This window comes from Flavicella marina, assembly GCF_009193215.1.
In the GTDB taxonomy this organism is placed as follows: Bacteria; Bacteroidota; Bacteroidia; order Flavobacteriales; family Flavobacteriaceae; genus Flavicella; species Flavicella marina.
This window is the reverse complement of record NZ_VYVA01000001.1, coordinates 173,015-288,357: the sequence shown is the minus strand read 5'-3', so window position 1 is coordinate 288,357 and position 115,343 is coordinate 173,015. Positions and strand designations below refer to the sequence as shown.

Annotated in this window: 103 protein-coding genes, 1 tRNA gene and 1 pseudogene (2 of these 105 running past the window's edge); 65 read left to right on the top strand and 40 right to left on the bottom strand. The window is 34.5% G+C overall.

Annotated features, from left to right (window positions below; translation table 11 throughout):
• Positions 1–582, top strand: partial view of an ATP-dependent Clp protease ATP-binding subunit ClpX gene (gene clpX, locus F6P99_RS01110; RefSeq protein WP_152285599.1) — the 3' end only. The gene continues 657 nt to the left of window position 1, outside the view; only the last 582 of its 1,239 coding nucleotides appear in the window; its start codon lies off the left edge, out of view; the stop codon is at positions 580–582.
• Between the two features lie 64 nt (positions 583–646).
• On the opposite strand, the gene F6P99_RS01105 is transcribed toward clpX, so the two are convergent.
• Positions 647–1,186 carry a DUF3575 domain-containing protein gene (locus F6P99_RS01105; protein ID WP_152285598.1) on the bottom strand — a complete coding sequence of 180 codons (540 nt, stop codon included), beginning with the start codon at positions 1,184–1,186 and terminating at the stop codon, positions 647–649.
• 105 nt (positions 1,187–1,291) lie between these two features.
• Here F6P99_RS01105 and dnaG point away from each other — a divergent pair, with 105 nt between their 5' ends.
• Positions 1,292–3,361: a DNA primase gene (dnaG, locus tag F6P99_RS01100; RefSeq protein ID WP_152285597.1), complete on the top strand. Its 2,070-nt coding sequence runs from the start codon at positions 1,292–1,294 to the stop codon at positions 3,359–3,361.
• Positions 3,362–3,366: 5 nt separating this feature from the next.
• Here dnaG and F6P99_RS01095 read toward each other — a convergent pair whose 3' ends face one another.
• The 8 genes from F6P99_RS01095 to F6P99_RS01060 form a co-directional block, all read right to left on the bottom strand.
• Entirely contained in the window at positions 3,367–3,864 is a 498-nt protein-coding gene (locus F6P99_RS01095; protein ID WP_152285596.1) for a metallophosphoesterase family protein, read from the bottom strand.
• Positions 3,861–4,724, bottom strand: a complete 864-nt coding sequence (locus tag F6P99_RS01090) for a hypothetical protein (RefSeq protein ID WP_152285595.1) — start codon at positions 4,722–4,724, stop codon at positions 3,861–3,863. Before F6P99_RS01090 ends, F6P99_RS01095 begins: the two co-directional genes overlap by 4 nt.
• Positions 4,725–4,833: 109 nt before the next feature.
• On the bottom strand, positions 4,834–6,297 hold the full coding sequence (locus tag F6P99_RS01085) for a DUF389 domain-containing protein (RefSeq protein ID WP_152285594.1): 1,464 nt from the start codon (positions 6,295–6,297) through the stop codon (positions 4,834–4,836).
• Positions 6,298–6,317: 20 nt separating this feature from the next.
• Positions 6,318–7,391, bottom strand: coding sequence for a mannose-1-phosphate guanylyltransferase (locus tag F6P99_RS01080; RefSeq protein ID WP_152285593.1), 1,074 nt, complete (start codon positions 7,389–7,391; stop codon positions 6,318–6,320).
• Entirely contained in the window at positions 7,384–7,980 is a 597-nt protein-coding gene (locus tag F6P99_RS01075; RefSeq protein WP_193315967.1) for a SprT-like domain-containing protein, read from the bottom strand. Before F6P99_RS01075 ends, F6P99_RS01080 begins: the two co-directional genes overlap by 8 nt.
• A gap of 9 nt (positions 7,981–7,989) precedes the next feature.
• Positions 7,990–8,670, bottom strand: a complete 681-nt coding sequence (locus F6P99_RS01070) for an SDR family NAD(P)-dependent oxidoreductase (protein WP_152285592.1) — start codon at positions 8,668–8,670, stop codon at positions 7,990–7,992.
• An 11-nt stretch (positions 8,671–8,681) separates the two neighbouring features.
• A complete protein-coding gene (locus F6P99_RS01065; RefSeq protein ID WP_152285591.1) occupies positions 8,682–10,190 on the bottom strand; it encodes a hypothetical protein in 1,509 nt (502 codons plus the stop codon).
• Positions 10,191–10,264: 74 nt separating this feature from the next.
• Positions 10,265–11,293: a glutaminyl-peptide cyclotransferase gene (locus F6P99_RS01060; RefSeq protein ID WP_152285590.1), complete on the bottom strand. Its 1,029-nt coding sequence runs from the start codon at positions 11,291–11,293 to the stop codon at positions 10,265–10,267.
• Between the two features lie 122 nt (positions 11,294–11,415).
• Here F6P99_RS01060 and F6P99_RS01055 point away from each other — a divergent pair, with 122 nt between their 5' ends.
• A complete protein-coding gene (locus tag F6P99_RS01055) occupies positions 11,416–11,667 on the top strand; it encodes a type B 50S ribosomal protein L31 (RefSeq protein WP_152285589.1) in 252 nt (83 codons plus the stop codon).
• 220 nt (positions 11,668–11,887) lie between these two features.
• Positions 11,888–13,753, top strand: a complete 1,866-nt coding sequence (locus F6P99_RS01050; protein ID WP_152285588.1) for a SulP family inorganic anion transporter — start codon at positions 11,888–11,890, stop codon at positions 13,751–13,753.
• Positions 13,754–13,816: 63 nt separating this feature from the next.
• Here the strand turns inward: F6P99_RS01050 and F6P99_RS01045 are convergent, their stop codons facing one another.
• The 4 genes from F6P99_RS01045 to F6P99_RS01030 all read right to left on the bottom strand — a co-directional run bounded on the left by F6P99_RS01045 (position 13,817) and on the right by F6P99_RS01030 (position 19,730).
• Positions 13,817–14,245, bottom strand: a complete 429-nt coding sequence (locus F6P99_RS01045) for a hypothetical protein (protein WP_152285587.1) — start codon at positions 14,243–14,245, stop codon at positions 13,817–13,819.
• An 88-nt stretch (positions 14,246–14,333) separates the two neighbouring features.
• Positions 14,334–16,880 (bottom strand): AsmA-like C-terminal region-containing protein, encoded by a 2,547-nt coding sequence (locus tag F6P99_RS01040; RefSeq protein ID WP_152285586.1) that lies wholly within the window; start codon positions 16,878–16,880, stop codon positions 14,334–14,336.
• Positions 16,881–17,255: 375 nt separating this feature from the next.
• Positions 17,256–18,953, bottom strand: a complete 1,698-nt coding sequence (gene lysS / locus F6P99_RS01035) for a lysine--tRNA ligase (protein WP_152285585.1) — start codon at positions 18,951–18,953, stop codon at positions 17,256–17,258.
• A 270-nt stretch (positions 18,954–19,223) separates the two neighbouring features.
• Positions 19,224–19,730: a DUF456 domain-containing protein gene (locus tag F6P99_RS01030; protein ID WP_152285584.1), complete on the bottom strand. Its 507-nt coding sequence runs from the start codon at positions 19,728–19,730 to the stop codon at positions 19,224–19,226.
• Positions 19,731–19,860: 130 nt separating this feature from the next.
• Between F6P99_RS01030 and F6P99_RS01025 the strand changes: the two genes are divergently transcribed.
• Positions 19,861–20,340 (top strand): energy transducer TonB, encoded by a 480-nt coding sequence (locus tag F6P99_RS01025; protein ID WP_152285583.1) that lies wholly within the window; start codon positions 19,861–19,863, stop codon positions 20,338–20,340.
• A gap of 23 nt (positions 20,341–20,363) precedes the next feature.
• Here the strand turns inward: F6P99_RS01025 and obgE are convergent, their stop codons facing one another.
• The 10 genes and pseudogenes from obgE to F6P99_RS00970 all read right to left on the bottom strand — a co-directional run bounded on the left by obgE (position 20,364) and on the right by F6P99_RS00970 (position 32,507).
• A complete protein-coding gene (gene obgE / locus F6P99_RS01020) occupies positions 20,364–21,356 on the bottom strand; it encodes a GTPase ObgE (protein WP_152285582.1) in 993 nt (330 codons plus the stop codon).
• Between the two features lie 32 nt (positions 21,357–21,388).
• Positions 21,389–22,503, bottom strand: a pseudogene (locus tag F6P99_RS13450) (adenylate kinase).
• An 83-nt stretch (positions 22,504–22,586) separates the two neighbouring features.
• Positions 22,587–25,559, bottom strand: coding sequence for a protein translocase subunit SecDF (secDF, locus tag F6P99_RS01005; RefSeq protein WP_152285580.1), 2,973 nt, complete (start codon positions 25,557–25,559; stop codon positions 22,587–22,589).
• Positions 25,560–25,765: 206 nt separating this feature from the next.
• Positions 25,766–26,638 (bottom strand): AraC family transcriptional regulator, encoded by an 873-nt coding sequence (locus F6P99_RS01000; RefSeq protein ID WP_152285579.1) that lies wholly within the window; start codon positions 26,636–26,638, stop codon positions 25,766–25,768.
• 348 nt (positions 26,639–26,986) lie between these two features.
• The gene (locus F6P99_RS00995; protein ID WP_152285578.1) at positions 26,987–27,469 is read right to left on the bottom strand and encodes a dihydrofolate reductase; all 483 of its coding nucleotides are present in this window, start codon (positions 27,467–27,469) and stop codon (positions 26,987–26,989) included.
• Between the two features lie 77 nt (positions 27,470–27,546).
• Positions 27,547–29,091: a hypothetical protein gene (locus tag F6P99_RS00990; protein WP_152285577.1), complete on the bottom strand. Its 1,545-nt coding sequence runs from the start codon at positions 29,089–29,091 to the stop codon at positions 27,547–27,549.
• Positions 29,092–29,124: 33 nt separating this feature from the next.
• Complete coding sequence (locus tag F6P99_RS00985; RefSeq protein ID WP_152285576.1) at positions 29,125–29,949, bottom strand: thymidylate synthase; 825 nt, start codon at positions 29,947–29,949, stop codon at positions 29,125–29,127.
• Between the two features lie 116 nt (positions 29,950–30,065).
• Positions 30,066–30,671, bottom strand: coding sequence for a bifunctional nuclease family protein (locus tag F6P99_RS00980; protein WP_152285575.1), 606 nt, complete (start codon positions 30,669–30,671; stop codon positions 30,066–30,068).
• Between the two features lie 99 nt (positions 30,672–30,770).
• Positions 30,771–31,730 (bottom strand): electron transfer flavoprotein subunit alpha/FixB family protein, encoded by a 960-nt coding sequence (locus F6P99_RS00975; protein WP_152285574.1) that lies wholly within the window; start codon positions 31,728–31,730, stop codon positions 30,771–30,773.
• A 36-nt stretch (positions 31,731–31,766) separates the two neighbouring features.
• Complete coding sequence (locus F6P99_RS00970) at positions 31,767–32,507, bottom strand: electron transfer flavoprotein subunit beta/FixA family protein (RefSeq protein ID WP_152285573.1); 741 nt, start codon at positions 32,505–32,507, stop codon at positions 31,767–31,769.
• 322 nt (positions 32,508–32,829) lie between these two features.
• Between F6P99_RS00970 and F6P99_RS00965 the strand changes: the two genes are divergently transcribed.
• The 3 genes from F6P99_RS00965 to F6P99_RS00955 all read left to right on the top strand — a co-directional run bounded on the left by F6P99_RS00965 (position 32,830) and on the right by F6P99_RS00955 (position 37,011).
• Positions 32,830–33,810, top strand: a complete 981-nt coding sequence (locus tag F6P99_RS00965) for a pyruvate dehydrogenase complex E1 component subunit beta (RefSeq protein WP_152285572.1) — start codon at positions 32,830–32,832, stop codon at positions 33,808–33,810.
• A 215-nt stretch (positions 33,811–34,025) separates the two neighbouring features.
• Positions 34,026–34,550 carry an inorganic diphosphatase gene (locus F6P99_RS00960; RefSeq protein WP_152285571.1) on the top strand — a complete coding sequence of 175 codons (525 nt, stop codon included), beginning with the start codon at positions 34,026–34,028 and terminating at the stop codon, positions 34,548–34,550.
• A gap of 133 nt (positions 34,551–34,683) precedes the next feature.
• Positions 34,684–37,011, top strand: coding sequence for a sodium-translocating pyrophosphatase (locus tag F6P99_RS00955; RefSeq protein WP_152286286.1), 2,328 nt, complete (start codon positions 34,684–34,686; stop codon positions 37,009–37,011).
• A gap of 65 nt (positions 37,012–37,076) precedes the next feature.
• Here the strand turns inward: F6P99_RS00955 and F6P99_RS00950 are convergent, their stop codons facing one another.
• Both F6P99_RS00950 and F6P99_RS00945 read right to left on the bottom strand, forming a co-directional pair.
• Positions 37,077–37,691: a deoxynucleoside kinase gene (locus F6P99_RS00950; RefSeq protein WP_152285570.1), complete on the bottom strand. Its 615-nt coding sequence runs from the start codon at positions 37,689–37,691 to the stop codon at positions 37,077–37,079.
• A 38-nt stretch (positions 37,692–37,729) separates the two neighbouring features.
• The gene (locus F6P99_RS00945; protein WP_152285569.1) at positions 37,730–38,488 is read right to left on the bottom strand and encodes a hypothetical protein; all 759 of its coding nucleotides are present in this window, start codon (positions 38,486–38,488) and stop codon (positions 37,730–37,732) included.
• Between the two features lie 157 nt (positions 38,489–38,645).
• On the opposite strand from F6P99_RS00945, the gene F6P99_RS00940 reads away from it, so the two are divergent.
• From F6P99_RS00940 to F6P99_RS00920, 5 genes are all read left to right on the top strand, one after another.
• Positions 38,646–39,116 (top strand): (2Fe-2S)-binding protein, encoded by a 471-nt coding sequence (locus F6P99_RS00940; RefSeq protein WP_152285568.1) that lies wholly within the window; start codon positions 38,646–38,648, stop codon positions 39,114–39,116.
• 9 nt (positions 39,117–39,125) lie between these two features.
• Positions 39,126–41,255 (top strand): xanthine dehydrogenase family protein molybdopterin-binding subunit, encoded by a 2,130-nt coding sequence (locus F6P99_RS00935; RefSeq protein WP_152285567.1) that lies wholly within the window; start codon positions 39,126–39,128, stop codon positions 41,253–41,255.
• Positions 41,252–42,265: an XdhC family protein gene (locus tag F6P99_RS00930; RefSeq protein ID WP_152285566.1), complete on the top strand. Its 1,014-nt coding sequence runs from the start codon at positions 41,252–41,254 to the stop codon at positions 42,263–42,265. Before F6P99_RS00935 ends, F6P99_RS00930 begins: the two co-directional genes overlap by 4 nt.
• A 9-nt stretch (positions 42,266–42,274) precedes the next feature.
• Positions 42,275–42,895: a nucleotidyltransferase family protein gene (locus F6P99_RS00925; RefSeq protein ID WP_152285565.1), complete on the top strand. Its 621-nt coding sequence runs from the start codon at positions 42,275–42,277 to the stop codon at positions 42,893–42,895.
• Between the two features lie 56 nt (positions 42,896–42,951).
• A tRNA-Asp gene (locus F6P99_RS00920) sits at positions 42,952–43,025 on the top strand.
• 157 nt (positions 43,026–43,182) lie between these two features.
• Here the strand turns inward: F6P99_RS00920 and F6P99_RS00915 are convergent.
• Positions 43,183–44,358, bottom strand: coding sequence for a T9SS type A sorting domain-containing protein (locus tag F6P99_RS00915; RefSeq protein ID WP_152285564.1), 1,176 nt, complete (start codon positions 44,356–44,358; stop codon positions 43,183–43,185).
• Between the two features lie 678 nt (positions 44,359–45,036).
• On the opposite strand from F6P99_RS00915, the gene F6P99_RS00910 reads away from it, so the two are divergent.
• Positions 45,037–45,672 carry a sugar-binding protein gene (locus F6P99_RS00910; RefSeq protein WP_152285563.1) on the top strand — a complete coding sequence of 212 codons (636 nt, stop codon included), beginning with the start codon at positions 45,037–45,039 and terminating at the stop codon, positions 45,670–45,672.
• Positions 45,673–45,674: 2 nt separating this feature from the next.
• Here the strand turns inward: F6P99_RS00910 and F6P99_RS00905 are convergent, their stop codons facing one another.
• Positions 45,675–46,721 (bottom strand): substrate-binding domain-containing protein, encoded by a 1,047-nt coding sequence (locus F6P99_RS00905; RefSeq protein WP_226912981.1) that lies wholly within the window; start codon positions 46,719–46,721, stop codon positions 45,675–45,677.
• A 229-nt stretch (positions 46,722–46,950) separates the two neighbouring features.
• Here F6P99_RS00905 and F6P99_RS00900 point away from each other — a divergent pair, with 229 nt between their 5' ends.
• The 9 genes from F6P99_RS00900 to F6P99_RS00860 all read left to right on the top strand — a co-directional run bounded on the left by F6P99_RS00900 (position 46,951) and on the right by F6P99_RS00860 (position 59,068).
• Positions 46,951–47,862: a nucleotidyltransferase family protein gene (locus tag F6P99_RS00900; protein WP_152285562.1), complete on the top strand. Its 912-nt coding sequence runs from the start codon at positions 46,951–46,953 to the stop codon at positions 47,860–47,862.
• A 1-nt stretch (position 47,863) separates the two neighbouring features.
• Positions 47,864–48,937 carry a phosphotransferase enzyme family protein gene (locus F6P99_RS00895; RefSeq protein WP_152285561.1) on the top strand — a complete coding sequence of 358 codons (1,074 nt, stop codon included), beginning with the start codon at positions 47,864–47,866 and terminating at the stop codon, positions 48,935–48,937.
• Between the two features lies 1 nt (position 48,938).
• Positions 48,939–49,871, top strand: a complete 933-nt coding sequence (locus F6P99_RS00890) for an SDR family oxidoreductase (protein ID WP_152285560.1) — start codon at positions 48,939–48,941, stop codon at positions 49,869–49,871.
• 4 nt (positions 49,872–49,875) lie between these two features.
• The gene (locus F6P99_RS00885; RefSeq protein WP_152285559.1) at positions 49,876–51,216 is read left to right on the top strand and encodes a sugar MFS transporter; all 1,341 of its coding nucleotides are present in this window, start codon (positions 49,876–49,878) and stop codon (positions 51,214–51,216) included.
• Between the two features lie 70 nt (positions 51,217–51,286).
• Complete coding sequence (gene nagB / locus F6P99_RS00880) at positions 51,287–53,215, top strand: glucosamine-6-phosphate deaminase (RefSeq protein ID WP_152285558.1); 1,929 nt, start codon at positions 51,287–51,289, stop codon at positions 53,213–53,215.
• Positions 53,203–53,847 (top strand): discoidin domain-containing protein, encoded by a 645-nt coding sequence (locus tag F6P99_RS00875; RefSeq protein WP_152285557.1) that lies wholly within the window; start codon positions 53,203–53,205, stop codon positions 53,845–53,847. The genes nagB and F6P99_RS00875 overlap by 13 nt, the downstream gene beginning before the upstream one ends.
• 29 nt (positions 53,848–53,876) lie before the next feature.
• Positions 53,877–55,274, top strand: a complete 1,398-nt coding sequence (gene glmM, locus F6P99_RS00870) for a phosphoglucosamine mutase (protein ID WP_152285556.1) — start codon at positions 53,877–53,879, stop codon at positions 55,272–55,274.
• A 176-nt stretch (positions 55,275–55,450) separates the two neighbouring features.
• Positions 55,451–56,644, top strand: coding sequence for a glycoside hydrolase family 88 protein (locus F6P99_RS00865; protein ID WP_152285555.1), 1,194 nt, complete (start codon positions 55,451–55,453; stop codon positions 56,642–56,644).
• 12 nt (positions 56,645–56,656) lie between these two features.
• Positions 56,657–59,068 (top strand): glycoside hydrolase family 2 protein, encoded by a 2,412-nt coding sequence (locus tag F6P99_RS00860; RefSeq protein WP_152285554.1) that lies wholly within the window; start codon positions 56,657–56,659, stop codon positions 59,066–59,068.
• A gap of 86 nt (positions 59,069–59,154) precedes the next feature.
• Here F6P99_RS00860 and F6P99_RS00855 read toward each other — a convergent pair whose 3' ends face one another.
• Positions 59,155–60,129: a hypothetical protein gene (locus F6P99_RS00855; RefSeq protein ID WP_152285553.1), complete on the bottom strand. Its 975-nt coding sequence runs from the start codon at positions 60,127–60,129 to the stop codon at positions 59,155–59,157.
• A 252-nt stretch (positions 60,130–60,381) separates the two neighbouring features.
• On the opposite strand from F6P99_RS00855, the gene F6P99_RS00850 reads away from it, so the two are divergent.
• The 6 genes from F6P99_RS00850 to F6P99_RS00825 all read left to right on the top strand — a co-directional run bounded on the left by F6P99_RS00850 (position 60,382) and on the right by F6P99_RS00825 (position 66,703).
• Positions 60,382–61,200, top strand: a complete 819-nt coding sequence (locus F6P99_RS00850) for an oxidoreductase (protein ID WP_152285552.1) — start codon at positions 60,382–60,384, stop codon at positions 61,198–61,200.
• Position 61,201: 1 nt separating this feature from the next.
• Complete coding sequence (locus F6P99_RS00845) at positions 61,202–62,335, top strand: MBL fold metallo-hydrolase (protein ID WP_226912980.1); 1,134 nt, start codon at positions 61,202–61,204, stop codon at positions 62,333–62,335.
• A gap of 9 nt (positions 62,336–62,344) precedes the next feature.
• The gene (locus F6P99_RS00840; RefSeq protein WP_152285550.1) at positions 62,345–63,259 is read left to right on the top strand and encodes a helix-turn-helix domain-containing protein; all 915 of its coding nucleotides are present in this window, start codon (positions 62,345–62,347) and stop codon (positions 63,257–63,259) included.
• Positions 63,260–63,370: 111 nt separating this feature from the next.
• Positions 63,371–64,135: a hypothetical protein gene (locus F6P99_RS00835; RefSeq protein WP_152285549.1), complete on the top strand. Its 765-nt coding sequence runs from the start codon at positions 63,371–63,373 to the stop codon at positions 64,133–64,135.
• 80 nt (positions 64,136–64,215) lie between these two features.
• Complete coding sequence (locus F6P99_RS00830; RefSeq protein WP_152285548.1) at positions 64,216–64,965, top strand: class I SAM-dependent methyltransferase; 750 nt, start codon at positions 64,216–64,218, stop codon at positions 64,963–64,965.
• A gap of 97 nt (positions 64,966–65,062) precedes the next feature.
• The gene (locus tag F6P99_RS00825) at positions 65,063–66,703 is read left to right on the top strand and encodes a glycoside hydrolase family 43 protein (RefSeq protein ID WP_152285547.1); all 1,641 of its coding nucleotides are present in this window, start codon (positions 65,063–65,065) and stop codon (positions 66,701–66,703) included.
• Between the two features lie 5 nt (positions 66,704–66,708).
• Here the strand turns inward: F6P99_RS00825 and F6P99_RS00820 are convergent, their stop codons facing one another.
• The gene (locus F6P99_RS00820) at positions 66,709–69,024 is read right to left on the bottom strand and encodes a patatin-like phospholipase family protein (protein ID WP_152285546.1); all 2,316 of its coding nucleotides are present in this window, start codon (positions 69,022–69,024) and stop codon (positions 66,709–66,711) included.
• A gap of 208 nt (positions 69,025–69,232) precedes the next feature.
• On the opposite strand from F6P99_RS00820, the gene F6P99_RS00815 reads away from it, so the two are divergent.
• Both F6P99_RS00815 and F6P99_RS00810 read left to right on the top strand, forming a co-directional pair.
• Positions 69,233–72,055 carry a hypothetical protein gene (locus F6P99_RS00815; RefSeq protein ID WP_152285545.1) on the top strand — a complete coding sequence of 941 codons (2,823 nt, stop codon included), beginning with the start codon at positions 69,233–69,235 and terminating at the stop codon, positions 72,053–72,055.
• Positions 72,052–74,475: a glycoside hydrolase family 2 TIM barrel-domain containing protein gene (locus F6P99_RS00810; protein WP_152285544.1), complete on the top strand. Its 2,424-nt coding sequence runs from the start codon at positions 72,052–72,054 to the stop codon at positions 74,473–74,475. The genes F6P99_RS00815 and F6P99_RS00810 overlap by 4 nt, the downstream gene beginning before the upstream one ends.
• Positions 74,476–74,478: 3 nt before the next feature.
• Here F6P99_RS00810 and F6P99_RS00805 read toward each other — a convergent pair whose 3' ends face one another.
• On the bottom strand, positions 74,479–75,909 hold the full coding sequence (locus F6P99_RS00805; protein ID WP_152285543.1) for a hypothetical protein: 1,431 nt from the start codon (positions 75,907–75,909) through the stop codon (positions 74,479–74,481).
• A 221-nt stretch (positions 75,910–76,130) separates the two neighbouring features.
• Here F6P99_RS00805 and F6P99_RS00800 point away from each other — a divergent pair, with 221 nt between their 5' ends.
• From F6P99_RS00800 to F6P99_RS00790, 3 genes are all read left to right on the top strand, one after another.
• Entirely contained in the window at positions 76,131–78,473 is a 2,343-nt protein-coding gene (locus F6P99_RS00800; RefSeq protein WP_152285542.1) for an arylsulfatase, read from the top strand.
• Between the two features lie 145 nt (positions 78,474–78,618).
• Positions 78,619–80,040 carry a sulfatase gene (locus F6P99_RS00795; protein WP_152285541.1) on the top strand — a complete coding sequence of 474 codons (1,422 nt, stop codon included), beginning with the start codon at positions 78,619–78,621 and terminating at the stop codon, positions 80,038–80,040.
• 4 nt (positions 80,041–80,044) lie between these two features.
• A complete protein-coding gene (locus tag F6P99_RS00790; RefSeq protein ID WP_152285540.1) occupies positions 80,045–81,439 on the top strand; it encodes an arylsulfatase in 1,395 nt (464 codons plus the stop codon).
• Between the two features lie 72 nt (positions 81,440–81,511).
• Here F6P99_RS00790 and F6P99_RS00785 read toward each other — a convergent pair whose 3' ends face one another.
• The 5 genes from F6P99_RS00785 to F6P99_RS00765 form a co-directional block, all read right to left on the bottom strand.
• Entirely contained in the window at positions 81,512–83,014 is a 1,503-nt protein-coding gene (locus tag F6P99_RS00785; RefSeq protein ID WP_152285539.1) for a DUF3360 family protein, read from the bottom strand.
• A 162-nt stretch (positions 83,015–83,176) separates the two neighbouring features.
• On the bottom strand, positions 83,177–83,890 hold the full coding sequence (gene pflA, locus F6P99_RS00780; RefSeq protein WP_226913019.1) for a pyruvate formate-lyase-activating protein: 714 nt from the start codon (positions 83,888–83,890) through the stop codon (positions 83,177–83,179).
• Between the two features lie 100 nt (positions 83,891–83,990).
• Complete coding sequence (gene pflB, locus F6P99_RS00775) at positions 83,991–86,216, bottom strand: formate C-acetyltransferase (RefSeq protein ID WP_152285537.1); 2,226 nt, start codon at positions 86,214–86,216, stop codon at positions 83,991–83,993.
• A gap of 297 nt (positions 86,217–86,513) precedes the next feature.
• Entirely contained in the window at positions 86,514–88,877 is a 2,364-nt protein-coding gene (gldG, locus tag F6P99_RS00770) for a gliding motility-associated ABC transporter substrate-binding protein GldG (RefSeq protein WP_152285536.1), read from the bottom strand.
• Positions 88,878–88,933: 56 nt separating this feature from the next.
• Positions 88,934–89,773 (bottom strand): SAM hydrolase/SAM-dependent halogenase family protein, encoded by an 840-nt coding sequence (locus F6P99_RS00765; protein WP_152285535.1) that lies wholly within the window; start codon positions 89,771–89,773, stop codon positions 88,934–88,936.
• Positions 89,774–89,914: 141 nt separating this feature from the next.
• Here F6P99_RS00765 and F6P99_RS00760 point away from each other — a divergent pair, with 141 nt between their 5' ends.
• Both F6P99_RS00760 and F6P99_RS00755 read left to right on the top strand, forming a co-directional pair.
• On the top strand, positions 89,915–90,862 hold the full coding sequence (locus F6P99_RS00760) for a PhoH family protein (RefSeq protein ID WP_152285534.1): 948 nt from the start codon (positions 89,915–89,917) through the stop codon (positions 90,860–90,862).
• A 77-nt stretch (positions 90,863–90,939) separates the two neighbouring features.
• Positions 90,940–91,890, top strand: coding sequence for a phosphoribosylaminoimidazolesuccinocarboxamide synthase (locus F6P99_RS00755; RefSeq protein WP_152285533.1), 951 nt, complete (start codon positions 90,940–90,942; stop codon positions 91,888–91,890).
• An 88-nt stretch (positions 91,891–91,978) separates the two neighbouring features.
• Here F6P99_RS00755 and rlmB read toward each other — a convergent pair whose 3' ends face one another.
• The 5 genes from rlmB to F6P99_RS00730 all read right to left on the bottom strand — a co-directional run bounded on the left by rlmB (position 91,979) and on the right by F6P99_RS00730 (position 99,959).
• Positions 91,979–92,719: a 23S rRNA (guanosine(2251)-2'-O)-methyltransferase RlmB gene (gene rlmB / locus F6P99_RS00750; protein WP_152285532.1), complete on the bottom strand. Its 741-nt coding sequence runs from the start codon at positions 92,717–92,719 to the stop codon at positions 91,979–91,981.
• A gap of 84 nt (positions 92,720–92,803) precedes the next feature.
• The gene (locus F6P99_RS00745) at positions 92,804–93,544 is read right to left on the bottom strand and encodes a hypothetical protein (protein ID WP_152285531.1); all 741 of its coding nucleotides are present in this window, start codon (positions 93,542–93,544) and stop codon (positions 92,804–92,806) included.
• 15 nt (positions 93,545–93,559) lie between these two features.
• The gene (locus tag F6P99_RS00740) at positions 93,560–94,993 is read right to left on the bottom strand and encodes a RagB/SusD family nutrient uptake outer membrane protein (protein ID WP_152285530.1); all 1,434 of its coding nucleotides are present in this window, start codon (positions 94,991–94,993) and stop codon (positions 93,560–93,562) included.
• 10 nt (positions 94,994–95,003) lie between these two features.
• Positions 95,004–98,138 (bottom strand): SusC/RagA family TonB-linked outer membrane protein, encoded by a 3,135-nt coding sequence (locus F6P99_RS00735; RefSeq protein WP_152285529.1) that lies wholly within the window; start codon positions 98,136–98,138, stop codon positions 95,004–95,006.
• 180 nt (positions 98,139–98,318) lie between these two features.
• Complete coding sequence (locus tag F6P99_RS00730) at positions 98,319–99,959, bottom strand: BamA/TamA family outer membrane protein (RefSeq protein WP_152285528.1); 1,641 nt, start codon at positions 99,957–99,959, stop codon at positions 98,319–98,321.
• Positions 99,960–100,199: 240 nt separating this feature from the next.
• Here F6P99_RS00730 and rpsL point away from each other — a divergent pair, with 240 nt between their 5' ends.
• From rpsL to rpsK, 29 genes are all read left to right on the top strand, one after another.
• On the top strand, positions 100,200–100,574 hold the full coding sequence (gene rpsL, locus F6P99_RS00725) for a 30S ribosomal protein S12 (RefSeq protein WP_152285527.1): 375 nt from the start codon (positions 100,200–100,202) through the stop codon (positions 100,572–100,574).
• A gap of 62 nt (positions 100,575–100,636) precedes the next feature.
• Positions 100,637–101,113, top strand: coding sequence for a 30S ribosomal protein S7 (gene rpsG, locus F6P99_RS00720; protein WP_139958430.1), 477 nt, complete (start codon positions 100,637–100,639; stop codon positions 101,111–101,113).
• A 3-nt stretch (positions 101,114–101,116) separates the two neighbouring features.
• On the top strand, positions 101,117–103,240 hold the full coding sequence (gene fusA / locus F6P99_RS00715; RefSeq protein WP_152285526.1) for an elongation factor G: 2,124 nt from the start codon (positions 101,117–101,119) through the stop codon (positions 103,238–103,240).
• Positions 103,241–103,255: 15 nt separating this feature from the next.
• The gene (gene rpsJ, locus F6P99_RS00710) at positions 103,256–103,561 is read left to right on the top strand and encodes a 30S ribosomal protein S10 (protein WP_139958432.1); all 306 of its coding nucleotides are present in this window, start codon (positions 103,256–103,258) and stop codon (positions 103,559–103,561) included.
• A gap of 352 nt (positions 103,562–103,913) precedes the next feature.
• Entirely contained in the window at positions 103,914–104,531 is a 618-nt protein-coding gene (gene rplC, locus F6P99_RS00705) for a 50S ribosomal protein L3 (RefSeq protein ID WP_152285525.1), read from the top strand.
• Positions 104,531–105,160, top strand: a complete 630-nt coding sequence (gene rplD / locus F6P99_RS00700) for a 50S ribosomal protein L4 (protein WP_152285524.1) — start codon at positions 104,531–104,533, stop codon at positions 105,158–105,160. Before rplC ends, rplD begins: the two co-directional genes overlap by 1 nt.
• 7 nt (positions 105,161–105,167) lie before the next feature.
• Positions 105,168–105,458 (top strand): 50S ribosomal protein L23, encoded by a 291-nt coding sequence (gene rplW, locus F6P99_RS00695; protein ID WP_152285523.1) that lies wholly within the window; start codon positions 105,168–105,170, stop codon positions 105,456–105,458.
• Positions 105,459–105,467: 9 nt separating this feature from the next.
• A complete protein-coding gene (gene rplB / locus F6P99_RS00690) occupies positions 105,468–106,289 on the top strand; it encodes a 50S ribosomal protein L2 (protein WP_152285522.1) in 822 nt (273 codons plus the stop codon).
• Positions 106,290–106,295: 6 nt separating this feature from the next.
• The gene (gene rpsS, locus F6P99_RS00685) at positions 106,296–106,577 is read left to right on the top strand and encodes a 30S ribosomal protein S19 (RefSeq protein ID WP_152285521.1); all 282 of its coding nucleotides are present in this window, start codon (positions 106,296–106,298) and stop codon (positions 106,575–106,577) included.
• 5 nt (positions 106,578–106,582) lie between these two features.
• Positions 106,583–106,990 carry a 50S ribosomal protein L22 gene (gene rplV, locus F6P99_RS00680; RefSeq protein WP_152285520.1) on the top strand — a complete coding sequence of 136 codons (408 nt, stop codon included), beginning with the start codon at positions 106,583–106,585 and terminating at the stop codon, positions 106,988–106,990.
• Positions 106,991–107,002: 12 nt separating this feature from the next.
• A complete protein-coding gene (rpsC, locus tag F6P99_RS00675; protein ID WP_152285519.1) occupies positions 107,003–107,719 on the top strand; it encodes a 30S ribosomal protein S3 in 717 nt (238 codons plus the stop codon).
• 10 nt (positions 107,720–107,729) lie between these two features.
• Positions 107,730–108,158, top strand: a complete 429-nt coding sequence (rplP, locus tag F6P99_RS00670; RefSeq protein WP_152285518.1) for a 50S ribosomal protein L16 — start codon at positions 107,730–107,732, stop codon at positions 108,156–108,158.
• A gap of 12 nt (positions 108,159–108,170) precedes the next feature.
• Positions 108,171–108,359: a 50S ribosomal protein L29 gene (gene rpmC / locus F6P99_RS00665; RefSeq protein ID WP_152285517.1), complete on the top strand. Its 189-nt coding sequence runs from the start codon at positions 108,171–108,173 to the stop codon at positions 108,357–108,359.
• A gap of 12 nt (positions 108,360–108,371) precedes the next feature.
• Positions 108,372–108,629, top strand: coding sequence for a 30S ribosomal protein S17 (gene rpsQ / locus F6P99_RS00660; RefSeq protein WP_152285516.1), 258 nt, complete (start codon positions 108,372–108,374; stop codon positions 108,627–108,629).
• Between the two features lies 1 nt (position 108,630).
• Entirely contained in the window at positions 108,631–108,999 is a 369-nt protein-coding gene (rplN, locus tag F6P99_RS00655) for a 50S ribosomal protein L14 (RefSeq protein ID WP_152285515.1), read from the top strand.
• An 11-nt stretch (positions 109,000–109,010) separates the two neighbouring features.
• Positions 109,011–109,319 carry a 50S ribosomal protein L24 gene (rplX, locus tag F6P99_RS00650; protein WP_152285514.1) on the top strand — a complete coding sequence of 103 codons (309 nt, stop codon included), beginning with the start codon at positions 109,011–109,013 and terminating at the stop codon, positions 109,317–109,319.
• A gap of 1 nt (position 109,320) precedes the next feature.
• On the top strand, positions 109,321–109,872 hold the full coding sequence (rplE, locus tag F6P99_RS00645; protein WP_152285513.1) for a 50S ribosomal protein L5: 552 nt from the start codon (positions 109,321–109,323) through the stop codon (positions 109,870–109,872).
• Positions 109,873–109,875: 3 nt separating this feature from the next.
• Positions 109,876–110,145, top strand: a complete 270-nt coding sequence (gene rpsN / locus F6P99_RS00640; protein WP_152285512.1) for a 30S ribosomal protein S14 — start codon at positions 109,876–109,878, stop codon at positions 110,143–110,145.
• Between the two features lie 250 nt (positions 110,146–110,395).
• Positions 110,396–110,794, top strand: a complete 399-nt coding sequence (gene rpsH, locus F6P99_RS00635) for a 30S ribosomal protein S8 (protein ID WP_152285511.1) — start codon at positions 110,396–110,398, stop codon at positions 110,792–110,794.
• A 12-nt stretch (positions 110,795–110,806) separates the two neighbouring features.
• Positions 110,807–111,352, top strand: a complete 546-nt coding sequence (rplF, locus tag F6P99_RS00630; RefSeq protein WP_152285510.1) for a 50S ribosomal protein L6 — start codon at positions 110,807–110,809, stop codon at positions 111,350–111,352.
• A gap of 11 nt (positions 111,353–111,363) precedes the next feature.
• Positions 111,364–111,717, top strand: a complete 354-nt coding sequence (gene rplR, locus F6P99_RS00625) for a 50S ribosomal protein L18 (RefSeq protein ID WP_152285509.1) — start codon at positions 111,364–111,366, stop codon at positions 111,715–111,717.
• A gap of 10 nt (positions 111,718–111,727) precedes the next feature.
• A complete protein-coding gene (gene rpsE, locus F6P99_RS00620; RefSeq protein WP_152285508.1) occupies positions 111,728–112,252 on the top strand; it encodes a 30S ribosomal protein S5 in 525 nt (174 codons plus the stop codon).
• A gap of 11 nt (positions 112,253–112,263) precedes the next feature.
• The gene (gene rpmD, locus F6P99_RS00615; protein ID WP_152285507.1) at positions 112,264–112,446 is read left to right on the top strand and encodes a 50S ribosomal protein L30; all 183 of its coding nucleotides are present in this window, start codon (positions 112,264–112,266) and stop codon (positions 112,444–112,446) included.
• 13 nt (positions 112,447–112,459) lie between these two features.
• Complete coding sequence (rplO, locus tag F6P99_RS00610) at positions 112,460–112,909, top strand: 50S ribosomal protein L15 (RefSeq protein ID WP_152285506.1); 450 nt, start codon at positions 112,460–112,462, stop codon at positions 112,907–112,909.
• A 14-nt stretch (positions 112,910–112,923) separates the two neighbouring features.
• Entirely contained in the window at positions 112,924–114,267 is a 1,344-nt protein-coding gene (gene secY, locus F6P99_RS00605) for a preprotein translocase subunit SecY (RefSeq protein WP_152285505.1), read from the top strand.
• A gap of 1 nt (position 114,268) precedes the next feature.
• Positions 114,269–114,484, top strand: a complete 216-nt coding sequence (infA, locus tag F6P99_RS00600) for a translation initiation factor IF-1 (RefSeq protein ID WP_152285504.1) — start codon at positions 114,269–114,271, stop codon at positions 114,482–114,484.
• A gap of 11 nt (positions 114,485–114,495) precedes the next feature.
• Complete coding sequence (gene ykgO, locus F6P99_RS00595; protein WP_013621733.1) at positions 114,496–114,612, top strand: type B 50S ribosomal protein L36; 117 nt, start codon at positions 114,496–114,498, stop codon at positions 114,610–114,612.
• 3 nt (positions 114,613–114,615) lie between these two features.
• Positions 114,616–114,990 carry a 30S ribosomal protein S13 gene (rpsM, locus tag F6P99_RS00590; RefSeq protein WP_152285503.1) on the top strand — a complete coding sequence of 125 codons (375 nt, stop codon included), beginning with the start codon at positions 114,616–114,618 and terminating at the stop codon, positions 114,988–114,990.
• Between the two features lie 12 nt (positions 114,991–115,002).
• Positions 115,003–115,343 carry the 5' portion of a 30S ribosomal protein S11 gene (gene rpsK, locus F6P99_RS00585; RefSeq protein WP_152285502.1) on the top strand. It continues 43 nt past the right edge of the window, so only the first 341 of its 384 coding nucleotides appear in the window; it begins with the start codon at positions 115,003–115,005; its stop codon lies beyond the right edge, outside the window.

Below are 115,343 nucleotides of genomic sequence, written 5' to 3'. Positions count from 1 at the left end.
GCGCCAAAAGGAGGTAGAAAACACCCAGATCAAAAATTTGTCGAAGTCAATACCAAAGATATTTTATTTATTGCTGGAGGTGCTTTTGCTGGAATTGAAAGAAATATCAGCAATCGATTGAATCGTCAAGCTGTTGGATATTCGGCTGCAATGGCCGTTGATAACGTTGACGAAACAAACTTATTGCAGTATGTAATACCAAGTGATTTGAAAACTTTCGGATTGATTCCTGAGATTATCGGTCGTTTACCGGTATTGAGTTACATGAATCCTTTGGATGCTGAGACTTTGCGTTCTATTTTAACAGAGCCTAAGAATTCGTTAATCAAACAGTATACGAAACTATTTGAAATGGATGAGGTAAAGTTTAGTATCGAAGATGGAGCTTTGGATTATATTGTTGAAAAAGCGTTAGAATACAAACTAGGTGCTCGTGGATTGCGTTCACTATGTGAAGCTATTTTAACTGATGCAATGTTCGAACTGCCAAGTTCTGATGAAAAAGAGTTCAATGTAGATAAAGAGTACGCTGAAGCGAAACTAACAAAGTCAACGTTGAAAAAGCTAAAAGCAGCAAGCTAATAGCAATAACTAATAAAAAAAAGCACCCTGAGCATGTCGATGGGTGCTTTTTTTATGTTGAAATTTAAAACCCTTTTCCGACAATCAATCCTCCTCTACCAATCACCGGTGCAGATAAATCTAAGTCGTTGTAGAAATTTCTCCCGATACCAGCATACAGTTCAATGATAAATTTATTCGGAGTCACCCATTTTTTTCCAAAAGAAATACCGAGTGCAGCATTGTTTGAATAAGCATCTACAGTTAGGTCACCAGGATCTAAATCCTCTTTTCTTTGATAATAAGTCGCAAAAATTTCTAAAAAAAGTCCTTTGCTATAATTTGTAAAATAGTTTCTGTAATAAGGAGTAACAGAAAAAGTTTTGTAGTAGCTAATATTACTGCTGTTGTTTAACAAATAAAAACCTGAAATACCAATTGAAGACTCTGCATTCAACACTCTTTCGTAAGTAAAGTCTGCAGAAGCAATTGCAATGACTGAAGACATATTAAGCTTTAGTTCGTTTTCGTGCTCAGAAGGTTTCTGTGTGTTGCTTTGCGAGTAGTTTGATATTAGCACTAGGTGAAGTGCAATAAATATGAGTTGTTTAACTTGTTTTTTCATCCGTTAGATTTTGTTCAAATGTAGTTTTTTTCACGATATTTATATTATAATTGAGTTATTGTTTTTGTTAAAGAAGGGTTATATTTGTGTTTCAATTTTTTTTAAATGATATCTAGAACTACCATTGATCGTGTTTTCGAAACTGCCCGTGTTGAGGAGGTTATTGGTGAGTTTGTAACTTTGAAAAAAGCAGGTAGTAATTTTAAAGGATTGAGTCCTTTTACGGATGAAAAATCACCATCTTTTATGGTGTCTCCAGTAAAACAAATTTGGAAAGATTTTAGTACTGGTAAAGGAGGGAACGCTGTCACCTTTTTGATGGAACACGAACACTTTTCATATCCGGAAGCCATTCGATATTTGGCAAAAAAATACGCTATTGAAATTGAAGAAACAGAACAAACCAATGAGCAAAAGGAAGCTGCTGATGAAAGAGAGAGCTTGTATATCGTTTCTAATTTTGCCAAAGACTATTACCACGATGTTTTATTAAATAATCAGAAAGGGAAAGCGATTGGCTTGAGCTATTTTAAAGAGCGTGGATTTACAGATGAAACAATAAAAAAGTTTGAGTTAGGGTATAACTTAGATGATTGGTCAGCTTTTACAGATACAGCTATTAGAAAAGGTTACGATTTAGAATACTTAACTAAAACCGGATTGACGATAGCCAAAGAAGGAGGTAAGCAGTTCGACCGTTTTAAGGGGAGAGTAATGTTTCCGATTCACAGCATGAGTGGTCGCGTGCTAGGGTTTGGTGGAAGAATTTTAAAGGCGGATAAAAAAGCAGCAAAATACCTCAATTCACCAGAAAGTGATATTTACCATAAAAGTAAAGTACTGTATGGTATTTATTATGCCAAAAAAACGATATCCAAAGAAGATATGTGTTATTTGGTGGAAGGATATACCGATGTAATTTCAATGAATCAGGCTGGAGTAGAAAATGTAGTTGCTTCTTCGGGAACTGCACTAACACCTGATCAGATACGTCTTATCAAAAGGTTAACACCAAATATTACGGTACTTTTCGATGGTGATGCCGCCGGGATTCGTGCTTCTATACGGGGTATCGATTTGATTTTAGAACAAGGGATGAATGTACGCGTTCTCATTTTTCCTGACGGTGATGATCCAGATAGTTTTTCAAAGCGTGTTTCTACGGAAGAACTGAAAGAATATTTAGAAAAAAACTCTACGGATTTCATCAATTTTAAGGTGTCACTTTTGATGAAGGATGCAGAGAATGATCCGATCAAAAAAGCGAACTTAATACGTGATATTGTTACGAGTATTTCTAAAATACCTGATAGCATTCAACGAGAAGTTTATATTCAAGAATGTTCTCGTATCATGGAAATTTCTGAAACGGTACTGTTTAACGAGTTGGCACAGATTAGCAAAAAATCTGAGCGAGATGCGTACCAAAAAGAACAACAACTTAGAAGAAAAGCTGAGCGTGAAAATTCACAAGTAGCTAACAATTCCAATGATTCTAGACAAACACCTTCAACACGTGGAGGTGCTGTAAGTGGACAAACTAGAACGCAGCGTTTGGCTGAGGGAATGGGAGTTTCAGCTCAAAAACAAGTCGTTAAAGAAGTCAATACACTTGAATTATTTGAACGAGAAATCATTAAAATTTTATTGATTTACGGAAATAATGAAGTCGATTTTATAGATTGGATTGAAGAAGTTAACGAGTTTGGTCAAGTGAAAATGATCAAAGAAGAATATACCACTGTCGTTTCTCAAGAATTGTATTTGCAGTTGCAAGATGATGAGGTTGAGTTTTCACATGAGATTTTTCAGAAAATTTACACATCTATTATCGAAAAGCTAAATCAAGAACAACATATTTCTATTGAAGAACTTACAAGTCATCAGGATGCTGATATTTCTCAAACGGTTACTGATATTTTGATGGATGATGAAAAACACATTTTAAGTGATTGGGAGTCTCAAGATATTATGGTAACTGCAAAAGATGAAGTATTGCCAAAGTTAGTTACTGATGCGATTTTAAATCTTAGAAGAGTGCTTATCGAAAGAAAAATAAAAGAATTGATTGAAGAGATGGGTGAGGGTAAAGAACGAGAGTCAATTCTAGAGATGGTAGTAGATTATACAGGCTTAAAGAAAAAATTATTTGAAAAGTTAAATAGAATTTTATAATTGTTTTAGCTTCTGGTTTCTAATTCTATTACTTCTAAGTTTTTAATTTCTTCTTTGTCTATTTCGAATCGCAACATGGTACGAACTTTATGAAACCCATGTTTACCTGCTGCACCTGGATTCATATGCAACAAATTTAGCTTTTGGTCGAATTGTACTTTTAATATGTGCGAATGACCACTGATAAATATTTTGGGTGGATTTATCTGTATTTCTTCCTTTATCCTAAAATTATACTTATTCGGATAACCACCAATATGCGTCATCCAAACCGATACTTTTTCTACTTCGAATTTTTGATCTAATGGATATTCTGCCCTGACAGTTTTGTCATCAATATTTCCGTAAACTGCACGTAAAGGCTTCAGTTTTTTTATGGTGTCTGCCACTTCAATGACTCCAATATCTCCTGCATGCCAAACTTCATCAGCTTGTTTGATGTATTTTATGATTTGTGCATCAATATGGCTATGCGTATCTGAGAGCAGTAGTATCTTTTTCATTGAGCCTTAGTTTTCAATAAGTTTTTAATTTTTATTAAAAACGGAGTGATAATAAAAACAATCCATATTAGTGTTTCACTAGAGGTTAATTCTAGCAAAAAATTAGCCGAGTAAACACAACCACAAAATATAATGACAATTACAGAGTCTTTTGTGTTTACTTGCTCTGAAGAATATCTACTAATATGTTTGTTGTTGAGTTCTTGTTTCAGTTCATCATTTTTATCTGTTAATAAGTAGCCAAGTATTAACACGGCGTTTTGAAACATGTAAATTAGGGAAACTCCCAGAATAAAAAACTCTCCAAGATTGAGAAATATATTTTCAGGATTGTAGTTTTTACTAAGTTTTAATAAGTAGTTTATTGAGAAAAATAATATAATTGCAGAACTCCAAATACTTAAATATAATCTCGATTTATTTGTTAATTTGGTTTTGGTTATGGCATGGAAAATCGAATACATGATTGGAAATGATATAATTGAGATGCCCAATATAGAAATATTATATATTGTAAAATCAGCTGCAATTATCCAGTAAACGAAAGATAAAGAATATAATAAAGTATTTCCTTCGGTTAATTTAAGGGTTGTTTTTTTGTTATGGTAGAAACTAGAAATTGCCACAAACGCGAGTATGAAGATTTCAATAGATTGCTGTAATCGATCGCTAAAAGTGATAAGTCCATTTTGCTTATCATAGATAAATGCAAACATACCTATTATTATAGATGAGAAAATTTTAAGAAGTAAAACTTTCCAATCGCTAGAGAGTTTTCTGTTTTCATATGAAATTCCTGCAATGATTGGGACGATTACAAACAGCAATGATTGTTGTTCTGTTTTTTCTAGACCAATCAATATGTATCTAATTATAAAGAAAGAGAGTATGCCGAAAAATAGTAAGAAAAAATTCTTTAGATTAGTTGAGTTATCTTTGTTGTTAAACATTTTAAACTAGAAAAAAGCGTTACTTGATTTTTTTTCCTTTGAAATTGTATTCATTAGTTCCGGAAAAATGATACAATTGAAGTGAGTCTAATTCCAAACGTTTCTTTAGCCATTTTTTTAATTGAACTTCTTTTTGATCGGTGTTTTGAATACTATCATGCCATTGAATATAGAAAACAGGAACAGTATCTATGGTTGCAAAATTTGTTTTGATGAGATTTGAGAAGCTTATAGCTTTCAAACCTTCGTAGTTTATTTTGGCCTCTTCACTGATATTGATAAAAGGTATTTGACGTCTTTCAATGTCTTCTAATCGATCAGATAAATCTCGAATTCTGGCTTCTTTTTCTTGAATGGTTTCTTCTTTTGAAGCAATCATTTCTTGATTTTTTACATACGAGCTTTTGATAATGTTGATCTCATCAATTAATTTTGACGTTTCTTCATCTTGATGAATTTCCAATGTAGTTTGCTCTAAACCAAATTCTGGTAGCCTTTCTTGCCATGCCGGCAATTCGTTTTTCTTGATGTTGTGGCCTAAAACAATAATTCTAATATTTCGGGTTGTGTAATCAATGTCTGTTTTTATAATTCCCGCTCCAGTCGATTCTCCTAACACTTCTATATATCTATAGGCATTTTGAACGTATTGATTTTTTTTGAATAACCCATAAAATAAGTAAATACTAAAGCCAAAAATGATCAATGCGACAGTTGAGGCAACTTGTGAAATACGTCTTCTTTTCCCTGAATTTATATAACGAACCATCGGGAAATTCAAGAATTTTACAATTACAAAAGTAGCTAAAGCGATAAAAATGGTGTTGATGGTGAACAAAAACATGGCACCACCAAAAAATTTAAAGTTCCATGTTGCCAATCCGTAACCAGCAGTACATAAAGGAGGCATCAAGGCTGTTGCAATAGCAATACCTGCGATTGTATTTGTCAATTCTTTTCTTCTACTCAGTGCGATAATCAATGCAAGACCCCCAGACAGTGCAATAAGTACATCTCTAACATCGGGTTGGGTACGAGCAAGAATTTCGGGTGTTGCCTCTTGAAACAATGGAATGCTAAAAAATATAAAAGACGAACTCAAACTAAGTCCGACCATTACTCCCAGATTGATCAGAGAGCTTCGTAAGGTGTCAATATCGTTGATACCGATAGAAAGTCCGATACCTAAAATAGGACCCATTAACGGAGATATTAACATGGCGCCAATAACAACGGCCGTTGAACTAGTGTTAAGTCCGATCGAGGCAATCAATATAGAGAATATAAGAATCCATGCGGTGTGACTCTTTACCTGAATACCATCTTTTATTTTTTGGATGGTTTCTTTTTGGTCGGTTCCTTCACGAATATCCAAAAGGTTTACCATAAAAGCTCTTACACTTGCAAAAAATGCAGAGTAACTTTTTTTTACACCTTCTTTGTGCTCGTTTAATTTCTCGTTTTCCTGGTCGTTGTTTTCCATGGAATTAATTGTGAGTTATATTAAATATCACCAAATTCTTTTTTTGCCTCGGCAGCAATTTCTTTAATATCTTGTTCGTTTTCTTTCGGACAAATAAGTAATACGCCGTCTTTTTCAGCCACAATATAGTTTGAGAGACCTTGTATTACTACTTTTTTATGTGTTTGTGTTTTTACGATGTTTCCTTCAGATTCTCTATAAATTGCTTCTCCACCAAGGGTCACGTTTTCTGTTTTGGTTTTTGCTTGTTTGTCATATAAAGACCCCCAAGTACCTAAATCATTCCATCCAAAATCTACAGGTAAAACATTAACGTTGTTGGCTTTTTCTATGATACCAAAGTCAATCGAAATATTTTCTGAATTCGCGTAATTTTTGTCAATAAACTCTTGTTCATTTGTCGTGTTCCAATCCGTAGCTCCTTGTTCAAATATCGCATACATGTCTGGTAAGTGTTCCTTGAAAGCTTTTATAATGCTTTTTGCTGTCCAAACAAAAATACCTGCGTTCCATAAATAATCTCCTTGAGCTAGAAACTCTTTTGCTGTTTCAAGGTTTGGTTTTTCTGTGAACTGTTTTACTTTTTTTACATCTTTAGATTCGTTTTCAAACTGAATATAACCATATCCGGTATTGGGAGAGTTTGGTTTTATTCCAAGTGTCATTAATATATCAGCTTCATTACATGCATCGAAAGAAGTTTGAATATTTCTGATGAATTCGTCTTCGTTTTCTATCCAATGGTCTGAGGGAGCAATTAACATAACTCCGTCTTTATTTTGGCTATATACCTTTAATGCCGTAGCTAAAATACATGGTGCAGTATTTCGCATCGCAGGTTCTAAAAACAACTGTTGTTCAGATACGTTTGGTAATTGATTTAAAACAAGATTTTTATAGTTTTTGTTAGTTGCAATGATCATGTTTTCTGTCGGAACCAATGCTTCCAAACGCATAAATGTTTTTTGAAGCAAAGAACTTCCTTTTCCGAGCATGTCATGAAACTGCTTTGGAGTTTCAGAGGTACTAATTGGCCAGAATCGAGATCCGATTCCACCTGCCATAATTACTGCGTAGTTGTTTTTGTTATTCATGTTGTTTTAAAGGTATTACCTCTGTGTTTTGGTTGATTAAGTATTTTTTATTCGTATTTGTATCTAAACAAATATATCTTGTGCGTCTTTTTTCGAGTAACTCGAATTGCCTGTTTTTTAACTTGAAACGGGTTCCATAACTCAATTCAAATATATAATTTTTATCTGAATCAATCTGGTTCTGTTTTAGTGCTAATGATAGATTTATGTCACTATCTGTACTGGCTTTGGCATTGAGTAAATATTTTGCCAAATGTGGTAAAACGGTGTCTGGATATACTTCAGGGTTCACAAATGGAAGCATCAATTCTTTGAATGTCATTTTCCATTCTTTTCCATGCGGTTGTACTTTACCGAAATTCTTATAAGTCACATAATGCGCAATTTCATGAACGAGTGTCAGCAAAAATTGTTTTGGGTTTAAATTTTCATTTACAGTGATTAAAAAGGTGCCATCTTTTCTTTTTCTGAAATCTCCATGTTTTGTACTGCGTTCTTTTTTTATCTGAATTTCAAAAGTATAAGTTTCGAGGTACTCTTTAACTTTTGAATGTGCAGCTTTTGGTATGTGATCAAATATATCTTGCAATTTTGGGTTTTATGGAGTTGTACTAGAAACTTGCAACACTTTTCCGTTGTAATATTTGTTTCCCGTAGTAGAAAAATCAAAAATATAAGCCGCCATTTCTTCGGGTTGTATTTGTGCTTGGTAACCAGGGAAGGCTTCTTGAAGCATCTCGGTTTGTACAGCTCCAATGGCCAAAACATTGAATGCGATGCCTTCTTCTTTGTACTCTTCGGCTAATAGTTCAGAGAGCGTAATTACGGCTCCTTTCGATGAGCTATAGGCTGCGAGTCCAGGAAATTTCATGCTTCCCTGTATACCACCCATACTACTGATGGTTACCACATGACTGCCTTTTTTAAGGTAGGGGAGTAGTGCTTGTGTTACAGAGGCTACAGCAAAAACATTAACTTTATATACATCAATGAAGTTTTGGGTAGTAGTATTCGAAAACTCCTTGTTTAATAAAGTTCCTGCATTGTGTATCAATACATCGACTTGTTGCCAGTTTTTGTCAATGAAATCAGCAACCAATTTCAGGTCATTTTTAGAAGTAATGTCTATTGCTAATGGCGTGATGTTTTTGTGCTTGATTTTTTTTAGCGTTTCAGCATTTCTTGAAAGCGCTAAAACATTGTAGTTTTTATTTGCAAAAAGCTGCACTAATTCAAAACCGATCCCTCTACTAGTTCCGGTAATTACTACGTTTTTCATATGTTTTTTCTTTATTCTTCGGTAGGGAAAATAATATGTTGGTATGCACCAATATCTGGTGCACTAGTTCTGTCTACTTCTAAAATGTCTAAAGGAGTTCTTGCCGCATTAGTAGCATCAGCTTTGTTGATAAAGTCACTTTCTTCACCAATGATAAATTCATTCAGCGAGGTGTCAAAATAGTTGGCTGATCCGTTTAACAAAATTTCAATATAGTGGTTGGTGTCTGTAAAATCATACAAAGGATCTGACGAGGTATTGGTGAATTTAATTGCACAATTTTGAAACAAATAATCAAAGGTGTCTGATTCGTTTTTTTCTAAAAATAATTCTTGACCACTATTTCCGTCAATAGCACTGTTTGTAATTGATACACTAAGGTTTGTACTGGTTTCTTCAGGGAAATCAAAGACTTTGGTATTACCTATTTGCACAGTACTTGCCCTACGAATACTACCTGACCAGTAATTTGCAAAAGTCGCATGGTTTACATCGTATGTACCTCCATTAACGATTGCTAGTGAAGCGTTTCTGGTGTTTCCGATCACTAAATTTTCGGCTGTAATATTCGAGTGGTTGGCTAATATTCCGTATTCAGAATTATTATAAATTTCAGCATTGTTTATTGATAGCGTAGGAGTAGATCCGTCGGTACTAAGTGAATCACATACAATTCCGAATGCGCCATTTCGAATACTTATGTGGTTTAGACTATTATTTTTACTTCCAGCTCTCAACCAAATCGCTTCCCATTGACCAGGTATTTCACTGAATTCAGGCTCTAAACGATCTCCTTCAATGGTAATTTTTTCGTCTAAGGTTCCGTTAGCTATTAAACTGGCGTCTTTTTCAATGACCAAAGCAGAATTTTTATGGAAATGAATTTTTTTGTTTTTCGCAATTGTGAGGGTTTTTCCAGACGCTAAACCACAGTAACCGTAAATAACGATTGATTTTTGATTTGCCTCATCGTTGAATATTGCAATTTCCTCATCTGTTAAATAATGTATTTTTCTCGTTGATGCATTTGAAATAAAATACGGAGTAATCGTATCGGTATCAATTTCATTATTGACATAAATAAAATGTGCGTCCTGCACAAGTGTAACCAATTTTACATCTTGCAATTTGTCTCCAGCATCAAAGACAATGGAGTCGGTATAAAGAGGACTTTCAGATGCGTAGTTTATTGTTCCTTCTATAAAAATATACAAGCTATCTTTCCCTCTTAACAATATATTTTGAAACGAAGTACCTGGTTGTCCATCAACATTTAATCGGTAGTAAGAATCTTGCCTTCCGAGATTGATAGATGGTATGTTGATATCGTCAGAACTTGGGTTGTATACTTTTAAAGCATAGGTGCTACTGCTAATATTAGAAAACACGGTGTCTAAAAAAACAGTATCGGTAGAAAAAGTTAAGTTTCCAGAACTCGGTATCGAGGTAAAATCTTTTCTACATGAAAAAGACAACAGCAAAATGACACATAAGCTTAGAAAAGTAAGTAAATTTCTCATCGAATATATTTTTGTAAAGATACATTATTTTGAACTCTACGAAGTAGGAATTATTTTGTTGTTCTAGCCTTGGCTTATTTTTTTACAAGTTCGATTTCAAAAGTTTTGTTCCAGTTTTTACCCGTGACAAATAATCGTTTAGATTCTTTATCGTAAGCGATTCCGTTTAATACATAAGACTTCGTAGTGTCTGGCTTGTCGATTTTCGCTCTTAAATTATTTAAATTAACAACTCCCTCAATAGTTCCGTTGGTACTGTTGATGATAATGATGGTGTTTTTTTGCCAAATATTCGCATATATTTTTCCGTCAATGTATTCTATTTCATTCAAGCTTTCTGCTTTCCTTTTGTTTGTATAAGCTTCTATAAAATGTTTTTCTTTTAAAGTTTCTGGATCTAGAAACCAAATTCTTTCTGTTCCATCAGATTTGATAAGTTCTTGGCCATTGTTTGTAAGTCCCCAACCTTCTTTGCTTTTTCCATAAGTAAAGCTTTTTAGTCGTTCAAATGTATCTAAATCGTACACAAACCCAGTATTCGCTTTCCAAGTAAGTTGGTATATTTTGTTATTAAAAATTGTAATACCTTCTCCAAAATATTTTTTATCCAATTCTTTTATCTGAAGAACTTTACCGGTGTTTACGTCTGTTTTTCTTATAGAAGATTCTCCATTTTGTCCTGTGCTTTCGAATAAATACCCATCGTGAAATTCAAATCCCTGGGTAAAAGCTTCATCGTCATGAGGGAATGTATTGATGATTTTATAACCGTAAACTACAGGTTTTTTAGATGCTAGAAAATAAATGGTATTGTTCAATGTTTTTTGTTTGCCGTCGAAGTATACTTCGGCTTTTAAAGCATGAACACCTAATATACGGTTTTCAATACTGATACTGCTATTGTTTGGTAGTGCTAGGTTTTTTCCGTCTAAGTAAAATTTTACTGAGTCATAGTTCTTTCCGTTTGTTTCTTTTACACTCAGTGTTAGTTTTTGGTCAATATTAATTTTTTTTGGACTGATGAATTTGAATTCAATATCGTCTCCACATGAGATAACTAACAAGCTGATGGATAAAAGTATAGTCGAAAATTTGATTGACATTTGCAGTTTTTTGAAGTTAAAATGATTTGATAACAAATAAAACAATTTATTTGTTTGTAATCTAAAAAATATCGTTAAATTTGCAGTCTCAAAAAAAGAATTAAAGATTAAAATATATAAAGATGAAAAAAGGTATACATCCAGAAAACTACAGAATGGTTGCTTTTAAAGATATGTCTAACAACGATGTATTCTTAACTCGTTCTACAGCAAATACTAAAGAAACTATCGATGTTGATGGAGTTGAATATCCATTGATCAAATTAGAGATCTCTAGAACATCTCACCCTTTCTATACAGGTAAATCTAAATTGGTTGATACAGCTGGTCGTATTGACAAGTTTAAAACTAAATACGCAAAATTTAAGAAATAATTTCTTAGATTTTTTTGAAATATATTTAAATCCTATCAATTTTTTTGGTAGGATTTTTTCTGCGTCGAAAACTTTCAATTATGAAACTTTTTCTTTTATCAATTCTATCAAAGCAATTATCTTTGCGCGCTGAAAAAGAGTAGTTGATGAATGTCATGTTATCAAATAAAATTTGAGGCTACTTTTGCTCGAGAATTGTTTAAGAACAAAAATCAAAAAAATGAAGAATTTATTTTCAAATTTTAAAGGAGATGCCTTTGGTGGTATCACAGCCGGAATTGTTGCATTGCCATTAGCATTGGCCTTTGGTGTTTCTTCTGGGTTGGGGCCAAGTGCTGGATTGTATGGAGCTATATTTTTAAGTTTTTTCGTGGCGCTATTCGGTGGTACTAATACACAAATATCAGGCCCTACGGCACCAATGACAGCTGTAAGTATGGTTATCATAGCTGGTATTATCGGAGCAAATAACGGTGATGTAGCAAAAGCATTGCCACTGATTCTCGGAGTTTTTGTTTTTGCAGGTATCATTCAAGTAGGACTGGGGTTGCTAGGACTTGGGAAATACATAAAATACATTCCTTACCCTGTGGTATCAGGATTTATGACTGCGATTGGTGTTATTATTTTGATTACGCAAATTTTACCAGCTGTAGGTTATTATCCAAAAGAAGATATAGCTTATGTTCAAACTTTTAAAGGTGAAGCTAAAGATGCAATTCTTCATAGGATTATCGATGATGCTGAGGGAGAAGAAATTTTATCGATTGGACATTTTGAGCAGTCTATTGAAAAATCTAAAAAGATTACAGAAGCTGATATTGACAAAGAGGCTAAATCTTTGGCAGCAAAAAATGCATCTGGAGTAATAGGTACGTTTAGAGTTTTACCAAATGCATTGCAACATATCAATTGGCTTGAGTTGGTTCTTGCTGCGAGTACGATCTTCATTATATTTGGATTTAAGAAAATAACAACGGCAATCCCAAGTACCTTAGTAGCATTATTAGTGGTTTCTGGAGTTGCTTTTGGTTTTGGGTTAGATTACAAGTCTATTCAAGAAATCCCAAGTGGATTGCCAATTCCAAATCTTGAAATTTTCACAAAATTTAGTTTGACTAGTTTTACACCTTATATATTTTCTGCAATAGCTTTGGCATTATTAGGTGCTATTGACTCTTTGCTTACGAGTGTTGTTGCTGATAGTATGACTAAAACGAAACACAACCCAAATAAAGAATTAATCGGTCAAGGTATAGGAAACTCAATCGGAGCTATTTTTGGTGGAATCCCTGGAGCAGGAGCAACGATTAGAACAGTTGTAAATATCAACTCAGGAGGAAAAACAAAATTATCGGGTATGATTTCTGGTTTGGTGTTGTTGGTAATATTATTGGCGTTGAGTCCGGTTGCCTCTAAAATACCTGCAGCAGTATTGGCCGGAATTTTGGTGACTGTTGGGATTGGAGTGATGGATTATAAAGGTTTAAAGGCTATCCCATCTTTACCTAGAGAAATGAAAGTAGGTCCGTTTATGTTGAGTTCTGAAGTAGTTATTATGGTAACTGTATTGTTATTATCTACTTTTTGGAATTTAGTAAATGCAGTTGGAATTGGACTGATCATTGCTTCATTGATATTTATGAAACGTATCGGTGATGTTACCGCAAGTCATTCGGGTGTAAAAACACTGAAAAATGAAGAAGGATGGAAAGATGAACAAAACTTTCCTGAAAATTTGAAGGAGCATGTTTATATCGAACGTGTAAAAGGTCCGTTGTTTTTTGGATCGACTAGTGATTTTCAGCAAATGTCGAAACAAATACCTAGTTCAGCTAAAGTAGTTGTATTGCGAATGTGCAGAATGCCTTACATGGATCAGACTGGGCTGTATGTAATCGAAGAAACGTTGGTCGAGTTAACCAATGCTGGAGTTATCGTTTTGATGGAAGGTTTGTTAGAACAACCTAGATATATGATGGAGAGAATTAAAACCATACCTAATATCATTCCAAAAGATCATTTATTTAAAGACTTTGATTCTTGTGTTGATTGGATGAAAAATCACATTGAAGAATTAAATTAAAAAAAAATCCTTTCGAATTTCGAAAGGATTTTTTTTGGATAGAGCTTATTGCTTAAGACAAAATTATTGTTTTTTTGTTTTGTGTTTTTGTTTGCTTTTTTTTTGCATTTCGGCTTTGTGTTTTTGCGAACGATACTCTTTCCATTGAGCATATTGGTCTTTTTTTAAGATGTCTTTTATTTTTTGTTGAAAAGCAATTTGATCATCTAGTTTTGCAATCATTTTTGAGTACAATTCATCGGTGCTCAATGTATTCTTATTCTTGCCTCTTTCTGCCATGGCAGCTTGTTTCTTTGTGTTCATCTCAAGAAGCACTGGTCTCATTTTCTCTTGTTGTGAACTCGACAAATCTAAAGCAAGTATCATTTTTTTAACGTCTAATGTAGTCTGTTGTTCAACTGTGAATTCTGGTTTTTTATGCTGTTTTTTCTGTGCTTGTGCGCTGAATACAAAACAACATAATAACGATAGTACTAAAAAGTGATTTTTCATGATATATTTATTTAAAGTTCAAACCTAAGACTTCAAGAATATAGAATGGTTTAATAGAAAAACACTTTTAACAAATTTTAACAAAACATCAGAAAAGCTTTTTCAATAAACTATTGGCTGCTTTCTCTAGTTCGCTTTCCTTCTTGTTACCATCTTTATCTTTGCTGTCACCTGTTAAAGATTTCAGTAATTTGTTTTTTTGTGATTCAAGTACTTTTCCTGAAACAGCTTTTAGTGCAGTCGAGTAATCAGGAACAACGTTGGGTTTGTTTACATTTCCGTTTAAGTTTATTTTGATAGGTACTTTCATATTTCTAACCTCTTCGTCTGAAAGTCCAGATAGCAAATTTGTAGCTTCTTTTCCCAGCATTTGAACCGGAATCTGCGTGTTGAGATTGTAGTTCATTTTATTGTCAAAACTATGCGAACCCTCTATTTTTATTGGTACACCATCATAGGTAGCGATTTTGAATGGTTGAAAAGAAATTGCACTGTTTTCGAATTTTATCGCAGTTTGAATTTTTTTCATGTCGAGTTTTTTGAAATCAACAAAGCTAAAATTGTTTTCTAGCAAACTCAATGCATTTGATTTTTTAGGATCTATTTCTTTGACTTGAAGTTTAGAGAGGCCATCACCGGTTAAACTGTTCATGTCTGGAAAAAAATCATTATCTAAACTTCCTGTTAGGTCCATGGAAGTAGACATTTTTCCATTAAATGCTTTTGCAAAGGGTGCAATAGAAGAGAATAAGTCTATGGTAGAAAACGATTCTACTATATCGAGCTCTTTTAAAGCCATTGAAAAGTCAAATACACTTGGAGTTGGTCTAGTGTCAACATTTCCTTCTAATGCTATAGTTCCACCCAATAATTTCGCAGAAGTGTTTTCAAAAATAGCTTTTTGATCTTTGATACGCATTGTACCACGCATGTTAGATAAAATGATATTATCATAACGCACCTTTTTTGCAAATACTTTTGTTGTGATGTTTATTTTTTCTGGTATTTTGATAGCTATACTTTCAGATGAGGTTGTTTCTTTTTGTTCGTTATCCGTATCAGCAATTTCAGTTTCACTAAGTAAGTCGAACGCATTTATGTTATTTGACATTATCGTGAACTCACCTGTTAGTTCTTTTTCACCAAATACAAATCCGATCAAATGGGTCAAGGTTCCTTTAGCATTTAAGTCACTTGTACCCGTTTTTGCATTAAATTTTTCGAGTTTAAAGTCTTTAGGAGTAAATTTTAAAGACGCCTCTTGAATTGCCATTGGATGCGGTAGCATGTCCGTTTCCACTTTCATGTTTTTTAGAGTAATGCTTCCTTTGTTGCCTATGTTTTGGTATAATTCTTTTTCTATTGCGCTTTGTGTAAATTCAGAATGTAAGTCAAATACAACGGTTCCTTCTAGTTTTTCCTCTAAGTTTAATGGATAGGCATTCGATAAATTGCCTAAGTTGATAGTACCTTTTAAGGCCGCTTTTACGTGCGGATTACTTGTAAGGTTGCTTATGTAACTGGAAGCTTTAAAGGTGTCTTGGTCTATTGTTGCATCAAATCGTTTTAAAGCTACTTGTGTATCATCAATGTTTCCTGTTTTATTATTGATGTTGGTGTCGATATAAATGTTAGATACAGATTTTGGTAAATCAGGATAATGAAAAGATGCATTATTTGTATTGATGTTGACGTTGAATTTTGGTACGGAAGTATCTGAGTAGACTCCTTTTGCTATTCCGTCGAAATTTAATTCTCCATTCGCTTCTACATCTGCAAAATTTGAAGAATAGGCAGAAGGAACTAAAGAGAGCAAGCTTTTGAATTTTGAACCTTTAGAATCGAAATCTAAATCCATTGCTATGCCGGTATCTGTTGGTTGAACATAGCCGTGGAAAGATAAGATTAAGTCATTGAAATGTGCTACGTTTTCTTCGAATGTTACCTTGAAACTAGTTAAGTCTAGGTTTATGTTAGCATCCCATGATAGTTTGGCGTTTTTAATGTAGCTCAAGTTTTCTGAAGAAAAACTGAAAGATTCAATCGATGAGAAAGTTTTTAGAAGTACGTTTTCAGAAGAGAAAGTACCTTTTCCGCTATGATTGAAGTTTTTTACATTGATTGAAATCAAACTCTTTTGATCTATGTAATTGAATTGAATGTTATGAAAACCGTAATCTTCTATGTGTAAAGATAAATTTGAGCTCGTGTTTGCAGCTGGTTCTGTTTGGGTGTTTTGACTTTGGTGGGTGATATCATAATTGCCTACACCTTCCTTGTTAGTTTTAATGTTTATGACAGCATCTGAGACAGAAAATTTATCTATCGTTAGTTTTTGTGAAAGTAAATTTTGGATAGAAGTTTCTAGTTGAACGTTTTTGAGATAAGCTAAAGTGTCACCTTTAAAAGGTGCGTTGTTTATTACGAGGACTTCTTTGAGGTCAATAGAGGCATCCGGGAAACTAGTGATGAAACTTAAAGAGATACTTTCAATGGTAAATTGTGCATTAATCGTATTGTTTACTTCAGTAATGATCTTTGCTTTTATTTGCTTTTTGAAAAATATTGGAGTGAGCACTAATATTAAAAATAGCAGTATTACCAGGGCTGATATTATTTTAGCAGTTTTTTTCATGAGTTTCTAATTTCTACGTTAAAAATACAACGTATTGTAATTCTAATCAGACAAAATCTCAAAAAAAAACCCACTCTGTGACCAGAGTGGGAAAATTGCTATGAAAAAGAAATTGGTGTTTGACCACCAACTGGTACAAATATACACAGAAAATGGAAAATGATTACCTGTTTTTATTTTTTTTAAAAAAATATTAACGTTTGTTCGTTTATGAATGGTTTATTTTTTTAAATAAACTGTCGTTTTTTTAGAAATTTTGGTTTTTTAAGGAGTGTGGTGTCTTAAGGTTTTGGGTTTTTGATTGGTGTTGGTTTACCTGCGCTTTAAAACAAAAAAGGCTGCTAATTAGCAGCCTTATAAATAGTTATGTTTTATTTATACTAGTTCAACGAACAATCCTTCATCAGTTTTGTTCACTAAAGCTAAATTATTTTTTGTCAAGCCTTTGATCGTTTTGTCCCATTTTTTATTAGATAGGCCAGATTGTGTTTTTAAATCTGTCAAAGCAATTTTATCAGCTTTTTCAATAAGCGCATAAACTGCTTTTTCTTCATCATTTAATTCAATAGCTGGGGCTTTTTTCTCAGGTCTCATTTGAGGAAAGAATAATACTTCCTGTATTGATTGATTGTTAGTTAAGTACATAATCAAACGATCCATCCCTATTCCTAATCCTGATGTTGGAGGCATTCCGTATTCCAGAGCTCGTAAAAAATCTTCATCGATAAAATTGGATGCTTCGTCATCACCACGCTCAGCAAGTTTTAACTGTGCTTCAAAACGTTCTCTTTGGTCAATAGGATCATTTAATTCAGAATATGCATTTGCTACTTCTTTACCACAAATCATTAACTCAAAGCGTTCAGTTAATTCAGGGTTGTCTCGATGTTCTTTACACAGAGGAGACATTTCTTTTGGGTAATCTGTAATAAACGTAGGTTGTATGTAGTTTCCTTCACATTTTTCACCAAACATTTCGTCGATTAACTTTCCTTTACCCATTGAGTTATCAACTTCGATACCCATTTCTATGGCAGCAGCTCTTAATTCATCTTCATTTTTTCCTGTAATATCGAAACCAGTAAAATGTTTGATAGAATCGGCCATGGTAACCCTTGCAAAAGGAGCTTTAAAACTTACTTGGTGTTCTCCGAAAACAACATCAGTAGTTCCATTCACTTCCATTGCACAATGCTCAAGTAAGTTTTCTGTGAATTCCATCATCCAGTTGTAGTCTTTATAGGCTACATATATTTCCATCGCGGTAAACTCTGGATTGTGAGTTCTGTCCATTCCCTCATTTCTGAAGTTTTTAGAAAACTCGTATACTCCATCAAAACCACCAACGATCAGTCTCTTTAAGTACAATTCATTGGCAATTCTCATATATAATGGAATGTCTAATGAGTTGTGGTGCGTGATAAAAGGTCTTGCCGATGCACCACCGGCAATTGGTTGTAGTACTGGTGTTTCAACTTCAAAATAACCAGCATTATTGAAGAAAGAACGCATCGCGTTGAAAAGTTTTGTTCTTTTTACGAAAACTTCTTTAACTTGAGGGTTTACCACCAAATCAGCATAACGTTGACGGTAACGCAATTCAGGGTCATTGAATTCATCATAGGTGTTTCCTTCACTATCTGTTTTTGGTAATGGTAGAGGTTTTAATGCTTTACTTAATAATTTAAAAGCAATAACTTTTACAGAAATTTCACCTACTTGTGTTTTAAATAATTCTCCTTCAATACCTACAAAGTCACCTAAATCTAATAATTTTTTAAAGACATCATTATACAATGTATTGTCTTCACCTTGGCAGATTTCATCTCTATTAAAATAGACTTGAATTCTACCTTCAGCATCTTGAATTTCAGCAAAAGAAGCTTTTCCTTGAATTTTCTTTCGCATCAAACGACCAGCAATTACTACTTTTTTACCTTCAGCATAGTTTTCCTTAATTGATTTAGAATAACTATCTACTGGAAATAGGTCAGCAGGATAAGGGTTAATTCCTAAAGCTCTTAATTTATCAAGCTTTTCTCTTCTTACAATTTCTTGTTCTGATAATTGCATGGTACTGTGTGTTTATAAGATGAATTTAATAGCTTGCAAAGATACTTAATGCAAAGTAAATTTTAAATATTTAATTCTAAAGATTCTCATCAATTAACGACCTCTAGAAAAGAATTCTACATTGAAAAGTAAAATTACTTGGGCAGAACAACAAAATCATTATCTTTGCTGTGTGTTGTTTTTGATACTTTACATATAAAGTATCGCGGTTTTTGTTGAAACCAGTGGAAAGCTTCCCTCATTTAGGGTTGCTTTTTTTTTGCTTTAGACTTAGCTAAAACTAAATATATCAGATTTATAAGTCCAAAAGGTTTGCATAAAATAATAGAAATAAAAGCCTCCTAAGACTAATTTTAATCCTGTAGAAAAGACAAAACCTATAAAAGAACCAACTGCAGCTTTAAAGGCTTTCTGAATATCTGCACTGTCTTCGATTAGTTCACCAATAAAAGCCCCGATAAATGGACCTACAATAATACCAATGGGAGGGAAGAATAGTCCAATAACTAATCCAATAGTGGAACCCCAAATGCCTTTTTTAGTTCCTCCAAATTTTTTTGTTCCCACAACAGGTATGATGTAGTCGAGTAGGGTCACTAGGATGGCTATACCAAGTGTGATCCAGATGAATTTGTTGTCGTTTGGTACCGCTCTTGTTCCATACAATAATAATAAACCTATCCAGCTTATGGGTGGGCCAGGTAAAATTGGTAACAGTGCACCGAGTATACCAAGGGTGATGCAAAATAATCCTAAAATCGTAAGTAGCATGTCCATAGTAAATAGTTTATGCAATAATAGCGCCAAGATACTATAAATAATGGAGTTGATAAGCTGTGGATAATCTGTTTTGATCTCTCTTTAAAAATCGAATAAAAATCGTATTTTCACTTATCAAATCTAACAAATGTATTTGAGAAGTATTCTTTTTACAATCGTAGTGTGGAGTTTTATTTCTTGTGACTTTATCGAAAAGGCCACAGGGATTTCTTTTCAAGAAAAGTCGGTAGATACTGTTATTGATTATTCGCATGTAGATGAGTATCCGGTTTTCCCGGCTTGTAAGGAGTTGATTGATTCAGATAAGAAAAATCGTTGTTTTGTCAATAACCTCTATGTGATTTTTTCGGATAATTTATTGGCACATACCTTTGGAGTACCTGATTGTGTTGATGAAACGGTTGTGGTAAAATTGATAATTGATAAAAATGGTACCACGAAACTGTTGAGTATTATCTCTTCTGAAGTCATAAAGGAACATATTCCGAACTTAGAAGTCTTAGTAAGAGGCAGTATTGAGAAAATTCCAAAACTATTTCCAGCGATAAAAAGAGGTATTCCTGTGGCTACGGTTTATGAATTACCAATAGTTATAAAATTAAAATAGAGATGTTTTCACATCTCTATTTTTTATTGATTTAATAATTGCCAAACTTTATCTTTTAATTCCATGATACCTATGTGGCCAAGCGATGAAAAGAAGATTGTTTCGATGCCTTCTGGCAATTCTTGTTTTATTTCTTCTTTGAGCTCATCATCTAGCATATCTGATTTAGAAATGGCAAGCAATCTATCTTTATCTAATAATTCGGGATTGTGTTTTTTCAATTCATTCAATAGAATTTGATATTCACTTTTTATATCGTCAGAATCTGCTGGAATTAAAAAGAGTAGTGCTGAATTACGTTCAATATGACGTAAAAATCGATGTCCTAATCCCTTTCCTTCAGAGGCTCCTTCAATAATCCCAGGAATATCTGCCATCACAAAACTTTGGTGGTTACGGTAGTCAACAATTCCTAGATTAGGTTTCAAAGTCGTAAATGCGTAATCAGCAATTTTAGGCTTAGCCGCTGTAATTGTCGCTAATAACGTTGATTTTCCTGCGTTAGGGAAACCCACCAAACCAACATCAGCTAATAATTTCAATTCAATTTGAAACCAACCCTCAACACCAGGTAATCCAGGTTGTGCATAACGAGGTGTTTGATTTGTAGCAGATCTAAAATGCCAGTTTCCTAAACCACCTTTTCCACCTTCACAAAGAATTACTTCTTGTTCATGTTCAGTGATTTCAAAAAGTATTTCTTGTGTTTCAACATCTCTTACAATTGTTCCTAGAGGAACTTCAAGGTATTTGTCTTCTCCATCTGCACCAGTACTTCTACTTTTACTACCATGACCACCTTTTTCGGCTCTGGTGTGCTTTAAGAAGCGTAAGTGGTGTAAGGTCCACATACCTTTGTTCCCTCTCAAAATTACGTGTCCCCCACGACCTCCGTCACCACCATCTGGTCCCCCTTTGGTGATAAATTTTTCTCTATGAAGATGGGTTGACCCACCACCACCATCACCCGATGATGCATAGATTTTAATATAATCAATAAAATTTCCGTCAGTCATGTTTGAGAGGCGTGTTTGTAGTTAGTACAGTTTTATAAACTGTCTATCACATTAGAAATTAATACAGTGATGTCTTCGATAGAACCTACACCGTTAATTCCGTAATATTTGTTTTGTTGGTCGTAGTAATCTTTTACAATTGCTGTTTTTGTGTTGTATTCATTGAAACGATTTCTAATTTTTGATTCGTCTTGGTCATCAGCTCTACCTGATACCTTTCCACGTTCTAACAGACGACCCACTAAAACATCTTCTTCAACTTCTAAAGCAATCATTCCGTTAATAGTTTCGTTTTTTTCAGCTAAGAAAGAATCCAATTCAGCAGCTTGAGATTCTGTTCTTGGGAATCCATCAAAAATAAATCCATTCGCATCTGCATTTTTTTCTACTTCAGCTTTTAACATATTGATTGTTACCTCGTCTGGAACCAAGTTACCGTTATCGATGTAAGATTTTGCTAAAACTCCTAATTCAGTTTCGTTTTTAATGTTAAAACGGAAAACATCTCCTGTAGAAATGTGAACTAAATTGTATTTGTCTTTTAATACGTCTGCTTGTGTTCCTTTACCTGCACCTGGAGGGCCGAATAATACGATGTTTTTCATGTTTATTATTTTGATAATTTATAAATTTCAGGAAGATTTCTTCCTAGTCCGTCATAATCTAATCCATACCCGACGATGAAATTGTCAGGAATCTCGAACCCAACATAATCGATATGGAGTTCTTTTTTGAATACTTCAGGTTTGAAAAATAGACTCACAATTTTCAAGTCCTTTACATTTGCCTCTCCTAATATCTTGTAGATTTCTTGAAGCGTTGTGCCGGTATCAATGATGTCTTCTAAAACGACAACTGTTCTACCAGTTAAATCTTCATTGATGCCCAATAATTGTTTTACTTTTCCCAAAGATTGTGTTTTTTCATAAGAAGCCAATTTGATAAACGATATTTCGCATTCACCTTCATAAGCTCGCATAAAATCGGCAGCAAAAATAAATGCTCCGTTCAAAATACTTACAAATATTGGGGTTTCGTTTTGCAATGTAGCTTTTAACTCTTTTGCAAGTGTTTGAACCCTTTTTTGTACCATTTCTTTATCTATATAGATATCAAAAGTATGGTCATGTATTTTTATAGATTTCAATGCTTTTATCTTTTGTTAAAAAAAAACACAAAACCGTCTTCAAGAAAATTTGAAGACGGTTTACCATATATAATTATGGTAGTTTATTTATTTTTTTTTCCTTCTTTGTTAGAGGTGTCAAACATTATTGGTGATGCCACAAATAATGATGAGTATGTACCAACTAATACACCGATGATCAATGCAAACATAAATCCTCTGATTGAATCTCCACCAAAGATGAAAATAGCCAACAATACGATTAACGTTGTTAAAGAAGTGTTGATTGTTCTTCCTAATGTACTGCTCAAAGCTTTGTTTACAACTTCACTGTATTTCCAGCTATCGTGTAATTTCGAGTACTCTCTAATTCTATCAAATATTACTACGGTATCATTCAGAGAATAACCTACAACAGTTAAGATGGCTGCAATAAATGATTGACCAATTTCCATATCAAAAGGCATTACTTTGTATGCAATAGAGAAAATAGATAATACAATCAAAACATCGTGGAATACTGCCGCTACAGCACCTAAACTGTATTGCCATTTTTTGAATCGTAATAAGATGTATAAGAATACAACTAATAACGATCCTAAGATAGCCCATTGTGCTGCATCTTTAATATCATCTGCGATAGTAGGCTCAACTTTAATGGCGTTGAAAACTCCAACTTTTTGTCCATCAAACCCACCGTTGAATTCTTCTAAAGTAGTTCCGTCAGGTAAATAAGCTTTTACACCTTCGAATAAAGAAGTTTGTACTTCTTCATCTACGCGCTGTCCTTCTTCGTCAATTCTATATTTTGTAGTGATCTTTAATTGATTGCTTGTTCCATAAGTTTTTACTTCCGGAGAACTTCCAAAAACATCTTTCAAACTATTCGCAACTTCAGCAGAGTTTACAGGTTGTTCAAAACGAACAACGAAAGAACGTCCTCCAACAAAGTCAACTCCATAGTTTAATCCATTTGTAAACAAAGAACCTAATCCTAATACGATTACTGTACCAGAGATTACATACATCAACTTACGTTTCTTTAAGAAATCTACATTGATTGTAGTAAACCATTTTTTTGTGATTCCGGTGTTGAATGTCAATGTTTGTCCTTTTCCAGAATAAGCATCGATGAACAAACGAGTAATAAAGATTGCTGTGAATAATGATGTAGCAATACCAATCATTAAAGTAGAAGCAAATCCTTTAACAGGTCCAGTTCCGAATACAAATAAGATAAGTCCAGTTAATAACGTAGTAACGTTGGCATCTAAAATAGAAGACAAGGCATTACTAAATCCATCACTAATTCCTTCTTTTAAAGTTTTTCCTCTTGCAAGTTCTTCTTTGATGCGTTCAAAAATAAGCACGTTGGCATCAACCGACATACCAATTGTTAATACAATACCTGCAATTCCAGGCAAAGTTAAAACTGCTCCGAAAGCAGATAAAATTCCAAAGATAAATAAGATGTTTACTAGCAAAGCAACATTGGCAAAAATACCTGCTTTACCATAGTAGAAAATCATCCATATCAATACCAATAATAATGCCAATACAAAAGATTGGATACCACTATCGATAGCTTCTTGACCTAATGATGGTCCTACGATTTCTGACTGAATGATGTGTGCAGCAGCTGGCAATTTACCTGCTTTTAATACGTTTGCTAAATCTTGAGCCTCTAAAACTGTAAAGTTTCCTGAGATCGAAGTTCTTCCTCCTGTAATAGCTGTATTTACTCGAGGAGCTGTATAAACGTAATCATCTAAAACAACAGCAACAAAGTTTCCAACATTTTCAGAAGTCATTTTTGCCCATAATTTAGAACCTCTAGAGTTCATAGTCATGCTTACTTCTGGGTTGGTACCCAATTGGTCGTATTCTTGTGAAGCATTGATAATAACATCCCCTTGAATAGGAGCTTCATCTTTTCTATTTGATTTAATAGCATACAAGTTAATAACTTCAGTATCTTTTATAGGCTTAGCATCCCATAAAAACTTTACATGCTTCATTTCTGGAGATAACAATGCTCTTACCTCTTTCAATGCCAAATATTGGTTTACAGTGGCAGTGTCTATAACAGCAGCAGTACCAATAATTGAGCTTAATTCGTTTTGACTTCTAGGGATTCTAGGGTATAAAACAGAGAATAAATTTTTTGTTTCTTTTACATCAGTAGAGTCTTTTACTTCACCTAATAAGTCATCTATTTCACTCGCCTCGTCGTTCTTTGCTTCTTCATTTGAAGTTGAGTCGTCTTTGTAAAGTTCAGTTACTTTAGCGTTTGCAGCGTATAAAAACTGAGCTGTTTCTTGGTTTGTATATACTTCCCAAAATTGTAATTCAGCTGTAGATTGTAATAGTTTTTTTACACGTTCGATGTCTTTTGCACCAGGTAATTCAATCAAAATTCTTCCTGAATTACCAATTCTTTGGATGTTTGGTTGTGTAACACCAAATTTATCAATTCTACTTCTTAATACTTCAAAAGCTGTATTGATTGATCCGCTAATTTCTTCACGGATTGCATCTTTTGTTTCTTCGTCTGTCTTTTGGAAGTTAATTTTTTCTCTTAAAGATTTGTTACCAAAAATATCAGGAGCGTTCAATTTATCGTTTCCTGTAGCTAGGTTGTCAAATTCTCTAAAAAACAAATCTAAATAAGATTCTGTACTGTTTTTTTGAGCAGCCGAAGCAGCTTGTAAGGCTTTGTTAAAAGTTTCATTTTTAGAATTGTTAGACAATCCTATCAAAATGTCTTTTACAGAAACTTGTAATGTTGCATTAATTCCACCTTTTAAGTCTAAACCTAAATTGATTTCTTTGTCTTTGATGTCGTTGTAGCTGAATGTAAATCCAAATTTATCTACAACAGGAATATTTGCAACAGAATCAAGATATTTTCTCTCGAATTTAGCCAATGCTCTTCCGTCGTTTTCGTCGGCATTTGCAATTGCATATTCTTTAGCATCCTTTTCAACACCACCAGCTAACCATGTAAATGATAATTGGTATAAACTAACTATTCCAAAAAGGATTGCGAATAGTTTAATAAGCCCTTTGTTTTGCATTCTTTATTCTCTTAAATTTTATAAACGTGCAAATATAGTATTTCAATTATGAAAAGACAATTTTTTATAGTTTTAATTTAAGGGGCTGAACTATTTGAAGTTAGCTAGAGAATTGTTGGTTCTTTAGTGTTTTTTTGTTTTTTATTTTTCCAATTTTCTTTTGAAATGGCGTGCTGATTTTTTTCGTTTTTTCAAGGGATTTTGAGTTAACTGATCAATCTTTTCATCTCGTTTCTATAGTTAGATGGACTCCATCCTGTTTTCTTTTTGAAAATTTTGTTGAAATGAGAAAAATTATTGAAACCACTTTCATAGCAGATATCTGTGATACTTGTTGGCTTCTCTGCCAATAATTTTGATGCATGTACGATGCGATATTCATTGACCAATGCCGTAAATGTTTTACCTGTAACTTTTTTTAGATACCTACAAAAAGATGGGGGAGTCATGTTTACTTCATTAGCAATGTCTTCAAGACTAATATGACTTTTGAAATTTTTTGTAATGTATTTAAAGATTTGATCTACTCTATCGTTGTCTTGTTGGTAAACTTCCATTGCAAAATCTTGTGCGTTCAGCAATGTGTAGTTTTCTGTAATTGCTAATTCTTGTAAAATTTCAATTAATTTCAATAAGCGTTCGATTCCTTGGTAATTTACAAGTTTTGTGATTTTTGGACCTACTTCTTTTTTTACTGCAGGGTTGAATAACATTCCCATTTTTGCACGTTCAAAAAGTTTATGGATTGCCTCCATTTCGGGTAGATGTAAAAATTCTTTTCCTAGAAAGTCGGGTTTCATTTGAACAATCGTTTCACTACCGTTAATAGTTAACCTGTCCGTAAACCCCATATGGGGTAAATTAGAACCAATCAATAAAAGTTGGCTATTTTTAAAATATGAGATATGGTTTCCGATGTGTCTTTTACCACCACCGTTATTAACGTACACCAATTCTAATTCTGGATGAAAATGCCAAAACTGAAAGCGATCTTTAACAGATTCTTTGTAGTGATGTATTAAAAATGAACTTCCAAAATCGGGTTCTATTTTTCGTAATGTGGGTTTGTTACCAAGCATCTTGTATTTTTAATCAAAAATACTCAAAATCAATGTTTCTTCTATGTTATTTTATCGTAAATAAAACTTAAGAAAACGTTGTAGGTTAAAATAAGACATGTATTAGGCAATTATGATGAGGTGTTTTTCTTTTATTCGATTGTATCTTTGCAGTATAAAATTTGAATATAATTTCAAGTTTGTTTGATGGAAAGTCGGAGTGGTTACCAACGAGTACTCAACAAACGTTACAAAGAGTTATTTTTCAAAATATTGGTTTAAGTTTAGTTGAAAAAGGAGTAATCGTTGAGATTACTCCTTTTTTTTTCTTGTGATTTCCAAAAAAAAGCCTCTTATTCCTAAAAAAAGTTAGTTTCGAGTGTAGCTTACAAAGCTATAGTTGTAGTTGTTTTTCTCGTCTTTATAAAAATATTCTCTTTTTGTCTCTTTCCAAACTGTGGTGTCGATCTCTGGAAAAAATGCATCCGCTTCGAATTGATAGTGTACTTCTGTGATGTCTAGTTGGTCAACTTTATCGATGGCTTCTTTGTAAATTTGTGCTCCACCTATAATAAAAGGAGAATCGTCTTCTTTTGCAATTTCTAGAGCAGCATCTAAAGAATTTACTACAATACAGCCTGTTGCTTTGTAATTCGGGTTTCGAGTGATAATCACAGTTGTTCTATTTGGCAATGGTTTTCCTATAGATTCATAGGTTTTTCTACCCATGATGATATGATGCCCAGTCGTGGTTTTACGAAAGCGAATCAAATCTGCAGGTAAATGCCAAATCAAATCATTGTCTTTTCCGAGGGCGTTGTTTTCTGCGATCGCAGCAATTATTGTAATCATTAATATTCACATTATTGTATTGGGTGCGAATTTAAAAATTAATTTTTGAATATAGATCGAAACTAGCTTGATGGTAATCAAAAGTTATTTCGATTCATATAGCTAGTCTTTGGTTCATATATTTGTTTTTGTTGTGGCTCTGGGATAATAAGCGTAATAGGTAGACTGAATCTGATTTTTACTTTTTTTCCGTTATGAACTCCACCATAAGACATTTTCGGCAGTTTGCTGATGCACCGATAGGCTTCTGCTTTTAGTGCAGGGTGAGGTGCTTGAATTTTGATATCGTTTATTGTCCCTTCTGGGTATATTGTAAACATGCAGTAAATTCTTTTTCTACCAGGACTTAATCCTATGTTTTTAATCAAAGCACTGTTAAAGTTTTTGTTGATGTGGTTCGAAATACCCGATGAAAAACATTTTCTACCTTCAGTTAGATTTGTCGCTTGTTCGCAGTTTTTGTAAATAGGAATTCTTGTAAACAACAAGTTAGAACTTGTTTTTACAATAGTTTGCTCGTTTTCGTACGATAATACTTGTAAGGTATATGAATTTAATGGATGATGGTCTTCGGGGAGGTTTAGTTTTTCAACAGGAATTTTTTTAAAAACTTCGACTACGTTTTCGTTTACAGATTTTGAGCGTGCATTAGTTTTTATAGTGTTTATGTTGTTTTTTGAGTCGATGCTGAAATAGATCAGTAATTTATCATTAAGATCATTTAAATTATTTTTAGTGAAAACATCTGAAGGAAGGTTGTTTCTGAAAAACAAAGATATTTCGTTTTCAGAACTTGGTTTTGAGTTTTGTTTGAAGTCAGAATTAAATTGTTTCTGAAGTGGATTGTAAATGTTATTATTTTGGCTAGCATCTCCAATTTGATTGATGGAACAAGTAATGTCGGATTGGTCCAATAAATTGATCACAAATTTGTCTGTAGTTGAAATATTTTGATTGTCAATACTTCCTGGGGTTATTGAAGGCTCGAATAAATTAAAGATTCTGTCTATTTCATTATTGTATACCTCAGATTTATCTTTGAAATTTCGTTTTAGTTTACCTGATGAGGTAATTTTATATTTTATATTGATGTAATCAGCGTTTTTATTTGGGAGTAATTCATTGTTTATTGTACAAGAAAAATGATTTCTGAGTTCGTTAGAAAAGCAACGTCTTTGATCAGGATATTGTTTGTAAGTATTACATTTAGTAATGCTTGCATTTTTTTCTTCGGAAACAACATTACTGCAGTTGAATTTTGGTTTTGAGCCTTTTTTATGGATGATTAGAAGTCCGTATTTTACTGATGTATCTGGTGTAGTAGTAATTAACTTGCTGATTGGGTATGCCTCAAAAGCTTTTTGAAGTGCAGTCTCTAATTCTTTATTATAATTAGTGGTTTTGAATTGGTAGATGTCGTTGTTTTTGTCAACGCAAAAAGTAGCTCTTATAATGTCTGCTTTTTGTGGGAAGCTAACTTTTTTTAGAAGTTTTTTTGAGATGGTCTTTTTTAGGTATAGCGCCAAATCATTTTTTTCACTTGTGTCAAATATGTCATTTGATTGTGAAAATATTGTGATGCTGAAAAGTAGTAGACAGCAAAGAAGAATGTTGTTTTTCATGGCAAAATTATTTTTGCCATAAATATAGAAAAATTATACAGACACCGCTCCTTTGATTACCGGATGTGGGTTGTAACCCTCCAATGTGAAATCGTCAAATGTAAAATCAAAAATTGAAGTTATTTCTGGGTTGATTTTCATGTTTGGTAGCGGTCTTGGATCTCTCGAAAGTTGCTCTTCTATTTGGTCGAAATGGTTTGTGTAGATATGCGCATCACCAAATGTATGTATAAAATCGCCTGCTTCGAGACCTACAACTTGTGCAATCATCATAGTCAATAGAGCATAAGATGCTATGTTGAAAGGTACACCTAAAAAGATATCTGCACTTCGTTGGTATAATTGACAAGATAACTTTCCGTCTGCTACATAAAATTGAAAGAATGCATGGCATGGGGGCAAGGCTGCTTTGTTGTTTGCTACATTTTCTGAAAACGAAACGGTAGTGTCTGGAAGTACACTTGGGTTCCATGCAGAAACCAACATGCGTCTACTATTTGGGTTGGTTTTTAGTGTTTCGATTAGCTCTGCAATTTGATCAATTTCTTCGCTATTCCAACTACGCCATTGATGACCGTAAACAGGTCCTAAGTCCCCGTTTTCGTCAGCCCAAGCATCCCAAATTTTAACCCCGTTTTCTTTTAAATAAGCAATGTTCGTTTCTCCTTTTAAAAACCAAAGCAATTCATGGATGATAGATTTAAGATGTAGTTTTTTTGTGGTAACCATAGGGAAACCTTCAGATAAGTCAAATCGCATTTGATAACCAAATACGCTTTTTGTTCCTGTACCCGTCCTATCTCCTTTAAAAACACCATTTTCTTTTACGTGTTTTACCAAATCTAAATATTGCTTCATGCGGTTTTGTTTTTTAATCGAGAAATAAATCTGATCGCTTTGTTACAAAAATATAAAAAGCAAGTTTTTAAAAAAGCGTAGGTAATTTTATTTTTAAAAAGTAATTAACAGTGAGGTTATCTTTTGCTAATCTCGTCTCTAAGTTGAGCAGCAGTTTCGTAATCTTCTTGTTCAATTGCAATTTGTAATTGGTTGTGTAGCTCTTGCAATGACATGCTCTTTAAAGGGTTTTGAGTTTCTTCTTCAGTATCACTTAAGAGTTCGTCAAGTTCCATTTCACTGGTGTCGCTTACGATATCGTCTGCCTCTAATTTTAAAAAGATTCCTGCTTTTTCTAATATGGTTTCGTACGTGTAGATTGGAGCGCTAAAACGTATTGCCAAGGCGATAGCATCTGAAGTGCGAGTGTCAATTATTTCTTCGATACCGTCTCTTTCGCAGACCAGGCTAGAAAAGAAAACTCCATCAACAAGTTTGTGAATTATAACTCGCAGTATGTTGATTTGAAAGCGTTCTGAAAAAGTTTTAAACAAATCATGCGTCAATGGTCTCGGTGGTTTGATTTCTTTTTCAAGAGCTATGGCAATTGACTGGGCTTCAAAGGCTCCAATGATAATAGGCAAGGTTCTACTGCCTTTAATTTCCGTCAATACCAAAGCATATGCTCCGCTTTGTGTCTGGCTGTACGAGATTCCTTTTATGTCTAGTTGTACTAAACTCATAATAGTTAGTTGATGTAAAAATGTAAAAGACTGTTTATAAGATTTGCGCGAGTCAATTAGTATAAACAGTCTTATATAATGTCAAGGTATAAAAAAAACTTAGTTTTTAGAATTAAATTCTTTAAGTTTTTCAATTAATTGAGGTACTACCTCGAAAGCATCTCCTACAATTCCGTATTCTGCAGCTTTAAAAAATGGCGCTTCAGGATCGATGTTGATAACGACTTTTACTTTTGAAGCATTTACACCTGCTAGATGTTGAATGGCTCCAGAAATACCTATTGCAATGTATAAATTTGAAGCAACTGGTTTTCCTGTTTGACCAACATGTTCGTTGTGTGGTCTCCAACCTAAGTCAGAAACAGGTTTAGAACAAGCTGTTGCACCTCCTAATACTTCTGCCAAATCTTCAATTAGATTCCAGTTCTCAGGTCCTTTTAAACCTCTTCCTCCTGATACTACGATATCGGCATCAGCAATAGAAACTTTTCCTGCGTTTTTGTTAATTGCAGTTGAGTTTACTCCAGAGTTGGCAATTTCCGGTGAAAAATCTTCTTCTGTTGCTGCTTCGTCCGATGCAACCACACCAAAAGAATTTTTAGCCAAACCAATGACTTTTACAGCACTTGAAATCTCAGTATGACTAAATGCTTTATTTGAAAATGTTTTTCTTTTAACGGTAAACGGACTTGTGTTGCTCGGTGCTTCGATAACATTTGAAACATAACCAGCGTCTAAGATAGTAGCAACAGCAGGTGCAACATACAAACCGTTTGAGCTTGAATCTATAATTACAACTTCTGCATTTTCTTGTGTTGCGGCTTGCGCGATGATCGATGAAACTACTTTTGCGTTAAAAGTGCTTAACGTCTCATTGTTTACTTTGATTATTTTGTTTGCTCCGTATGTTGAAAGCTCACTTGCGTTTTCTGCATTTATAGTTAATGCAATTAATTGAGTGCTTAGTTGCTGAGCAATTTTTTTTCCATAAGAAACTGCTTCAAAAGCTATTTTTTTAAATTTTCCTTCCGATGATTCGGCAAAAACTAATACAGACATATATAATGTATTATAAATTATTCAATTTTTTTAAATCTAGATTACTTTTGCTTCGTTGTGCAAAACATCAATCAGTTCATCAACAGATGTTACAATTTTACAAGCAGATTTTTCAGCTGGTTTCTCAAACGAAACATCTTTAGTGCTTGAAGTAGCTTCGATACCCGGTAGAACCTGTAATGGTTTTTTACGAGCCATCATAATTCCACGCATGTTTGGGATACGTAAATCTTTTTCTTCTACGAGTCCTTTTTGTCCAGCGATTACAGCTGGAAGTTCTGTGCCTAGAGTTTCAGTTCCTCCATCAATTTCTTTTGATGCTGTAACAGAGGTGCCTTCAATTTCAAGGCCAACACAAGCATTGATGAAGTTGTAATCTAATAAGGTAGCCAAAGCTCCAGGCACTGTTGCTCCATTGTAGTCAATAGACTCTCGACCTGTTAAGATCAGATCATATGCGTTTGATTTGATGACCTCTGCCAATTGTTTTGCAACAGTGATCCCATCGGTTGCTTGCGCATCAATGCGAATCGCATCATCGGCACCAATTGCAAGAGATTTTCTTAAAGAAGGTTCTGTAGAAGCGTCACCAACAGTGATTACGGTAACAGAAGCACCTTGTTTTTCTTTGAACCACATAGCTCTTGCCAATGAGAATTCATCATATGGATTGATTACAAATTGCACTCCGTTTGAGTCAAACTCAGCATTTTCAGCAGTGAAATTTATTTTAGAAGTCGTATCGGGAACATGACTTATACATACTAATATTTTCATAGTTATAAAGACTTGTAAAGTTTTGTTTAAAAAGTACTGCGAAGGTACTGATTTTTTCAGTAAAAAAAGTTGTGGGAGTAGATTCCTAGTCAAATATATTATACCTAGTGAATCAAGAATCTCGAGAAAAAATCAATAAGATATTTTTGAATTCTCAATTTTTTCAGCTTATTAATGTTTGATTTGCAAAAAACCTGGGAAAACTGAAAAATTATTAGTGAATGACTAATGATATTTTAATTTTTTTGATTTTTTTTTCAATTCTAAATGTCAATTATGAGATGAAAATACTTATTTTTGCTGTCTCATAAAGAATAATACAATGAAAACAATACAATTTAGAGAAGCAATTTGCGAAGCAATGAGTGAAGAAATGCGTTTAGATGAAAGCGTATACTTAATTGGTGAAGAAGTTGCCGAATATAATGGAGCTTATAAAGCTTCAAAAGGAATGTTAGATGAGTTTGGAGAAAAAAGAGTAATTGATGCTCCAATTGCCGAGTTAGGTTTTGGTGGTATTGCTGTTGGTTCTACAATGACTGGAAACAGACCAATTGTTGAGTACATGACGTTTAACTTTGCTTTGGTAGGTATTGATCAAATTATCAATAACGCGGCAAAAATTCGTCAAATGTCTGGAGGACAGTTTTCTTGTCCGATTGTTTTTAGAGGGCCTACTGCATCTGCTGGTCAGTTAGGTGCTACACATTCACAAGCTTTTGAAAACTGGTTTGCAAATACACCAGGATTGAAAGTTGTTGTTCCTTCAAATCCATATGATGCGAAAGGTTTATTAAAAGCTTCTATTCGCGATAACGACCCAGTTATCTTTATGGAGTCTGAGCAAATGTATGGTGATAAAGGTGAAGTGCCAGAAGGAGAATATATTATTCCATTAGGTGTAGCAGATGTTAAAAGAAAGGGTACTGATGTAACGGTTGTGTCTTTTGGTAAAATTATCAAGGAAGCATTCAAAGCAGCAGAAGAATTAGAGAAAGAAGGGATTTCCGTTGAGATCATTGATTTAAGAACAATTCGTCCATTGGATATAGATGCAATAATCGAATCAGTTAAAAAGACAAATAGATTGGTAATTTTAGAAGAGGCTTGGCCTTATGGTAATATTTCTACTGAGATTACATATCAAGTTCAAGAAAAAGCATTTGATTTCTTAGATGCTCCAGTCAAACGTATCAATACAGAAGATACACCAGCGCCATATTCTCCTGTTTTATTGGAAGCTTGGTTGCCAAATTATACTGATGTAATCAAAGAGGTAAAAGAAGTGTTGTACGTTAAGTAAGAAACACATTACATAATATGTAAAAACCCTTTCTGTTTAGAAAGGGTTTTTTTATTTCTAAAACCTGTTACTTGATCTTTTTTTTTACTGTGTTTTTTACATTTAAAAAAGTAAGAAAACGTTAACGTAAATAATACTTTTTTAGCAAGCTACATGTATTATTTTAACTATTTTTACGGCAAAATTAGTAAGCAAAAATATATAAAAATCAAACTATGAGTACAGAATCAATCACTTTTGATGTTTTAATTGAAATTCCAAAAGGAAGTAGAAATAAATATGAATATGATTTCGAATTGAATAAAATTCGTTTCGATAGAATGTTGTTTTCATCGATGATGTATCCGGGCGATTATGGATTTGTTCCTGAAACATTGGCTTTGGATAGTGATCCATTAGACGTATTGGTTTTAGGACACCAACCGACATACCCGATGGTTGTAATGGAAGTTCGACCAATCGGTGTTTTCTACATGACAGATGAAAAAGGGCCAGATGAAAAAATTATTTGTGTGCCTGTTTCTGATCCTATTTGGAGCAATAAAGAGGATATTGCCGATTTAAATCCACATCGATTAAAAGAAATTGAGCATTTCTTTCAAGTATATAAAGATTTAGAAAAGAAAAAAGTTGATACAGGAGGATGGGGTGATGCATCTGCAGCTGTGAAAATTTTCCATGAGTGTGTGGAGCGTTATAAAACGAGCGAAGCAAAAAAAGAAGGAAAATTTACGATCTAACTGATTTTTCTCATATAATAAAAACACCGTGTTTAATAATTTAGACACGGTGTTTTTTTTGTCTATTATATTTCCCTATTTTAGAAAATTACTAAACCAAAAAAAATAAATTTAAACTAAAAACAATTAAATGATGGAATTAATCGTGAATTACTTACCCTTATTTGGGGTATTAGCATTGGCCTTCGTGTTCTTAAAAAACTCGTGGGTTTCGAAACAAGATGTTGGTAGTGAAAAAATGGCAAAAATTGCAACAAACATTGCTGATGGAGCCATGTCCTTTTTGAAGGCAGAGTATAAAATATTGTCCGTTTTTGTAATAGCGGTAGCTGTACTGTTATTTTTTAAGGGTAGTTCAGAATCTAACTCAAACGGGATGGTAGCGGTATCATTTATTGTTGGAGCTATTTGTTCTGCTTTGGCTGGGTTTATTGGAATGAAAGTTGCTACTAAAGCAAATGTTCGAACAACTCAAGCAGCAAGAAGCTCTTTAGGAAAAGCACTTGAAGTTGCTTTTGCTGGTGGTGCTGTTATGGGGCTAGGTGTAGTTGGACTTGGAGTTTTAGGGTTAAGTGGTTTGTTTATGTTGTTTAGCGCTCAAGGTTGGGGAATTACAGAAGTATTGAATGTGCTTTCTGGATTTTCATTGGGAGCATCTTCGATTGCATTATTTGCTCGTGTTGGTGGAGGTATTTATACCAAAGCAGCAGATGTTGGAGCTGATTTAGTAGGAAAAGTAGAAGCGGGTATTCCTGAAGATCATCCGTTGAATCCGGCAACGATTGCCGATAATGTTGGTGATAATGTTGGAGATGTAGCTGGGATGGGAGCCGATTTATTCGAGTCTTATGTTGGATCCATAATTGGTACCATGGTGTTGGGAGCTATTTATGCAACCCTTCCGGAATTTTCGAAAGCATTTAATGGATTGGGGGCAGTTTATTTGCCCTTAGTATTGGCTGCTGTTGGTATTATAATGTCGATTATTGGAACGTTCTTTGTAAAGGTAAAAGATGGTGGTTCTCCGCATGCTGCTTTAAATATAGGAGAGTTTGGTTCTGCTGGATTGATGGTAGTTGCATCGTATTTTATTATCAACCAAATGTTACCGGAAGCATGGGTGTTTAAAGGAACTCAGTATACTTCTAACGGTGTTTTCTTTGCTACGATAGCTGGACTTGTTGCAGGTTTACTTGTAGGAAAAGTTACAGAATATTATACAGGTACAGGTACAAAACCTGTGAATTCAATTATAGCTCAATCAGAAACAGGTTCTGCTACAAATATCATTGCTGGATTAGGTGTGGGGATGATGTCTACTGCAATACCGATTTTATTAATCGCTGCTGCTATTTTAGTTTCGCATCATTTTGCTGGTTTGTATGGTATTGCTATTGCAGCTGTTGGAATGTTGGCAAACACAGGAATACAATTGGCTGTTGATGCGTATGGACCTATTTCTGACAATGCTGGTGGTATTGCTGAGATGGCTGAGTTGCCAAGTGAAGTTCGAGAAAGAACGGATAAGTTAGACGCTGTTGGAAATACTACTGCAGCGATTGGTAAAGGATTTGCAATTGCCTCTGCTGCCTTGACGGCTTTGGCATTATTTGCCGCCTTTATGGAGACAGCTAGAGTAACCAGTATAGATGTTTCTAAGCCAGATATCATGGCTGGTTTGTTGGTTGGTGGTATGTTACCATTCGTTTTCTCGGCACTGTCGATGAATGCTGTGGGACGAGCTGCGATGGCAATGATTGAAGAAGTAAGAAGACAGTTTAGAGATATTCCTGCTTTAAAGGCAGCTTTAGAAGTTATGCGTAAGTATGATTCTGATATTTCAAAAGCGACCAAAGAAGATAGAGCAATTTTCGATGCCGCGGATGGTGTAGCAGAATATGATAAATGTGTTGCTATATCGACACAAGCATCCTTAAAAGAGATGGTAGTACCTGGTTTGTTAGCGATTATCGTTCCTGTTTTAGTTGGGTTCTTAGGGAGTCCAGAAATGCTAGGTGGATTACTAGCAGGTGTTACAACATGTGGTGTTTTAATGGCGATTTTTCAATCGAATGCTGGAGGTGCATGGGATAATGCAAAAAAGACCATAGAAGAACAAGGTAGAAAAGGAACAGAAGCACATAAAGCGGCAGTTGTTGGAGATACGGTTGGAGATCCTTTCAAAGATACTTCAGGTCCATCATTAAACATTTTATTAAAACTGATGTCTGTTGTTGCTTTGGTAATTGCACCGAGTATTGCAAATGAAAGTGCGATTGTAGAATACAATCAGCAAAAAGAAGCATCTCAGACTCAAATAGAATTGGTAATTCCGACGGAAGAAATCGATGCTGAGGATGAAATTACAGAAGATGCAGTTAAAAAAGAGGTTTCTTTTGTAGATTCGTTAGAGGTGTATTTTTTGGAAGAAAATTCTCCTGAATCAAATAGTGACTGCTAGTAAAACAGTTGATAGATAAAAAAAGGGTTCTCATTATTGAGAACCCTTTTTTTATTCTGTTGTGGTTAAAATAAACCGTTTATTTGTGCATCTATTTTGTCGATAATCGTTCCTAAATCTTCAGGGTTTTCTACGAAGTCGATGTTGTCTACATCAATAATTAATAATTTTCCTTTGTCGTATTGCGATGCCCAAGCCTCATAGCGTTCGTTCAAACGACTTAAGTATTCAATGCTAATACTGTTTTCGTAAGCTCTTCCTCGTTTGTGTATTTGACCAACGAGCGTTTTAATATCAGCACGCAAATAAATCAAAAGATCAGGAGGTGTAACCAGGTTTTCCATTAGGTCAAAAAGAGACGCGTAGTTGTTATAATCCCTATTGGTTAAGAGTCCCATTGCATGTAAGTTTGGAGCAAAGATTTTTGCATCTTCATAAATGGTACGGTCTTGAACAATATCTCTACCGCTTTTTTGAATTTTAAGAATTTGATCAAATCGAGTATTTAAAAAATATACTTGTAGATTGAAAGACCAACGTTCCATTTCACCATAAAAATCATCTAAATATGGGTTGTCTTCGGCATTCTCAAAATGAGCATCCCAATTGTAATGCTTTGCTAGTAATTCTGTTAAGGTCGTTTTCCCGGCACCTATATTTCCTGCAATTGCAACGTGCATGTATCGATGAATTTTTGTTAGATTAAGATGCTAAGATATTATTTTTTCTCAGTAGAAAAAAGATATAATTGAGACTCCTGGTAAATGTAGATATACTTGTTGTTCATATAAAAATTATCAAAGGATTCTAGATCTGGAGCGATTATGAATTCTTTTTCTGATGATAGTTTAAAAATACTGTCTTTTGTTGCTGTAAAAAGTTTTCTGTTACTAATTTGAAAATCAACAAGATTTGTCGCTTCTTTCGTTTCAATGTAATTTGAAAGATAGTCAAAGACCAAAATTCCATTTTCCGTTTGTAAATAGGCATAGTTTTCTGTACTTCTCAGTTTTTTAGCACTTATGTTTTTCAAGGGCTGTGATTTAGAAGCAACTGTTTTTGTTTTGAAATTGTAATTTTCAATTGTTCGAGTATTTGTAGTAAAAAGCCAAATATGATTCGCGGCTCCTTTTGAAGCGAACAAAATGTCATAAGGTATTTGTACGACTTCAAGCTCATTGAGTTGACTGTCTAAAATGACAACTACGTTAAAATCTCTATAAAAAACAACTATTTTCAAAGGGTTCGTGATGTCAATAGAAGTGATATCACCATACAGAAAGTTAGAATAGTTCAATTCTCGTTCTTTTGTTTTTTTAGTAAAAACTGTCCCTGTAAAATAATACAAGTCCATGTTGTAATCACAGCCTACAAAGTGGTCTGTGTTTAGCTTGGAAACATTTTTAGGGGATTCTTTAGACTGTGAGAACATGCCTAGTGTAAACCAGAAAAATAAATAGAACAACGAGTTTTTCATTGAAACAAAGTTACAAACTATCTATCAATGGTTGGTTATCAATTGAAAAGTCTATTTGGGAAAGGGTAAAATTCGTCATATGTAAGAATAAATATAGCAATAGGTTATAAAAGAATATTTGATAACTTGTGAGTTCTATTTTATTTACAGAAAAAATATGGAAAAGTTTCGATTGAAAATTAACAAGAAAAAGTATCAAGTAGAGGTTGATGCTGCTACACCGTTATTATGGGTCTTAAGAGATGAGCTCAATTTAATGGGGACAAAATTTGGTTGTGGTATTGGTCAGTGCGGAGCTTGTACGGTGCATTTAAATGGTTCACCAACGAGGAGTTGTTTGTTGCCAGTTGCTGCTGTTGCAGGAAGTGAAATTACTACCATAGAAGGTTTGTCGAAAGAAAATGATCATCCAATCCAGAAGGCCTGGAAGGCATTAGATGTACCTCAATGCGGTTATTGTCAGGCAGGGCAGATCATGACAGCTTCTGCGCTTTTAGAAGAAAATAAAGCGCCTTCTAGAGATGAAGTTCGTGAAGCGATGCAAGGTAATATATGTAGATGTGCTGCCTATAATAAAATTGAAGAGGCGGTGTTGTTAGCCGCTGATGAAAATAAATTAAACTCTTAAATGCGACATATGAAAGCTACAAAAAACATAGAAAGAAGGTCGTTTTTAAAAACTACATTACTCGCAAGTGGAGGTATTTTGTTTGGAGTAAATTATGCAAGTGCTATTTCTAATGAGGCAACTTTATTTGATGCAGATGAAAAGTTAAACTTCCATGATTTCAATGCCTTTATAAAAATTGCCACAAACGGTAAAGTGACTATTTATTCGCCTAATCCTGAAATAGGACAAGGAGTCAAAACATCAATGCCGATGCTAATTGCTGAGGAATTGGATGTTGCTTGGGGAGATGTAATCGTTGAACAAGCAAAATTAGATACTGAAAAGTACCAAAGACAATTAGCAGGAGGAAGTCAATCTATAAGAAAAGCATGGAAACCATTAAGAAAAAGTGGCGCTACTGCAAGACAGATGCTTTTAGAGGCAGCTGCAATTGAATGGAAAATTCCAAAGGAATCATTGTTTACGAAAGAAGGTTATGTTTATAGAAGTGATGGAAAAAAAATCAGTTATGGAAAATTGGTAGAAGTGGCTGCCAAGTTAGAAGTGCCTTCAAATGTCATACTTAAAAAACCTAAAGACTTTACGATTATCGGTAAAGGGAAAGGGAATATGGATATAGATAATATTACAACTGGTAAACCCATTTACGGTATCGACTATAAAGTTGATAATATGTTGTATGCAGCAGTAGTACGACCACCGGCATTTGGTCAAAAGCTTCTGAGTTTTGATGCGTCTGAATCCATGAAGTTAAAGGGAGTAGTTTCTGTTTTTGAGTTCGATAACAACATTGCCGTTGTCGCAAATAACACCTGGACTGCTTTTTCTGCAAAAAAAATGGTTCAAGCAAAATGGAGTAGTGATGGTGCAATAGATGGTACCTCTGAAATGGATCAAAAAATGCACCAATTGTTGGCAGGTGAAAGTTTTAAAAACTGGAAAACATCGGATGATGTGGTTGCAGCAAATGAAGAAGCAGAGTTCGTTTTAGAGGAAATTTATGAGAGTCCGTTTTTGCCTCATAATTGTATGGAGCCGATGAACTTTTTTGCAAATGTAACGGATGCTAAAGTAGAACTGGTTGGGCCAATTCAAACACCTGAAGGATCTAGAAAAAATGTAGCAAACAAATTAGGTCGAAAAATTTCGGATATTTCAGTGGAAATGACCAGAATGGGAGGAGGCTTTGGAAGGCGTTTGAACGGAGATTTTGTTGTAGATGCAGCTGTGATTTCCAATAAATTAAGAAAACCAGTGAAGTTGGTGTATACGAGAGAAGATGATATGACCGGAGGTGTTTATAAACCCTGTGTGAAATATAAAATCAAAGCTGGTATAAAAAATAATGAGGTAGTAAGTTATCACCTGAAAGAAGCAGCGGTTAACTGGACGATGTACCGACATAATGCGAGCAATTTTCCTTTTGGAGCAATTTCGAATTACCAAGTAGACGTGGCAAAAATTCAAAACGACATTACTGTTGGTTTTTGGCGAGCACCTGTGTCAAATTTTTTAGCATTTGCAGAACAAAGCTTTTTTGATGAATTGTCTCGAAAATTAGAAGTTGATCCTATTAAGCAAAGGTTAAAAATGTTAGCGGCTGTAAACAGAAAAACTAATTATTCTGTTCAGCGGTTTTCGAATGTGATAAAACAAGTTGCGAAAGATGCGAATTGGGGCAAAACTCAAAAAAATAGATTTCAAGGTTTTAGCGCATATTATAGTCATAGTACCTATGTTGCAGAAATTGTAGAGATAGAAATGATTGATGATTTACCCGTTGTGAAAAAAGTTTTTTGCGCTGTTGATTGTGGTGTTGTAGTGAACCCAACGGGGGCTGAAAACCAAGTGGTAGGTGGAATTATAGATGGACTGGGACATTCGTTGTTTGGAGAACTAGAATTTGAAAAAGGGAAACCAAAAGTGAATAATTACGACAGGTATCGATTGATTCGAATGAATGAGACTCCAAAAGTCTATTGTTCATTTATCGAAAGTGATGAAGATCCAACAGGGTTGGGAGAGCCTACTTTGCCTCCTGTAAGTGCCGCGTTGGCAAATGCGATTTACGCTGCTTCTGGTAAGAGGTTAAGAAAATTACCGTTTATTAAAGATTGGGAATTGAATATTTCATGACACACGAATTAAAACAAATATTCGAAGCGTATTTAGTTGCGTTGCAAACTAGACAGAAAGCCGTTCTAGCTACCGTTGTGCATGTTGAGGGATCTTCTTACAGAAGAGAGGGAGTTCGTATGTTAGTTTTAGAAAATGATAAAACTGTAGGTGCAGTAAGTGGTGGTTGTGTTGAAAAAGAAGTAATTCGACAAGCTCAATCAGTTTTTAAAAACGGCGAGCCTAAGATCATGACTTACGACGGACGTTTTAGATTGGGTTGTGAAGGTGCTTTATATATATTGTTGGAAGAACTGACTATAGATTTACCGAGTCTTCAGTTAGTTTTTAATGAAATTGAGGAACGAAAAAGTTTTAGGCTCAATACTTATTATAGTTTAGCTTCAAAAGGCTCGATGGGGACAAAAGTTGTTTTGAGTTCGGGTGTTTCATTTTCGTTGAAAAAGAATCATATGCTTCATGAAGGTAATTCTGTTGAAGTTTTTGATGAGACGATTCAACCAGCTTTTCAATTAGTTTTATTCGGTTCAGAACACGATAGTTCGAAACTATGTGAATTGGCTACCATTACAGGGTGGCTGGTAACAGTGGTTTGTGCTCCGAATAAAAATATAAATAGGGCCGAGTTTCCAGGCGTTTCTGAAATTATAGCTTGCAGCCCTGAAAATTTTGATGCTGGAATCATTGATGCACAAACAGCTGTAGTACTGATGTCTCATAATTTTGCGAAAGATGTTTTGTTTTTAAAAGCACTGAGACATTCTGTACCTTGTTATATCGGTTTATTAGGCCCTACAAAGCGCAGAGAACAATTGCTCGATGCTTATATAGAATACGACCCTGATGTAAATGAATATTTTATAGAAAAAATTCATGGTCCGGCTGGTTTAGATATTGGAGCAGAAACACCAAGTGAAATAGCCATATCAATCATGTCAGAAATTTTAGCGGTTACTCGTAAAAAGACAGTGATTTCTTTAGCAGAGAAAAAATCTGCAATTCATTCGTGAACATAAGTTATGAAAGATAACATCGCAGTCTTGATTTTAGCAGCTGGAGCTTCTTCACGCATGAAAGTTCAAAAACAACTATTACCATGGGGAGATACCACATTATTGGGGAATACTATTGCTACAATTGAGGAGGCTGGATATCGATCAATTTATGTTGTAGTAGGATCAGACGCCAAGAATGTAGCACAAGAGGCGATAAAAAATAATACTCAAATTGTTTTAAATCCGAATTGGGAACAGGGGATAAGTTCTTCAATCGCTGCTGGTATTTCTGAAATAAAAGGATTGCATTACGAAGGGGTCTTGATAGTACTGGCAGATCAACCATTTTTGCTTTCAACAGATTTGTTTAGGTTGAAAAAAACTTTCTTAGAAGTAGGAGACAAGATAATTGCAAGTAAATTTATAAAAATGAACAAGCCCAGTGTTCCAGCGATTTTTCGAAAGACCATGTTCGATCAATTACTCGCACTAAAGGGAGACAAAGGTGCGACTCAGTTGTTTAGCAAACACAAAAAATCGGTTGTAGAGATATCCATACAATCAGAATTTTTAGATATTGATACGATTGAAGAATATCAAAAATCACTAAAAATATTTTCAAAAAATAAATATCAAAAAAAATAAAAAAACAACTTGTCGAATTTGAATAAAGTATTATATTTGCAACCGCTAACAGCAACGGTCTGGTAGTTCAGCTGGTTAGAATACCTGCCTGTCACGCAGGGGGTCGCGGGTTCGAGTCCCGTCCAGACCGCAAAAGCCTCAAAACTAATGTTTTGAGGCTTTTTTTATTTTATGATGTTGTGAGATTTTGAATTTATTGTCACCAAACGTATTCATTTTGCTTGGGTGTAAAAGATAGCTTCGTTGGGAAACTATCTTTTGTAGTGGCAAACAACTCGATAATTTTTTTAAGGTTTTATTATTTTTTCTTGGTATTGCATTCCTTTTTGATCAACTACTTTTATGATATAAATACCAGATCTTAAATCATCCATAAAAATTGTTCTTTGGTTTTGTGGTATAGAATCTATTCTTTTTACCAAAGAACCGTTGATATTGAATATTTTTATGTTTTTTATTTGTGCATCATACTTGATGGTGATGTAACGTCCAACAGGGTTTGAAAACTGTAATACCTTCGAAGCTTTTGATTTAGGCGTGTTTGTAGAAAGTAAGTCAAACCTTTTGTAAGTTCTAATCCAATCAATTTGAAAAATATTGTTCGATTCAACAGATAATTCATTTACAGTAGGATAAACTCCGTTATTCACTTGCCATTGTTGTGCAGCTCCAGAAAATATGATAGTTTCTGGAGAAGATAAACCATTGCCGTTTAAATGCTCATTGGGGTCGATAATCGATGCTCCTGAAACAGTTCTTACAAGCTCTCCATCGATATAATACTCTAAATGAAAAGGATCTCTCCAATAAACTCCTACTCGGTGAAATCCAGCTCTCCAGTATTTCCCATCTTCTTCTGGTATTAAATAGTAACTACCTGGATCTGTTGGTTGATAATCTGCTCCACTGGAAGAAAATGTATGATGACTTAAATGCATTCTTCTTGCGAACCATTCTTTAGAGGAATTTGAACTTTCAGAAAAACTAGAACCATATGCCTCCACTATATCTATTTCTTCTTTACTGTTGGTGCTTAACATCCAAACAGCATTTGCCATTACAGCATTCATTATTTTTACATTTGTTTCGATATATACTGGATATATTATTGTTGTTCTAGCATGTGCGGCACTAAAATAATTAGTGTTTTGAGCTGTATTTTTAGAAGTAGCTTTTAATTCTAAATTACCATTTGTTACTCTCGAGTTGTTTGGTGTCCAAGTAGTATTCCCGAAACCGGGCCATGGGTTGATATAGCCATCTTCCCAATTTGTATTAAATGTAGCTCCTTTGTTAGAACCAGAAGGGGTTTCATAATTAAAACTATCTGATAATTCATCTACCAATTCCCAAACATAATTTGAGTTGTTTGCTTCTGCTGGAACTGGAAGACCATCCCAGTCTTGAGCATTCATGAAGAAAGGAAATAATAAAAGAATTTGAAGTGTGTTTTTAAGTTTCATTTTTTAGTGCTTGTATTTTGATGAATTTTGGTTGTTTTGTGATCAATTGAAAATTTTACGCAAGGCATTTCAATAAACCAAAATTAATCAATGAAAAACCAGGATTTATAAAAACATGACTTGATTTTAAATAGACAAATACATGTTTTATTTGAGATTTTCGGTATAGAAATTAGGGAGAATTAGAAGTACAATATACGCTGAGGCTCGCCAATCATTAGCTTTGTTGGTGAAGGTGATTTTTACCTAGGTACAGTAAATCGATTTGAAAAAATAACGAATTAATTTTCTTTTTAAGATTGTTGTCTATGTTTTTTTAGAGTATGTCGAGATCTAAAAATTCAATTTTGTTTGAATAAAACCATAAATAAATGAATTCCCGATGCTGTATTTCAGATGTTTCTTTTTTGATTTAAAATAGTATTGTCGTCCTCAATTTATTTAATTATTGGTGTAAAGTTATTTTTGCAAGATGTTTATCCCAGTCGATCTATTTTTATAATAATCAGTGTTGATTGTCTGTGTATAAAACTAATTAATAATGACAATTCTAAAAGTATATATCTTTAATGATTTTATAAGAATAGTATCAACTAATTTTTTCTCTATTTTTTTTTTGTACACAACATTTAATTTATTTCTATCTTGGCGCATAAAATAATTTAATCTAGGTCACAAATGCAAACATATTCTGTAAAATCAATAGGAGCTTCTGAGTTAATATTAGACGGTAGATTAAGCGATTCTTTATGGGATAAAGCTAATATAATAACCGAATTCAAATCTCCCTGGGATGCTGAGCAAATAGCTCGAATTGAGTTTCGCTCGTTGTACAGCAAAAGTAAATTTTATTTTAGTTTCAAAGTATTCGATTCAAATATTCATGCAATTAAAGATGATGATTCAAATGCAAGTATCAATGACTCAGACCGTGTAGAATTGTTTTTTAGGAGTGATCGTAAAATGTCTCCATATTTTTGTTTAGAAATAGATCCTACTCCAAGGATTATGGATTTTAAAGCGTTGCCGAATAAACAATTTGATTTTGAATGGAGTTGGCCTACAGGTGAGTTAGAAGTTAAATCTAATATCGCAACAGATCATTTTATAGTTGAAGGAAGTATCAGTTTAACTTCTCTAAAAGATCTTGGATTGTTGAAGGAAAATAGAATTGAAACTGGGATTTTTAGAGCAAAGTATAATTCAAATTCAGATGGCAGCTTTGTGCCTACCTGGATTACTTGGGTAGATCCTAGTACGAATGAACCAAACTTTCATACGCCTAGTTCATTTGGTGTATTACAGTTAGAATAATATTACTCTAAATACTCTCTGTAATTTTCTGAGTTAATAATGTCAATTGGAAGTAATGTTTCTTTTGGTATTTCTTTTGCGAATAACAAATGTTCTGCAAGATTACGCAAACCTTGGAAGGCCTGTTTTTTTGGGTTTTGATTGATTAAAAAGTCAATACTTCCTTTTTTTAGGTGTTCAATATTTTTTTCGACCAAATCGTAACCAACGATTTTTATGTCTTTTCTGCTTTCAGTTTTAAACTGAGCTGCTACATAGGTTTTTGATGTAGTAACGAAGATTCCTGTAATGTTGGGATTAGACTTAAAATAGGAATCTAAGAACTCGAAATAATTTGTGTCTAAGGTTTTGTTTATGTTGATGGTTGAGATGCTGTATGCAGGATCGTTTTTTTCTTCAAAATAATGTTTGAATCCATTTTCTTTTTCCTGCATATGTGTTGCATTTTGAACTTGCTCGTCAATATGCACAATTAATAAATCCCCTGAAGTTGTTAGAGAATCCAAAAGCTTTGCCGCAATTCTCCCGGTTTGAAATAAATCTTGTCCGATATAATTTGTGAGACTGTTTTTATCAATTACATTATTGAAAGTAGAGATGATGATTTCTTGTTCAAAACAACGTTTTTTAATGATTTGCGCCTCTTGATAAAATAAAGGAGCCATCAGTATTGCATCAGGTTTCGTAGCGATTAATGCGTTGGCCTGTTCTAAAAATGAAGTAGGAGATTTAGAATCATACCTATGTTGTTCGATACTAATTCCAAATGCTTGGTAATTATTTTCCATCTCTTTGATTGCTGTCAAGCATGGTGTCCAAAAAGAATCTTGGTTAGATCTCGGAAATAAAATACATACTCGGTATATCTTATTGTTTTTAAGGCTTTTTGCAATAGGGTTAGGCTTGTATTCAATTTCCTCTAATATTTTATTTACTTTTTTTAAAGCACTTTCCGATACTTTTCCCCTTTTATGTAAAACTCTGTCAACGGTGCCTTTTGATACTCCAGCTAACTCTGATATGTCCTTAATGGTGTATTTTTTCATCATGAAGCAAATATAACTAAAAAGTTTATAAAAAATAATTGTGTTCTCGAGCACAGTATTTTAGTGTGTTCGAGAACATTTTTAAATGTGCTCGAACACATTTTTTTGTGTTTTCCTTTTTTTATACTAATATTTCTCTTAGTTTTGTAGAGGTAAATGACGTTTTTAGAAACAATATGAATTGTAATTCGTTGTTTTTCAGTAGTGTAGTTTAATTGAAAAATTTTTTAAAATGACAGAGAATAACAAACCAGCCTTAGTGGTTTTGGCTGCAGGAATGGGAAGTAGGTATGGAGGTTTAAAACAGATTGACAGTTTTACCCCAGAAGGAGATACAATAATTGATTTTTCAATCTATGATGCTTTGCAAGCAGGTTTCGGAAAATTTGTATTTATTATTCGAAGAAGTTTTGAAAAAGAATTCAAAGAAATATTCAATAAAAAACTAGAAAGAAAAGCTGAAGTTGCATATGTGTATCAAGAATTAGATAATGTTCCTGAAAAATATATCAATCCTGAAAGAACGAAACCCTGGGGTACTGGGCATGCGTTGCTGATGGCCAAAGATGCTATTAAAGAAAATTTTGCAATTATAAACGCGGATGATTTTTACGGTCGTGAAGCTTTTGATGTAATGGCGGCCTCTCTTATTGAGAAAGACAAAAATTCTTACAATTTCAATACAATGGCTTATTTATTGAAAAATACGGTATCTGATCATGGATTCGTATCAAGAGGTGAGTGTCAAGTAAACGAAAAAGGATTTTTAACCGATGTAACAGAAAGAACACATATTGAGAAAATTGATGGAAAATTGATGCGTAAAGATGATCAAGGTACTTTTATTGATATAGATGAGGATACTGTGGTGTCTATGAATTTTTGGGGATTTACTCCTAAATGTTTTGAATTCGGAACAGAATTATTTGAAAAATTTCTTGAAGAAGAAAAGCACAATTTAAAGTCAGAATTTTTTATTCCTTCTGTAGTCAATGAAATTTTAAAATCAGGAATCGCCAACGTTGAAGTTTTGAAATCTAATGCAAAATGGTTTGGTGTTACATATCAAGAAGATAAACCTATTGTAAAAGAAGCAATCAATAAGCTAAAGCAAGAGTCTGTCTATCCTAAAAATTTGTGGTAAGATGAAAACAGAATTATTAAAATCGGTTTTTTCAAAATTTGATGATGAGTCTAATTTTGCCTCATATCAGGAGTTGGCTTCAGGGCATATCAATGATACATATTTGATAAATACCAAAATACAGCCAAGCTATGTGTTACAGAGAATCAATCATGGGGTATTTAAAGATGTTCCTGGTTTGATAGAAAATAAGGTGAGTGTCAGTGTTCATCTTCAAAACAAACTTAATGCACTAGAAGAATCAGGGCAAAAACGTGAAGTGTTGACCTTTGTGAAAACGAAGGAGGGAGAATCGTATTACCAATCCGAAAATGGAGATTATTGGAATTTGATGGTTTTTATTGAGGACAGTGTCACTTTTGAAACCGTGAATGATTCTGAAATTGCTTATGAAGGCGGAAAACTTTTCGGTGAGTTTTTAAATTTAACTGATGATTTCGATGCCTCTAAGTTAACAGAAGTGATTCCAAAATTTCACGACATGTCATTTCGTTTTGAGCAATTTGAGACTGCTTTAAAAAATGCCTCTACAGAAAGACTTGAAAAGGCAGATGTTTTAATTGAGCGCGTGAAAGCTTACAAAGATGAAATGCATATCATTCAGCGATTAAAAGAGAGTGGTGAAATAAAAATGAGAGTGACACATAATGATACTAAAATATCCAATGCTTTGTTTACCAAAGATAAAAAGGGACTTTGTGTGATCGATACAGATACTATTATGCCTGGAATTGTACACTACGATTTTGGTGATGCCATTCGAACAATATGCAATACTGCTGCAGAGGATGAACAAAATTTAGATTTGGTAAATTTTAACATACCCTACTACCAGGCCTACTTAAAAGGCTTTTTAGAGAAAACAGGTGATGCTTTGTCAGAATTAGAACTGAAATACCTACCCCTAGGAGCAAAATCCATGATATTTATTATGGGAATACGTTTTCTTACTGATTTTTTAAATGATGATGTTTATTACAAAACAAAATACCCGAACCACAATTTTGATAGAGCACAGAATCAATTGAAGTTAATAGAGAGCATGGAAACACAATTCAATCAAATAGAAAATTAAAATGGGGAAATATATTATTACTGGAGGAGCTGGTTTTATCGGCAGTCATATAGCAGAACAATTGTTGAAATTAGGACATGAAGTTGTTGTTGTTGATAGCTTAAGAACAGGGTTTAAAAAGAATTTAGAAGGCATGAATGTCGCATTTATCAATGGTGATATTCGAGATGAAAATTTGATGAACAGGGTCATACATAATGCCAATGCAGTTTTTCATTTGGCGGCTTTAGTCAGCGTTCCAGAATCGCTGTTGAAAATGAAAGAATGTATAGAAATCAATACTTTAGGAACCTTAAATGTTTTAGATGCTGCTCGTGAAAATGATGCTTGTAAAGTAGTGTTGTCAACTTCTGCTGCGAATTACGGAGACAATCCCATACTTCCAAAAGTAGAAACGATGTTTCCTGAACCGATGACACCCTATGCAATCACGAAACTAGACGGTGAGTATTATTTAAAAATGTATTTAGATCAATACAAATTAGAGACAGCTTCTCTAAGGTATTTCAATGTTTTTGGACCAAGACAAGATCCTAAATCAGCATATGCTGCAGCAGTACCTATATTCATTAATAAAGCCTTACAAAATCAACCCATTACGATTTATGGTGATGGTTCACAAACCAGAGATTTTATTTATGTAAAAGACGTTGTTCGAGCAAATATTTTGGCTTCTCAAATAGGAAATGAGACCTATAATGTAGCTCTAGGTCATAGTACGTCAATTTTAGAACTAGCAGAAAAAATAAAAGAGATAACAAACTCTAAATCAGAGATTGTATTTTTAGATGAACGCCCAGGAGATATTAAGCACTCTAAGGCAGATACAACCAAATTTAATAAGTTAGGTTTTGAACCGATATATTCACTTGACACTGCTTTGCATGAAACTATTGAATTTTATCACAATGAATTAATAATTAACCAAAATTGAAAGAATGAATTCAGAAAAAAAGAATCTTGAAGCAAAAAATAATTTAGTGCCCATTGCAATTATCGCGGGTGTGTTTTTTATTTTCGGATTTGTTACTTGGATAAACGGAGCGCTGATTCCTTTTATGAAAACGATCAACGAATTGACTGAAGCACAGTCTTATTTAGTGGCTTCAGCTTCTTATATTTCTTTTGTTTTAATGGCACTTCCGGCATCAAGTATTTTGACCAAAATAGGTTATAGAAAAGGGATGTCTTTAGGATTGCTTATCATGGCGATTGGAGCCTTAGTTTTTATTCCTGCTGCCGAAGCTAGAACCTATTGGGTGTTTTTAACAGGTATCTTTATTCAAGGAGTTGGAATGACCTTGTTGCAAACTGCAGCAAACCCATATATTACAATTCTTGGCCCCTTAGAGAGTGGTGCAAAGAGAATTGCTATCATGGGAATTGCGAATAAAACTGCAGGTGCGTTAGGGTCATTAATTTTTGGAGCATTGTTGTTATCTGGAATAGACGATGTAAAAGAAAAATTGACAGCAGTTTCTGAGGTTGAAAAAAATGTTTTACTAGATCAAATGGCCGACAGTGTATTTGTTCCCTATTTAGTAATGGCGGGTGTATTGGCAATTCTTGGAATATTAATACGAAAAGCTCCACTTCCTCAAGTCGAGGCTGCATCTGAAGAAAAAACTCCTGAGGGAGAAACCACAAAAACAAGTATATTTCAATTCCCCCACTTATGGCTAGGCGTGTTGACACTTTTTGTATATGTTGGAGCAGAGGTGATTGCCGGAGATACCATCATCGCATATGGAATTTCTCTAGGGTTTGATGCTGAAGATGCCAAGTTTTTTACTACACTTACCTTGTTTTCAATGGTTGTTACCTATATAATTGGTATTATTTTAATTCCTAAATATATAAGTCAGGGTAAGGCATTAGTTATAAGTGCTTTGTTAGGAATTGTATTCAGTGTTTTGATTTTATGTACGAGCGGATTTACGTCTGTTTTATTCGTTGCTTCATTAGGTATATCGAATGCCTTGGTTTGGCCTGCGGTTTGGCCACTTACCTTGGCTAGACTTGGCAAGTTTACCAAAACTGGTTCAGCATTATTAGTGATGGCAATTTCTGGTGGTGCAATAATTCCACCCTTATATGGGCGTTTGGTTGACAGTGAAAAAGTGGAATTAATTGCAAGTGGAATAGAACAATCAGTTGCTACGGCTAATGCCGCAACCAGTAGTTATTGGATTCTAGTTCCGTGTTATGCAATTATATTATTTTTTGCTTTAAAAGGACACAAATTGCAAAATTGGAAGAGAATTAATAATAAGAAATAAAAGTAATCGAGCTATTGAGACTTATACGCAAGAATAAGATTAAAACGATAATAGATAAAAATTAAAAGATATGACAAAAAGCACTATAGATAATGCAACTGGATTTGAGAAAAGATACGAGAATATTGGAACACATATTTTCGAAGATTCTAATGCTGCTTCAATTGCTGTAGCCAAAGAAATTGCTTCATTGATTAAAGAAAAACAGGCACAAAATAAGATGTGTGTGCTAGGGTTGGCTACTGGTTCTTCTCCAAAAGGACTGTACGCTGAACTTGTTCGTTTGCATAAAGAAGAAAACTTGAGTTTTAAAAATGTGGTAAGTTTTAATTTGGATGAATATTATCCAATGGAACCAGATTCAATAAACAGTTATGTCAGATTTATGAAAGAATTACTGTTTGATCATGTAGATATTGATCGAGATAATTATCATATTCCAGATGGAACTTTGTCTAAGGCTGAAATTTCGGATTACTGTGCTTCTTACGAAGCAAAAATAGATGCTTTAGGAGGTATCGATTTGCAAATATTAGGAATAGGAGGAAACGGACATATTGGTTTTAATGAATCGGGTTCATTGCAAAATTCTAAAACGAGATTGGTTGCACTAGATCACATGACTAGAGTGGCAGCAAGTGGCGATTTTTCAGGGATTTCTAATACTCCAAGAACAGCAATTACTTTAGGTGTAAAGAAAATAATGGAGTCGAAAAAAGTGATTTTGCTAGCTTGGGGAGAAAGAAAATCCAAAGTTGTAAGAGCTGCGGTTGAAGGTGAAGTGACTAGCAAAATTCCGGCGAGCTATTTACAAGAACACAACAATGTAACTTTTATTTTAGACAAAGAAGCAAGTTCACAATTAACCAGAGTTAGAAGTCCGTGGTTGGTTGAAAAGGTAGAGTGGAGTGATAGGATGATTCGAAAAGCTGTTTTAGGTTTAGCCTTAAAATTGAAAAAACCTATTTTGATGCTTACCGATGACGATTATATAGAGAATGGGATGAGTGATTTATTGGCTGAGGAAGGGGCTTCTTACGATATCAATATTAAGATTTTTAACAAACTTCAAAATACCATCACTGGCTGGCCAGGAGGGAAACCTAATGCAGAAGATACAAATCGTCCAGAACGAGCACTCCCAGCGAAAAAACGTGTATTAATTTTTAGTCCTCATCCCGATGACGATATTATCAGTATGGGTGGAACTTTCAAGCGTTTGGTAGAGCAAGGACATGAAGTGCATGTGGCCTACCAGACTTCAGGAAATATTGCGGTGGCTGATGACGAAGCGCATCGTTTTGCAAGTTTTGTTTGTGATTATAACCAACACTTTAATATTGAAAGTCCTGAAGCGATAAATATTTATCAACAAGCCAACGAGTTTTTAAAAAATAAAAAAGGAAGTGATATAGATACTTCTGAAGTTCGACATATCAAAGGGTTGATTCGAAAAGGAGAAGCACGAGCTACAAGTTATTTCGTTGGTTTGAAAGATGAACAAATACACTTCATGAATTTACCTTTTTACGAAACCGGAACTATCGAGAAAAAACCTGTCGGAGAAGAAGATATTCAATTAACGATGGATTTGATTGAGAAAATACAACCACATCAAATTTATGCAGCTGGAGATTTAGCGGATCCACATGGAACACACAAGGTTTGTTTGGATGCAATTTTTGAAGCCGTTAAACGATTAAAACCAAAACCATTCATGAATGATTGTTGGTTGTGGTTGTACCGAGGCGCTTGGCAAGAATGGGGAATTGAAGAAATAGAAATGGCCGTACCAATGGGACCAGATCAAGTTTTGGAAAAACGATATGGGATATTTAAACATCAATCTCAAAAAGATGGTGTGGTTTTTCAAGGAACCGATAGTAGAGAATTTTGGCAACGCGCAGAAGATAGAAATAAAGAAACAGCAGATTTGTATGATATTCTAGGTCTTGCTAGGTATGCAGCGATGGAAGCTTTTGTAAGATGGCATTATTAAAAAGAATAGAACAATATATAATGAAATTGAGCAATCAAGGATGGAATATATCAACGCTAAATGAAAACAATGTTGCGATTTTTCGAGTAAAACTGAAACTAATGAAGATATTTAAATTAAGATTAATAAACGCTATTACATTTTCGATTTTGACTTCACTATGTTCTATTGCATCAGGTCAAAAAAGTAAAATAAATACTGATGATATTCTTGTGAAAGCAAATATTTGGGAAACCAAAGAACATGGTGCTGGCGATTTTTTTCCGAAGCTAACAATAGATAATGATATATCAGGAAAATCTAGTTGGCGTGGTGAACGTATCGATGGTATCAAACCATGGATTCAATATGATTTGAAATCACCAATAGAGATTTCGCAAATCTGCATTGCATTTTATAATGGAGACCAACGAAATTATTATTTTGATATCTCAATCTCCGATGACGAAAAGAATTGGAATAGTATTTTTAATGGGAAATCGAAAGGAGTATCATTAGATTATGAAAATTTCGACATTAACAAAAAAGCACGTTATATTAGAGTTACCGGGAATGGGAATACTCATGAAATTTATTTTAATTGGACAAATATTACAGAAGTCCTTTTATACAAAATTGGGGGTAGTAAGTAGGATTACTGTTCTTAAATAAAAATTAAACTATGTCATTAATAAAATCAATATCAGGAATACGAGGAACAATTGGAGGAGGGATTGGAGACAACTTGACCCCATTAGATGCTGTTAAATTTGCAAGTGCATACGGTACTTGGTTGTTGGAGCGAAATGAGAAAAAGACCGAAAAATTAAAAGTGGTAATCGGAAGAGATGCTCGAATTTCAGGGAAAATGATTAGTAGTCTGGTTTCGAATACTTTGGTTGGATTGGGAATTGATGTCGTAGATTTAGGATTGTCAACAACACCAACTGTTGAGGTTGCTGTGCCTATGGAAAAAGCTGATGGCGGAATAATTATCACTGCTTCTCATAACCCAAAGCAATGGAATGCTTTAAAGTTATTAAACGAGAAAGGAGAGTTTCTGAATGGTGTTGAAGGAGAGAAAATTTTGGTGCTTGCTGATAACGATGCTTATGGCTATGCTGAGGTTGATGATTTAGGAGCCTATACTAAAGATCGCTCGTATGTTCAAAAACACATCGATGCGGTTCTCGACTTGAATTTGGTGGATGTTGAAGCTGTAAAGAAAGCGAATTTTAAAGTAGTTTTAGATGCAGTGAATTCTACTGGGGGAATATTTATTCCTGCTTTGTTAGAGCGATTGGGAGTAGAGTGTGTAAAGTTGTACTGTGATCCAAATGGACAGTTTCCTCATAACCCAGAACCTTTAAAAGAGCATTTAGAAGATATTTCGAAATTGGTCGTTGCAGAAAAAGCAGATTTTGGAATTGTGGTGGATCCGGATGTAGATAGATTGGCTTTGGTAAACGAAGATGGTTCTATGTTTGGAGAAGAGTATACATTGGTTGCTTGTGCGGATTATGTGCTAGGAGAACTAAAAGGCGGTAATACTGTTTCTAACTTATCTTCATCGAGAGCTTTGAGAGATGTTACGGAAAAGCATGGAGGGTCTTATACCGCAAGTGCAGTTGGTGAAGTAAACGTTGTGATTGCCATGAAAGAAACCAATACCGTTATTGGTGGAGAAGGTAATGGTGGAATCATCTATCCAGAATCTCATTACGGTAGAGATTCCTTGGTTGGTGTGGCTTTGTTTTTATCTCATTTGGCAAAAAGTGGTAAATCTTGTAAAGAATTGCGAGATTCATATCCAAGTTACTATATGAGTAAAAACAAAATTCAATTGACCCCAAGCTTAGATGTCGATGCTGTTTTGGTTAAAATGGCTGAGAAACATCAATCAGAAGATGTAAATACTATCGATGGGGTAAAAATAGATTTTCCTACGGAATGGGTACATTTAAGAAAGTCAAATACAGAACCGATTATTCGTATTTATACAGAAAGTACTTCACAAGAAAGTGCAGATGCTTTGGCAGATAAAACGATAAAAGAGATTAAAGAAATTGCAGGTTTGTAAAAACTAGTGACTCACTTTTTGAAAGGCCATTTTGGTGTTGTTTCTTATAACAATATCGAAATGGTCTTTTAGGTTTTTATGCATCTAGAGATTGTTATTTACTATTTCCAGAGGATGAATTGAAAAGAAATCCTAACTTACTAGCTCAAAACAACGGATATTAATTTATGATTTCAATGAAGAAAAATAATTTTATAGTATTTATAGGGTTTGCGTTGCTCTTCGGAGCATGTAAATCTAATACTAACAAAGGGGAAAAAATAAGTACAACAGATGCAAACGGATTATTAGAAAAACGTTTTGAAAATTTACTCGATTATCAGGTAGATGCACTTTCATTTCCTAGAAGTATGTCCTTAAATCCTGAAGAAATTCATAAAGTCCCCTCTAAAGATTGGACGAGTGGTTTTTTCCCAGGGAACTTATGGCAAATTTATGCTTTGACAGGGAAAAAAGAATTTAAAAACAAAGCCATGGAGTGGACTGCTTTGATGGAAGACCAGCAATGGAATGACAAAACGCATGACATGGGGTTTAAAATATTTTGCAGTTTTGGTGAAGGATTGAAATATCATGAAAATCAATATTATAAAGATGTAATTGTACAAAGTGCAAAAACATTATGCACGAGGTATAACAGCAACGTGAAGTTGTTACGTTCGTGGGATTTTAATGCTGATATATGGGAGTTTCCAGTAATCATTGATAATATGATGAATTTAGAGTTGTTGTTTGAAGCAACTAAGATTTCTGGAGATAGTACTTTTCATAAAATAGCAGAACAACATGCGAAAACAACTTTAAATAATCATTTTAGACCAGATAATAGCACGTATCATGTTGTTGTTTATGATACGATAAATGGTGCTGTGAAGCAAAAGGTGACGCATCAAGGTATTCATGATGAGTCTTCATGGGCACGCGGACAAGGTTGGGCAATTTATGGTTTTACAATAGCCTATAGATATACTAAAAACAAAGAGTTTTTAGACCAAGCCGAAGCGACAGCAACTTATTATATGTCTCATAAAAATTTGCCTGAAGATGGAATACCGTACTGGGATTTTGATTTGCCTTCGGGTCCAGATACTCCAAGGGATGCCTCTGCAGCGGCTTTAGTAAGCTCAGGGTTATTTGAACTGTATTCGTATACGAAAAAACAATCTTATAGTACATTTGCAACGAGAGTTTTAAATAATTTGAATTCCAAGAATTATCTTTTAGAAGAATCTATAAATGGTCCATTTATATTAAAACATAGTACGGGAAATGGTCCCAAAAATGATGAGATTGACGAACCTATAGTATATGCAGACTATTATTTTTTAGAAGCGTTACTAAGACAAAAAAGTTCTTCAAAAGAAAAATAAAAATATCCTCGTATGAAAATTCAAATCCTAATTAAATCTTTTTGTTCTATTCTACTGTTTGCAATGTATTCTTGTTGTAAAAATGCAAGTGATACGATGCAACGTACAAAACAAAATATCAATGAGCATTGGTTGTATTTTGAGGATGACTCCGAAGGTATGCCTGAATTATCAAAAGAATGGTCAAAAATTGATTTGCCACATACTTGGAATAATTTAGATGTTACAGACAATGAACCGGGTTACCGACGAAACGCAAGTTGGTACAAGAAAACATTAGAGATTCCTACACTATCGAGTGCGTGTCTTTATGCTTTATATTTTGAAGGTGCGAATTGTACTTCTCAGGTGTTCGTAAACGGAGAAAAAGCGGGAGAGCATATTGGAGGATATATTGGATTTGAAATAGATGTTTCAAAATTTATTAAGGAGGGAACAAATGAAATATTAGTTAGGGTAGACAATGGGTACAACCCAGAGTTGATTCCTTCACAAAAGAGCGATTTTTTTATCTATGGAGGGATTACCAGAGATGTTTGGTGGTTAGTAAAACCTAAAACACATTTGGCAAAACTGAAGATTAGTACACCAGTTGTTTCTAATGATCGAGCATCTATGCACGTAGATGTTCAAATCAATAATTTGGAAAATGAGGAAAACTTATTTTTGAAAACAGTTCTCAAGAATTCGAAAGGAATTGAAGTTTTATCGAAAAAAGAAAAGGTATCCAGTAACTCTATGGAAGTTGCATTGGATTCTATTGTAAACCCTGAATTATGGGATACTAAAAATCCAATTCTATATTCGGTGTCAGTTTCTTTGTTAAAAGAAGGTGTTGAATTGGACGTATTACATGACAAAGTTGGATTCCGATGGTTTGAATTTAAAAAGAATGGCCCTTTTTATTTAAACGGTAAAAGGTTGCTGTTAAGAGGAACTCACAGACACGAGGAACATGCTGGAGTTGGTGCAGCAATGTCAAACGAACAGCATTGGAATGATATGAAATCAATTAAGAAAATGGGGGCGAATTTCGTGAGATTGGCGCATTACCCTCAAGACCCTGAAATATATAAGGCATGTGATTCTTTGGGATTGTTGGTTTGGGATGAATTGCCATGGTGTCGTGGAGGTGTTGGAAATGATGTTTGGAAAAAAAATGCAAAGAATTTGTTAACGGAAATGATCGTTCAAAATCAAAACCATCCAAGTATTATTATTTGGTCTTTAGGAAATGAGATTTATTGGTTGCCTGATTTCGAAAATGGAGATGATACAGAAAAGATAAATAGTTTTTTAACAGAATTAAACGATTTAGCTCATGAATTAGATCCTTCAAGAAAAACAGCGATCAGAAAATATTATGAAGGAGCAGATATTGTGGATGTTTTTTCTCCATCAATATGGTCTGGTTGGTATTCGGGTAGTTATAAGAGTTACCAAAAAGCGATTGATCTGTATAAAAAGCAATACCCACATTTTATTCATGCAGAGTACGGTGGCTCAAGTCATCTAGGTAGGCATAGCGAAAACCCAATTACAGGTGAGGGGCGTATTAACTCTGATGGATGGGAAGAAGCTATTGTTCAAACGGATGTCGCAAACATAGCTCAAATTGGGGATTGGAGTGAGAATTACATCGTTGACTTATTTGATTGGCATTTAAGAATTTCAGAATTGGATGCTACTTTTGTCGGTAATATTCAATGGGCCTTTAAAGATTTTGGAACACCATTGCGTCCAGAAAATGATATCCCATATATGAATCAAAAAGGTATTACAGATAGAAATGGAATTCCGAAAGATGCTTATTATGTATTTAAAAGTTACTGGAGTGATGAGCCTTTTACATATATCGAATCGCATACATGGACAGAGCGTCAAGGACCGAAAAATAAAGCAAGAGAAATCAGTGTTTACAGCAATTGTTCTGAGGTAGAGTTGTATCAAAATGGAAAATCTTTAGGAACTAAGAAAAGAGATATCACAAAATTTCCAGCTTCTGGATTAACTTGGAACGTTAACTTTAAAAAAGGAGAAAATGATTTGGTTGCTGTAGGGAAGTCAAAAGGCCAAAATACCTACAGAGACTCTTTGAAGGTGAATTATAGGTTTGTGAAAAATGGACCTGCTAAAAGTTTAAGATTATCTTACGAAGTACTCGAGAATGGAAATTATTTAGTTTCTGCTATCGCTGTTGATAAGAATAACTTACGTTGTTTAGATTATGAAAATCGTGTGTATTTTCAATGTTTAAGTGGTGGAGCAACGCTGAAACATCAAGGGACACCAACGGGTAGTGAAATTATAAATATGGCAAACGGTGAGGCAAGTATTGAAGTGGTTCCTTCAAAAGAACATAACAAAACTGAAATTATGGTGCTGAATCAAAATTTTAAAGGGACCTATTTGACCTTGGAATAGAGGTTGTAATAAAAATGTTTCTTTTAGTCTTTGAACAGCTTGGTTTTAATTGAAATTCTTGTGGATGACGCTGTCTTTCACCAGAATTATAGGTTTACTCTGAATTGCTCAATATTTAATGTGGCATTTCCCGTGTAAACTTCATATCCAGCATTGATGCTTTTAAGCCATGCATTTGGTAAAGCAATATTGGTTTCCGCTAGGGTTCTCAATTCTGGCGTGAGATTTACATATGGCAAATAATCTTTGGTGGTTTGAATGACTTCTTTTACGTTGATTTTTAAAATTTCAGGTAACTCCGTATTTCCGTATGGGATAAATTTCAAGTGAGTTTTATTATTCTTATCTCCTGAATTGATAAAAAATTTATATCGAACCGCATAAGTGTATGTTTTTCCATCGATAGTTAGGTGGTAAGGTTTCAAACTTTTGTCGGAGTTTCTAGCGAAATACCAATGTGTGGTTTTGGTATTTTCGTCCAACGGTTTGTCTTGAACGCTATCATTGAAATTGTGATGCGCGTGCATAATTACTAAATCGTAATCTCGTTCACTAGCTACAGGTTCACTTGTTTCAGTTCCATAATTATCAAAAATAAAGTTGATAGAAGCCATCCATTTATCATCAATGTCATTAGCTTCTAATTGACTTGTTTTAAAATCAAAAGTCAAAGTATTAGAGATGTCTTTCAATTGTACTGGCATTCCAACTACTGCTTTATCAGAAACCCAATAATTATTTCCAAAAGTTACACTTCCAATAGTGATACTTGGGTAAGAGTCCATTCCTTGACCACCTTCATCGAAATAATCTAAAACATAACTTCCTCCATGACTTTCGTTAAATTTGGTATCTAAAAAATACATCTGACTAAAATTTTCATCCAAATACATTTTCAACGTATGATACGGAATTATAGTTTCTGCACCTGTTACATAAACTTTTTCAGCCGGTGGTGTACTCTCAATAATTTCATTTTCTTCTGGAGATGAACACGCCATAAAAAATACAATTGTAGCGATGCAATTGATAAAAAATAGTATGTTTTTAATATTACCCATATTTTTTCAGTCTATTGGTATCAAAATTACTTTTATTCTAAGTTTTAGAGGTTTCTTAGTTGTCAGATGTGGTTAGGTTATTGTCAATAATAAAATAGGTTCTAGAATTATTAATGTTTATTGCAGTATTTTAGGTGTGTGAATCGAGTAAAAAGAAAAAAGTATTCAAGTATCGGCAATTAGCATACATTGCAATCGATAGATAGATTTACTTTTGAAGTATTCAATTAATTAATGCTTAAATAGTTCGATATGAGTAAAGTAATAGTGATAACTGGAGCGTCTTCTGGAATGGGTAAATCAACTGCAAATTTTTTACATGCCCAAGGCCATAAAGTATATGGTGCAGCAAGAAGGCTAGAAGAAATGAGAGATTTACAAGAAAAAGGAATGCAAATTGTTTCTTTGGATTTAACAGACGATGCATCCATTGTAAGCTGTGTAAATACAGTATTAAAAATAGAAGGTAAGATAGATGTTTTGATTAACAATGCTGGGTATGGTTCCTATGGAGCCGTTGAAGATGTTACTATTGAAGAAGCAAAAAGACAATTTGAAGTGAACATTTTTGGTTTGGCCAGAATTACACAATTGGTATTGCCGAGTATGAGAGAAAATAGTTCAGGAAGAATTGTGAATATTTCTTCGATGGGAGGTAAGGTGTATACTCCGATGGGCGCATGGTATCATGCTACAAAACATGCATTAGAAGGATGGAGTGATTGTCTTCGTTTAGAATTAGCAGAAAAAGGTATTGATGTTGTTCTCGTGGAACCAGGAGGGATCAAGACAGCATGGGGTGTTATTGCAGCTGAAAATTTAAGGAAAACTTCAGGGCAAGGTGCGTATGCAGCGTTTGCAAATAAAGTAGCGGAGGGTCTTGTGAAAATGTACACAAGTAATGGACTTACAAAAGTGGATGTTTTAGGTAAAGTTATTGCCAATGCCGCAATGACAAAGAAACCAAAAACACGATATTTACGAGGCTATATGGCGAAACCTTCAGTTGCAATCCGCAAATGGTTTGGTGATCGATTTTTTGATAAATTAATGATGAGTCAATTCAAATAAGATGTTTAAAAAGCTAATAAAAAAAGGTATGATTCTATTTGTTGCTATTTTGGTTTCTCTAATCGGTGTTTATATGTTGTTTGTGTCTTTTTACCCCAGTTTTGGTGGAGATGTAAGCAAAGAAGATCAAGAACTTTACAAAACTTCTAAACAATTTAGAAATGGTGTATTTAATAATTCAAATGATGTTCCTAAAGAGTTGAGCTTTTCTGAAACGATGAAATTGGCATTTACATTTTTTACCACAAAAGTTCCTAACGGTAGACCTAAAACAGATATAAATGTAACAAAAATTGATTCTTCTGAGGTAGCGAATTACAAAGGAGAGGCTAAATTGGTTTGGTTTGGACACTCTTCTTTTTTACTTCAATTAGAGGGAAGAAATATTTTACTAGATCCTATGTTTGGTGAAGTCGCAGCACCGCATCCTCTTCTGGGAGCGCCAAGGTTTAACAAAGAATTTCCGTTGGCAGTTGACAAACTTCCACAAATCGACGCGGTATTGTTCTCGCACGATCACTACGATCATTTAGATTATAAAACCATAAATGCAATCAAGCATAAAACAAAACATTTTTATGTGCCCCTTGGCGTTGGTGTGCATTTAAAATCTTGGGGCGTGCCAGAAGATTCTATTACAGAATTAGATTGGTGGCAAGAAACTCAATTCGAAACTTTGACTTTTGTATGTACACCTGCGCAACATTTTTCTGGTAGAAAGTTGAATAATAATAAAAGTACTCTTTGGGCTTCGTGGGTCATTCAGTCACAGAATGAAAATATTTATTTTAGTGGAGATAGTGGATATGCAAATCATTTTAAAGAAATCGGCGAAAAGTATGGACCTTTTGATATGGCTTTGATGGAATGTGGTCAGTACAACGAAAAATGGTCTGATATACATATGATGCCCGAGGAAACAGCACAAGCAGGTGTTGATGTTAAAGCAAAAAAAATAATGCCAATACATTGGGGAGGTTTCAAATTAGCACTACATGATTGGACAGACCCTGTGAACAGGGTCAGTGCAAAAGCAAAAGAATTGAGTCTTCCGATTGTCACACCGGAAATAGGACAAGAAATATTTGTAAAAGACAGCATGGTTGTTGCAAAAAAATGGTGGGAAAATTATTAATTGGGTGCAATGAAAGAGATTATACATATTGAAACGATATCTGAAATACACGAATTTTTAGGAATCGAAAAACCAAAACACCCCTTGATTTCTTTAATTCGAATGGGGGATAAATTGAAAGACCTAGAGGTTGATAATGTTAAATATACCTTAGGTTTATATCATGTGAGTTTGAAGGATAATTGTACATATACGATTGTCAATTACGGTAGAAATTCATACGATTTTCAAGAAGGTACACTCGTGTTTACAGCTCCGAATCAAATGTTAGAATTTAAAAAAGAAGCTGTTTCAGAATCTGGCAATGGATGGACTTTGGCTTTTCATCCAGACTTAATTCGAAAGTCAAACCTCGGAGATATAATGGATAAATTTTCTTTCTTTTCTTATGCCTCAAATGAGGCGCTACATGTGTCAGACGATGAAAAGAATACCATAACAGAAATCACAGAAAAAATTGAAAAAGAGTTTTCTAATACGCTAGATGCACACAGTCAAAATCTAATCATTTCAAATTTAGAATTACTGTTGAATTATTGTGTTCGTTTTTACGACAGGCAGTTCTATACAAGAACAAATCTCAACAAAGATCTCGCCAGTGAATTCGAACAGTTTTTACGTGGTTATTATGCAAAAGAAAAACAATTAGAATTCGGTATTCCAACGGTTCAGTATTGTGGAGAGCAAATGCAAATGTCACCAAAATATTTGAGTGATTTATTGCGAAAAGAAACAGGACAAAGTACCCAAGATCATATTCATAAATTCATCATCGATAAAGCAAAAACTATGTTGTTGAATTCTAAAGATACTTCGAGTCAGATAGCATATGCTTTAGGTTTTGAGTATCCTCAATATTTCAGTAAAATATTTAAGAAGAAGACTACAATGAGTCCAAACGAATTTCGTCAAAGTTTGAATTGATGTGATCTAGAATGTTTATCTAAACTAAATGTTAATTCTAATGTTTTTAGTGAAGCAACGTTGTAAAAAAAGTATTTTTGTAAAACAGATTGTCGATTTAAAATAATTTTTATGACAGGTTTTTCTTTTTCATTATCTAGGTTTTATTTGTTTGTTTTAATTTGTATTTGCAGTTTTCACGTGAGTGTTGCCCAGGAAGTAGGGCATACAACTGTTGAAATACCTGAGCCATTAATGTTTGATTTGGTAAGAGGACTTGGAGCAAAAAAGGGAGAGTTGGAGATCAATACATTGGCAGATTTCCCTATAAATAATGCGTCATTTCGGGGAGTTGAATGGGCTCCTGAAATTGAATACGCTTTGTTTGATAATTTTGCAGTAGAATTAGAGTTTCCAATGAATGATTTTGAACTAGAAGCATTGAAAGCAGCTGTGCAATGGACTATTGGAGCATCGAAAAACGATAAGTTTATCCATGGTGTTCAGGTGATTGCTGAGAATTATATCCATGAAGATTTATTGGAAATGAATTTCTTATATGTGCCAGCATACCGTTTCAATGAAACCTGGAGTGCCATTGGGCTTTTCGGTATCATGCTAGAATCTGGTGCTGATGCTGCACAGAAAAAACATACTATATTGATCAATGCTTCTGTTTTTGCAGATTTAAACAAAAGAACGGTAGTTGGTCTAGAGATCAATAATACCGATCCAACTTTTCAAGGATTGGATGACAATGAAATGGAGCTGTTGGTGTTGCCTCAATTGCATTACGAACTAAATAATGGGTTTTCGTTTCAATTTGGATTTGGAGCAAAGTGGTATGATTCTAGTATAGATGGGTCTGGTGTGCTTCGAGTTATAAAAACGTTTTAAGATGCAATAACATGTTACTCGCGTTTGATAACGATTTAATGAAGATTAGTACCTTGTAACCAAATTTCAAGAGTTGTTAAATGGAAGAACTAGCACTTATTATCGATTTATTTAAAAACACTGAACGTCAAGGCCCAGGTAGTCAATCAGATACTTTACGAGCTCTTAGTTTTATGAGCTTGCCGAAAGATAGAAAAATACATATCGCAGATATAGGATGCGGAACAGGCGGACAAACTTTAAGTCTGGTCAAGCATACAAATTCACAAATTAGTGCCGTTGATTTGTTTCCAGAATTTTTAGATGTTTTAAATGAAAATGCAAATCAATTAGAATTGGCCGATAACATCCGAACGATAAATGCCTCTATGGATGCTTTACCTTTTGAGTCAGAGTCTTTAGATATCATTTGGTCAGAAGGAGCTATTTATAATATGGGGTTTGAAGCTGGGGTAAAAAACTGGAATGCTTACTTGAAAAAGGGAGGATATTTAGCTGTGAGTGAAATTACTTGGATTACCAATTCAAGACCTAAAGAAATTGAAGACTTTTGGAATAAAGAATATCCAGAAATAGCTATAGCTTCAAATAAAATAAAAGTTTTGGAAGAAAATGGTTTTTCCTTAGTAGGTTCCTTTTTTTTGCCGGAAGAAAGTTGGATTCAAAATTACTACACTCCGTTAGAAACAAAATTCCAAGCTTTTCTAAATCGCCATGATAACAGTTCTTTGGCAAAGAAAATTGTTGACGATCATACGAAAGAAAAAGAATTGTACTTAAAATTTAAATCTTATTATAGTTATGGGTTTTATATTGCAAAAAAGGAATAATTAATATTTGTGGTGCAAAAAAAGCCCACAGTGCTCTGTTTTTTTTAAAATCAAGGATACGTTTGTAATAGCAACTTTTATAAAAAGATTATTCCCGATGATTTCAAAAAAACTAAAATTTCTTGCATTGTTTTTTTGTGGTTTTGTAGTTTTCGCTCAAAATGGACCGAAAGAATTTCAAAATCCAATACTACCTGGGTTTTACCCTGATCCTTCTATTTGTCGAGTTGGAGACACCTATTATTTGGTGAATTCTAGTTTTGAATGGTTTCCAGGTTTGCCAATTCATAAAAGTAAAGATTTGGTCAATTGGCAAAAAATAGGTTATGGTATAGATAGAAAAGAACAAATTTTTTACAAACCAGGTTTGAAAAATTCGAATGGAATTTTTGCGCCTACCATAAGATACCACGAAGGAACATTTTACATCATTACGACCATGGTCGGACAAAAAGGTAATTTTATCATTACAGCAAAAAAACCGGAAGGACCATGGAGCAAACCCTTATGGATTGATGATGCTCCTGGAATTGATCCTTCTTTGTTTTGGGATGATGATGGTCGTTGCTATTATACAGGTGCAGCAGTCATTGATGGAAGTCAAAATGAATGGCCTGGGAAAAACGGAATATGGATGCAAGAAATTGATCCTGACAAAGGCATTCTACTCGGAGAAAAAAAACAACTAACCTTTGGTCATGCTAGGAACGCTAGGTGGGCAGAAGGACCACATTTGTATAAAATTAAGGGTGAGTACTTGCTAATGATTGGAGAAGGTGGAACCGGGGAATACCATGCCGTTACGGTTTTCAATAGTAAAAAACTATGGGGACCATATATTCCAAATCACGCGAATCCTATTATGACGCATAGACATTTAGGGAAAACAAATACTATTGGGCAAACTGGGCATGCCGATTTGGTACAAACGCAAAATGGAGAATGGTGGAGTGTTATGTTGGCAAAAAGAAAAATAGAAGGTTATGTAACATTGGCAAGAGAAACCTTTTTGGCAAAAGTAATCATGTCTCAGCAAGAAAGTGGTGTGACACCGATTTTTAATCCAGGAACAGGATTGTTACAAAAAGAACAAAAACGACCAAATCTAACTTGGTCTCCAGTAGCAGAAGTTGCAGAAAAAGATGATTTTGATACGGCTGTTTTAGGTATAGAATGGAATTTTTTGCGTTCACCAGAAAACCAGTGGTATCAATTGAAGAAAGGCACTATTAAAATCCAGTTGAGACCAGAGACAGTAAACACTTTAAAAAATCCTTCTTTTATAGCCCAAAGAACACGAAATGAAAACTACCGATCTCTTACCAAAATGACATTTAAGTCTAAGAAAGTGAATGAAAAAGCAGGCTTGGTAATTTACAGACGTCATGGTAATAATTACCAATTGCTAAAAGAAAAAAATGAATTGGTCTTAATAAAAGTGCTTCAAGAAAACAATAAAGGAACAGTTATCCCTGAGGTTGTGGCTCGTGTACCTTATAAAAACAACACTGTCGTTTTAGGTGTTGAGGTGAAAGGCATTAAGGCTTCATTTTTTTATGGAGCTGAGAAGGACAATTTGTCTCAGATTGGTACAATGCAAGATTATACCATTGTGTCAGATGATGTTGCCCAAAAGTTTAATGGAGTTTACATTGGTATGTACGCCACTTCAGATGGTAAAAAGAGTAAAAACGTAGCAGAATTTGATTGGTTTTCCTATCAAGCTATAAAAAAATAGTAGTGTTAATTAGACTGTGTAAAGTGATAACCAATACCAAAAAATAAGCGAGCACCAGAAAGATTGTTTACCCATGAAATATCAAAATCTATAGGACCCAATATTGAATTGTACGAGGTAGTCAAGCCAATCGAGGTTAAGTAGCTGGTTTCTGTCTCCTCAACCCATTTGTTTTGTGCAGAAAAAAACGAATCGAAATAATTGTTAAAATCATCAAAGCCAACAATAGCAAAATTTAAATGTGGTGTAAAATAAATTGAAGAAGTTGGATTGTATTGAGTAGCTAGTTTTAACATCGAAAATTGTGTAGTTGCCAATTCCATTTCTTCCAATCCAGGTAGTACAAAAGTGTCGTTTCTAGGTCTGTTAATGTTTCCGCCTAAGAAATAATTAGCGGCGTAACCAAAATTCTTATAGGTACGATCTTGATTTGTGTCGTTGTAAAAAGTAAAACCTCCATCAATACCTACAATTGCAGATAGTTTTTTTGACAATGGAATTCTTTTTTCTGTGTTGAATCTAAATTTTGTAAATGGACTTACGGACCCAATAATATCAGGGTAATTAAATTCAGGAGCTAATTTTGCAACCATATGCGTGTATACAGAAGTACCCAGTTTTACCTGCATATAACTTCCTTTTTCTGCATAAAATATTTTGTTTAGAGTGTTGTGAATATAGTGAACATTGATGTCGATATTTCTAAAGTCATAGTGCGATAAATTGTAAATATTATCTCCTATTTCTGGATCTATTTTCGGTTCTAACCGGTTCCAATTATACACAAATCCAATTCCAATATAGTTTCGAAAAGAGTTGATGTTGTAATTTATTTGATTGTCAAATTGTATGTGTTCACTGATCAAATCTCCTGCATAATTACCACTAACGAACGTTCTTTGGTCTATGTTTTCTCCATACAGATCAGAGCGGAACCACCAATCTTTTTTTGCCCCAAAGTTTTTTTGATATTGACCGCGATATCTGAAATCTTTAGTAAGATCTACACTTAATAATACGCGTGATGAGTTTCCCAATATGTTTCTACCAGTATAGTTTAAAGCTAGTCCGATTCCTCTAAAATCATCAAAATGTAAAGATCCTTTAAATAGGTGTTTCGACTTTTCATCCGCGACAATCTTTAGTCCTTGTTTTTCGCCTACATGAAACAATCGAAATGTTATTCCATCGAATAAATTTGTACCAAGTGCATTCTCAGATGCTTTATGGATTACATCTAGAGTATAGGTGTTTTTTGCTTTTAATTGTGTTCTGGAATTGAATAAATCCATATTTTCACGACTGATACCTTCGTATACAATAGTGTCGAGAAATATGCTTTGTGGTGCTTCAGGTAACGAGACTTTCTTTTGAGGGAACCTACTGAGTTTTTTTGATAGCTGCACAAGTTGTTCTAAATTTTCTTTAAGAGCAATCTTACCTTCGTCGTAAATTTCAACGTTTTTATTAAAACTACCCGTGGAATGCGTTAGGTGTTCTGTATGATCGATCAAAACATCACACATTTTTTTGTTTTCAGGTACCTTTAAGTTACTCGCTAGCATGGCTGCTTGGAAAACTACGGTTACCGGACTATCTAGTTTTTCTTTGGGTTCCATACCACCACCTACATCACTTCCAATAATAATATCTGCGCCATATTTTTTTGCGATGTCTACGGGGAAATTGTTCAATACACCACCGTCAACTAACAATACATCTTTGTAAGGCATCGGTTTAAATACTGCCGGAATAGACATACTTGATCTCATGGCAAAGCTTAACGACCCTTTGTCTAGAATAACTTCTTTTCCGTTTACAATATCTACAGACATTGCTTTAAAAGGAATTGGAAGGTTATCAAAATTTTTGATATCATTTACAGGATAAGTGACTTTGTTAAAAAAGGCATTGATGTTCTGGTCACTTATAATCGATGTTTTTTGTTTGGGTTTTCCGTCTTTCCATTCAATTTCCGTTAAATAGCGTTTGTATTCACTTTTTTCTTCATTACTTACAGCAGTTACAGGAATCTCACTACTGAATAATTTACCCCAATCGGTACTGTTTGAAATAGAAGCGATACTATCTCCTGAATAACCACTAGCATATAGCGCTCCAACGATGCTTCCCATGCTAGTTCCGATTATTAAATCAGGTACAATACCTAAAGAATCCAAGGCTTGTAATGTGGGTATGTGTGCTATACCTTTTGCTCCTCCTCCGCTTAGTACTAAGGCTACTTTAGGTTTGCTACTTTGAGCAAAAGAACTCAGGGTTATAAAAAAAATAATTATAAATAGAGATATGTGTTTTTTCATAGTGTTAGGGTCGCTAAATCAAATTTACATAGAATCATGCTAAAAACAAGAGGTATACTTTATTTTTCACCTATCGGTTCAGCTTCTTAGCTTTGATATGTATATATTTATTGAGTCAACACGAAAAACGGTAACATACAAATTCTGTATGTATAGAGACAAAAATATCAGTTGTTTTAACTTTATTTGAATATATAAAATCATAGACATGAAAATAATAAAGCTTGTATTCGTATTGTGTTCGTTGAGCCTTTTTGCGAGTCCCATTGAATATGTTTCTAAAAAAAATCCTGCAATACAGAGTATCGAAACGGGGTTGACCATCCTAAAAGTTAGAAATGCCGTTTCAAAAAGTAAAACCTATATCGTAGGTTCTAGCTATGAAGGAACAGTGGTGGGTTATTCATACGCAGGTAAAAAAATGTGGAAGAACAAACTGTCAGGTTTTATGAATCACGATGTATGGTGTGCCGATATCACCGGAGATGGTAATGATGAAATTCTGTTAGCCAATGCAGATGGAAATGTGTATTGTTTGGATTTTGAAGGAAATCTGTTGTGGAAGTTTGGCAAGAACGCAGCGCCTATGTACGCAATAAATGTGGTGCATAAAAATAAGGAAGCTTTTGTAGTAGCAGGGGGATTTGATAAAAAGATATATTATTTGTCATCAGGTGGGGCTTTGGTAAAAGAAATTCCAACTAGTGTTTTTTCAATTGAAAAACCATATTCAGGAGCAGGAAAAATACTGCCTAAACCGAATGAATGTGTTGCAAACTTCATAAGAACTATAAAAAACGCGGATAATGAAGAAATTCTTGTTGTATTAGGTAGTAACAACCACATGCAAGTAGCCGGAACATTATACTTTTTTAATCCCTTAGAAGACAAACCATTTAGAAAAAAGAAAATTACAGGGAATAAAAAGACAAAAGGAAAAGTGAGAGTTCGACCTTTGGGAGACTTTCAAGTTTTTGATATAAACGGTGATGGTAATGATGAAATAATTTTAGGTTCTTCTGCGCATTCAAATGACTTATTGGTGTCTACATATCATTTTTCAAAAGATGAATTTAGTTTTCATCCTATAAAAAAAATAAGATTTGGTTATGATATTGCACATACGGTTGTCGTAAATGAAAAAAACAAAATCCAATATGTAACTCGAGTTGGTAGTCAAATACATATATATGAGCCAAATGCAACAGAGAATGAAATCGAAAGATTGGTGTCGAAATATGCTTACAATGATATGCGTTTTGATGTTGGATCAAATAAAATAATATTAGCAAGCACACAAAGTGGAGGTAGCTGTATTCATGTTATTGATGTAGGGAATAAAAAGTGGAAACGTGATTTTGTGAACCTAGAGCCCATTGGAAAAATGGCAAAAATAATCGAGAATACGGCCATCATAAGAAAAGACCTTCAGAAGTTTGATAAAGCGAAATCAGATAATGATTCTCAACCGGTTTATTTAATGACAGAAGTAGTGCCTTCAAATTTAGAAGGATTAAAAAATTCTTTGGTAAAAGAATACCACAACCCAATATTCCTGAACTCAATATTCATGAAAAATGTTGAAAACTGGGACCGATCGGCAGTAACGAACGAAAAATATAAAAAATCTAGAGATCGTCGAAAAAAATATACCTTAACACAAGAGCAAGCGGTACAGCAAATCACAAATAAGTTTAGAGGTGAACCTGGAGTGTCGTATTGGGCAGGGCATGGTAATGATCCATATATGTTTCATTTGAGTACCACTAAAAAAGTAATTGATAATGCAGCTGGAAAGAAAACTGTGTTGATATATCCAGAAATGGAAGATCATTCTGAAAAGAATTTAGACTTTTTGGTAAATGATTTGATCTATCCATTGGCAGATTATGCTCAAGGGAAAAATGCGAATATCTTTTTAAGGTCAAAGAATGTATTTTGGTTAGGGTCTAACTATTTAGAATCATGGGCGAAATTGATGTCTGGTGAATATTCTGATGTCTTTGTTCCTTCAATGGAAGAAACTACCGATAAAACGATGGAGCTAAGTTTGGCTGGTAGAATGGGAATGTGGACAAGTGGTGCGGTAGATAGTTGGGGTACGCGTGCGGTACCAGACAATGCTTCATTTGATAGAGCAAGACAATTAGGTTACCAAAGACTACCAAGCCATTTTTTAAGAATGTTAGTGTTTCATACGGCTAATGGAGCCCAGTTTATCAATAATTTTGCGGTAAATCAAGAGTTTCAAAGTATCTATTGGGAGCTTATTGCAAAAGGGGCATTATACGTTCCTAAAAGGAATGAAATTTTAAGTATTTCTCCGGTGCATTTAAGTATGAAATCTCCTGACCATCATTTTATGAATGAAGGGTCAAACGGGAAATGGACTACATTTTACGACGAAGAATTTGAAACCAATAATACCTATGTATTCAGTAGAATGAATGGTAGTTGGCCTGGAGCATCGGTGACAGAGTATGATTTCTCTAGATATGCTGCAGGGGTAAAAGAAAGAAGGTTGAATTTTTTAGCTCCTTATGAGAATGGATTGGTTTTAATAACGCCACCCCAAAAAGGTGTTTTTGTTCAAAAAGATAGGAAAAGGAAACCTCTTGAAGATAATTTACATCCGATTTATAAAAATAACTTAACAGAGTTTATCACAGATGGGCATAATTATTATTCTTCTGATGGAAAAGAAACCTTTACTGCAGATGTCTATTTCAAAACAATTGAAGCCAAAATAAAAGAAGCATCACGTATTTTACCAGTAACGGTATCTGGAGATGTTGCATGGGTAACCGCACAAACAGCACCGAAACATATTAGATTAACATTGATAGATAATGGGTATATCAACCCTGAAGAAAGTGTGGCGCATGTTCAGTTTAATAACTATGAGGTTGCTACGATAAAAGATATTCTGACAGGAGAAGAGTTTAAAGTTTCTAAAAAAGGAACTACTGATATTAAAATTCCTTTGGGAGCTTTTCGATTTATTGACATTGAATTAAAAACTAAATTATGAGAAGTTTATCGTTTTTTTTAATTGTCTTTTGCCTTGGTATAACTTCATTAGCGCAAAAATCAGATGCGCTAGAAAAGAGAATAGTTGAAAATTTTAATGAAGACTGGAGGTTTAATTTAAATGACAACGTAAGTTTTAAAAATGTCGATTTTGACGATTCGAAATGGAGAAAATTAGAACTGCCACATGATTGGAGTATAGAAGGTGTTCTTGATAAAAATAATTCGGGGAGAAATGCTTGGCTTCCTGGAGGTGTTGGTTGGTATCGAAAGAAATTCGAATTGCCAGTTTCGGCAAAGGGTAGTTATGTGCAAATTCAGTTTGATGGAGTCTATCGTCATGCTCAGGTTTATGTAAACGGTGAGCATGTGGGAGCTCAATATGATGGATATACAAGTTTTTATTTTGATATTTCGCATTGTGTTTTTTTCGATAGGCCAAATGTAATAGCAGTAAAGGTTGATAATTCTGTTCAACCGAATTGTAGATGGTATAGTGGCTCTGGGATTTATAGGAATACCTGGTTGACTATTACGAACCCTACTCACATTGAAAATTGGGGAACGTATATTACTACCCCAAAAGTCAATAAAGAAAAAGCGTTGGTTCGTATTGAAACAACGCTTGAAAACTTTGAGAATAGAGAAGAGGTAAATATTATCTCTTTGGTTTTTGATGAAAACGGAAATAAAGTTGCAGAGTCTAGCTCGATTTTGAATGCAAGTTTAAGGAAGGATTATGTAGTGACACAAGAGGTTGAAATTATAAACCCTAAATTATGGGATACGAAAACCCCACATTTATATTCGGTAATTTCTAAAGTGTTGGCCGATGATAAATTGTTAGACGATTATCAAAGTTCTTTCGGTATAAGGTCTATTAAGTTTGATGCAAAAAAAGGATTCTTTCTAAACGGCAGAAATCAAAAGCTAAAAGGTGTTTGTTTGCATCACGATGCTGGAGATTTGGGAGCCGCGGTACCCATTGAAATTTGGAGATCTCGTTTGACTTCTTTGAAAGAAATAGGTTGTAATGCAATTCGAACAGCTCATAATGCGACAGCTCCTGAATTTATGGATCTTTGTGATGAGTTAGGTTTTCTAGTGATGGATGAGTTTGTTGATAAATGGTATGACAACCAACCATATGCTTCAGCAAAAGCATCAAAAAGTAACTTTTTCAATCCGAGTGGTTTCGGAGATCCTAATTTTTATTTGGAATGGGAGAAAAATTATAGCGAAACTGTAAAACGAGATCGCAACCACCCAAGTGTGATTATATGGAGTGTCGGGAATGAAAATCATAGTCCGGGAGATGTTCGACAAAAATTGGGTTTAAAGAAATATACGAGTTTGGTAAGAACATTAGACCCAACAAGACCCGTCATTTCAGGAATGGAAAGAGGTAAAGATGGAGTTCCTTCAGAAAAGGTGAATGCTATCATTGAGACTTGTAAAGAAATGGATTTAATTGCTTTAAATTATGGAGAACAATGGTGTAAAGCAATCGGAGAAAAAGAACTAGGAAAGCCATATGTGAGTTCAGAAAGTTATGTGTATTTCAATAGTACAGCTGAAAAAAGATTTTCAAACATTGAAAAAGCCCCTTGGTTAGATGTGTTAGAGAATGACCATAATATGGGACTTTTTCTTTGGGTAGGAATAGATTATTTGGGCGAGGCTAAAAAGTTTCCTGCGATGGGAACTAACTGTGGATTGTTGGATAAAGCAGGTTTCAGAAAAGAAATTTCTTATCTATATGAGGCCTTTTGGTCTGAAAAACCTATGGTACGGATTGCTGTATATGAAGACGATGCAGATGATTTTTCTAAATCGGGTAGATGGTGGTTTCCGAAAATTATGGAAACGTGGAGTCTAGATCGTGATTCGACAAACGATATCGTAACTTATACCAATTGTGAGTCTGTAGATTTGTATGTGAATTCAAAAAAAATAGGCAGCAAAAATCGTAGAGATTTTGAAAATTGGATCGTAAAATGGCGTAAGATTCCGTTCGAGCCAGGTGCAATAAAAGCCATCGGTATCATTGATGGAAAAGAGGTTTGTGAATTTGAAGTGTATACTGCAAAAAAGTTGAAAAAAATAAGCTTACTACCATCAAAGAAAAAACTGCTGCCGAATGAAGTGATTGAAGTTGCTGTTCAACTAGAAGATACAAAAGGTACAGTGGTTAGAGAAGAAATAAGCCTAACGGCAACGATTGATGGTGATGCTAGTATTCTGGCTTTTTCAAACGGAGATATGTCAGATACTAGAAGCGCAGCAAGCAAAACTTTTTGTACTACAAAAGAGGGGCGTTGTAAATTAATTCTGAAAGCTGGAGAAGTTGCAGGCAAGGTTCGAATTAATGTCTTGTCTGATAATATGTTAAAGGCGAGTTTAAGATTGAAAATCGACTAGTTTTTAGGCATTAACAATTTCTTGAATACTTGAAATTAAGATGTCTTGAGTTTTGGGGTGTTTGAATAAGCAGCAAATATAATTTGAATAATTTTGTTCAAAATCTGGTTTTAGTGCGATTATCTTAGGTAGCTGTTTTTTAGCTTTTGAATAAGATCCATTCAATTGAAAGCTGATTAGTTTTAATAGTGGTGTATAAATCAGGTTGTGGTCATTCATTTTTAAGGCTTCAAGATGAGCCATGTCGATTTGATTTTCGTTTACATAGTAAATAAAAGTACCGATATAAAACCATTCTGGAGATAGTGGGTTTCGTTTGATGGTATTCGAAAGTAATTTAAAACCGATACTAAAATCACCCATTAAACAATATAACCATCCTGCACACCCTGTGTAAAAAAGGGCATTGTTATTTAAATTAAGTAATTGTTCAATCAGTTTTTTCGCATTGTGTATTTGGTTGTTTAGCATCAGAGCATATGCATAGTGGAGTAAGCCGTTTTGGTCATTTGCATCTTGATTAACAGATTTTCTACCGCTTTCTAAGGCTTTTGAAAGTGTTTTTTTATCTAATGTATATACAAATAAATCAGCGTAAAGATTACACAAAATAGCCCATCCTGAGGCGAAATTAGGTTCTTGGTTGACAAGTTTTTCAATTATAGGTATTAGTTCAGTAGCGGTTTCCTCATTCGAATTAATGTGATATTTGTAAAAGTGTAGGTACGTAGAGTATGTGTTTAAGCTAAATTTCTTTGTCCAGTCCGTTTGAGAATACATACGACCACAAATAATACCATTCACATCAGCAATCGTTCTGGAAATAGGTTTTGCAATACTTTCTTCTAGTGACAGTATTTCTTCCTCTGAGTATTGAAAAGTTACATTTTTACTCCAAATAATTTGACTTGAAGTTTGATCGATAAGTTTAATAGAAATTCTAAATTTCTCTTTTTCATTTGTTAAGAATCCGTCAATTAAAAACCTTGAATCTTCATGGCTGTTTAAAACGTTGAAATGTTTGAACAATGATAATTCTAACAATATATCTTCTTTTAGATAGTTTGTTAAATCATCGTTGTGCCGTTTAATTCTAAAATCTTTAAAATCTGAAATTGCAATTGTATTTTGAAAGTCTTCGTTGTGTGATTTTTCGATTTTTTCAGCGTAAGTAAATTGTGGGTAATTGAATGTGAGCCCATATTGACCCTTTGGCATAGAAATTACAATTTCATTTTGATCGGTTGATACGTCGTAATACTGATGTAAATATTTTCGGAGTCTTCTAGCGTGTATTCTAATAATCGGATCATATGTAGGGTCAAAGTTTTTTTGTGATTTATTTAATACAGCAACGCCGATTTCAAATTGCGTCACTTTTTCATCTGGAGCTTCAATTGATTTATCAACCAAATACTCTAATAGTTTAATCATCAGAGGGCTATTCGAAAAAATGTTGCTTTTTGTGATTTTTTCAGTCTGAATATTTATTTTTTCGATGTCTAATGTTTTGACCATAGTTATAGGGTGATTTTACCGTAAAATAGAGATTTTTATTTGTAGATGTAAAAAAAAAACAGAATTTAGATTAATAAAAAAAAAACTTAATTATAATATTAAACGTACCTTAGATAAAGTTAATCAAAATTAAAATTATGAAATTGAATGTAAAACTTTTATTTAGCTCTTTGATTTTTTGCGGAGCATTGCAAGTAAATGGGCAGGAGAATATCAATAGAGAGATTCTTCCGATTGTGCCTCAAGAACCAAAAGCCTACACTGAATTAGATGCGAGAAACACTACACCACCAGAACGTTTTGAAGTAAAAGCTCCGAAAGAGGCACCGAATGTTGTTATAGTATTAATTGACGATTTGGGAATGGGAGCAACGACGGCATTTGGTGGTCCTATCAAGACACCTACTATGGAGCGTCTAGCTGAGAAAGGGTTACGCTATAATAATTTCAATACAACTTCTTTGTGTTCTCCTACCAGAATGTCTATAAAAACAGGAAGAAATCATCACACCTGTAATACTGGTTCTATTATGGAAACAAGTACGGCCTACCCAGGTAATACAGGAGCACTTCCTCCAAGTGTTGCTCCATTAGCTGAAACTTTACGTTTGAATGGTTACAGTACAGCGGCATTCGGTAAATGGCATGAGACAGCTGCATGGGAAACAAGTGTATCTGGTCCTTTTGATCGTTGGCCAACACGTCAAGGTTTTGATAAGTTTTACGGATTTATTGGAGGGGAAACAGATCAATGGGCTCCATTAATTTTTGACGGAGTAAAAAAAGTGAATCCACCTAAAATGGATAATTATCATTTTACCACTGATATGACGAATCAAGCAATTAACTGGGTGAAAGCACAACAGTCTATGACTCCAGACAAACCTTTTTTCGTTTATTTTTCAACGGGAGCGGTTCATGCACCACACCACGTTTCAAAAGAATGGTCGGATAAATACAAAGGAAAGTACGACAAAGGTTGGGATGAAGTGCGTAAGGAATCTGTAAAAAATATGAAAGCAGGAGGAATCATTCCTTCTAAAACCAAATTAGCACCTAAACCTGATGATATTAAAGATTGGAAGAAATTAACAGATAACGAACGTAAATTGTTTGCTCGTCAAGCTGAGGTATTTTCAGGATTTGTTGAAATGACAGATTATGAAATTGGAAGGTTGGTTGATGCTATTGAAGAAATAGGAGAATTAGACAATACCATGATTGTATTCGTTGCTGGTGATAATGCAACTAGTGCTGAAGGTGGTATGGTAGGTATGTATAACGAGATGACCTATTTCAATTTTGTTGAAGAGAAAGTTGAAGACCTATTGCCTTTGATGGATGATTGGGGACTGCCAAATACGTTTCCACATATGGCTGCCGGTTGGGCTGTGGCATTTGATGCTCCTTTTACTTGGACCAAACAAATAGCTTCAGATTTTGGTGGAACAAGAACTGGTATGATTGTGCATTATCCTGAAAAAGTAACAGACGGTAAAGGGATTAGAGAACAGTTTACACATGCTATTGATATTGCACCTACGATTTTAGAGGTTGCTGGGTTACCAGAACCGAAAGTGGTGAATGGAGTGCCACAAACTCCGATCGAAGGAACAAGTTTTGCATATACTTTTGATAACAAAGATGCAGCAGAAAGACATACGATTCAATATTTTGAGTTGTTTGGGAACAGAGCATTGTATTTAAATGGTTGGTATGCAAGAACATTGCACAGAGCTCCTTGGGAAATGAAAGGCTTTCCAAAGCTTGAAGAAGATGTTTGGGAATTGTATGATGTTAGAAATGACTTTAGTTTAACTAAAAATCTAGCAAAAAAATACCCTAAGAAGTTGAAAGAAATGCAAGATTTATTTATGGCAGAAGCTGAAAAGTATCATGTATTGCCGATTGATGATCGCGTTGTAGAAAGAACAAATCCTGCGATTGCTGGAAGACCAGATATCATGGGTGGTAGAACTTCATTGAAATTATATGAGGGGATGGAAGGTATGATGGAAAATACCTTTATCAACATTAAAAACAGGTCATTTAGTATTGATGCTGAAATTGAAGTAAAAGAAAATACAAATGGAGTCATTCTTACACAAGGTGGTCGATTTGGTGGATGGTGTTTGTATGTAAAAGACAATGTACCAATGTTTACTTATAACTTTTTAGGATTAGAACGATATGTGATTTCTACAGATCAAAAATTAAAACCAGGGAAAGTATCAATCAAGTTTGATTTTAAATATGACGGTGGTGGAAATGGTAAAGGAGGAGATGCGACAATCTCTGTATCTGATGGTTCTGAAGGAAGTGGTAGAATAGAAAAAACGCAACCAAACATGTTTTCTGCTGATGAAACAGCTGATGTTGGATTAGACAATCAAACTCCGGTAGCTGAAGGCATTGGTTACGGACCAGTAGAAACTACATTTACGGGTAAAATAGACAAGGTTATTATTGAAATAAAATAAAACTTGTATTACGTATTTTAAAAACCTCTCTTACTGCTGTAAGGGAGGTTTTTTTATACGGAGGTTTACATTGGTTGAACGGATGGGTACAGCATTATCTGATAACTTTTGTTTCTTGTTGAAGATTAAATGAAAACTGAGCAAAATGAAAATAAAAATCAATTTTAAAATTCTCATCGTATTTTTTCTCTGTGTTTCAAGTCTGACTTGGAGCCAAAATAATAAGGAGAAACCCAATGTGTTGTTAATTATGGTTGATGATATGAATGATTGGGTAGGTGCCTTTGGTGGTCATTCGCAAGCGATTACTCCGAATATGGATAAATTAGCAAGAAAAAGTACCATTTTTAAACAAGCATATTGCTCTGCAGCTTTGTGCAATCCTTCTAGAACCAGTATGTTGACAGGGTACCAACCTTTTAAAACGGGTGTGTATGGAAATAATGAGGTGTTTCGTAAAATGAAAGGTTTCGAAAAAACTGTAACCTTGCCGCAATACTTTGAGCAAAATGGATACAAGACTGCTGCAGCTGGAAAAATATTTCACAGTCCAAGAGGCACAAAACCAGAGCCTAGAGAAGGTAGTGATCCAGGGTCATTTCAACAAGAACATAAAGGAGGTTTGGGAGTTCAGTTTCCGGCAAAAGAAGACCGCCATCAACATGGTATAGATTTTAAGAGAGCCGGTGTCAAAGGAAGTAAAACCAGATCTTTCGATTGGGCAGGAATCGACATTGCTGATAAAAAAACTCATGATTGGAAATCTGCAGATTATGCTGCGAAATTTTTACAAAAATCACATGACAAACCTTTTTTCCTAGCTTGTGGAGTTTTCAGGCCTCATTTACCATTGTACGCTCCTCAAAAGTATTTTGATATGTTCGATGTGGAGACAATTGAGTTGCCAAAGGTTATGAAAAACGATTTGGCAGACGTAGGTAAAGTTGGAAAAAATTGGGCGGGTAGTAAATTACATGAAGAGGTCGTAAGAAACAATCAATGGAAATATTTTGTGAGGGCTTATTTAGCGAACTTGGCTTATGCTGATGCCTGTGTTGGTCATTTGTTAGATAACCTTGAAGAAAGCACATACAAAGAAAATACAATTGTTGTATTGATGGGAGATCATGGTTGGCATTTAGGAGAGAAAGAACATTGGTCAAAGCAAACCCTGTGGGAAGAAGCTACGAAAACACCTTTGTTGATTTTTGATCCAAGAAATGGAGCAGCAGGTGTTAGTATGCGAACAGTTTCGTTGATCGATGTTTATCCTACGTTAATTGATTTATGTGATTTACCTGAAAAGAAAGATTTAGATGGAAATAGCTTTAGTCACTTGGTTAAAAATCCTAATGGAGAATGGAACCATTCAGCTTTAACGACCAAAGGGTTAGGAAATCATTCTTTAAGAGATGAAAGTTATAGATATATTGTATATACCGATGGATTTGAAGAGCTGTATAATCACACGAACGATCCAATGGAATGGCATAATATCGCTAAGGATAAAGATTATAAAGAGGTTCTAAGTCGTTTCAGAAAAGAACTAAAGCAACTAGTAAAATAGAGGTATGATAAAAATAATTGTCACATTAGCAATTGTTATTGGAAGTTCTATTTCTTCATGTTTTTCTCAAAACAGACCCAATGTCATTTATATTTTAGCTGATGATTTAGGTTATGGAGATCTAAGTTGTTATGGTCAAGAAAAGTTTAAAACTCCCAATATAGATAGGCTTGCTAAAAACGGAATGCTATTTACCCAGCATTATTCTGGAAATGCTGTTTGCAGCCCGTCAAGGGCTGTTTTAATGACGGGTCAATCTCCGGCTACGGTTTACATTACTGGAAATTCTAAGGCTGAGCCACCAATGGATGCGAATCTTGTTACCTTGCCAAAATTGTTTAAAAAGGCAGGGTATGTAACAGGTGCATTCGGAAAATGGGGGTTAGGTGACACCAGTAGTTTAGGAACAAAAAATCCGTTAAACAATGGCTTTGATGAGTTTTATGGATGGAAAACCCAAACAACTGCTCACACGTATTATCCTAAAAAAATGGTAAAGAACGGTAACGAAGTTGTTGTTGAGAAAGGAGCTTATGTGCATGATATAATCATGGATAACGCATTTGAATTTATCGAACAAAACGCAAAAAATAAAAAGCCCTTTTTCTGTTATATACCAACAGCTATTCCTCATGCAGCAATGCATGCTCCAAAAAAACTGCACGAAAAATGGAGAAAAAAGTATCCTCAGTTCGATACTATTGTTGGGGAGTATTATGCCACACCAGAACCTTGCCCCGATGTTGTAAATCCAGTTGCAGCATTTCCTGCTATGGTAGAACATTTAGACAATCAGGTTGGTGAATTATTAGAAATATTAAAAGAGCAAAATGTATTAGACAACACGTTGGTCTTATTTTCTTCAGATAATGGGCCACACCATGAAGGTGGACATGATCCAGAATTTTGGAATTCTAATGGGGACTTAAAAGGGGGAAAAAGAGAGGTCTATGAAGGAGGCATACGTGCACCAATGATAGCGCATTGGCCAGAAAAAATAAAAGCTGGTTCTATTAGTGATTTGCCAAGCGCTTTTTGGGATGTTTTGGCAACAATTGCTGATATTACAGAGCAAGAGATACCAACACAATGTGAAGGTATTTCACTTTTACCTACTTTAATTGGAGATACTAAAAACCAAGAAATTGCACCTTATTTGTATTGGAAGTATACAGATTGGAAAGCAACGAAGCAGGCAATTCGTATCGGTGATATGAAAGGAATTGCAATCCATTTGAATTCATCTAAAAAGAGAACTGAGCAAGATCTACCTTTTGAGTTGTATGATTTATCTAAAGATATTGGTGAGCAAGTAAATATTGCAGCAAACAATCCAGAGATGGTGAAAAAGATGAAATCAATTCTTTATAAACTCAATACTACAGAAGATTCGTTTTAAAAACAACTCCTGAATAAAAGGGAGTTATTGTGTTATTTATTCGCCGATAGGAGTTTTATTCATTTTTTTGTTTTATAGAAGTGCATGAATACCATATTTTCCGTTTAGCATTCCGACAGCAAGAACAGCCGCAATACAGATCAGCAATATGGTTAACGGTATGATCAATCTGTCCATGGTTGATAACTTTTCAGGTCTATCTTTGTCTCCTATCAAGCCATTATTGTCAAGAAACATAGCCAGTGCCCATGCCAAAACGGGGTTGGTAACCATGGCCATGAAAATGCAAATTCCTGCCGCCTGTGCAGAAGCACTCTCTTTTACCATTTGAATTCCAGCTTCGATCATTGGTAAAAATACACCTACCAATAATGCGATCGATCGAACAGGTGGCCAAACTGCAACATCCATGGGAGTACCCAAAATAGCAACAGCGATTACCATTAGACCTAATAAGATGGCGCCGGCAGGAATTGGTCTTTTTGCAATGGCAGCTGGAATCATATAGGTTCCCCATGAAGATGTAATGTTTCCGCCACCGACTGCCGTCCCAACCATTTGACGGATAGAACACATCGTCATGGTGTCATCAACATCCATCAGGACTTTTTCTGTTTTTTTAGGATAATTCATTTCTTGGAAAATACGATGACCTAAAAAATCGGGAGACCACATGGCAACTGCCAAAATAGCAAAAGGCAAAGAAGCAATGAAGTGTTGTGTGTTAGGTAAACCAAGCATCCAACCTTCTTTGGTACTTCCCCACCAATAAACCGGGTTTAGATTCGGTAATCCCATTTCAGTGGTAAACTGAAGGTCGAAACCTGCACCACCAATAAGGGCAATTGCCAAAGCTGTAGCAGCACATGTAGGTATGGCTAGCCATCTTTTATCAATTCTAGCGAGATAACTATATAGAATTACCGTTACCCCTAAAATGATCAATCCTAGATACCCCATGGAACGCGCTTTTACAGAAATACTCTCAAGTCCTAAACTCCAAGTTTGAATGGTTTTTATTTGGCTCAAAGCACCCATGAAACCTAAAAATATCAATAATCCACCAGCAACTCCTTTACTTGTTAAGTCCACCAATCTTGATCCTCCTTTGAAAAAACTCAAGAGCAAGCCAAAGACACCGATTAAAATTGCAAGAGCCAATGGATGTGCACCCGCCAAAGCAATACTCGCAATAATTGGAATCATTGGACCATGATTTCCAGCTAGGTTTGCTTTAGGGTTAAAAAAACCAGAGGCGAGAATTACGAACAACAAGGCAGGGATAATCATTTCTACCCTAGATACTTCAATCGCAAATTCTTTACCTAAAGTAACGTGGTCCCAGGCTTTTGTCAAGCCATCAGCCCAAGCCATCATCACGGATGAATACATTGCAATGATTCCTAAGGTACCCGCAAGAGCTGGTACCAAATCTTCCCATTCAAATCGGAAATCTCTTCCAGGAAGGTTTAGTTTATACCTTCTGGGTTTCATTATTTGTAATTCGTGTTCTAGATATTCTGATCGACTTTCGAATTCAGAAGCCGGTTTATGTTGTTTTTTGTAGGATTTCATTTTTGTAGTATTTCACGTACAAATTTAGTTTTAATAGGAGGTTCGTTTTGTGAGATTTATCATTGTATGCTAATAAATCACAAAAAAAAATGGAAGTCAAACGACTTCCATTTTTTTTGGGTGTTTTGTGGTTAAAACAAGTTGAAGTTTGTAAAATGATGCTTAGTTTACCTTTACTTCTTTGAAGTAATTGTCTAATATAGCTACAGCTGCATCAATTTCTTCTGGAGTGTTTTCTCTTGCGTTTTCAAGTTCATATCTCCATCCGAGCGCCTCCCATTTATGGATCCCTAATTTATGATAAGGTTGCAGTTCTATTTTCTCTATTGTTTTGTAGTTCTTGAAATGTTCACCCATGGCGTGTAACAACTCAGGTTTGTTTGTAATCTCTGGGATCAATACATATCGCAACCACATTTTTTTTCCTGAAGCTTCTCGATGTGCGGCAAAACGAAAGGTAGTTTCTTTGTTTTTTGCTCCTACTAGTTTTTGATAGCCTTCTTCGGTCATGTGTTTGATATCTAACATGACTAAGTCGGCATAGTTGTCTAAAAGTTCTTCAGTGAAATGATTCAATACTCTACCATTTGTATCAACATTGGTGTGTATTCCTTCTTCTTTTAATCGTTTGAAAAAATGAATTAATTCTTTCGATTGTAGCAAAGGTTCTCCACCAGAAACGGTAACACCACCGTGTTTACCGAAGTACGATTTCATATTTACAGCACGTCGAACTAGGTCTTCTATCTCGTGTTCTTCTCCACCGTGGGTGTCAATAGAATCTGGGTTGTGACAATACAAACATTTTAGTTTGCAGCCTTGTAAAAAAACGACCATTCTAATGCCAGGTCCATCATGGGTTCCGAATGATTCTATCGAATGGATTCTTAATGTGTTTTCTGAAGTTTTGATAAAGTTCTTATTTAAAATGAAAGGTGCTTGCTAGGGGTAGTTAGCAAACACCTAAACTAGTAAATTACATTGATTGGTGGAAAGAACGTGTTATAACTTCCATCTGTTGTTCTTTCGTCAATCTGATAAAGTTCACAGCATATCCAGAGACACGAATGGTCAATTGTGGATATTCTTCAGGGTTTTCCATTGCATCTAGCAAGGTTTCTTTGTCAAGAACATTTACATTTAAATGTTGAGCTCCTCTATCGAAATATCCATCTAGAGTAGCAGCAAGGTTGTCAATTCTTTCTTCTTCTGTTGCTCCAAGAGATTTAGGAACGATAGAAAAAGTATTTGAAATACCATCTTGCGAATCTTCGTAGTTAATTTTTGCTACCGAATTTAAAGATGCAATGGCACCGTTTGCATCTCTACCATGCATTGGGTTCGCACCAGGTGCAAAAGGAACTCCTTTTTCTCTACCATCTGGAGTAGCACCTGTTTTCTTTCCGTACACAACATTTGATGTAATCGTCAACACTGACATCGTTACCGCTGCATCTTTATAAACTGGTAATTTTTTCAATTCGTTGTTAAAATCAGCTACTGCATTTTTCGCGAAGATATCAACTCGATCATCATCGTTTCCATATTTAGGGAATTCACCTTCAATTTTGAAATCAACAGTCAATCCTTCTTCGTTTCTGATTGGAGTAACTTTTGCATATTTGATAGCTGATAATGAATCTGCAACAATTGATAGTCCAGCAATACCGTAAGCAATGTTAATCGCAGGATTGGTGTCAATCAATGCCATTTGTGCTTTTTCGTAGTAGTACTTATCGTGCATGTAGTGGATGATATTCATAGAGTCGTTGTATACTCTTGCAACTTCAGTCATTGCAATTTTGAAATTATCCATTACTGTATCAAAATCTAATACATCACCTTCTAATGGAGCAATACCCTCTACCATTTGAGTTCCTGTGTTTTCACAACGACCACCGTTGATAGCTAGCAATAATGTTTTTGCTAAGTTGGTACGAGCTCCAAAGAATTGGATTTGCTTTCCGATTTCTTGGAAAGACACACAACACGCAATTCCATAATCATCAGAGTCTCTTGTTGTTCTCATCAATTCGTCATTTTCAAATTGAATAGAAGAAGTGTCTATGGATACTTTAGCACAGTAATTTTTAAAGTTTTGTGGTAAACCATAAGACCAAAGAATCGTAATATTTGGTTCTGGTGATGGACCTAAGTTGTATAAGGTATGTAAGAAACGGAAAGATGTTTTGGTAACTTTTGTACGGCCATCAGCAAACATACCTCCAATAGCTTCAGTTACCCAAGTTGGGTCTCCAGCAAAAATTTGATCATATGCTTCCATTCGTAAGTGACGAACCATTCTTAATTTCATCACAAATTGGTCGATGTACTCTTGTGCTTCTTCTTCAGTAATCAATCCTGCTTCTAAGTCATTTGTAATATAGATGTCTAAGAATGAAGAAACGTTACCTAGTGACATGGCAGCTCCATCTTGCTCTTTTACAGCAGCTAGATATGCCATATAGGTCCATTGCACTGCTTCTTGAGCATTTTCAACAGGTCTTGAAAGGTCTAAGCCGTAAGCTTTACCCATTTCAATCATGTCTTTTAAAGCGCCAATTTGTTCTGCTACTTCTTCACGCAAACGGATGACAGCATCAGACATTGGGCCAGTGATTTTTTCTAAATCTGCTTTTTTATTTTCGATAAGTTTTTCGATACCATAAAGAGCGATTCTTCGGTAATCTCCAATAACACGACCTCTGGCGTAGTTATCAGGCAAACCTGTTAAGAAACCTAAAGATCTAAATTTTTTGATTTCAGAAGTGTATGCTGAGAATACGCCGTCGTTATGTGTTTTTACATATTTGGTAAACAATTCATTTACAGAATCACTCGGAGCTAATCCATGTTCAGATAAAGCTTTTTGTACAACTTTATACCCTCCGAAAGGTTTCATAGCTCTTTTTAGCAATTCATTTGTCTGTAGTCCAACGATTGTTTCGTTTTCTTTATCTATATATCCTGCTTCAAAAGAATTTACTCCTGAAATCGTTTCGGTATCAACAGATCTTACTCCGTTGTTTAGTCTTTCTTCTTTAGTGGCAGCTTTACAGATGTCCCAAAGTTTTTGAGTTTTTTCAGATGGACCAACTAAGAAATCATGGTTCCCATAATAAGGAGTGATGTTGTTTACTACGAAATCACGCACGTTAATTTCTTTGTTCCAAAGTCCTGTTTTCAAATCGATTACTTTCATGTCAAAATTGTTTTTATTCTATAAAATGCCTTGTGTTTTACAGTTCAAATTTACGGCTATTTACAATAAAATACAATTTAGTCTTATTTTAAAAGAGGTGAAATAGTCTTTTTTTAGTGCTGATTTTTTAACGTTTTTGTGTAAATGATAAAACTCTTCAAACGAAAATATCAGAAGCTTCGTTTTTGATAATAGAAAAGAGTCGTTTTATGAATTATTAATAAAAATTCACTTTTTTTAAGTTTTTTTTAAAAACAACTCACAACCTGTGTTTTCGCAGTTTTGTCGGAGTTTATTTTATCTCAAGGGACGAGAATATTTTCTTCTTTTGAAAAACTGGTATGCAAATCCAAAAAATAATACGCCGAATATTGGGGCTATTAAGTTGAACCACTGCCAATACGTTTTTTCGAGACTTACTTTTTTCTTGTTTAGAATTTTCAAACTAATAGTTTTTGAGCGAAGCGCAATCAAGCCAGTATCATCTAAAAGATAATCGATACTATTTAAAAGAAAAGCTTTGTTGCCGAAATATTCTTGTGTCCACTTATCAATGCCTAACTCAAGAGGTTTTCCTTTGTGTATTTGATTTTTTGCGATATCTCCATCAGCTATTAGAATCATTTTTGATTCGACACCATGTTCAAGTGCCTGTTTAAAATTTGCTATTGGTTTGATTCGGTCTTTATACGCTGAAGTGAATTCCCCTTCCAAAAGAAGTCCTACAATTTTATGTCCATCTGTGTAATCGACAGGTTTTGGGTTTTCTATAACATTGTTCAACTCAATAAAGGTTGGTGTATTTATCGACTTAGATAAAGGAGAGCTTTTCAACAGTATTGTTTTGTTCATAGCATTTCTAAGTGTGTCGATATTTGATGCGAATGATAACCTTACAGGAGCAATATTTCGGATGATTGGATGCTCGCTATGTGGAGAGATAAGAGGAGCGTAAAACCATAAGTAATTTTCGTAATTTGTTTTATTCCCTGTGTTACCTGTTGCCAATGCAATTTTGGACGCGTAGAGATCTTTTATCAGCGCAGGGTTCACTCTAGCACCATATCTAAAAAAGAAGTCGTCTAAATTTAAGTCGCGGGGGTATGCGAGTGTTTTACCCGTTTGGTATAAGCTATCCATTTCTGCAACGACATAATCTACCATCCATAGCATTTTACCACCTTGTAATAAATATTGATCAAGGGTATATTTTTCTTCTTCTGTAAATTTTTCTGTCGGTTTGGCTATTATTGCCAAATCAAAAGAAGCTAATTTTTCAAAAGTGCTTGCTGGATTTGTTGCGACAGAGTCCAAAGTGAATTTTGCCAAGTGGTAGGTGCTACCAATTTCTTTTAAAAAGCTGTACAGGTACAAATCTTCTAGTTCACCGTTACCACTTAAAATTGCGATACTCTTATTTTTTTTAGACGTGATTTTTTTTAGTCCATCAATAAAAGCATATTCTAAGTTTTGGATGGAGCTTTCGAGTTGATTCACTTGACTTTCTCTTGGAGAACTGTCTTTTAAAAGAGCAATGTTTTTAGTTTTATTGTTGTAATGTATCGTTGCCCATGGAACAATAATACTTTCGGCGACCACTCCATTTTCTTCGACTGTGAGACGACTTGGGGTTAAGCCTTTTTTTACGAGTTGCTGCAATTGATCTTTTGGGTCGATCCATACTATTTTAATTTGTTTGTTAATCGCCTTCAGTTCGTCTAACAATTGTGCAGTTTCTGTTTGTAAGCGTTTAAATTCTGGAGGGAATTTTCCTTCTAAATATAGTTTGATGAAAAGAGGTTCCTTTACATTTTGTAAAATCTCAATTGAGGCGTCCGATAAGGTATATTTTTTGTCGCTTGTAAGATCAAATCTTTTATGGATGCTATTCCCGATTTGAAATAGTCCAATTAGAAATAAACCTATATATAGGAGTTTCTTTTTTTCTTTTTTTAGATTGATTTGGTACCATGTACATGTCAAGAAGAATATTGAAAATGAGACAAAATAAATCAGGTCTCTTGTGTCAATGACACCTCTTGCTATACTTGTATAATGAGATAAGATTCCAATCGCTTCAAGATTCGTACTTGGAAAGAGAGTTGAAAATTCTTGAATTCCATAAAATAGAAAAAACGAAAAAGTCACTGAGCCAAGTAGTGCCATTAACGCTGTTTTCATAAGACTTGAAACCCATAGTCCAATTGAAGTGAATAATGCTGCTAAAAATAACAACCCTAAATACGATCCAATCAGACTTCCTATTTCTATGTTTCCAGAGGGTTCAGCCAATTGATGTATGCTATAAACATAGCAAAGAGTAGGGAATAGTATTGTAATGATTATAACCAGAATTGCAAAGAATTTTCCGGTAATCAATTCTATGTTTGAGATTGGTTTGGTTTTTAATATTTCAAGCGTTCCCAATTGTTTCTCCTCAGAAAAACTTTTCATGGTAAGAGCAGGGATCAATAATACAAAAAGCCAAGCTGTACTCGAAAAGAAATGAGATAAATCAGCAAACCCACTGTTTAAGATATTTGCATCAGACTTAAAAAACCAAAGCCATAGAGTATTGATCAAAAGAAAAGCACCAATGATAAAATAACCAGCAAAGGATCCAAAAAACAGGCGTAATTCTTTTTTTAGTAGGGCTAACATTTATAACTTTTTTTTGATGTGTGTTGCTGAAAAATAAGAACGCTAGGTTTAAGATTTTATTCTGTTTTGTGAAATTCAAGTGTGATTGAATCTCGATAGTCTAATCCTAGAAGGCTTGATGCTCCACCTACCGTGGTGAGATTGCTCTTGTAAATGGCAATTTCTATAAAACCAGCAGAGTTAAAAATGGCAAGTTTATTTCCATCACTTTGACGCAATTCAGGGGCTAAGCTGAAATCTACAATATCACTGTATTTATAGTTGATTTTTTTGAAGCTATACCTGCTTGCTCTTAAGGTAAATTCTCTTCCTTTTCCTACTTCTTTGAATAGTTTTTCTGTAATATTACTAACAACATTTCCATAGTTGTCGATGTAGATTACGTTCCCTGAAATTTTCGATAAATCACCTGCTATTAAGGGTTGTAATTCAAATAATTTTTTATACGACTCTGTAAGTTTTCCAATCACTTCTAGGGTGCCACCACGAGCAATATGTGCTGCTACTTGTACAAATACATCCAATACAGAAAAACTAGTTTCTAATCGGTTGTGAATATTAATTTCTACAATTTTAGAAGGCTTGACCTCTGAAGCAATTAAAGAAATCAAACCGTTGTCTGGACAAACAAAAAAATGACCGTTTAAAAGCATTGCAATGTGCTTGTTGTCTGGGTTTAATTCTGAATCTACACCTACGATATGGATAGTTCCTTCAGGGAAATTTTTATAGGCGTTTTTTAGTATATAAGCCGTTTCGGTAATGTTAAAAGGAGAAATTCTATGAGAAATGTCTACGATTTTAGCATCCGGAATTGTCGAGTAAATGGCTCCCTTAACCGCCCCTACAAAGTGATCTTTTGTTCCAAAATCAGTGGTTAAAGTAATTATAGACATTTATTTTAGGCTTCCTTAAAGGTTCGAAATTGTGTGAGTTTTTACGCTAAAAATCTTCAACAAATTTATACAAATATATAGGAATTAATAGTATTTTTAGACATGAAAATAATGGAATTATAAATATTAAAAAATACTCCTTTGAACGAAAGAATTATTAGCCTTTCTGAAATCAATCCGACCGATTTTTACGGTCATCATGAGTCCACAATTAAGTTGTTAAGGGCCTATTTTCCAAAACTTAAAATAGTAGCACGTGGCTCAGAAATTAAAGCATTTGGCGAACCAATCATTTTAGATGAATTTGAAAAACGCTTGGAAATGCTCGTGAAGTATTTTGAAAAGTATAATAAAATTGATGAGAATTCAATAGAGCAATTGCTTACGAATACCGGAAAGAGAGAAGTTACTTCGGCAAAAGCTGATGCGGTTTTGGTACATGGAGTAGGAGGAAAGCTGATCAAAGCTCAAACAGAAAATCAACGTCGTATGGTTTCTAAAATGGAAACCAACGATATGCTATTTGCCATAGGTCCGGCTGGTACAGGTAAAACGTATACAGCGGTGGCTTTGGCTGTAAAGGCCTTAAAAGACAAAGAAGTTAAAAGAATAATCTTAACAAGACCTGCCGTAGAATCAGGAGAAAATTTAGGGTTTTTACCAGGTGATTTAAAAGATAAATTAGATCCTTATATGCAACCGTTGTATGATGCATTGCGGGATATGATTCCGTTTGAAAAGTTGGATGCTTATATAGAAAAAGGAGTGATTCAAATTGCGCCGCTTGCTTTTATGCGTGGAAGAACATTAGACAACGCTTTTGTAATTTTAGATGAAGCACAGAATACTACAGCCGGTCAAATGAAAATGTTTTTGACACGAATGGGAAAACGTGCGAAGTTTATCATCACCGGAGATCCTGGTCAAGTGGATTTGCCACGCAAGCAAGTATCAGGTTTGAAAACATCTTTATTGGCATTAAAAGATGTAAAAGGTATTGCGAATATATTTTTAGATGATAAAGATGTAATACGACATCGATTGGTCAAAGAAATTATCAAAGCATATAAAACTATTGATGTCGATTAATTGAAAGAACTTATTCAAAGCTAAATAGAATTCAGTATTTTTGCTGGCATATTTTAGTAGATTTTTATAGCAATACGATGACAACAACAATCAACGATACAAATTATAATTTTCCAGGGCAAAAAGCCATTTATAAGGGGAAAGTGAGAGAAGTTTATACAGTAGGTAATGATCTTTTAGTGATGATCGCAACAGATAGACTGTCTGCTTTTGATGTAATTATGCCAAAGCAAATACCTTATAAAGGACAAATCTTAAATCAAATTGCTTCAAAAATGTTGGATGCAACAAAAGATATTGTGCCAAATTGGGTAGTAGCCACACCAGATCCTAATGTAACTGTTGGTCATTCTTGTGAGACATTTAAAGTTGAGATGGTTATTCGTGGATATTTAACGGGGCATGCATGGAGAGAATATAAGTCTGGTAAAAGAACGTTATGCGGGGTAGCCATGCCTGATGGAATGATTGAAAATCAAAAATTCGAGAAACCAATCATTACACCTTCTACAAAAGCAGCTATTGGAGATCACGATGAGGATATTTCTAGAGAAGCGATTTTAGAACAAGGAATTGTTTCTAAAGAAGATTATGAGCAATTGGAGGCTTATACGTATGCTTTGTTTGAAAGAGGTACCGAAATTGCTGCGAAACAAGGATTGATTTTAGTAGATACGAAATATGAATTTGGTAAAACTGTTGATGGAAAAATCGTTGTGATTGATGAGATTCATACACCAGATTCTTCTAGGTATTTTTATGCTGATGGTTATGAAGAAATTCAGGCTAAAGATCAAAAACAAAAACAGCTTTCAAAAGAATTTGTGAGAGAGTGGTTGTTAGAGAATGGTTTTCAAGGAAAAGAAGGACAAGCAGTACCTGAGTTAAGTGAAGAGAAAATTGCAGAGATTTCGAACCGTTATATTGAATTGTATGAGAAAATTACCGGTGAGGCATTTGTAAAAGCTGATATTTCTGATGTAGCCTTAAGAATTGAAAATAACGTAACTCAGTTTTTAAATTCATAGAAATTAAAAAGCACTCATAATTAAAATAAAAAAAGTACCCTGAGCTTATCGAAGGGTACTTTTTCTGTTTTTACACTAATTTGTATACTTAAAGTCTTTGACGAACTGCTTCGTATAAAAAGGCACCGCAAGCAACAGATACATTTAAAGAACCTATATTTCCTTTTAAAGGAAGTTTCGCTTTCGCATCTACCATTTTTAATATAGAAGGATTGATTCCTCTGTCTTCAGATCCCATAATAATAGCCGAAGGTTTTTTGAAATCTACATCATACAAAGAGTCTTCAGTTTTTTCGGTAGCTGCCACAATTTGAATTTCAGCTGCTTGTAAAATAAACAAAGCATCTTTGATGTGGTTTACTTTACAGATTGGAATATTAAAGGCTGCACCGGCAGAAGTTTTCACTGTTTCAGCATTTACTGGAGCGTTTCCTTGGCTTTGGATGATGATTCCATGAACACCAGTACACTCAGCTGTTCTGATAATTGCACCAAAGTTGCGTACGTCTGAAATTTGATCCAACAATAAAAACAACGGTGTTTCTTCTTTTTCTAAAGTAGCTTCAACCAGAGTGTCTAAATCATGAAAGTGTATAGGAGCAATTTGAGCTACTGCACCTTGATGGTTGTTGAATTTAGACAATTTATCTAATTTTTCAACCGGTACATAGCTAAACGCAATTTTATTGGTTTTGATATGTGACATCAGCTCATTCATTAAATGTCCTGAAACACCTTTTTGAATGAATACTTTATCAATAGAACTTTCGCTGTTTATAGCTTCAATAACGGCTCTAATTCCGAATATTTTTGACGTTTTTACTTCCATGCGGCAAATGTACTGCTATTATTTGTATAAAAAAACCCACTATATTGGTGGGTTTTTTAGTACGAAGTAAACACTTTGTTTGATTTATTTTGGAGTAAAGTCATGAATTGTACCAGTAACATCACCTTGATATTCCATGTGAAATGTTCCATTACAAGCATTGTAAGTTCCTGAACCTACACAGTTATAGGTGTTTCCATCTCCCATTGTGATGGGTTGAGAAGGCATATTAATTGTACCGTCATCAGGATTGAAATCATAGTAGGCTAAATCTGTTGTCCAATCCCAAAAGTTTGTAATCCATATGCGGTTCTCAACAGTTGGGTCTAAGGTGATGGTTGTATCATAATCACCATAACCTGCTTCAGTAATAGTATAATCACCGAGAAAATTATTAATGTCTAAAGGACAAAAGCGATAAATATTCAAACTTAGGTCTTCACCAGTAAAAATAGCTTCATCAGAAACGTCAAAACCAATCGTTAATGATTCTCCTGAATCACCTATGTTTACATCTGAAATTGTCAATTCAAATTCTCCTTTATTGCTATTAGCAGGAATAGTTACTGAACTTGGGAAGCTATATGAGTCTGCATCAGCTGTTGTGTCATCCATGTTTACAGAGAGATTTACAGTTCGTTCATTTCCAGAATTTACTGAAGAATAAAAGACTACAGACTGTTTGATTGTGCTATTTTGATTTACCGTTATATCTGGTGTTTCTGAAAATGTTAGATAATTAAAGCTAGAGTTCAATTTATCTTCTTCTTTACAACTAGAAATTACAAGTAATAAGAAAATGCCAAATTTATATATGTTTTTCATAATGTTATATTTTAATTATCGATTTTTACCATCGTTAACAGAGGCATCAATATTGTCATTTGCATCAATTTCTTTTTGTGGTATTTTTAAAAAGAAATGAGGGTCGTCTGCAGCTAAATCAGAATTTGGTAATCTGTGATTACCTGTTCTTGGAATAGCACGACGAAGTCTTTTCGCATCAAACCACTCGACACCTAGTTCAGCGTATAGCTCTTTCCTTCTTTCAACCAAAATCTCTTCTAAAAGAGCAGCTCCCGTATTTGATGATTTAACTGCATTTGGATCTCTATTCGATTGTAACGAGAAAAGAATATCATGCGCAGTAGGGTCGCTTAATCGGTGTTTAGCCTCTGCTTCAATTAGAATCATTTCAGCTGTTCGCATTAATGGTAAATCGGAATCGAATGCAAACTTGAACTTAGTTGTGGTCAAGAATTTATATTCAGTACCTACAGCTGGAACATATGTTTCATCGAATAAATTTCTTACATCCGTTGCACTAAATAAAGCTCTGAAATCTTCATTTATATATGATGCGTAATAACCATCAGCGAAATGATCACTGAACGCATGTGGAGCAGCGTAATAATAGTTTGATTGATCATTTGTTTGGGGACTACCCCAAATCCATTCAGTATTTTCAATCTTGTCAAATCCATTTCCATATTCACTTGCATTAAGAGATGCAGAAGGATTACCTCCATATGCCGAAATGGCAGCATCTCTTGCTCCTTGCCAATTTTCTGTAACGAGGTAAACTCTAGCTAATATCCCAGAAGCAACCTGTTTATTTATATAAGATTTACCTAATCTATTTTCATCTAGATTAGCAACAGCATAGGTTAAATCATCGATGATTAAGTCGTACATTTCACTTAATGTAGACATAGGCTTTCCTTCGGTAGCCATTTCTGTATAAATAGGTGGAGCAGGTAAACTTGGGTCGTATGAATAGGTATGTTGAAATTCCATAGCTAATTGAAAATAGAAAAAAGCTCTATGCGCTTTTGCCTGTGCTTCCAATTGTTTAATGTCATTTACTCCTAGGTTACTGTCAGCAAGACCTTGTATTATTGAATTAGCTTGGTTGATCATGTAATAAGGATAATCCCAAGTAAAAATTGTTCTTCTATAATTTGGTTCTCTGTTGTCATTATCATAATCGAATAAGAACCAACTAACACCTTGAATAATGTCGTTTGCTTTTACGGTTCTAACAAAATACATAGAGTACATTCCACCCGTATCAGTTGATCCATCTGCTCCTCTAAACTGATCTCGGTAAAATCTTTGTATCCCAGATAAATGCGCTTCAACACCTTCTCTAGAGTCGAAAATTACGTTTTCCGTCACCGCATCCGTTGGTTTTGGTTCGTTTAAAAAATCGTCGCTACAACTGAATGAAATCAATGCAACGGAAATAATTGCTAAGTTTATTATATTTTTCATGTTGTACCTTTTAAAAATCTAAATTTAATCCTAATGAAACTGTTTTCAAGTTGTATGATCTAGAATCTGTTGTTCCAGCCAAATTTTGCTCAGGATCAAGTCCCTTGTGACTTTGCCAGGTAAATAAATTGTCACCTTGCATAAACAGTCTTAACCTTGAGATATTCATTTTATTAGTAATGGTTTTTGGTAAATTATATCCGAAAGTCAAAGCTTTAAGTCTTATGTAATCATTTTTAAATAAAAATCTGTCCGACCTACTAGTAAAATCATTTTGAGAATTATAGAGAAGAGGTACATGTGTGATATCACCGGGTTTTTGCCATCTGTATTGTAAATCGGTATGAGCAGCTCTACCTACATCTTCCATACCATTCATTAATGATGCATAAGAAGAATCATACACATAAGAACCAAAACTAAAATTGAATAAGAAGTTTAAGTCAAATTGTTTGTAGACTAAGTTATTTGTAAACCCTCCAATCATATCAGGTAATGATGATTTGTTTACATAGTTTCTAGTAGCATCAGCATATTCTTCGGTAACATCTCTACCAATTACGTCACCCTCTGCGTCTTCTATGTCTACATACCACATTCCTTTTCCGTTTGCTGGGTTAACACCAGCCCATTCTGTCAAATAAAAGTCATATAATGATCGACCAACTTCCCAACGTTTTGTGCCGTTTATAAATGATTCTTGCGTTAATTCTGTTATTTTGTTTCTGTCAAACGAGAAGTTAAGACCTGTGGTCCATTTAAAGTTTTTGTTGCTTATTATGTTTGATCTTAACGAAACTTCAATTCCATAATTTTTAAGCGAACCAACATTCGTCTTTATTGCATCGTTTCCTGTTGAAGATGGTAAAGGTCTGTCGTAAATTAAATCAACAGAAGTTTTAGTATAATAATCAATAGATCCATTAAGGTATTGACCAAACATTCCAAAATCGATTCCAATATTTGAAGAGGCTGTTTTTTCCCAAGTTAGTCCAGTGTCGGAAATATTTCCTAAGATAACTCCTGTGTTATCCAGTTCGTTCCATCCAGTTTCGTATAAAGATAAATAAGGGAAGTAATCTGGGTCTCCAAATTCATCTTGAGTTTTGTTATTACCAAGTTCACCATATGAGGCTCGTAATTTTAAGAACTGAATTTGATCAATATTTTGGATAAATGCTTCTTCTGATAAAATCCAAGAACCTCCGATTGCAAAAAAGCTTCCTACTCTTGTTTCAGGACTAAATCTACTTGATGCATCTTGTCTATAAGAGATTTCACCAAAATATTTTTCTTTGTAATTGTAAGCAACTCTGCTCAAAAATGAGTTTAAAGTTTCGTCTGTAAAAGCACCTCTTACCGCTTCAGGAGTTGTGCTTCCGTTTAATACTTTTACATTTGGAAGAAACCCTACACCCTGAGCTCCCAAGTCATTGATATTTCTCTCAAAAGCTTCATGAATTAGGTCTACATTAACATAATGCTCTCCGAATTTTCTATTGTAATTTAAAGTATTAATAATATTTTTTGTTGTAGTGAAATTTCTATCTTGATCCACTCTACCGTTTACACTTGCTGCAACTCCATACTCATTATGATTGTATTCATAAAAATCATACATGTATTTTTCATATGATATTTGTGTTTTAAAAGATAAGTCTTTTAGAATTTGGAAGTGCATATAGCCATTTGCTGTAAAATTATCTCTTTTGTATTGTTTTTCATACAGGTATAACGATCCAACAACGTTTTCTCCTTGGTATTGAGGTCTTACAGCATTTAAAGCTCCTTGATTATTTCCGTAATCATAGATAGTATTGCCTTTTTCGTCGTAAATAAAGTTGCCGTTGGCATCTCTTCTATATAACGGATAGTACGATGATAGATTGTTTATCCATTGAACTGTGCTAGTGAAAGAAGTTCCACTTTGATCAGGAAAGTTTTGTGCAGATGTTGAATAAAATAAAGAAACACCGGTTTTGAACCATTTATTAACCTTTGTGTCAATTGATAAACGGGTAGTCACCCTTTCGAAATTTGACGTTTGGATGCTACCTTCTTGATCTAAATAGTTTAGATTGAAACTATGAGTAGTATTTTCGCTACCTCCTGAAATTCCTAAGGTGTGTTCAATTCTTTTTGCGTTATTGTTTTCAATTAATGCTCCCCAATCAGTATCCCATTTTTTGTCTGTTGAAACTAGTTTCCCATCGGTTCCTACTGGAATAGATGAATTATAGGGATTATACCCCAATGTAGTTACCAAACTATTGCTAGCTGAGCTAGCAGCATCCTCTGGTGACATACCTCCAGCATATTGATTGCTATTTCTAATAGCTTCCCAAGTATATTGAGTAAAAGTGTCAGTATTTACTAATTCATGTCTGTCTACGGCTCTGCCAGATAATCCGTACGTGGTTTTAACAGAGACTTTTGTTGGGGTGTTGAATTTCCCTCTTTTCGTATTGATCAGAATAACTCCATTTGCTCCCCTTGATCCATATAATGAAGTCGAAGCAGCATCTTTTAATACATTCATGCTTTCAATTTGATCTCCACTTATAGTGTTTAGATTACCATTATATGGTGCGCCATCAACTATTATTAACGGCGATGCATCTGCGTTGATAGAGCTGACTCCACGAATTCTAATTATTGGATTTTCACCAGGTTGACCTCCAGTTGAAATGATATTTACCCCTGCAACATTTCCTTGAAGAGCTGTTGCTACAGAAGTAATTTGTTGATTATCAATAATGTCATCTGATACTGAAGCTATCGCTCCAACTATTGATTTCTTTGTTTGTTTACCAAAAGCTACGACAACAACTTCTTCTAGTGCTTCTGTGTCCTCTTCCAAAAAAATACTTAAAGAACTGCTGTCAAGAATTGTTTTAGTCATCGACTTCATTCCAACGTAACTGAATTCAAGAGTAGCACCGAGATTTACGTTGATGGAAAAATTTCCATCAAAATCTGTTTGTGTTCCTGTTGCAGTGTTTTGAATTATTACTACAACTCCAGGTAATGGTCCAGTTTGATCAGATACAGTACCTGTGACTGTTATCGTCTGGTTTTGTGAATAAGAAAACTGAACAACGAGCATAAAGAGAAGCATCGTTATTCGATGTAGTTTTTGTTTCATCTGGGTAGAGTTTTTAAATTATTTAACATAATTATAACTTTTTTGCGAGAAATTAACGCTTTTTAAGAAAAAATACTGCATACGTTATGAAATTGTTAACTAATGTAAAATAATAACATTGTGTAAATGTGTGTTTTGTAGGTTTTTACATGTCAGATGTTAGTTTTTGTTGAAGTATGGTTAAAAAACGGTAGTTAGCTTTACGTGGAATAATCCTTTTCCAAAGTCAAAATTGGTTTCGTTCGTTTTTCCAAAGGCATAGTTTAAATTGATAAAACCACCTTTTGTTTTATAGGCATATCCTAATCCAAAACTATAAAGGATTTGACTTGTTTTTAGACCTTGATCTTCTGTGAATCCGACGTCTGTGAATGTGTAGATATAAGATGCGGTATCTGTAAGCAATCGGTATTCAAGATTGGTGAAATTATAACTTGAGCCAAAAATACTCTGTTCGTAAAAACCTCTGATGGTGTTTGCTCCACCTAGTATAAATAACTCGTTTTGTAAAATAGTTTCTGATCTAAGTGTTTCAGTTCTATTGTGGATGAAGATACTACTTCTTTTACTAATGGGCTCAAGCAATAAAAGGTCAAGATAAGCATAGTATTGAGGGGTTTTGTTGTTCAATGATGTGTTGCTTCCTATGCTAACAGCTGAGGAAGCTCGATAATGCGTACGAATGTTTTTTTTGTAGTTGAAGTTGTAGGTGATTCCATACAGTTTTTTATCGTATGACTCTATTAATGGGTTCGAGTTGCTTGTTAAAAGGTTTGTGGAAGTTTTGGCAAGGAAACTCGCTCCGAATTCGTTTTTCCTGTTTAGGGTATAATTTAATTTTAAATTGATGTCTGTGTTGACAAAACTTGAATCTTGTTTGTAGATTTCAAAATTAAGAATTGGACTTAATGGTGAGTTAAATATATAAGGTGTACTTAAGTTAAATCTAAACTGTTCCTGATCGTTACCATTATTGCTCCAGTATACTGCTAGTTTTTCTCCTTTGTTGAAGTTGTTATTTAATTGAAGGTCTAAATAACCGTTAAAACGAAGTTTTCCGTTTTCTTCCGTTGAGAAACCCACCATTCCGTCAAATAGGTTGGTGTTTTTTTTCTTTAGGTAGATGTATAAATATGTGGAGTCTTTCGTAAACAGAGCTTCAGGTCTTCTAGTTTCTGAAGCGAATGTTAATGAATTGATATTGTTGCTCGTTAGTTCTAAAGTGTTTTTGTTGAACCTAGTATTTTTTTTAATTTGAAAATAGTGGGTGATAAATTTTTTGGGAAAATTAGAATACCCTTTTACGACAACTTTATTGATTGTTCTAATGTCTGACAACTGAATATCGACGTATGCCGACAAATGTTCATTTTTGTATTCGAATTTCTGTAGTTTGATTTGAGTAAAAGTAGCGCCTTGTTTTTCGTAAAAGGCATACAGGTCTGAGATAAATTTTTCAATGTTGTTAAATTTGAGGCTGACTTCTCTGTTTTTTATGAGTTTTGGCAAAGGAGTTTCAGAATCAAAATAAAGTGTAATGTTTTCTGTTCGGTTATTTATAGTAGTGTATGCTATATAGGTTGAGTCGTTTACAGGTGTTAAACTAATAGTGTGGGAAAGGTGGCCTTCTTTGTTTAGAGCAGTTGAAAAATCCGTAAGTGTTTTATTGATTTCTTCTTTTGAATTGTAAAACGGTTTTATTTCATTGAAATTTTTGAAGTCAATTTTTACGCTGTCAATTTGTTCAATTTTTAAATATACTTTTTGGGTTTGCGCGTTCAAATTCCAAAAAACACCAACTAGAAGATTTAAAAAAATCAAAAAAATTAAATTAGTGAAGTGTGTATCGGTTTTCAAATGAAAAAATCTGATGGATAAAATGAATTCTTTATGAGAGAAATAGCAGTTTTCAAAGCTACTTTAAAATTAAACAATTGTCAAGAAATATAGAAAGTGAAAAATTTAACTTGCTGGTATTTGAATATTTAGATAATTAAACTATATTTGCACCCTCTAAAAAATAGAGAATTATAAAATAAACACAATTTATAACAATTTAGTATGCCAACTATTCAACAATTAGTACGCAAAGGAAGAACCCAAAACACTAAGAAGAGTAAATCGGCTGCTTTAAATTCGTGTCCTCAAAGAAGAGGAGTATGTACACGTGTTTACACTACAACACCAAAGAAACCAAACTCGGCGATGAGAAAAGTTGCCAGAGTTCGTTTGACTAATGGTAATGAGGTAAATGCATACATTCCTGGAGAAGGGCACAATTTACAAGAGCACTCGATAGTATTAGTAAGGGGAGGAAGAGTTAAAGATTTACCAGGGGTAAAGTATCACGTAGTTCGTGGAGCTTTAGATACAGCTGGTGTTGAGGGAAGAACTCAACGTAGATCTAAATACGGAGCCAAACGTCCTAAGAAGTAAATTTTTAATGTTCGTGACAGGCACGTAGTCGTCTTGTTGCAACAAAACAAACTCAAGAAAACATGAGAAAAAGAAGAGCCAAAAAAAGAGTTCTTTTACCGGATCCTAAATTTAACGATCAGTTAGCAACACGTTTTGTGAATATGCTAATGTGGGATGGTAAGAAATCAGTAGCGTTCAAAGTATTTTACGATGCTTTAGATATCGTAGAAGAAAAAAAGGGAGAAGAAGAAAAATCTGCCTTAGAGATTTGGAAAGATGCATTGTCAAATGTAATGCCTCAAGTAGAAGTTCGTAGCCGTCGTGTAGGTGGAGCAAACTTTCAAATTCCAATGCCAATTAGACCAGATAGAAAAGTTTCTATGGCTATCAAATGGATGATTTCATTTGCTAGAAAAAGAAATGAGAAAACAATGGCTCAAAAATTAGCAGGAGAAATTTTAGCTGCTGCTAAAGAAGAAGGAGCTGCTGTTAAGAAAAGAGTGGATGTTCACAAGATGGCTGAAGCAAACAAAGCATTCTCACACTTTAGATTCTAAGAAATGGCAAGAGATTTAAAATTTACTAGAAATATTGGAATTGCTGCACATATTGATGCAGGGAAAACAACAACGACAGAACGTGTATTGTATTATACGGGAGTTTCTCATAAGATTGGAGAAGTTCATGATGGTGCAGCTACAATGGACTGGATGGAGCAAGAGCAAGAAAGAGGAATTACAATTACTTCTGCTGCTACAACTTGTGAGTGGAAATTCCCAGTTGAAAATGGAAAAGCAACTCCTGATACAAAAGGATATCACTTTAATATTATTGATACTCCTGGTCACGTTGATTTTACTGTAGAGGTAAACAGATCATTACGTGTATTAGATGGTTTAGTATTCTTGTTTAGTGCTGTTGATGGTGTAGAGCCGCAATCAGAAACTAACTGGAGATTAGCTGATAACTACAAAGTGCCAAGAATTGGTTTTGTAAATAAAATGGACCGTCAAGGATCTAACTTTGCAAGAGTATGTACTCAAGTAAAAGAAATGTTAGGATCTAATGCAGTTGAAATCGTTTTACCAATTGGTGAAGAGATGGATTTCAAAGGTGTGGTTGACTTAGTGAAGAATAGAGCTATTATCTGGCATGAAGAAACTCAAGGAGCTACTTTTGATATTGTAGACATTCCTGAGGATATGGTTGACGAAGCTGCTGAGGCTCGTGCGAAATTGATCGAAGAAGTTGCATCTTATGATGAGAACTTGTTGGAAAAATTCATGGAAGATGAAAACTCAATTACTGAAGAAGAAGTACATGCTGCTTTAAGAGCTGCTGTTATGGATATGGCAATCATCCCTATGATTTGTGGTTCTGCGTTTAAAAACAAAGGAGTTCAATTCTTGTTAGATGCTGTATGTCGTTACTTGCCTTCTCCATTAGATAGAGATAATATTGTAGGTACTGATCCTGATTCAGGTGAAGAAGTTACAAGAAAACCAGATGCAAAAGATGAATTCTCTGCATTGGCATTTAAAATCGCTACAGATCCTTTCGTTGGACGTTTGGCTTTCTTCCGTGCTTATTCAGGTCGTTTAGATGCTGGTTCGTATATCTTGAACAATCGTTCTGGTAAAAAAGAGCGTATTTCAAGAATTTACCAAATGCATGCAAATGAGCAAAAAGCTATCGATTTTATTGAAGCTGGTGATATTGGTGCTGCAGTAGGATTTAAAGATATTAAGACTGGTGATACTATGTCTTCATTGAAAGCTCCTATTGTATTAGAATCAATGGACTTCCCAGATCCTGTAATCGGTATTTCTATTGAGCCTAAAACAAAAGGCGATGTAGATAAGTTAGGTATGTCTTTAGCTAAATTAGCTGAGGAGGATCCAACATTTACTGTAAAAACAGATGAGGCTTCTGGTCAAACAGTTATCTCAGGAATGGGAGAGTTACACTTAGAGGTTTTAGTAGATCGTTTGAAGCGTGAATTTAAAGTAGAGGTGAACCAAGGTGAACCACAAGTAGAATATAAAGAAGCTGTAACAAGAGCTACTGAGCACAGAGAAACTTATAAAAAGCAATCTGGTGGACGTGGTAAGTTTGGTGATATCGTATTCGAAATGGGGCCTGTTGATGAAGATTTCGAAGGAACTGGATTACAGTTTGTTGATGAAATTAAAGGTGGACGTATTCCTAAAGAATTCATTCCGGCTGTAGAAAAAGGATTTAAAGAATCAATGCAAAATGGTCCTTTGGCTGGTTTTGTTATGGATTCATTAAAAGTTAGATTGATTGACGGATCTTTCCACCCGGTAGATTCGGATGCGTTATCTTTTGAGTTAGCTGCAAAAATGGGATATAAGGCTTGTGCGAAAGCAGCTGGAGCTAAAATCCTTGAGCCAATCATGTTGTTAGAGGTGTTGACACCAGAAGAAAACATGGGGGATATTGTAGGAGATTTAAATAGACGTAGAGGTCAAGTTAATGATATGAGTGATCGTTCAGGTTCTAAAGTGGTTAAAGCTGAGGTGCCATTATCTGAAATGTTTGGTTACGTAACAACATTACGTACTTTATCATCAGGTAGAGCAACATCGACAATGTCGTTCTCTCACTATGCGCAAACACCTTCAAATGTATCTGAAGATGTAATTGAAAAATCAAAAGCATAATCTAAATTATATATCATGAGTCAAAAAATTAGAATAAAATTAAAATCTTACGATTATAATTTAGTAGACAAATCTGCTGAGAAAATCGTTAAGACTGTAAAGAGTACTGGTGCTGTAGTAAACGGGCCTATTCCTTTGCCAACAAATAAAAAGATTTTCACTGTATTACGTTCACCACACGTAAACAAAAAATCTAGAGAGCAATTTCAATTAAGTTCTTTCAAAAGATTGTTAGACATTTATAGTTCTTCTTCGAAAACTATCGATGCTTTAATGAAATTAGAACTACCTAGTGGAGTTGAAGTAGAGATTAAAGTTTAATTTCTCTCTTTAATAAAGAACAAAGGCTATATCATTTGATATGGCCTTTTTTTGCTTTTGTGTAATATAGAAATTGAAGAATTTATGTTTTGTTTTGGGGTTGTTTTAACTGCTTTTTTCTGAGGGAATTAGAATAAAATAAATATTTCGAAAATGATTTTTTTTTTCAAGATATATCTTCTATATTTGCACCTCATTAAAAACAGGCGAAATCTATTGGATTCGTTTGAATACATGTCCGGAGCTGCGAGCGAAGGAAAGACGGTAAAAAAATAGATTCAGAGCTGAAGATATTTTTGCTCTGTTTTTTTTGAAATAAATTTGAGAGTAATAATTAATATAAATAAATAAAATGTCTGGGTTAATAGGAAGAAAAATCGGAATGACCAGCTTATTTGATGCAAACGGGAAGAATATTCCTTGTACAGTTATCGAATGTGGTCCTTGTGTAGTTACCCAAGTCAGAACTGAAGAAGTAGACGGTTATGCCGCTTTACAATTAGGTTTCGATGACAAAGCAGAAAAACGTACGTCAAATGCGTTAAAAGGTCACTTTAAAAAGGCTGGAACCTCTGCTAAGAAAAAAGTCGTTGAATTTGCAGGTTTTGATGAGGAGTACAAATTAGGTGATACTTTAACAGTAGAGCTATTTGAAGAAGGTGAATTTGTAGATGTTACTGCAGTTTCAAAAGGTAAAGGTTTCCAAGGTGTTGTAAAACGTCATGGTTTTGCCGGAGTTGGTCAAGCGACGCATGGTCAACATAACCGTTTAAGAGCTCCTGGTTCTATCGGTGCTGCTTCATATCCAGCTAGAGTATTCAAAGGAATGCGTATGGCCGGAAGAATGGGTGGTGAAAATGTAAAAGTTCAAAATTTAAGAGTTTTAAAAGTAGTTTCTGATAAGAATTTACTTGTTGTGAAAGGGTGTGTTCCTGGACATAAGAACGCTTATATAACAGTTGAGAAGTAATGAAAGTAGCAGTTTTAGATATTACAGGAAAAGACACAGGAAGACAAGTTGAGCTTTCTGATGCTATATTCGGATTGGAACCAAACAAGCATGCTATTTATTTAGATGTTAAGCAGCACTTGGCTAACAAAAGACAAGGAACGCATAAAGCTAAAGAAAGAGCTGAGATTGCTGGTTCAACTAGAAAGATTAAAAAACAGAAAGGTACAGGTACTGCTCGTGCAGGGTCTATTAAATCTCCTGTTTTTAGAGGTGGAGGTAGAGTTTTTGGTCCAAGACCAAGAAACTATTCTTTCAAATTAAACAAAAACTTAAAGCGTTTGGCTCGTAAGTCAGCTTTAAGTACACAAGCTAAAGAGCAAAATGTTGTTGTTGTTGAAGATTTCAATTTTGAAACAGCAAAAACTAAGAACTTTGTAAATGTGTTAAAGGCATTTGGTTTAGAGAACTCTAAGTCTTTATTTGTTTTAGGAAATTCAAATAACAATGTGTATTTGTCTTCACGTAACTTGAAAAAGACTTCTGTAATTACTAGCGAAGAGTTAAGTACTTACAAAGTCTTGAATACAAATAAAGTTGTTTTGTTAGAAGGAGCTTTAGAAGGAATTGAGTCTAATTTAAGCAAATAGGGAAGAGATGAGTATTTTAATTAAACCTATTATCACAGAAAAAGCAACTAACGATAGTGAAACATTTAATCGTTACACTTTTAAAGTAGCTGTAGGAGCAAATAAGGTAGAGATCAAAAAAGCTGTTGAAGCTGCTTACGGAGTATCAGTAGAGAAAGTAAGAACAATGGTTTACCCAGTAACAAGAACACAAAAATTCACTAAGAAAGGTGTTGTTTCTGGTATGGTTGGTCAATACAAAAAAGCAATCGTTCAATTGTCAGATGGTGAAGCAATTGATTTTTATAACAATATTTAATAACTAGAGATGTCAGTTAGAAAATTAAAACCAATTACACCAGGTCAGCGTTTTAGAGTAGTCAATGGGTTCGACGCCATAACTACTGATAAGCCGGAAAAAAGTTTACTTGTTCCGAATAAAAGATCTGGAGGTCGAAACAATAGTGGACGTATGACCATGAAATTCATGGGAGGTGGACACAAGAAGAAGTACCGTATTATCGATTTCAAAAGAGATAAAGCAGGTGCTGCAGAAGTATTATCTATTCAGTATGATCCGAATCGTACAGCATTTATTGCTTTGGTTCAGTATGCTGATGGTGAAAAAAGATATGTAATTGCTCAAGGTGGATTACAAGTAGGACAAAAAATTGAATCAGGTTCTAATATAGCTCCTGAAGTTGGTAATGCTATGCCTTTGTCTGAAATGCCTTTAGGAACTACTATTTGCTGTATCGAATTAAGACCAGGACAAGGTGCTGTTATGGCTCGTAGTGCAGGTTCTTTCGCTCAATTAATGGCAAAAGATGGAAAGTATGTTACTGTAAAGATGCCTTCAGGTGAAACAAGATTGATCTTGGCTACTTGTATTGCAACTATTGGAGTAGTATCGAACTCAGATCATCAATTGTTAGTATCTGGTAAAGCAGGTAGATCAAGATGGTTAGGAAGAAGACCTAGAACAAGACCAGTTGTAATGAACCCGGTTGATCATCCAATGGGTGGTGGTGAAGGTAAATCTTCAGGAGGACATCCTAGATCTAAGAATGGTATCCCAGCAAAAGGATATAAGACTAGGTCTAAGACCAAAGCGAGTAATAAGTATATTATAGAACGTAGAAAAAAATAATAAGATATGGCACGTTCATTAAAAAAAGGACCTTACGTATTTCACAAACTTGAGAAAAAAGTTTTAGCTAATGTTGAGGCAGATAGTAAATCAGTAATCAAAACATGGTCTAGAGCCACTATGATTACTCCAGATTTCGTAGGACAAACAATTGCTGTACATAATGGTAGATCATTTGTACCAGTATATGTTACTGAAAATATGGTAGGTCACAAATTAGGAGAATTCTCACCAACTCGTACATTTAGAGGTCACGGTGCAGATAAGAAAAACAAAGGTAAAAAATAGTAGGTATGGGAGTTCGTAAGAAAAATATGGCAGACCAACGTAAAGAAGCGAATAAATCAATCGCTTTTGCAAAGTTGACTAACTGTCCTACATCACCAAGAAAAATGCGTTTGGTGGTTGATCTAGTTAGAGGTTTAGAAGTTGAGAAAGCTTTACAAATCTTGAAATTTAGTTCAAAAGAAGCATCAATCAATGTTGAAAAATTGTTACTTTCTGCAATTGCTAACTGGCAAGCGAAGAATGAAGATGCAAGCATTGAAGAAGCTGGATTGTTCGTAAAAGAAATCACAGTTGATAGCGCAGGAATGTTAAAAAGACTAAGACCAGCACCTCAAGGTCGTGCACATAGAATTAGAAAACGTTCTAATCATGTGACTATCGTGTTGGGAAGTAAGAATAATGCAACTAATTAATCGTAAGTAGAAATGGGACAAAAAACAAATCCAATTGGAAATCGTTTAGGAATTATCAGAGGATGGGAATCTAACTGGTATGGTGGAAATGACTACGGCGATAAATTAGCTGAAGACGATAAAATAAGAAAGTACGTTCGTGCTAGATTATTTAAAGCAAGTGTTTCAAGAGTTATTATTGAGCGTACACTTAAACTTGTAACCGTTACTATCACTACTGCTAGACCTGGTATTATTATCGGAAAAGGTGGAACAGAGGTAGACAAGTTAAAAGAAGAGCTTAAGAAAATCACAGGGAACGAAGTTCAAATCAATATTTTCGAAATCAAACGTCCAGAATTAGATGCTACTTTAGTTGCTGCTAGTGTTGCACGTCAAATCGAAAATAGAATCTCTTACAAAAGAGCAATCAAAATGGCTATTGCAGCTGCTATCAGAATGAACGCTGAAGGAATCAAAGTTGAGATTTCTGGTCGTTTAAATGGTGCAGAGATGGCACGTTCTGAGCACTTTAAAGAAGGTAGAATTCCTCTTTCTACTTTTAGAGCAGATATTGATTATGCACTTGTAGAAGCACACACCACTTATGGAAGATTAGGTGTAAAAGTGTGGATTATGAAAGGTGAAGTTTATGGTAAAAGAGAATTATCTCCACTAGTAGGTTTAGAGAAAAAACAAGGTGGTAAAGGTGGTAATTCAAAGAAACAACAACCTCGTAAAAGAAAATAAAACTTAAGAAATGTTACAGCCAAAAAGAGTAAAATACCGTAAGGTACAGAAAGCGAAAGGTAATATGAAAGGGAATTCTCAAAGAGGAAACCAACTTTCTAATGGAATGTTTGGAATCAAATCTTTGGATCAAGACTTACTTACTTCTCGCCAAATTGAAGCAGCTCGTATTGCGGCAACACGTTATATGAAAAGAGAGGGGCAATTATGGATTAAAATTTTTCCAGACAAGCCTATTACTAAGAAGCCATTAGAAGTACGTATGGGTAAAGGTAAGGGATCTCCAGAATATTTCGTAGCAGTAGTAAAACCAGGAAGAATCTTATTTGAAGTAGGAGGAGTTCCTTTTGAAGTTGCAAAAGAAGCATTACGTTTAGCAGCGCAAAAACTTCCAGTTCAAACGAAGTTTGTTGTAGCTAGAGATTATGATAACGCTTAATATCTAAGAGACATGAAACAATCAGAAATTAAAGAATTATCAGTAGCTGAGTTACAAGAAAAACTAGCAGGATTCAAAAAAAACTATACTGATCTAAAAATGGCACATGCGATTTCTCCTTTGGAAAATCCATTGCAGTTGAAAGTTATTAGAAAAACAGTTGCAAGAATCGCTACTGAATTAACTAATAGAGCTCAGTAAATACTAGAAAAGATGGAAAAAAGAAATCTTAGAAAAGAAAGAATTGGTGTTGTATCAAGTAACAAAATGGAGAAATCTATCGTAGTTGCTGAGGTAAAGAAAGTAAAGCACCCAATGTACGGTAAATTCGTTTTGAAAACGAAAAAGTATGTTGCACATGATGAATTAAACGACTGCAATATTGGAGATACTGTAAAGATTATGGAAACTAGACCTTTAAGTAAATCTAAACGTTGGAGATTAGTAGAAATCCTAGAAAGAGCTAAATAATATGTTACAGACAGAATCAAGATTAAAAGTAGCAGATAATACTGGAGCTAAAGAAGTTTTAGTAATTAGAGTTTTGGGAGGTACTAAAAAGCGTTATGCTTCAATCGGAGACAAAATTGTTGTTTCTGTGAAAAGCGCAACTCCTAACGGATCTGCAAAGAAAGGACAAGTTCATAGAGCAGTTGTTGTAAGAACTACAAAAGAGATCAGACGTAAAGACGGATCTTATATCAGATTTGATGACAATGCATGTGTATTGTTAAACGCATCTGAAGAGATGACAGGTACTCGTGTATTCGGACCTGTAGCTAGAGAACTTCGTGATAAACAATTCATGAAAATTGTATCATTAGCACCTGAAGTGCTTTAAAATTATAAAAAATGGCGAAGCTAAAATTAAAAACAGGAGATAACGTAAGAGTTATTGCTGGTGATCAAAAAGGAAAAGAAGGAAAAATTACTCGTGTTTTCGCTGAGAAAAACAGAGCAATCGTAGAGGGTGTAAATTTAGTATCTAAGCATACTAAACCTAGCGCTCAAAATCCTCAAGGTGGAATTGTGAAGAAAGAAGCTTCTTTAGATGTTTCTAATCTAGCGTTGTTAGAAGACGGTAACGTAACGAAAGTTGGTTATAGATTAGAGGATGGAAAGAAAGTACGTTTTTCTAAAAAATCAGATAAAGCTATTTAATATGAGCTATATACCAAGACTAAAAGAAGATTACGGGACAAGAATCGTATCTGCTCTTACTGAAGAGTTCGGATACAGTAACGTAATGCAAGTACCAAAATTAGAGAAAATCGTTGTAAGTAAAGGTGTAGGTGCTGCAATTGCTGACAAAAAATTAATCGATTATGCTGTTGAAGAATTAGCTACGATTACTGGTCAGAAACCTGTAGTAACTTTATCTAAGAAAGATATCGCAACTTTTAAATTACGTAAAGGAATGCCAATTGGTGTTAAAGTAACTTTGAGAGGGACGAAAATGTATGAGTTCTTAGATAGATTGATTACAGCTTCTTTACCTCGTGTAAGAGACTTTAATGGAATTAAAGCTAACGGATTTGATGGACGTGGTAACTACACATTAGGAGTTACTGAGCAAATCATTTTCCCTGAGATCAATATTGATAAAGTGAATAAAATCGGTGGAATGGATATTACATTTGTAACTACTGCTCCAACTGATAAAGAAGCTAAATCATTATTAACAGAACTAGGGTTACCATTTAAAAAGAACTAAGATATGGCTAAAGAATCAATGAAAGCCCGTGAGGTGAAAAGAGCAAAAGTTGTAGCTAAGTATGCTGAAAAAAGAAAGGCTTTGAAAGAAGCTGGTGATTATGAAGCGTTACAAAAGTTACCAAAAAATGCATCTCCTATTCGTTTACACAATCGTTGTAAATTAACAGGAAGACCTAAAGGTTATATGCGTCAATTCGGAATTTCTCGTGTGACATTCCGTGAAATGGCAAACCAAGGTTTGATACCAGGTGTAAGAAAAGCTAGCTGGTAAACACCAGTTAATTACATATAAAAACTCTATTTCTTTTGGAATAGAGTTTTTTGTCGATATAAAATTTCGATTTTTAGAAGATATTATACATATTTTAGTATCTTTGCACGCTGTTATCTGTATCTAGGTAACAGGAAAATGATGAGTTTTTAGCTCTAAAGGCTTGAATTCATTGAGAAAATAGAATATAAATTGGTTTCAGGTTTTGTCTCAGAGTGAGACGAAAAACCGCTACCGCAAATTAGTATATATGTACACAGATCCAATTGCAGATTATCTTACTAGGATAAGAAATGCTGCTGCAACCGGACACAGAGTTGTGGAAATTCCTGCTTCAAACTTGAAGAAGAATATCACAAAAATTTTGTTCGAGCAAGGTTACATTTTAAGCTACAAGTTCGAGGACACTACTGTTCAAGGGACTATTAAAATTGCCTTAAAGTATGATGCTGATTCTAAAGAGTCAGTAATTAAGAAATTAGAACGTATTAGTACGCCAGGACTTAGAAAATATGTGAATGCATCTGAGATGCCTCGCGTATTGAATGGTTTAGGGATTGCAATCGTTTCAACGTCTAAAGGTGTGATGACTAACAAGAAGGCACGTCAAGAGAATGTTGGAGGAGAGGTTTTATGTTACGTTTATTAAAAAGATAGTATTATGTCAAGAATAGGAAAAAGCCCAATAGCAATCGCAGAAGGTGTGACCGTTACTATCAAAGATAACTTGGTTACTGTAAAAGGTAAATTAGGTGAGTTGTCTCAAGAAATAAACGGAGGTATCACAGTAAAAGAAGAGGAAGGTGTAATCGTACTTGAAAGACCATCAGAAAGTAAATCTGATAAAGCAAGTCATGGTTTGTACCGAGCACTTATTAGCAATATGGTTGAAGGTGTATCAAAAGGATTTACTAAAGAATTAGAATTAGTAGGTGTTGGATACAGAGCTTCTAACCAAGGTCAAAAGCTAGATTTAGCTTTAGGATTTTCTCATAATATTGTAATCGACATCGCTCCAGAGGTGAAAGTTGAGACAGTATCAGAAAAAGGAAAAAATCCGATCGTAAAATTAACTTCATTCGATAAACAATTAGTAGGTCAAATTGCTGCTAAGATTCGTGGATTCAGAAAACCTGAACCATACAAAGGAAAAGGAGTTAAGTTCGTAGGTGAAGAATTAAGAAGAAAAGCAGGTAAATCTGCATAATATATAGCATTATGGCATTATCAAAGCTTGAAAGAAGACAAAGAATTAAGTCTAGAATTAGAAAAGTTATTTCTGGAACTGCGCAGAAACCAAGATTATCTGTGTATAGAAGTAACAAAGAAATCTATGCTCAATTGGTTGATGATGTAACTGGAAACACGATTGTTTCAGTATCATCTAGAGATAAAGGAGTTGACGCTAAAGGATCTAAATCTGAAATAGCTTCTACAGTAGGAAAGTCAATTGCAGAAAAAGCAATTGCTGCGAAGATAGAAACTGTTTCTTTTGATAGAAACGGATACTTGTACCACGGTAGAGTTAAAGCATTAGCTGAAGCAGCTAGAGAAGCTGGTTTAAAATTTTAAGAATTAAAGTATGTATCAAAAATATAAAAACGTAGAAAGAGTTAAGCCTAGTGGTTTAGAGCTAGTTGATCACTTAGTAGGTGTGAACAGGGTAACTAAAGTTACAAAAGGTGGACGTGCTTTCGGATTTTCTGCAATTGTTGTTGTAGGAGATGGAAACGGAGTTGTAGGACACGGTTTAGGGAAATCTAAGGATGTTGCTTCTGCAATTGCAAAGGCAATCGAAGACGCTAAGAAAAACTTGGTAAGAATTCCTATTATTAACGCTACTTTACCTCATGAACAAAAAGGTAAATTTGGTGGAGCAAGAGTATTCTTGAAGCCAGCTTCACATGGTACCGGGGTTATTGCCGGTGGTGCTGTACGTGCGGTATTGGATTCAGTTGGAGTACATGACGTATTATCAAAATCTCAAGGATCATCTAACTCACATAATGTGGTAAAAGCAACTTTTGATGCTTTATTACAATTGCGTAGTGCTCATACGATCGCGAAGCAAAGAGGTATTTCTTTGGATAAAGTTTTTAACGGTTAAATTGAAGTACGATGGGAAAAATTAAGATTACACAAGTAAAAAGCCAAATCAGAAGAGAAGGTTCTCAAAAGAAAACTCTTGTTGCATTAGGTTTGCGTAAGTTAAACCAAGTAGTAGAACATGAAGCTTCAGCGACAATACTTGGAATGGTAAAAAAAGTTAATCACTTAGTTTCTGTAGAAGAAATTAAATAAACATATTCGAGTAATGAGTTTAAGTAACTTACAACCTGCAGAGGGATCTGTAAAGAAAGGTAAAAGAATAGCAAGAGGAGAAGGTTCTGGTAAAGGTGGAACTGCTGCTAGAGGACATAAAGGTGCAAAGTCACGTTCTGGATATTCAAGAAAGATTGGATTCGAAGGAGGTCAAATGCCTTTGCAAAGACGTGTTCCTAAGTTTGGTTTTACAAACATTAACCGTAAAGAATATCAAGGGATCAACCTTGATAAATTGCAAGAGTTTTTTGAAGCTGGAAAAATTAACGAAACTGTTGATTTGAATGCTTTAATTGATGCTCGTTTGGCTCATAAAAATGACTTAGTGAAAATATTAGGTCGTGGTGAGTTAAAAGCAAAGTTGAATATTACTGCACATAAATTTACTGCATCTGCCAAAGCGGCAATTGAGGCAGCAGGAGGATCAGCAGTAACTTTATAAGAAGATTTAAGTAAATGAAAAATTTTATAGAAACCTTACAGAACATTTGGAAAATTGAAGAACTTAGAAATAAGATTCTTTTAACACTTGGTTTAATGGCGGTTTACCGTTTTATGGCTCAAATTCCATTACCTGGAATTGATCCAACTCAGTTAACTGCTTTAGAAAATCAAGCCGACGGTGGTTTGTTAGGTTTATTAAATGCATTTACAGGAGGGGCGTTTTCAAGAGCATCTATTATGGCTCTTGGAATTATGCCATATATTTCTGCTTCTATTGTAGTTCAGTTAATGGGAATCGCGGTTCCTTATTTACAAAAGCTTCAAAAGGATGGAGAAAGTGGAAGAAAAAAGACTACACAAATTACACGTTGGTTGACTATTGGTATTACTTTAGTTCAAGGACCAGCCTATATTACTAATATGGCATCTATTTTGCCTCAATCTGCTTTCGTATCGGATGCAGTAGTTGGTACTGGGTTTTTCTGGTTCTCGTCTATGATTTTATTGATGGCAGGTACTGTGTTTGCGATGTGGTTAGGAGAAAGAATTACTGATAAAGGAATTGGTAACGGTATTTCGTTATTAATTATGATTGGTATTATTGCTCGTTTCCCTTCTTCATTTGCTCAGGAATTAGCTTCGAAAACGGCTAATGGTGGAGCAGGAGGAGTAATGATGATATTGTTAGAAATTGTTGTTTGGTTCTTAGTTATCCTAGCTTCAGTATTATTAGTTACTGCCGTTCGTAGAATTGCAGTTCAATATGCTAGAAGATCTGTAGTTGGAGATATCAAAGAAGTAGAAGGAACAAGACAATACATTCCATTAAAATTGAATTCAGCAGGTGTTATGCCTATCATATTTGCGCAAGCAATTATGTTTATTCCAGGAGCATTAGCTCAAAAAGTGGAAGGATCTTTTCAAGCTACTGCAGCTAGTTTTGCAGACATGAATGGTTTAGGTTATAACGTTTTGTTTGCAGTGTTGATTATTATCTTCAGTTATTTTTATACTGCGATTACAATCCCTACAAATAAAATGGCTGACGATTTGAAAAGAAGTGGAGGGTTTATTCCAGGAATAAGACCAGGACATGAAACTGCAGAAAGATTGGATTCAATCTTATCTAGAATTACATTTCCAGGATCATTATTTTTAGCATTATTAGCAATTCTTCCGGCAATTGCGGTTCAGTTTGGTATTCAACAAAATTGGGCATTATTTTATGGAGGTACCTCATTAATTATTATGGTGGGTGTTGCTATTGATACAATTCAACAAATTAACTCTTACTTATTGAACAGTCATTATGACGGTTTGATGAAAGTAGGAAATAAAAGAAAATCATCTTTGTAATATGGCTAAACAAGCTGCAATACAACAAGACGGAACAATTACTGAAGCATTGTCTAATGCAATGTTTAGAGTAGAACTTGAGAATGGTCATATCGTAACCGCTCATATATCTGGTAAAATGCGTATGCATTATATCAAATTGTTACCAGGCGATAAAGTGAAGTTAGAAATGAGTCCTTATGATTTAACTAAGGCTCGAATTACTTATAGATACTAAAACATTATACGATGAAAGTAAGAGCATCAATAAAAAAGAGAAGTGCCGAGTGCAAGATTGTGCGTAGAAAAGGCAGATTATATGTAATCAACAAAAAGAATCCTAGATTCAAACAAAGACAAGGGTAAGTTATGGCAAGAATAGCAGGAATTGACATACCAAAAAACAAAAGAGGAGTTATTGCTTTAACTTACATTTTTGGAATTGGTAGCAGTAGAGCTAAAGAAATTTTAGCGAACGCAGGAGTAGACGAAAGCATCAAAGTTCAAGATTGGACGGATGAGCAAATTGGGAAAATTCGTGAACAAGCAGGTACTTTCACTATTGAAGGTGAATTGCGTTCAGAAACTCAATTGAACATCAAACGTTTAATGGACATCGGATGTTATAGAGGAATTCGTCATAGATCAGGTCTTCCATTAAGAGGACAAAGAACTAAGAACAACTCTAGAACAAGAAAAGGTAAAAGAAAAACTGTAGCTAACAAAAAGAAAGCTACTAAATAATAACTAGAAATTATGGCTAAATCAAATTCAAAAAAGCGTAAGGTTATTGTTGAGTCTGTGGGTGAAGCGCACATCACGGCTTCATTTAACAACATCATTATTTCTTTAACAAACAAAAAAGGAGATGTAATTTCTTGGTCGTCTGCTGGTAAGCAAGGTTTTAGAGGTTCTAAAAAGAACACTCCATATGCTGCTCAAACAGCTGCTGAAGATTGTGCTAAAGTTGCACACGAAGCAGGATTAAGAAAAGTAAAAGTTTATGTAAAAGGACCTGGTAACGGACGTGAGTCTGCAATTAGAACTTTGCATAACAATGGTATCGAAGTTACTGAGATCATCGATGTAACTCCAAT

Coding starts and splice junctions, on each gene's coding strand:
- F6P99_RS01105 (WP_152285598.1), bottom strand. CDS start 1,186: ATGAAAAAACAAGTTAAACAACTCATATTTATTGCACTTCACCTAGTG.
- dnaG (WP_152285597.1), top strand. CDS start 1,292: ATGATATCTAGAACTACCATTGATCGTGTTTTCGAAACTGCCCGTGTT.
- F6P99_RS01095 (WP_152285596.1), bottom strand. CDS start 3,864: ATGAAAAAGATACTACTGCTCTCAGATACGCATAGCCATATTGATGCA.
- F6P99_RS01085 (WP_152285594.1), bottom strand. CDS start 6,297: ATGGAAAACAACGACCAGGAAAACGAGAAATTAAACGAGCACAAAGAA.
- F6P99_RS01080 (WP_152285593.1), bottom strand. CDS start 7,391: ATGAATAACAAAAACAACTACGCAGTAATTATGGCAGGTGGAATCGGA.
- F6P99_RS01070 (WP_152285592.1), bottom strand. CDS start 8,670: ATGAAAAACGTAGTAATTACCGGAACTAGTAGAGGGATCGGTTTTGAA.
- F6P99_RS01065 (WP_152285591.1), bottom strand. CDS start 10,190: ATGAGAAATTTACTTACTTTTCTAAGCTTATGTGTCATTTTGCTGTTG.
- F6P99_RS01060 (WP_152285590.1), bottom strand. CDS start 11,293: ATGTCAATCAAATTTTCGACTATACTTTTATCCATCAGCTTGTTAGTT.
- F6P99_RS01055 (WP_152285589.1), top strand. CDS start 11,416: ATGAAAAAAGGTATACATCCAGAAAACTACAGAATGGTTGCTTTTAAA.
- F6P99_RS01050 (WP_152285588.1), top strand. CDS start 11,888: ATGAAGAATTTATTTTCAAATTTTAAAGGAGATGCCTTTGGTGGTATC.
- F6P99_RS01045 (WP_152285587.1), bottom strand. CDS start 14,245: ATGAAAAATCACTTTTTAGTACTATCGTTATTATGTTGTTTTGTATTC.
- F6P99_RS01040 (WP_152285586.1), bottom strand. CDS start 16,880: ATGAAAAAAACTGCTAAAATAATATCAGCCCTGGTAATACTGCTATTT.
- lysS (WP_152285585.1), bottom strand. CDS start 18,953: ATGCAATTATCAGAACAAGAAATTGTAAGAAGAGAAAAGCTTGATAAA.
- F6P99_RS01030 (WP_152285584.1), bottom strand. CDS start 19,730: ATGGACATGCTACTTACGATTTTAGGATTATTTTGCATCACCCTTGGT.
- F6P99_RS01025 (WP_152285583.1), top strand. CDS start 19,861: ATGTATTTGAGAAGTATTCTTTTTACAATCGTAGTGTGGAGTTTTATT.
- obgE (WP_152285582.1), bottom strand. CDS start 21,356: ATGACTGACGGAAATTTTATTGATTATATTAAAATCTATGCATCATCG.
- secDF (WP_152285580.1), bottom strand. CDS start 25,559: ATGCAAAACAAAGGGCTTATTAAACTATTCGCAATCCTTTTTGGAATA.
- F6P99_RS01000 (WP_152285579.1), bottom strand. CDS start 26,638: ATGCTTGGTAACAAACCCACATTACGAAAAATAGAACCCGATTTTGGA.
- F6P99_RS00995 (WP_152285578.1), bottom strand. CDS start 27,469: ATGATTACAATAATTGCTGCGATCGCAGAAAACAACGCCCTCGGAAAA.
- F6P99_RS00990 (WP_152285577.1), bottom strand. CDS start 29,091: ATGAAAAACAACATTCTTCTTTGCTGTCTACTACTTTTCAGCATCACA.
- F6P99_RS00985 (WP_152285576.1), bottom strand. CDS start 29,949: ATGAAGCAATATTTAGATTTGGTAAAACACGTAAAAGAAAATGGTGTT.
- F6P99_RS00980 (WP_152285575.1), bottom strand. CDS start 30,671: ATGAGTTTAGTACAACTAGACATAAAAGGAATCTCGTACAGCCAGACA.
- F6P99_RS00975 (WP_152285574.1), bottom strand. CDS start 31,730: ATGTCTGTATTAGTTTTTGCCGAATCATCGGAAGGAAAATTTAAAAAA.
- F6P99_RS00970 (WP_152285573.1), bottom strand. CDS start 32,507: ATGAAAATATTAGTATGTATAAGTCATGTTCCCGATACGACTTCTAAA.
- F6P99_RS00965 (WP_152285572.1), top strand. CDS start 32,830: ATGAAAACAATACAATTTAGAGAAGCAATTTGCGAAGCAATGAGTGAA.
- F6P99_RS00960 (WP_152285571.1), top strand. CDS start 34,026: ATGAGTACAGAATCAATCACTTTTGATGTTTTAATTGAAATTCCAAAA.
- F6P99_RS00955 (WP_152286286.1), top strand. CDS start 34,684: ATGGAATTAATCGTGAATTACTTACCCTTATTTGGGGTATTAGCATTG.
- F6P99_RS00950 (WP_152285570.1), bottom strand. CDS start 37,691: ATGCACGTTGCAATTGCAGGAAATATAGGTGCCGGGAAAACGACCTTA.
- F6P99_RS00945 (WP_152285569.1), bottom strand. CDS start 38,488: ATGAAAAACTCGTTGTTCTATTTATTTTTCTGGTTTACACTAGGCATG.
- F6P99_RS00940 (WP_152285568.1), top strand. CDS start 38,646: ATGGAAAAGTTTCGATTGAAAATTAACAAGAAAAAGTATCAAGTAGAG.
- F6P99_RS00935 (WP_152285567.1), top strand. CDS start 39,126: ATGAAAGCTACAAAAAACATAGAAAGAAGGTCGTTTTTAAAAACTACA.
- F6P99_RS00930 (WP_152285566.1), top strand. CDS start 41,252: ATGACACACGAATTAAAACAAATATTCGAAGCGTATTTAGTTGCGTTG.
- F6P99_RS00925 (WP_152285565.1), top strand. CDS start 42,275: ATGAAAGATAACATCGCAGTCTTGATTTTAGCAGCTGGAGCTTCTTCA.
- F6P99_RS00915 (WP_152285564.1), bottom strand. CDS start 44,358: ATGAAACTTAAAAACACACTTCAAATTCTTTTATTATTTCCTTTCTTC.
- F6P99_RS00910 (WP_152285563.1), top strand. CDS start 45,037: ATGCAAACATATTCTGTAAAATCAATAGGAGCTTCTGAGTTAATATTA.
- F6P99_RS00905 (WP_226912981.1), bottom strand. CDS start 46,721: ATGATGAAAAAATACACCATTAAGGACATATCAGAGTTAGCTGGAGTA.
- F6P99_RS00900 (WP_152285562.1), top strand. CDS start 46,951: ATGACAGAGAATAACAAACCAGCCTTAGTGGTTTTGGCTGCAGGAATG.
- F6P99_RS00895 (WP_152285561.1), top strand. CDS start 47,864: ATGAAAACAGAATTATTAAAATCGGTTTTTTCAAAATTTGATGATGAG.
- F6P99_RS00890 (WP_152285560.1), top strand. CDS start 48,939: ATGGGGAAATATATTATTACTGGAGGAGCTGGTTTTATCGGCAGTCAT.
- F6P99_RS00885 (WP_152285559.1), top strand. CDS start 49,876: ATGAATTCAGAAAAAAAGAATCTTGAAGCAAAAAATAATTTAGTGCCC.
- nagB (WP_152285558.1), top strand. CDS start 51,287: ATGACAAAAAGCACTATAGATAATGCAACTGGATTTGAGAAAAGATAC.
- F6P99_RS00875 (WP_152285557.1), top strand. CDS start 53,203: ATGGCATTATTAAAAAGAATAGAACAATATATAATGAAATTGAGCAAT.
- glmM (WP_152285556.1), top strand. CDS start 53,877: ATGTCATTAATAAAATCAATATCAGGAATACGAGGAACAATTGGAGGA.
- F6P99_RS00865 (WP_152285555.1), top strand. CDS start 55,451: ATGAAGAAAAATAATTTTATAGTATTTATAGGGTTTGCGTTGCTCTTC.
- F6P99_RS00860 (WP_152285554.1), top strand. CDS start 56,657: ATGAAAATTCAAATCCTAATTAAATCTTTTTGTTCTATTCTACTGTTT.
- F6P99_RS00855 (WP_152285553.1), bottom strand. CDS start 60,129: ATGGGTAATATTAAAAACATACTATTTTTTATCAATTGCATCGCTACA.
- F6P99_RS00850 (WP_152285552.1), top strand. CDS start 60,382: ATGAGTAAAGTAATAGTGATAACTGGAGCGTCTTCTGGAATGGGTAAA.
- F6P99_RS00845 (WP_226912980.1), top strand. CDS start 61,202: ATGTTTAAAAAGCTAATAAAAAAAGGTATGATTCTATTTGTTGCTATT.
- F6P99_RS00840 (WP_152285550.1), top strand. CDS start 62,345: ATGAAAGAGATTATACATATTGAAACGATATCTGAAATACACGAATTT.
- F6P99_RS00835 (WP_152285549.1), top strand. CDS start 63,371: ATGACAGGTTTTTCTTTTTCATTATCTAGGTTTTATTTGTTTGTTTTA.
- F6P99_RS00830 (WP_152285548.1), top strand. CDS start 64,216: ATGGAAGAACTAGCACTTATTATCGATTTATTTAAAAACACTGAACGT.
- F6P99_RS00825 (WP_152285547.1), top strand. CDS start 65,063: ATGATTTCAAAAAAACTAAAATTTCTTGCATTGTTTTTTTGTGGTTTT.
- F6P99_RS00820 (WP_152285546.1), bottom strand. CDS start 69,024: ATGAAAAAACACATATCTCTATTTATAATTATTTTTTTTATAACCCTG.
- F6P99_RS00815 (WP_152285545.1), top strand. CDS start 69,233: ATGAAAATAATAAAGCTTGTATTCGTATTGTGTTCGTTGAGCCTTTTT.
- F6P99_RS00810 (WP_152285544.1), top strand. CDS start 72,052: ATGAGAAGTTTATCGTTTTTTTTAATTGTCTTTTGCCTTGGTATAACT.
- F6P99_RS00805 (WP_152285543.1), bottom strand. CDS start 75,909: ATGATTAAACTATTAGAGTATTTGGTTGATAAATCAATTGAAGCTCCA.
- F6P99_RS00800 (WP_152285542.1), top strand. CDS start 76,131: ATGAAATTGAATGTAAAACTTTTATTTAGCTCTTTGATTTTTTGCGGA.
- F6P99_RS00795 (WP_152285541.1), top strand. CDS start 78,619: ATGAAAATAAAAATCAATTTTAAAATTCTCATCGTATTTTTTCTCTGT.
- F6P99_RS00790 (WP_152285540.1), top strand. CDS start 80,045: ATGATAAAAATAATTGTCACATTAGCAATTGTTATTGGAAGTTCTATT.
- F6P99_RS00785 (WP_152285539.1), bottom strand. CDS start 83,014: ATGAAATCCTACAAAAAACAACATAAACCGGCTTCTGAATTCGAAAGT.
- pflB (WP_152285537.1), bottom strand. CDS start 86,216: ATGAAAGTAATCGATTTGAAAACAGGACTTTGGAACAAAGAAATTAAC.
- gldG (WP_152285536.1), bottom strand. CDS start 88,877: ATGTTAGCCCTACTAAAAAAAGAATTACGCCTGTTTTTTGGATCCTTT.
- F6P99_RS00765 (WP_152285535.1), bottom strand. CDS start 89,773: ATGTCTATAATTACTTTAACCACTGATTTTGGAACAAAAGATCACTTT.
- F6P99_RS00755 (WP_152285533.1), top strand. CDS start 90,940: ATGACAACAACAATCAACGATACAAATTATAATTTTCCAGGGCAAAAA.
- rlmB (WP_152285532.1), bottom strand. CDS start 92,719: ATGGAAGTAAAAACGTCAAAAATATTCGGAATTAGAGCCGTTATTGAA.
- F6P99_RS00745 (WP_152285531.1), bottom strand. CDS start 93,544: ATGAAAAACATATATAAATTTGGCATTTTCTTATTACTTGTAATTTCT.
- F6P99_RS00740 (WP_152285530.1), bottom strand. CDS start 94,993: ATGAAAAATATAATAAACTTAGCAATTATTTCCGTTGCATTGATTTCA.
- F6P99_RS00735 (WP_152285529.1), bottom strand. CDS start 98,138: ATGAAACAAAAACTACATCGAATAACGATGCTTCTCTTTATGCTCGTT.
- rpsL (WP_152285527.1), top strand. CDS start 100,200: ATGCCAACTATTCAACAATTAGTACGCAAAGGAAGAACCCAAAACACT.
- rpsG (WP_139958430.1), top strand. CDS start 100,637: ATGAGAAAAAGAAGAGCCAAAAAAAGAGTTCTTTTACCGGATCCTAAA.
- fusA (WP_152285526.1), top strand. CDS start 101,117: ATGGCAAGAGATTTAAAATTTACTAGAAATATTGGAATTGCTGCACAT.
- rpsJ (WP_139958432.1), top strand. CDS start 103,256: ATGAGTCAAAAAATTAGAATAAAATTAAAATCTTACGATTATAATTTA.
- rplC (WP_152285525.1), top strand. CDS start 103,914: ATGTCTGGGTTAATAGGAAGAAAAATCGGAATGACCAGCTTATTTGAT.
- rplD (WP_152285524.1), top strand. CDS start 104,531: ATGAAAGTAGCAGTTTTAGATATTACAGGAAAAGACACAGGAAGACAA.
- rplW (WP_152285523.1), top strand. CDS start 105,168: ATGAGTATTTTAATTAAACCTATTATCACAGAAAAAGCAACTAACGAT.
- rplB (WP_152285522.1), top strand. CDS start 105,468: ATGTCAGTTAGAAAATTAAAACCAATTACACCAGGTCAGCGTTTTAGA.
- rpsS (WP_152285521.1), top strand. CDS start 106,296: ATGGCACGTTCATTAAAAAAAGGACCTTACGTATTTCACAAACTTGAG.
- rplV (WP_152285520.1), top strand. CDS start 106,583: ATGGGAGTTCGTAAGAAAAATATGGCAGACCAACGTAAAGAAGCGAAT.
- rpsC (WP_152285519.1), top strand. CDS start 107,003: ATGGGACAAAAAACAAATCCAATTGGAAATCGTTTAGGAATTATCAGA.
- rplP (WP_152285518.1), top strand. CDS start 107,730: ATGTTACAGCCAAAAAGAGTAAAATACCGTAAGGTACAGAAAGCGAAA.
- rpmC (WP_152285517.1), top strand. CDS start 108,171: ATGAAACAATCAGAAATTAAAGAATTATCAGTAGCTGAGTTACAAGAA.
- rpsQ (WP_152285516.1), top strand. CDS start 108,372: ATGGAAAAAAGAAATCTTAGAAAAGAAAGAATTGGTGTTGTATCAAGT.
- rplN (WP_152285515.1), top strand. CDS start 108,631: ATGTTACAGACAGAATCAAGATTAAAAGTAGCAGATAATACTGGAGCT.
- rplX (WP_152285514.1), top strand. CDS start 109,011: ATGGCGAAGCTAAAATTAAAAACAGGAGATAACGTAAGAGTTATTGCT.
- rplE (WP_152285513.1), top strand. CDS start 109,321: ATGAGCTATATACCAAGACTAAAAGAAGATTACGGGACAAGAATCGTA.
- rpsN (WP_152285512.1), top strand. CDS start 109,876: ATGGCTAAAGAATCAATGAAAGCCCGTGAGGTGAAAAGAGCAAAAGTT.
- rpsH (WP_152285511.1), top strand. CDS start 110,396: ATGTACACAGATCCAATTGCAGATTATCTTACTAGGATAAGAAATGCT.
- rplF (WP_152285510.1), top strand. CDS start 110,807: ATGTCAAGAATAGGAAAAAGCCCAATAGCAATCGCAGAAGGTGTGACC.
- rplR (WP_152285509.1), top strand. CDS start 111,364: ATGGCATTATCAAAGCTTGAAAGAAGACAAAGAATTAAGTCTAGAATT.
- rpsE (WP_152285508.1), top strand. CDS start 111,728: ATGTATCAAAAATATAAAAACGTAGAAAGAGTTAAGCCTAGTGGTTTA.
- rpmD (WP_152285507.1), top strand. CDS start 112,264: ATGGGAAAAATTAAGATTACACAAGTAAAAAGCCAAATCAGAAGAGAA.
- rplO (WP_152285506.1), top strand. CDS start 112,460: ATGAGTTTAAGTAACTTACAACCTGCAGAGGGATCTGTAAAGAAAGGT.
- secY (WP_152285505.1), top strand. CDS start 112,924: ATGAAAAATTTTATAGAAACCTTACAGAACATTTGGAAAATTGAAGAA.
- infA (WP_152285504.1), top strand. CDS start 114,269: ATGGCTAAACAAGCTGCAATACAACAAGACGGAACAATTACTGAAGCA.
- ykgO (WP_013621733.1), top strand. CDS start 114,496: ATGAAAGTAAGAGCATCAATAAAAAAGAGAAGTGCCGAGTGCAAGATT.
- rpsM (WP_152285503.1), top strand. CDS start 114,616: ATGGCAAGAATAGCAGGAATTGACATACCAAAAAACAAAAGAGGAGTT.